At 38.3% G+C, this 115343-nt stretch carries 91 protein-coding genes and 1 riboswitch (1 of these 92 running past the window's edge); of the genes, 44 read left to right on the top strand and 47 right to left on the bottom strand.

What is annotated here, in order from left to right:
* Window positions 1–300: 300 nt before the first annotated feature.
* Window positions 301–1140 carry a hypothetical protein gene (locus BCL90_RS15890; protein ID WP_121284981.1) on the top strand — a complete coding sequence of 280 codons (840 nt, stop codon included), beginning with the start codon at window positions 301–303 and terminating at the stop codon, window positions 1138–1140.
* A 110-nt stretch (window positions 1141–1250) separates the two neighbouring features.
* Here the strand turns inward: BCL90_RS15890 and BCL90_RS15885 are convergent, their stop codons facing one another.
* The 6 genes from BCL90_RS15885 to BCL90_RS15860 all read right to left on the bottom strand — a co-directional run bounded on the left by BCL90_RS15885 (window position 1251) and on the right by BCL90_RS15860 (window position 8878).
* Window positions 1251–2225: a polyprenyl synthetase family protein gene (locus BCL90_RS15885; protein ID WP_121284980.1), complete on the bottom strand. Its 975-nt coding sequence runs from the start codon at window positions 2223–2225 to the stop codon at window positions 1251–1253.
* Window positions 2226–2270: 45 nt separating this feature from the next.
* Complete coding sequence (gene rnr / locus BCL90_RS15880; protein ID WP_121284979.1) at window positions 2271–4403, bottom strand: ribonuclease R; 2133 nt, start codon at window positions 4401–4403, stop codon at window positions 2271–2273.
* Between the two features lie 279 nt (window positions 4404–4682).
* A complete protein-coding gene (locus BCL90_RS15875; RefSeq protein WP_121284978.1) occupies window positions 4683–5723 on the bottom strand; it encodes a sialidase family protein in 1041 nt (346 codons plus the stop codon).
* Between the two features lie 5 nt (window positions 5724–5728).
* A complete protein-coding gene (locus BCL90_RS15870; protein ID WP_121284977.1) occupies window positions 5729–7435 on the bottom strand; it encodes an ABC transporter ATP-binding protein in 1707 nt (568 codons plus the stop codon).
* Window positions 7435–8148, bottom strand: a complete 714-nt coding sequence (locus BCL90_RS15865; RefSeq protein ID WP_121284976.1) for a 3'-5' exonuclease — start codon at window positions 8146–8148, stop codon at window positions 7435–7437. Before BCL90_RS15865 ends, BCL90_RS15870 begins: the two co-directional genes overlap by 1 nt.
* A 253-nt stretch (window positions 8149–8401) precedes the next feature.
* Window positions 8402–8878, bottom strand: coding sequence for a PH domain-containing protein (locus tag BCL90_RS15860; RefSeq protein ID WP_121284975.1), 477 nt, complete (start codon window positions 8876–8878; stop codon window positions 8402–8404).
* Window positions 8879–9058: 180 nt separating this feature from the next.
* On the opposite strand from BCL90_RS15860, the gene BCL90_RS15855 reads away from it, so the two are divergent.
* Window positions 9059–9556: a DUF1579 domain-containing protein gene (locus BCL90_RS15855; protein WP_121284974.1), complete on the top strand. Its 498-nt coding sequence runs from the start codon at window positions 9059–9061 to the stop codon at window positions 9554–9556.
* Window positions 9557–9701: 145 nt separating this feature from the next.
* Here BCL90_RS15855 and BCL90_RS15850 read toward each other — a convergent pair whose 3' ends face one another.
* The 5 genes from BCL90_RS15850 to BCL90_RS15830 all read right to left on the bottom strand — a co-directional run bounded on the left by BCL90_RS15850 (window position 9702) and on the right by BCL90_RS15830 (window position 16433).
* The gene (locus BCL90_RS15850; protein WP_121284973.1) at window positions 9702–10598 is read right to left on the bottom strand and encodes a DUF72 domain-containing protein; all 897 of its coding nucleotides are present in this window, start codon (window positions 10596–10598) and stop codon (window positions 9702–9704) included.
* A 324-nt stretch (window positions 10599–10922) separates the two neighbouring features.
* A complete protein-coding gene (locus BCL90_RS15845; RefSeq protein ID WP_025146786.1) occupies window positions 10923–12311 on the bottom strand; it encodes an arginine decarboxylase in 1389 nt (462 codons plus the stop codon).
* Between the two features lie 315 nt (window positions 12312–12626).
* Window positions 12627–13205, bottom strand: a complete 579-nt coding sequence (locus BCL90_RS15840; protein WP_121284972.1) for a PhnA domain-containing protein — start codon at window positions 13203–13205, stop codon at window positions 12627–12629.
* Between the two features lie 788 nt (window positions 13206–13993).
* A complete protein-coding gene (ctlX, locus tag BCL90_RS15835; RefSeq protein ID WP_121284971.1) occupies window positions 13994–14905 on the bottom strand; it encodes a citrulline utilization hydrolase CtlX in 912 nt (303 codons plus the stop codon).
* 82 nt (window positions 14906–14987) lie between these two features.
* Window positions 14988–16433 carry an arginine deiminase family protein gene (locus BCL90_RS15830; protein WP_121284970.1) on the bottom strand — a complete coding sequence of 482 codons (1446 nt, stop codon included), beginning with the start codon at window positions 16431–16433 and terminating at the stop codon, window positions 14988–14990.
* 473 nt (window positions 16434–16906) lie between these two features.
* Here BCL90_RS15830 and argS point away from each other — a divergent pair, with 473 nt between their 5' ends.
* Window positions 16907–18679 (top strand): arginine--tRNA ligase, encoded by a 1773-nt coding sequence (argS, locus tag BCL90_RS15825; RefSeq protein ID WP_121284969.1) that lies wholly within the window; start codon window positions 16907–16909, stop codon window positions 18677–18679.
* 317 nt (window positions 18680–18996) lie between these two features.
* Here the strand turns inward: argS and BCL90_RS15820 are convergent, their stop codons facing one another.
* The 8 genes from BCL90_RS15820 to BCL90_RS15785 all read right to left on the bottom strand — a co-directional run bounded on the left by BCL90_RS15820 (window position 18997) and on the right by BCL90_RS15785 (window position 32284).
* Window positions 18997–21855, bottom strand: coding sequence for a M16 family metallopeptidase (locus BCL90_RS15820; protein WP_121284968.1), 2859 nt, complete (start codon window positions 21853–21855; stop codon window positions 18997–18999).
* A gap of 74 nt (window positions 21856–21929) precedes the next feature.
* On the bottom strand, window positions 21930–23063 hold the full coding sequence (locus BCL90_RS15815) for a TlpA disulfide reductase family protein (RefSeq protein ID WP_166792220.1): 1134 nt from the start codon (window positions 23061–23063) through the stop codon (window positions 21930–21932).
* A 55-nt stretch (window positions 23064–23118) separates the two neighbouring features.
* Window positions 23119–24498: a RagB/SusD family nutrient uptake outer membrane protein gene (locus tag BCL90_RS15810; RefSeq protein WP_121284966.1), complete on the bottom strand. Its 1380-nt coding sequence runs from the start codon at window positions 24496–24498 to the stop codon at window positions 23119–23121.
* 9 nt (window positions 24499–24507) lie between these two features.
* Window positions 24508–27720 carry a SusC/RagA family TonB-linked outer membrane protein gene (locus BCL90_RS15805; RefSeq protein ID WP_166792219.1) on the bottom strand — a complete coding sequence of 1071 codons (3213 nt, stop codon included), beginning with the start codon at window positions 27718–27720 and terminating at the stop codon, window positions 24508–24510.
* A 284-nt stretch (window positions 27721–28004) separates the two neighbouring features.
* Window positions 28005–29159, bottom strand: coding sequence for a FecR family protein (locus tag BCL90_RS15800; RefSeq protein ID WP_121284964.1), 1155 nt, complete (start codon window positions 29157–29159; stop codon window positions 28005–28007).
* Between the two features lie 69 nt (window positions 29160–29228).
* Complete coding sequence (locus BCL90_RS15795; RefSeq protein ID WP_121284963.1) at window positions 29229–29804, bottom strand: RNA polymerase sigma factor; 576 nt, start codon at window positions 29802–29804, stop codon at window positions 29229–29231.
* 404 nt (window positions 29805–30208) lie between these two features.
* Entirely contained in the window at window positions 30209–31300 is a 1092-nt protein-coding gene (locus tag BCL90_RS15790) for a mannose-1-phosphate guanylyltransferase (protein ID WP_121284962.1), read from the bottom strand.
* Between the two features lie 15 nt (window positions 31301–31315).
* A complete protein-coding gene (locus BCL90_RS15785) occupies window positions 31316–32284 on the bottom strand; it encodes a KpsF/GutQ family sugar-phosphate isomerase (protein WP_121284961.1) in 969 nt (322 codons plus the stop codon).
* A 91-nt stretch (window positions 32285–32375) separates the two neighbouring features.
* On the opposite strand from BCL90_RS15785, the gene recQ reads away from it, so the two are divergent.
* The 3 genes from recQ (at window position 32376) to BCL90_RS15770 (ending at window position 36202) form a co-directional block, all read left to right on the top strand.
* Window positions 32376–34565 carry a DNA helicase RecQ gene (gene recQ / locus BCL90_RS15780; RefSeq protein ID WP_121284960.1) on the top strand — a complete coding sequence of 730 codons (2190 nt, stop codon included), beginning with the start codon at window positions 32376–32378 and terminating at the stop codon, window positions 34563–34565.
* Window positions 34566–34669: 104 nt separating this feature from the next.
* Window positions 34670–35482: a 3-deoxy-8-phosphooctulonate synthase gene (gene kdsA / locus BCL90_RS15775; RefSeq protein ID WP_121284959.1), complete on the top strand. Its 813-nt coding sequence runs from the start codon at window positions 34670–34672 to the stop codon at window positions 35480–35482.
* Between the two features lie 3 nt (window positions 35483–35485).
* Window positions 35486–36202: a YqjF family protein gene (locus BCL90_RS15770; protein ID WP_121284958.1), complete on the top strand. Its 717-nt coding sequence runs from the start codon at window positions 35486–35488 to the stop codon at window positions 36200–36202.
* A 203-nt stretch (window positions 36203–36405) separates the two neighbouring features.
* Here the strand turns inward: BCL90_RS15770 and BCL90_RS15765 are convergent, their stop codons facing one another.
* From BCL90_RS15765 to BCL90_RS15750, 4 genes are all read right to left on the bottom strand, one after another.
* Window positions 36406–38019: a S8 family peptidase gene (locus BCL90_RS15765; protein WP_121284957.1), complete on the bottom strand. Its 1614-nt coding sequence runs from the start codon at window positions 38017–38019 to the stop codon at window positions 36406–36408.
* Window positions 38020–38253: 234 nt separating this feature from the next.
* The gene (locus tag BCL90_RS15760) at window positions 38254–38850 is read right to left on the bottom strand and encodes a DUF4142 domain-containing protein (protein WP_121284956.1); all 597 of its coding nucleotides are present in this window, start codon (window positions 38848–38850) and stop codon (window positions 38254–38256) included.
* 61 nt (window positions 38851–38911) lie between these two features.
* Window positions 38912–39355 (bottom strand): GNAT family N-acetyltransferase, encoded by a 444-nt coding sequence (locus BCL90_RS15755; protein ID WP_121284955.1) that lies wholly within the window; start codon window positions 39353–39355, stop codon window positions 38912–38914.
* Window positions 39356–39483: 128 nt separating this feature from the next.
* A complete protein-coding gene (locus BCL90_RS15750; protein WP_121284954.1) occupies window positions 39484–39975 on the bottom strand; it encodes a YajQ family cyclic di-GMP-binding protein in 492 nt (163 codons plus the stop codon).
* 76 nt (window positions 39976–40051) lie between these two features.
* On the opposite strand from BCL90_RS15750, the gene BCL90_RS15745 reads away from it, so the two are divergent.
* The 10 genes from BCL90_RS15745 (at window position 40052) to BCL90_RS15700 (ending at window position 52498) form a co-directional block, all read left to right on the top strand.
* Window positions 40052–40621: a hypothetical protein gene (locus tag BCL90_RS15745; RefSeq protein WP_121284953.1), complete on the top strand. Its 570-nt coding sequence runs from the start codon at window positions 40052–40054 to the stop codon at window positions 40619–40621.
* A gap of 99 nt (window positions 40622–40720) precedes the next feature.
* The gene (gene ppk1, locus BCL90_RS15740) at window positions 40721–42781 is read left to right on the top strand and encodes a polyphosphate kinase 1 (RefSeq protein ID WP_121284952.1); all 2061 of its coding nucleotides are present in this window, start codon (window positions 40721–40723) and stop codon (window positions 42779–42781) included.
* Window positions 42781–43662 carry a Ppx/GppA phosphatase family protein gene (locus tag BCL90_RS15735; protein ID WP_121284951.1) on the top strand — a complete coding sequence of 294 codons (882 nt, stop codon included), beginning with the start codon at window positions 42781–42783 and terminating at the stop codon, window positions 43660–43662. Before ppk1 ends, BCL90_RS15735 begins: the two co-directional genes overlap by 1 nt.
* 165 nt (window positions 43663–43827) lie before the next feature.
* Window positions 43828–45111: an ATP-binding protein gene (locus BCL90_RS15730; protein ID WP_166792218.1), complete on the top strand. Its 1284-nt coding sequence runs from the start codon at window positions 43828–43830 to the stop codon at window positions 45109–45111.
* 171 nt (window positions 45112–45282) lie between these two features.
* On the top strand, window positions 45283–46023 hold the full coding sequence (gene pxpB / locus BCL90_RS15725) for a 5-oxoprolinase subunit PxpB (RefSeq protein ID WP_121284949.1): 741 nt from the start codon (window positions 45283–45285) through the stop codon (window positions 46021–46023).
* A 2-nt stretch (window positions 46024–46025) separates the two neighbouring features.
* The gene (locus tag BCL90_RS15720) at window positions 46026–47024 is read left to right on the top strand and encodes a 5-oxoprolinase subunit C family protein (protein ID WP_121284948.1); all 999 of its coding nucleotides are present in this window, start codon (window positions 46026–46028) and stop codon (window positions 47022–47024) included.
* Window positions 47021–47782, top strand: a complete 762-nt coding sequence (locus BCL90_RS15715; RefSeq protein ID WP_121284947.1) for a 5-oxoprolinase subunit PxpA — start codon at window positions 47021–47023, stop codon at window positions 47780–47782. The genes BCL90_RS15720 and BCL90_RS15715 overlap by 4 nt, the downstream gene beginning before the upstream one ends.
* On the top strand, window positions 47779–48963 hold the full coding sequence (locus BCL90_RS15710) for an NRAMP family divalent metal transporter (protein ID WP_121284946.1): 1185 nt from the start codon (window positions 47779–47781) through the stop codon (window positions 48961–48963). Before BCL90_RS15715 ends, BCL90_RS15710 begins: the two co-directional genes overlap by 4 nt.
* 12 nt (window positions 48964–48975) lie before the next feature.
* Window positions 48976–51537 carry a M1 family metallopeptidase gene (locus tag BCL90_RS15705; protein WP_121284945.1) on the top strand — a complete coding sequence of 854 codons (2562 nt, stop codon included), beginning with the start codon at window positions 48976–48978 and terminating at the stop codon, window positions 51535–51537.
* 325 nt (window positions 51538–51862) lie between these two features.
* On the top strand, window positions 51863–52498 hold the full coding sequence (locus BCL90_RS15700; RefSeq protein WP_121284944.1) for a SatD family protein: 636 nt from the start codon (window positions 51863–51865) through the stop codon (window positions 52496–52498).
* Between the two features lie 483 nt (window positions 52499–52981).
* On the opposite strand, the gene BCL90_RS26120 is transcribed toward BCL90_RS15700, so the two are convergent.
* Window positions 52982–53116: a hypothetical protein gene (locus BCL90_RS26120; protein ID WP_262707552.1), complete on the bottom strand. Its 135-nt coding sequence runs from the start codon at window positions 53114–53116 to the stop codon at window positions 52982–52984.
* Between the two features lie 179 nt (window positions 53117–53295).
* Between BCL90_RS26120 and BCL90_RS15690 the strand changes: the two genes are divergently transcribed.
* Genes BCL90_RS15690 through BCL90_RS15670 form a run of 5 tightly spaced genes read left to right on the top strand, consistent with a single transcriptional unit; the run spans window position 53296 to window position 59333 of the window.
* On the top strand, window positions 53296–54678 hold the full coding sequence (locus BCL90_RS15690; RefSeq protein WP_121284942.1) for a mercuric reductase: 1383 nt from the start codon (window positions 53296–53298) through the stop codon (window positions 54676–54678).
* 1 nt (window position 54679) lies between these two features.
* Window positions 54680–55639 (top strand): ABC transporter ATP-binding protein, encoded by a 960-nt coding sequence (locus BCL90_RS15685; RefSeq protein ID WP_121284941.1) that lies wholly within the window; start codon window positions 54680–54682, stop codon window positions 55637–55639.
* Window positions 55632–57203: an ABC transporter permease/substrate-binding protein gene (locus tag BCL90_RS15680; RefSeq protein WP_121284940.1), complete on the top strand. Its 1572-nt coding sequence runs from the start codon at window positions 55632–55634 to the stop codon at window positions 57201–57203. Before BCL90_RS15685 ends, BCL90_RS15680 begins: the two co-directional genes overlap by 8 nt.
* Entirely contained in the window at window positions 57203–58351 is a 1149-nt protein-coding gene (gene egtB, locus BCL90_RS15675) for an ergothioneine biosynthesis protein EgtB (RefSeq protein ID WP_121284939.1), read from the top strand. The genes BCL90_RS15680 and egtB overlap by 1 nt, the downstream gene beginning before the upstream one ends.
* A 7-nt stretch (window positions 58352–58358) precedes the next feature.
* Window positions 58359–59333: an L-histidine N(alpha)-methyltransferase gene (locus tag BCL90_RS15670; protein ID WP_121284938.1), complete on the top strand. Its 975-nt coding sequence runs from the start codon at window positions 58359–58361 to the stop codon at window positions 59331–59333.
* On the opposite strand, the gene BCL90_RS15665 is transcribed toward BCL90_RS15670, so the two are convergent.
* Window positions 59330–60403, bottom strand: coding sequence for an aminotransferase class V-fold PLP-dependent enzyme (locus BCL90_RS15665; RefSeq protein WP_121284937.1), 1074 nt, complete (start codon window positions 60401–60403; stop codon window positions 59330–59332). The two genes, BCL90_RS15670 and BCL90_RS15665, sit on opposite strands and share 4 nt — an antisense overlap.
* A 114-nt stretch (window positions 60404–60517) precedes the next feature.
* Here BCL90_RS15665 and BCL90_RS15660 point away from each other — a divergent pair, with 114 nt between their 5' ends.
* Together BCL90_RS15660 and BCL90_RS15655 are read left to right on the top strand one after the other, a co-directional pair.
* Window positions 60518–60994, top strand: a complete 477-nt coding sequence (locus tag BCL90_RS15660) for a DinB family protein (RefSeq protein WP_121284936.1) — start codon at window positions 60518–60520, stop codon at window positions 60992–60994.
* Window positions 60995–61109: 115 nt separating this feature from the next.
* Window positions 61110–61493 (top strand): VOC family protein, encoded by a 384-nt coding sequence (locus BCL90_RS15655; protein ID WP_121284935.1) that lies wholly within the window; start codon window positions 61110–61112, stop codon window positions 61491–61493.
* A 91-nt stretch (window positions 61494–61584) separates the two neighbouring features.
* Here BCL90_RS15655 and BCL90_RS15650 read toward each other — a convergent pair whose 3' ends face one another.
* The 3 genes from BCL90_RS15650 to BCL90_RS15640 form a co-directional block, all read right to left on the bottom strand.
* A complete protein-coding gene (locus BCL90_RS15650) occupies window positions 61585–62781 on the bottom strand; it encodes an acetate/propionate family kinase (RefSeq protein WP_121284934.1) in 1197 nt (398 codons plus the stop codon).
* A gap of 1 nt (window position 62782) precedes the next feature.
* Window positions 62783–64870, bottom strand: coding sequence for a phosphate acetyltransferase (pta, locus tag BCL90_RS15645; protein WP_121284933.1), 2088 nt, complete (start codon window positions 64868–64870; stop codon window positions 62783–62785).
* Between the two features lie 200 nt (window positions 64871–65070).
* Complete coding sequence (locus BCL90_RS15640) at window positions 65071–65289, bottom strand: DUF6965 family protein (RefSeq protein WP_121284932.1); 219 nt, start codon at window positions 65287–65289, stop codon at window positions 65071–65073.
* Window positions 65290–65479: 190 nt separating this feature from the next.
* Here BCL90_RS15640 and BCL90_RS15635 point away from each other — a divergent pair, with 190 nt between their 5' ends.
* Window positions 65480–66157 (top strand): competence protein CoiA family protein, encoded by a 678-nt coding sequence (locus BCL90_RS15635; protein WP_244095094.1) that lies wholly within the window; start codon window positions 65480–65482, stop codon window positions 66155–66157.
* 120 nt (window positions 66158–66277) lie between these two features.
* Here the strand turns inward: BCL90_RS15635 and BCL90_RS15630 are convergent, their stop codons facing one another.
* Complete coding sequence (locus BCL90_RS15630) at window positions 66278–66859, bottom strand: DUF4142 domain-containing protein (RefSeq protein ID WP_121285163.1); 582 nt, start codon at window positions 66857–66859, stop codon at window positions 66278–66280.
* Between the two features lie 216 nt (window positions 66860–67075).
* Complete coding sequence (locus tag BCL90_RS15625; RefSeq protein WP_121284931.1) at window positions 67076–68344, bottom strand: peroxiredoxin family protein; 1269 nt, start codon at window positions 68342–68344, stop codon at window positions 67076–67078.
* 136 nt (window positions 68345–68480) lie between these two features.
* Window positions 68481–68587: riboswitch (SAM riboswitch) on the top strand.
* Window positions 68588–68926: 339 nt separating this feature from the next.
* Between BCL90_RS15625 and BCL90_RS15620 the strand changes: the two genes are divergently transcribed.
* Together BCL90_RS15620 and BCL90_RS15615 are read left to right on the top strand one after the other, a co-directional pair.
* Complete coding sequence (locus tag BCL90_RS15620; protein WP_244095093.1) at window positions 68927–72073, top strand: SusC/RagA family TonB-linked outer membrane protein; 3147 nt, start codon at window positions 68927–68929, stop codon at window positions 72071–72073.
* An 11-nt stretch (window positions 72074–72084) separates the two neighbouring features.
* Window positions 72085–73521, top strand: coding sequence for a SusD/RagB family nutrient-binding outer membrane lipoprotein (locus BCL90_RS15615; RefSeq protein ID WP_121284929.1), 1437 nt, complete (start codon window positions 72085–72087; stop codon window positions 73519–73521).
* A gap of 203 nt (window positions 73522–73724) precedes the next feature.
* Here the strand turns inward: BCL90_RS15615 and BCL90_RS15610 are convergent, their stop codons facing one another.
* Window positions 73725–73925 (bottom strand): YtxH domain-containing protein, encoded by a 201-nt coding sequence (locus BCL90_RS15610; protein WP_121284928.1) that lies wholly within the window; start codon window positions 73923–73925, stop codon window positions 73725–73727.
* 449 nt (window positions 73926–74374) lie between these two features.
* Between BCL90_RS15610 and BCL90_RS26260 the strand changes: the two genes are divergently transcribed.
* The 4 genes from BCL90_RS26260 (at window position 74375) to BCL90_RS15600 (ending at window position 77366) form a co-directional block, all read left to right on the top strand.
* Window positions 74375–74536, top strand: coding sequence for a glycosyl hydrolase family 95 catalytic domain-containing protein (locus BCL90_RS26260; protein WP_394341709.1), 162 nt, complete (start codon window positions 74375–74377; stop codon window positions 74534–74536).
* Window positions 74508–74639 (top strand): glycoside hydrolase family 95-like protein, encoded by a 132-nt coding sequence (locus tag BCL90_RS26255; RefSeq protein WP_394341708.1) that lies wholly within the window; start codon window positions 74508–74510, stop codon window positions 74637–74639. Before BCL90_RS26260 ends, BCL90_RS26255 begins: the two co-directional genes overlap by 29 nt.
* An 86-nt stretch (window positions 74640–74725) precedes the next feature.
* Window positions 74726–76936, top strand: coding sequence for an alpha-galactosidase (locus BCL90_RS15605; RefSeq protein WP_244095092.1), 2211 nt, complete (start codon window positions 74726–74728; stop codon window positions 76934–76936).
* 160 nt (window positions 76937–77096) lie between these two features.
* Window positions 77097–77366: a hypothetical protein gene (locus BCL90_RS15600; RefSeq protein WP_134380670.1), complete on the top strand. Its 270-nt coding sequence runs from the start codon at window positions 77097–77099 to the stop codon at window positions 77364–77366.
* Between the two features lie 273 nt (window positions 77367–77639).
* Here the strand turns inward: BCL90_RS15600 and BCL90_RS15595 are convergent, their stop codons facing one another.
* Window positions 77640–78560 carry an HAD-IIA family hydrolase gene (locus BCL90_RS15595; RefSeq protein ID WP_244095091.1) on the bottom strand — a complete coding sequence of 307 codons (921 nt, stop codon included), beginning with the start codon at window positions 78558–78560 and terminating at the stop codon, window positions 77640–77642.
* Window positions 78561–78617: 57 nt separating this feature from the next.
* On the opposite strand from BCL90_RS15595, the gene BCL90_RS15590 reads away from it, so the two are divergent.
* Window positions 78618–79157 (top strand): hypothetical protein, encoded by a 540-nt coding sequence (locus BCL90_RS15590; protein ID WP_121284926.1) that lies wholly within the window; start codon window positions 78618–78620, stop codon window positions 79155–79157.
* Between the two features lie 22 nt (window positions 79158–79179).
* On the opposite strand, the gene BCL90_RS15585 is transcribed toward BCL90_RS15590, so the two are convergent.
* The 4 genes from BCL90_RS15585 to BCL90_RS25755 form a co-directional block, all read right to left on the bottom strand.
* Window positions 79180–79908, bottom strand: coding sequence for an esterase family protein (locus BCL90_RS15585; protein ID WP_121284925.1), 729 nt, complete (start codon window positions 79906–79908; stop codon window positions 79180–79182).
* A gap of 65 nt (window positions 79909–79973) precedes the next feature.
* Window positions 79974–80561, bottom strand: coding sequence for a GDSL-type esterase/lipase family protein (locus BCL90_RS15580; RefSeq protein WP_121284924.1), 588 nt, complete (start codon window positions 80559–80561; stop codon window positions 79974–79976).
* Window positions 80562–80976: 415 nt separating this feature from the next.
* A complete protein-coding gene (locus BCL90_RS15575; protein WP_121284923.1) occupies window positions 80977–82086 on the bottom strand; it encodes a fatty acid desaturase family protein in 1110 nt (369 codons plus the stop codon).
* Window positions 82087–82345: 259 nt separating this feature from the next.
* Window positions 82346–82516 (bottom strand): hypothetical protein, encoded by a 171-nt coding sequence (locus tag BCL90_RS25755; protein WP_166792217.1) that lies wholly within the window; start codon window positions 82514–82516, stop codon window positions 82346–82348.
* A 351-nt stretch (window positions 82517–82867) separates the two neighbouring features.
* Here BCL90_RS25755 and BCL90_RS15570 point away from each other — a divergent pair, with 351 nt between their 5' ends.
* Complete coding sequence (locus BCL90_RS15570) at window positions 82868–85474, top strand: DUF7133 domain-containing protein (protein ID WP_121284922.1); 2607 nt, start codon at window positions 82868–82870, stop codon at window positions 85472–85474.
* Window positions 85475–85534: 60 nt separating this feature from the next.
* Here BCL90_RS15570 and BCL90_RS15565 read toward each other — a convergent pair whose 3' ends face one another.
* Entirely contained in the window at window positions 85535–85720 is a 186-nt protein-coding gene (locus BCL90_RS15565) for a hypothetical protein (RefSeq protein WP_121284921.1), read from the bottom strand.
* 1241 nt (window positions 85721–86961) lie between these two features.
* On the opposite strand from BCL90_RS15565, the gene BCL90_RS15555 reads away from it, so the two are divergent.
* The gene (locus BCL90_RS15555; RefSeq protein ID WP_121284919.1) at window positions 86962–87774 is read left to right on the top strand and encodes a serine O-acetyltransferase; all 813 of its coding nucleotides are present in this window, start codon (window positions 86962–86964) and stop codon (window positions 87772–87774) included.
* Window positions 87775–87785: 11 nt separating this feature from the next.
* Window positions 87786–88658, top strand: coding sequence for a cysteine synthase CysM (cysM, locus tag BCL90_RS15550; protein ID WP_121284918.1), 873 nt, complete (start codon window positions 87786–87788; stop codon window positions 88656–88658).
* Window positions 88659–88929: 271 nt separating this feature from the next.
* On the opposite strand, the gene pgl is transcribed toward cysM, so the two are convergent.
* From pgl to BCL90_RS15530, 4 genes are all read right to left on the bottom strand, one after another.
* Window positions 88930–89655 (bottom strand): 6-phosphogluconolactonase, encoded by a 726-nt coding sequence (gene pgl, locus BCL90_RS15545; RefSeq protein WP_121284917.1) that lies wholly within the window; start codon window positions 89653–89655, stop codon window positions 88930–88932.
* A gap of 122 nt (window positions 89656–89777) precedes the next feature.
* Entirely contained in the window at window positions 89778–91292 is a 1515-nt protein-coding gene (gene zwf, locus BCL90_RS15540) for a glucose-6-phosphate dehydrogenase (RefSeq protein ID WP_121284916.1), read from the bottom strand.
* 30 nt (window positions 91293–91322) lie between these two features.
* The gene (gndA, locus tag BCL90_RS15535; RefSeq protein ID WP_121284915.1) at window positions 91323–92738 is read right to left on the bottom strand and encodes an NADP-dependent phosphogluconate dehydrogenase; all 1416 of its coding nucleotides are present in this window, start codon (window positions 92736–92738) and stop codon (window positions 91323–91325) included.
* Window positions 92739–92825: 87 nt separating this feature from the next.
* Window positions 92826–93584, bottom strand: coding sequence for an ROK family protein (locus tag BCL90_RS15530; RefSeq protein ID WP_121284914.1), 759 nt, complete (start codon window positions 93582–93584; stop codon window positions 92826–92828).
* 164 nt (window positions 93585–93748) lie between these two features.
* On the opposite strand from BCL90_RS15530, the gene BCL90_RS15525 reads away from it, so the two are divergent.
* The 9 genes from BCL90_RS15525 (at window position 93749) to BCL90_RS15485 (ending at window position 107590) form a co-directional block, all read left to right on the top strand.
* A complete protein-coding gene (locus tag BCL90_RS15525) occupies window positions 93749–94984 on the top strand; it encodes a sterol desaturase family protein (protein ID WP_121284913.1) in 1236 nt (411 codons plus the stop codon).
* Window positions 94985–95048: 64 nt separating this feature from the next.
* Entirely contained in the window at window positions 95049–95615 is a 567-nt protein-coding gene (locus tag BCL90_RS15520; protein ID WP_121284912.1) for an RNA polymerase sigma factor, read from the top strand.
* A gap of 840 nt (window positions 95616–96455) precedes the next feature.
* Window positions 96456–97457 carry a FecR family protein gene (locus BCL90_RS15515; RefSeq protein ID WP_121284911.1) on the top strand — a complete coding sequence of 334 codons (1002 nt, stop codon included), beginning with the start codon at window positions 96456–96458 and terminating at the stop codon, window positions 97455–97457.
* 123 nt (window positions 97458–97580) lie between these two features.
* Window positions 97581–101084, top strand: a complete 3504-nt coding sequence (locus BCL90_RS15510; RefSeq protein ID WP_244095090.1) for a SusC/RagA family TonB-linked outer membrane protein — start codon at window positions 97581–97583, stop codon at window positions 101082–101084.
* A 7-nt stretch (window positions 101085–101091) separates the two neighbouring features.
* Complete coding sequence (locus tag BCL90_RS15505) at window positions 101092–102672, top strand: SusD/RagB family nutrient-binding outer membrane lipoprotein (protein ID WP_121284910.1); 1581 nt, start codon at window positions 101092–101094, stop codon at window positions 102670–102672.
* A 9-nt stretch (window positions 102673–102681) separates the two neighbouring features.
* Window positions 102682–104220 carry a DUF5689 domain-containing protein gene (locus BCL90_RS15500; RefSeq protein WP_134380667.1) on the top strand — a complete coding sequence of 513 codons (1539 nt, stop codon included), beginning with the start codon at window positions 102682–102684 and terminating at the stop codon, window positions 104218–104220.
* Window positions 104221–104300: 80 nt separating this feature from the next.
* Complete coding sequence (locus BCL90_RS15495; RefSeq protein WP_121284908.1) at window positions 104301–105710, top strand: calcineurin-like phosphoesterase C-terminal domain-containing protein; 1410 nt, start codon at window positions 104301–104303, stop codon at window positions 105708–105710.
* 257 nt (window positions 105711–105967) lie between these two features.
* The gene (locus BCL90_RS15490; protein ID WP_121284907.1) at window positions 105968–106867 is read left to right on the top strand and encodes a glycerophosphodiester phosphodiesterase family protein; all 900 of its coding nucleotides are present in this window, start codon (window positions 105968–105970) and stop codon (window positions 106865–106867) included.
* Between the two features lie 27 nt (window positions 106868–106894).
* Entirely contained in the window at window positions 106895–107590 is a 696-nt protein-coding gene (locus tag BCL90_RS15485) for a GDSL-type esterase/lipase family protein (RefSeq protein ID WP_121284906.1), read from the top strand.
* 47 nt (window positions 107591–107637) lie between these two features.
* Here the strand turns inward: BCL90_RS15485 and bioD are convergent, their stop codons facing one another.
* From bioD to BCL90_RS15465, 4 genes are all read right to left on the bottom strand, one after another.
* Complete coding sequence (gene bioD, locus BCL90_RS15480; RefSeq protein WP_121284905.1) at window positions 107638–108246, bottom strand: dethiobiotin synthase; 609 nt, start codon at window positions 108244–108246, stop codon at window positions 107638–107640.
* On the bottom strand, window positions 108247–109368 hold the full coding sequence (locus BCL90_RS15475) for an aminotransferase class I/II-fold pyridoxal phosphate-dependent enzyme (RefSeq protein WP_121284904.1): 1122 nt from the start codon (window positions 109366–109368) through the stop codon (window positions 108247–108249). It lies immediately after the preceding gene.
* 74 nt (window positions 109369–109442) lie between these two features.
* Complete coding sequence (locus BCL90_RS15470; protein ID WP_121284903.1) at window positions 109443–109895, bottom strand: hypothetical protein; 453 nt, start codon at window positions 109893–109895, stop codon at window positions 109443–109445.
* Window positions 109896–109975: 80 nt separating this feature from the next.
* Window positions 109976–110752 carry an XRE family transcriptional regulator gene (locus BCL90_RS15465; RefSeq protein ID WP_086546492.1) on the bottom strand — a complete coding sequence of 259 codons (777 nt, stop codon included), beginning with the start codon at window positions 110750–110752 and terminating at the stop codon, window positions 109976–109978.
* Between the two features lie 133 nt (window positions 110753–110885).
* Here BCL90_RS15465 and BCL90_RS15460 point away from each other — a divergent pair, with 133 nt between their 5' ends.
* Window positions 110886–111236 (top strand): GIY-YIG nuclease family protein, encoded by a 351-nt coding sequence (locus BCL90_RS15460; RefSeq protein ID WP_121284902.1) that lies wholly within the window; start codon window positions 110886–110888, stop codon window positions 111234–111236.
* Between the two features lie 299 nt (window positions 111237–111535).
* On the opposite strand, the gene blaB3PEDO is transcribed toward BCL90_RS15460, so the two are convergent.
* Both blaB3PEDO and BCL90_RS15450 read right to left on the bottom strand, forming a co-directional pair.
* Window positions 111536–112393: a PEDO-2 family subclass B3 metallo-beta-lactamase gene (gene blaB3PEDO / locus BCL90_RS15455; RefSeq protein WP_121284901.1), complete on the bottom strand. Its 858-nt coding sequence runs from the start codon at window positions 112391–112393 to the stop codon at window positions 111536–111538.
* 29 nt (window positions 112394–112422) lie between these two features.
* Window positions 112423–115343 carry the 3' portion of a peptidase MA family metallohydrolase gene (locus BCL90_RS15450; protein ID WP_121284900.1) on the bottom strand. 253 nt of this gene lie beyond the right edge of the window, so the window shows 2921 of its 3174 coding nt (coding positions 254–3174); its start codon lies off the right edge, out of view; it ends in the stop codon at window positions 112423–112425.

The following is a 115343-nucleotide window of genomic DNA, read 5'->3' as shown; positions in this document are numbered from 1 at the left end:
GTCATCTCGACTGTAGCGCAGCGAAATGGAGAGATCTATCTAGGCAGATTTAGCTTCGCTGAGCACTTCGTGGTTCTCGACTGCGTTGCACTCCGCTCGAAATGACGACAGTTTGAGGAAACTATATACTTAAGCTTTTATTTATATTATGAATTACCCCTCAGGGTGACACATCGTGGGAAAAATCGATTAATAGACTCCAGACTGTCGACTCCGGACTAATGTGTTAAACGCTGTTAAATAACAAAAATTAACATTTGCGACGATTAGATTTGGGCATTGATTTAAAAATTAATCCAAATGAATCTGAAGAAAATATTCTTATTAATTCTATCGCTTATTTCTAGCCGGTTATTGTATGCACAGGAGGTAGAAGAAAATATCCGCATGGTTAAGCCATTTAAGGCCGATGGCATATCGAATGAATGGAACGAACCGCTAAATGAATACAATGACGCTACCAAACTAGCCTTCGCTTTGGCCAACGATGACAAAAATTTATATATTATTATAGAATCATTGGATCCCCAGACTACTTTTAGTGTGTTAAGAGGTGGCATTACTTTAAATATTAATACAGCAGGGAAAAAGAAGGATGGGATGAAATTAACTTTTCCGCTGATGGAAAGACCACCAATGCCGAAAGAAGGGGAAGAGCATCATGAGTATAATGCTTTATCCCCTGATAAAGAGATGCATGGTCTGGCGACAATGAATAAAAGTATTAGGGTTGCAGGATTTAAAAATATTCCAGATGGTGAGTTGCCTGCAATAAATCAAGATGGCATTGAAACCGGAATGAGCATTCATCCAAATAGAGATCTGATTTACGAATTGAGCATTCCATTGGCGCAACTACAGGTTGGCCTGGATCTTAAAAAACCGCTTGTTTATAATATTAAAATAAATGAGCCTGGTAAATCCAGTTTTAAAAGAGAAGGTACTCCTGAAGGAGGAAACAGAAGTGGAGGAAGATCTGGAGGTAGAGGAGGAATGGGAGGTGGCGGCATGGGCAGAAGTGGCCGTGGCGGTATGGGAGGCGGAGGAAAAATGGGTGGTGGTCAGAGACCAATGCAAGGTGGCGAGTTAGCTGCTAAATCTGCTGATTTTTGGATTAAATATAAATTGGTGAAAGCTTAAGGAAATATATGAAGTACGTCATCTCGACTGAAGCGCAGCGAAATGGAGAGATCTTTAGATATAGATTTCTCGGCTTCGTTGCTCTTCGCTCGAAATGACGAATACCTTAATTAATGCTCTCTTGCCATTAACTGATCAGTAAGCGTTAAGAGATTTGATTTTCTTTCTTCACTCACACTAATCTGCGCAAATACGGCCAGCGCTTTGTTGAGGTAATTGTTCATACTTTCTTTAGCAATATCCTGAATATCCAAGGTATCGTAAACCTGGCGCACTGTATCTATCTTTTCCTGGGTGTTAAATTCTTTGGATGCTGTCCAGGTATCCAATGATGCTCTGGTTTCTCCATCGGCAAGCTCGAATGCCTTTAATAGCAGAAATGTTTTTTTGTTGGCTATAATATCACCACCAACCTGTTTTCCGAATTTTTCCGGATCAGCGTAAACGTCTAAAATATCATCCTGTAGCTGAAAAGCAATGCCGATATTTTCGCCAAACTGATAAATTAAGTCTGCATCTTTTTCTGAAGCACCGGCGATAATTGCTCCAAGCTTTAGTGCACCGCCCAAAAGCACCGCAGTTTTTAACCTGATCATGTTGATGTATTCTTCAATGCTCACGTCATCACGACCTTCAAATTCCATATCTAACTGCTGACCTTCACAAACACCCTGAGCAGTAGCATTAAAAGTATCCAACGCATCTTTAAGAAAGATTGGATTTACTTTAGCCAGGTTTTTATTGGCCTCTACCATCATTACATCGCCACTTAATATGGCTACGTTGGTACTCCATTTTTCGTGTACAGTGGCTTGTCCTCTGCGCAATGGCGCATTATCCATAATGTCATCGTGAACGAGCGTAAAATTATGGAAAATCTCAATGGCCATTGCTGCGTGAACTGATTGGTTTGCATCCTCGCCGAATAGTTCGGTGGCCATTAAAACCAATAACGGTCTTACACGCTTTCCGCCAAGGTTAATAATGTAAGTAATCGGATCGTAAAGCTGTTTAGGGTGATCCGGAAGCTTTAAATTTTGTATTGCAGTATATAAAATTTGCTGTAATTGTTCTGTAGTATGCATGCTTTGCTTTGAACATTGTGTTTTCGGGCACAAATGTCTTAATTTTTAATCAGGAATTAAGGTAAAATCGATTTGACGTTTGGAAAGATCTACTTTTTTCACCCTGATCATCACTTCATCTCCAAGTTGGTATTTTTTCTTTTTGCGTTGGCCTACAATACAGTAGTTTTTCTCATCAAGTACGTAAAAATCATCTGATATGTCTCTTAAACGAATCATGCCTTCACATTTATTCTCTTCAATTTCTACGTACATTCCCCACTCGGTAACGCCAGAAATAATCCCTTTGTACTCCGTACCTATATTATTTTCTAAGTATTCGGCTTGTTTATATTTAATAGAGGCTCGTTCGGCATCTGCGGCCCTCTTCTCCATAGCCGAAGAATGTACACAGGCGACTTCGTAAAACTCCATGTCTGCCGATTTACCACCGTCTAAGTAAGTTTGTAAAAGCCTATGTGCCATCACATCGGGATAGCGACGAATAGGGGAAGTAAAGTGGGTATAATATTCGAAAGCCAGACCATAATGACTGGTTTTTTTAGTTGAATAGATTGCTTTTGCCATTGACCGGATGGCCAGCGAAGTTAAAATGTTTTGTTCTTTTTTGCCCTCCACATCGGCCATTAAATTGTTCAGCGATTTGGCAATTTCTTTATCTGATTTGGTATTGATTTTATAACCAAAGCGCGAAGCAAATGTTGCGAAAGTATTCAGGGTTTCCATGTTTGGCGAATCATGCACACGATAAACAAAGGTCAGTTTGTCTTTTCCTTTAGTTTTCTTGGCGATAAATTCGGCAACTTTACGGTTGGCTAGAAGCATGTAGTCTTCAATCAGTTTATGGGCATCTTTACGCTCTTTTACGTAAACACCAATGGGTTTGCCCGCTTCATCCAGTTTGAATTTAACTTCGGTACTTTCGAAACTGATGGCGCCGTTTTTGAATTTACGGTCGCGAAGGATATAGGCTAATTCGTTAAGTTTTAATATTTCCTGAGCGTAATCACCTTCTTTATTCTCAATTACTTCCTGAGCCTCTTCGTAACTAAATCTTCTGTCTGAGTGGATTACTGTTCTGCCATACCATTCAGACTGGATGTTCGCCTGCTCATCCAGTTCAAAAACGGCTGCAAAACACAATTTATCTTCATGGGGGCGAAGTGAACATACGCCGTTGCTTAAGCGTTCAGGCAGCATCGGGATTACCCGATCGACCAGATAAACGGAAGTAGCGCGACTATATGCTTCTTTATCTAAATCAGTTCCCTGGATTACATAATGCGAAACATCAGCGATATGTACACCAATTTCATGATTTCCGTTAGGAAGTTTTTGATAGGAGATGGCATCGTCGAAATCTTTCGCATCTGCAGGATCGATGGTAAAAGTTAATACGTTTCTAAAATCTTTTCTTTTGGCAATTTCTGCTGCTGGAATTTCTTCAGGAATGGCATTGGCTTCGCGCTCTACCTGTGGTGGAAATTCTAATGGAAAACCATACTGGGCTAAAATAGCATTCATTTCGGTATTGTTCTCGCCCTGGTTACCCAGTACATGTTTAACAATACCGATTGGGTTTTTTGCACTTTCAGGCCAATCTGATAAGGTTACCAATACCCGCTGACCGTTTTTGGCTTCGTGAGTATCCGCCAGAGGTACAAAAATATCGTGCATCATTTTTTTATCATCCGCAATTACAAATGCAAAACGATCTGATATCTTGATAACACCTGTAAAATCTGATTTTGTTCTTTTAAGGATTTCGACAACTTCTCCATCGTTTTTACGACCGCTTTTCTTTGCAAAAACATAAGCCTTTACGGTATCACCATGCAATGCATTTTTGAGTTTTCGTGGAGCTACAAAAACATCTTTCTCAAATTCATCTTCCGGAATGATATATGCTGATCCATCGGCAGTCATATCAACCGTACCGATAATAAAGTTCTGCAGTTCTTTAAGTTTAAATTTACCTTTTTCTGGTTCTAAGAAAATTCCTGCACTTTTCCCTTCTTTTAAGATCTCGAGAATGGTTTCTCTTGATTCCTGATCGTTCAAATTTAATTTGGCCGAAACCTGCTTGTAATTAAGCAGCTGATTATTGTTTTTTTCAAAAACATCACTAACCAATTGATTCAGAACTAATTTTATACTTGCCGATTTTTTCTTTGCCATACGCTAAACTGAATTTACCGAAGATACAGAAAAGATGCTCAGGATGGAAAATATAGGGGATAATATGTAAAATCGATGATGGTTTATCGTTTAATAGTTCATTTGTCATTGGTTCATTAGTACAGCAAACAGGCTACCTGGCTGATGGTCTAATAGCTCATAGTTAATAGCCAAGACTGGTTAGGGAAAATTGCTATTGACTATCAACGATTAACCATGAACCAAATAAATAATATCCCAGATTAAACTTTATTTCTAGCATTCATTCCATCTTATGGATTATGGACTACGGATTAACCTGATCTCCGCATAAGTAATTTTCTTCCTTTCGGCAGTATAGGTTAAATGTATGTTCCCTTTTTTATCCTGAATAATGGCCGGGTAACTATACTCACCTTTATCGTGGTTTTCTAAGGTATAAATGTTTTGCCAGTTTTCACCATCGGTTGATAGGGCCAGTTTTAATACCGATCTGCCTTCCCACCAGTTCTTGCCTGCTGTTAACGGATTGTAAATCAGTAATTGCCGGCCATCTTTTAGCGTTACGGCATCGCTACCCGAATTTGGATTAGGCAATTGAGTAGCCTTAAGTTTTGACCAGGTTTCGCCATAATCATCCGACCAGCTTTGTACAATCACATTCTGCCTGCTTCTGCACAATAACTGTAACCTCCCATTTGGATAAGTTAGAATAGAGGGTTGGATTACACCAAAAGTATCACAGTTAATATTAATCTTTTTCCAGTTTTTACCATCAGCATCTGATTTTTCAATATGGATTGCCCATGTTTTTTCATCTAAACTTTCTGTACTTGAAGGATAAAGAATTGTTCCATTTGGCAATTGAATAGGTTTGTTTTTGATTGGTCCTAGAAAATCTTTAGGCAATTTATGTGCTTTAGACCATGTTTTGCCATTGTTAACAGATGTTTTATATTCTGCCCACCAGTTTCTTGGATTTGCACCAACTTTATAGTGTAAAAATAAAGTGCCGTTTTTTGTTTTAAAAAGAACAGGGTTCCAGCAGGCAAACCGGCTTGTATCGCTGACTATCCCATTTGCTATTTCGATCGGTTGGCTCCATTGTGTTCCGGTTTTTATTGACGACCAGATTGCGACGTCTTTACTGCCTTCATGTTTTCCGCCAAACCAGGCTGCCATTATTTTTCCTTTGCCTAAATCAACCAGGGTAGAGGCGTGACAAGCCTCGAATGGAGCCTTTTCAAAAATAGTAGTCGACTGAATGATTTCCACTTTTTGCGCAGAAACCTTTAATGAAAGAAAAATTATGGTAAAAGCAATTGAAATATATTTAAGCATTTCTGTTATTGGTGTCCTGGTATAGCCTCGATCAGCTTTTGAGTATAAGCTGCTTTTGGCGCATAAAATATCTGCTCTGGAAAACCTTCTTCTTCAATTTTTCCTTTATTCATCACTAAAATGCGGTCTGAAATATGCTTTACAACCGCCAGGTCGTGAGAAATGAAGATATAAGTGAGCCCGAATTCGCTTTGAAGATCTTTAATAAGGTTTAAAACCTGCGCCTGAACGGAAACATCTAAAGCAGATACCGATTCGTCGCAAATGATAAATTTAGGTTGTAAAGCCAAAGCCCTGGCGATAACCACACGCTGCCTTTGTCCGCCGCTAAATTCATGCGGATATCGGTTAAAATGTTCTTCTTTTAAGCCAACTTTATCGAGTAATTCCAATACTTTTTGCTTACGCTCTTTATCGTTACGGTATAATTTATGCACCTGTAATGGCTCTAAAATCGATTGACCGATGCTTAATTTTGGATTTAAAGAAGCATAAGGATCCTGGAAAATGATCTGAATGTCTTTCCTTAATTTACGCAAATCATTTCTTGAAATGTGCGTAATGTCTTCGCCATTAAATATGATTTCGCCGGATGTTGGCTGGATTAATCTTAAAATGGTGCGACCCAGCGTAGTTTTACCACAACCCGATTCGCCGACCAGACCTAAGGTTTCGCCAGGAAAAACCTCAAAATTCAACTGGTCAACGGCTTTAACATAATCAGTCGTTTTGCCGAAAAGGCCGTTGTGGATAGGATACCAGGTACACAGGTCTTTAATCTGAAGTAAAGGTTTCTGGGTGTAAAGTTTCTCTCTCCGTGCGGCTATTTCTGCTGCTGTGAGTTGGTTTGAAGCCTGTAAATGTGCCGAAGCATCATCAATTTTTCCGGTGAGGAAATCGGCTACCACAGGCAATTTTTTTAATTGTAGGCCAGGTGAGGGGCGACAGGCAAGCAAACCTTTGGTATATGGATGTTGAGGATTTTCGAAAATAGATTTCGCCGAGCCTTGCTCTACGATTTCACCTTTGTACATTACAGCAACTTCGTCGGCAATTTCATTTACTACACCTAGATCATGCGAAATGAAGATCATCGCCATGTTCCGTTCCTGCTTCAATTTTAACAGGAGTTGTAAAATCGTTTTCTGAACGGTTACATCTAAAGCTGTAGTGGGTTCATCGGCTATTAATAATTTTGGATCACAGCTTAAGGCCATGGCAATCATTACCCTTTGCTTTTGCCCGCCTGATATTTGATGTGGGTAGCTATCAAATATTTTCTCTGGGCGGGGTAGCTGTACCTCATTGAACAGTGCAATGGTATGTTTTCTCGCTTCTGCTTTATCTACCTTTCGATGTAACATGATGGCTTCTGCTACCTGGTATCCGCAGGTAAAAACAGGGTTGAGGGAGGTCATGGGTTCCTGAAAAATCATCGAGATCTGGTTTCCCCTGATCTGGCGGATTTCATTCGAGCTGAGATTGAGCAAGCTAATTTCTTCAAAATCTATTTCTCCCGTAATTTTTGCCGTACGTTCATCATGCAAGCGCATAATGGAGAAAGAGGTAACTGATTTTCCAGAGCCTGACTCGCCAACAATACCTAAAACAGTTCCTTTTTTTACATTAAAACTGATCTGTTTTACGGCTTTAAACCAGGTTTTTTCTTCCTGGTTATAAAAATCGATATTTAAATGCTCAACGTTTAACATTAGGTTACAATGGTAATGTTTTCTGCCGGAATTATGTCCATACCTTTAAATTTTAACAACACCTGGGCGGTAGTAATTACATCTTTCTGGCAATAGGTAACAATTCTATCGAGATTTTTTTCTTCATAATAAACTTGTCGAACCTGCGCACCGTTGATATCATCTTTTGGTGTAGGAATATCTAAAATAGCGGCCAAAAGGTTTAATGAAGTAAAATGTTTGTAATCGCCGAATTTCCAAAGCTCCATCGTATCGATGTGGTTAATCTCCCAGGGTTTTTTGCCAGAAAGCTGTAATTGAACCGGAATTTCTATGCCGTTAACCAATAACCGTCGGCATAAATAAGGAAAATCAAATTCTTTTCCATTGTGTGCACAGAACATCAAACTAGGCGTTTGTTTACTCAACAAAGCAGAAAACTGGTGCAGCATTTCTTTTTCATCGTGGCCAAAAATGGATTTGATGCGCAATGAAGCGGATTTGCCCTGAATACTGAAAATACCCAGGCTGATGCAGATAATCTTACCGAATTCGGCCATGATGCCGGCTTTTTCATAAAATTCTTCCGGACTTTGGTCAGAACTTCGCTGATAATGAGTTTTTTGTTCCCAAAGTTCCTGGAAATGGGGTGGTACATCCTGAAAAGATGGATATTGAGGTACAGTTTCGATATCGATAACCATTACCTGATTGAGATCTAAAGCTTTTAGCATACATCGATAGTTTTCAGTTAACAATTTACTATTTTCAATTCATAATTATAGCCATCATTAATTATTGGTTTATTGTTTTTTTTGTTTTCAGATGATTCGTTACAATCATTCTTTAAATTTAAACAGCTTTGGATTAAGGTAGATTTCTGGATACTAACTTATCGGTTGAGCAATTATTTTTGTCGTTGGAGGTTAATAATTTGGTCATAAACATTCTTTACATCTTCAATAAACTCAAGACACGCTGGCTGCTTTACGCGCCTGGCCATTCGATACCCTGCATCATGGAATTTCTAAAGTCAGTTGGTCCTAATGTAATTGTCCCACTATTATCAGATTTTTGACTAATTGTGATGTCGCTTAGGGTTCTGATATTTAGTGACTTGATTTCTCTGCTAAATATTCCCGTCTTAATAATAATTCTGTCCGAAGTAATTGCGTAAACGGTATTCGATCTCTTTTTTGCGTCGATAAAAAATCTTCCTATAGTGATGTATAGTCCCACTAAAACAAATGGAATGCCCCAAAGCTTAAAGAAAAAAGGCGCATCAGTGGTAATGATATTTGTTTCCCAGAATACAGCAAACCCGGCCCAAAGCAAACTAAAGGGAATTAAGAATGTATCTGAGATTCTAAATAAAATTCCTGCCTTAGGTTTTCCTGCCCATATTAGTTTTTCGTCTGTGCTTAAATTAGATTTTAGTTCGTTTTCGATCTCGTAATTTGTCATTTATTTAGATTGTTTGGTTTGATTTATTGTTGTGTAAATTGTTGTTTCTAGGTTTTTGTTTGGTCTGATTTCAACACGCGAAATTTCAATTTAATATTAAAATTCGAGAAAATAAATCACTTTCTTTTCACTTGTTTGTAGCTTTACTGTTTTTTTGAAATTTATTTTATAAGTTTAGATATGGCAAAAAGTAAATTCGAGCAATCTTTAGCAGATGGTGCTCACCAAAAGCTTCAAAATTTAATTGGTACCTGGGATGGGATAACCAAAACCTGGTTTGAAAAAGATGTGCTGATAGATGAATCTCTAGTTGAAGCAAAAATTACTTCTATTTTGGGTAATCGTTTTATTTCTATTGATTACCAGGGAAGTTTGGAAGGAAAAGCTTTTGAAGGTAAAATGATTATTGGTTTTGATATTCCCTATCAAAGATTTACGTCAAGCTGGGTAGATAGTTTTCACATGGGTACACAAATTATGCTTTCGAGTGGCGTTGCTACAGGGAATGGCTTTTCAGTGTTTGGAGAATACGGCAGTCCGGAGTATGGCGAACAACTTTGGGGCTGGCGAACCACGCTTGAAATAATTAACAAAAATGAAATCGTGTTAACGGCTTACAATGTTTCGCCGGAAGGAGAAGAAGCAAAAGCTACTGAGACGGTTTATAAGAGAAATTAAATATTGTTGGTCGGGATTTGTAATCCCGACTTGAGAACACTAAGGTGGATTATAAATCCACAACTCTTTCAGTCGAGATTGCAAATCTCGACTAACATTATTTTAAACCTCGCAGGTTTTAAAAACCTGCGAGGTTTTGGATCGATTAAAACAAGCTTGGCGAAGCCTGATTCGCCATTACCGGGATCTTTAAATCAGTACCTACCGCTTTATTCAGTTTCTCGGTAAAATAGGCTGAAAATAGTGGAGACGAAAGTTCCACATTTTGGTGCACAAAAAAATACAGATCCTGTAAACCTTGCTCTTTCCAGACCACAATTCTTTCGATCCAATCATCTAAACGTTTTTTATCGATTTCATCATCGTTCGCGCCTACAAAACGTACAAAAGCAGTTGGCGTGGTTAAACGCATGTGTAACATGTCTCTTCTGCCTGAGGTGTCGACAATGACGTTGCTTATACCATTATCTTCGAAAAGTCTGGCAAATTCATTCGCGATGGCGGGATTGGTAAACCATTCCGTATTTCTCACTTCAACACCCAGTGGAATTACCTTTGGAAATTCGTTGATCATGATTTTTAACCTCTCAAAATCTTTCGGTTTAAAGTTATCGTGCAATTGAAGAAAAGCCATTCCCAGCTTATCTTCGAAATTACTGATGGCGTCACAATACTGCTCTACCGGTTCCTTAACGTTGATTAACCTTTTAAAGTGACTGATGGTATTGGTTAATTTAGGAAAGAATTTAAAATCTGCAGGTGTCTTTTGCGTCCACGTAATTACCTGCTCGCGTGTAGGCATTCCGTAAAAAGTGGCATTCAATTCAATCGAATTAAACTGGGTAGAATAATAAGTCAATTCATCCTTTGTTCCTTTTGGATAAAAACCTTTTAAATCGGCCTTATTCCATTTAGCGCAGCCCACGTAAGCCTGGAAAGATTGTTTAGCCTTATTTGCGGCTAAAATTGCTGCTGTTTCAGGAGCATCAGCAGGAAGGGTATAATCTATAATCGAAGGATCGTCTACTTTACCGAATTGCATTGTAATATGGATTTATTTTACCGCTAAGTTAATAAAGAAAATTGTAAAGAATTTGGCATACGCTGTCGTCACCCTGAACCGAGCCTTAGCGAGCTCACCGTAGGTAATTTATTTCAGGGTCTATCCTGCATGAAAGATGCTGACCACGTAGTAGCTACAAGACAATTGAAAATACTAATTCTACTTGTAAAATAAATTCAGCATGACGATACGCGCTTAGTTTAGCTTAAAAAATAAGCTTCTGTAAGAGGTAAAAAACGTAAAAAGCGCCAAGTATAAACTTAGCGCTCTTTGCGAAAAACTTTGCGCTCTTTGCGGTTAAACCTAGTAACCTAGAATCTTCAACACCTGTTTACTATTTTGCTCCTCTCCAAAAACCTCAAAATTGAAACTTTCGTCACGGTTTCTGCGGATCAACACATGTTTCGGACTAGGCAATAAACAGTGGTGAATACCACCATAACCACTCAACACTTCCTGGTAAGCACCCGTGTGAAAGAAACCTAAATACTGCACTTTACGCGTTTTAGGCATAAAAACACTGTTCATGTGTGCTTCCTGGTTGTAATAATCCTGTCCATCACAGGTAATACCACCTAAGTTCACCCGTTCGTACTCTGCATCCCAATTGTTAATCGGCAATAAAATATATTTTTGATTTAAGGCCCAAACATCAGGTAAATTGGTGATGAAAGAACCATCTAACATTAACCAACGCTCACGGTCGTTCTGTTGTTTACGGCCCAGTACTTTATAAAGGATACCAGAAGCCTCCGCAACCGTATATTTTCCAAATTCGGTAATGATATCTGGTTCCATTACCTCGTGGATGGCACAGATTTCTTTAATCCTTTTCACAATTTCGTTTACCATGTATTCGTAATCGAAATCGAAAACCAATGAATCTTTAAATGGCATACCACCACCAATATCGAGGGTGTCCAAATCAGGATTGATTTTTTTGAATTTGCAGTAAAGGGTTACATATTTCTCTAACTCGTTCCAGTAATATGGCGAATCGGTAATACCCGAGTTAATGAAAAAGTGTAACAACTTAACCCTGAAATTAGGGTTATGCACGATTTTATTGTTGTAAAAATCGATAATATCTTCCATACGCACACCTAAACGCGAAGTATAAAACTGCGAGTCGGGTTGCTCTTCAGCGGCAATACGGATACCTAAATTACAAGGGGTATCAATATCAACCTCATCATCAAAAAGATTAAACTCCTCTTTGTTGTCTAAAACAGGGATAATATTGGTATAACCATCGTGCAACATATCAATGATATATTGTTTATACTGGTAGGTTTTAAAGCCATTACAGATGATGGTGGTATCTTTCGTTAATACACCTTTTTTCTCCAAAGCATCAACCATTGGCATATCAAAAGCCGAAGAAGTTTCCAGGTGGATGTTATTTTTTAACGCTTCTTCTACAATATGCTTAAAATGCGAGCTTTTTGTACAGTAGCAATATTTGTAATCGCCACGATAATTGTTCTTTAAAATAGCGGTCTGGAAAAGAATCTTCGCCTGCTGAATCTTCTTACTTACCATCGGTAAATACGTGAAACGTAGGGGAGTACCGTAAGTTTCGATCATTTCCATCAGGTTTAAATCCTGAAAATATAACTCATCATCTATAACATCAAAGCCTTCCTGTGGAAAACCAACGCTTAGATCGAGAAATTCTGAGTAACTCTGCATTTACTTTTAAATAATTTTTGCAAAAATGTAATTTTAAATCGAGAATTAAACGGTATTGAAAATATTTTTACTGTAAGGAAACGTTTAGCCTGATTATGATCTGGTCTTAACGTCTATTCGGTGGATTTTCCGTGCGTTCCGCGCTTCCGTGGCAAAAAACACAATGGTTCGTGGAGACACGAACCACGGCGGATTAGCCCTGCTCTCCACTTTACTTGTTGCACTCGTGTTCGTTCCGATCAGGTTTAGTTGACAAGGACCGTGCTGCTATTTGGGTTTGGTAGCAAGTAGTCTAATCAATCACCAAATAACGTGTTATCCTTTACGAAGGTATTTTGTTAAAATTACAATGGTTTGTCCTTCAACCTTACCTTCAATTTGTTCGGTATTATCATGTACCAATCGGATGTTTTTAACAACAGTACCCAGTTTAGCGCTCAAAGTTGAGCCCTTAACATCCAGTGTTTTAACCAAAACCACGGTATCGCCTTCAAATAATCGCGTTCCGTTGCTGTCCTGATGAAATTCTACTGTTCCGTCTTGCTCATGGTCGCCGGTTTTTTTTGCCCACTCCAAAGTTTCATCTTCCAGGTATAAAATATCCAGACTATCTGCTGCCCAGCCTTCATTTCTTAATCTGCTCAACATCCTCCAGGCAACAACCTGTACCGGGGCAAATTCCGACCACATGGTTTCTGTTAATATTTTCCAATGGTTTGGTGCCAGCTGTTCTGTTTTTTCAATCTGGTCTAAACAGTTTTTACAAACTAAAATACTGTTATCACTATTGGCATTGCTGGTTGGCGGCACTTCGTACACTGATAAATTGGTTTCAGCGGTGCATAATTCGCATTTATTGCCCGAACGGGTCTGTAATTCTTGTGCTAAAGACATCTTGATACTGGATTTTTGGCGAAAGTAATAAAACTAATTGGAATGAGCAGGTATTGTGATATATACAATATTGTAGAGTCTTTGGTTTTTATAATTTAAAGACTATGTTTTATAGAAAGGAATGTTTGCTGATGATTTGGAAAGCAGGTTGTTTTTTTATCGATTTCAGTAGCCCTGCTCTTCACTTTACTCGTTGCACTCGTGTTCGTTCCGATCAGGTTTATTTAATTATGGCCGTGCTGCTATTTAAGGTTGAATAGCGAGTGTGCATTTATCAGATGAGTTTTTCCGCGTGCTCCAAGCTTCCGTGGCAAAAAAAAGGCTGGGAGATATGAGACATGGGTGAGAAATAATGTTCTGATCATTTGGAAAGCAGGTTCCTGTTTTTATCGGTTTCAGTAGTCCTGCTCTTCACTTTACTCGTTGCACTCGTGTTCGTTCCGATAAGGTTTATGTAGTTAGGAGAGTGCTGTTATTTAAGATTTAATAGCGAGTGTGCATTTGTCAGATGGGTTTTCCGTGCGCTCCTAGCTTCCGTGGCAAAAATACAATGGTTCGTGGAGACACGAACCAAGGCGAGGGTTTAATAGCGAGTGTGCATTTATCAGATGGGTTTTTCCGTGCGCTCCGAGCTTCCATGGTAAAAATATAATGGTTCTTGCAGACACGAACCAGGGCGAGGGCAAGGAGAAAGCAGGTTCCTAATCCCAAGGTTGGTGACTCATTAACCTCATGTATATTATTTGGCTTGGCTGGTGGGCTACCAGCCAAGGATAGTAGTTAATAAACTATTTAATCGGCAAATGTATCTCAGCCAGCATACACCTCGCGCTACCACCACCGTTTTTTTCAATCGTGTAAAGTGGTGCGTAAATAATCCTGCTATATTGTTCAAGTGAAGCAATCTGCTCAGCAGTTAAGGATAGATACGCCTGTTCGGACATCACCAATAAACTTTCGTTTTCTGCATTAGTGACCTGTAACATATTGCCTGCAAATTTGTTCATCTGTTCCAGACTGATTTCAATGATTTCTTTTCCAGCGCCTTTTAAACTGATGGTAACGTTTAACTTTTCTTCAGGATCTTTTATTGAATCCAGACAGATTACCGCAAAACGATCGCCAATGCACATCATCACATTGGTATGGTAAATCGGAAAATTTGATCCATCTACCGCCTGGAAGGCAACTGGCTCGTATCCGGTGAGCATGCAAAAATTGTTTAGCACTTCTTCGTCTGTACGCACACTTAAGCAGGCGTATGCAATTTTATTGGTTCGGTCAAGTACCATGCTTCCAGTACCCTCTAAAAACGCATGTTGTTGTTCGTAAAAGCTTAAATCGCTGATGTGGTTAACTTCAAAATGGTCTTTCAATCCTTCTAATATTTCATTTCTGCGCTCTAACCTCCGGTTTTCAGAAAACATAGGATAAAGATATACTGAGCCATCTTCGTGGAAAGAAACCCAGTTGTTCGGAAAAATAGAATCAGGTGTTTCAGGCTCCAAAGTGTCATCTATAACGGTAATATCAACACCGTTTTGCTGCAATAAGGCAACAAAAGCATCAAACTCTTTTAGCGCAGCTGTGTGTACATCGCTTTCGGTAGAAGCAACCTGGAACTTATTGTTTCCTGCCGTTTGCTCGTTGAATTTAAAATCAACAGGGCGGATCATTAAAATGTGATTGGTCGTCTGCATTTTCTTTTTCTTTTGCGTCCTCCTGAATTTATTTCAGAATCTACTTGATTAAGATGCTGAAATAAATTCAGCATGACGTTTTTTACAAATTATCCCTAAGTATCGGTAAACTCATACAATGGAAACCACCACGGGCACGTGATAATTCTGCCGAAGGCATTAAAATCAAGGTATCGGTTATGGTTTCAGCATTTACTTTACCGTTTTCTAAATCCTGGATCAAATCTTTCACATCCACTACATCAAAACCAGCAGCTTTAAAGGCTTCAACAGTTTTATCGTTTCTATCGTAACCTAAAACCACACCTTCTTCAATCGCTAAAAGGTTACATGAATCCGTCCATTGTTCTCTCGAATCGTAAGGGAACTGGTTATTTCCGCTGTAGATAATCTGAGTGGGTTCAGTGCTTTTTAAGTCGTTTTGGCTAATGTCGTTTAATAAAGCTTCTACATGTTCGAAATGTTTAGGTTCTTGTGGATTGGCTTTTGTAAACTGGATAGCAGTGGTGGCCTCTAATTTTTCTGGTTCCTTTAAAAAGTTGATCGGCTCGTAAGGATTATATTTTGGTGAATGGGCAATGGAATTCAAAATTACCCAAGTATTGCGTTTAACCTGTGTAAAAACAGTATCCAGGTGCATATAATCGCGTTTGCTTGGTATTTTTACCACGGTAACTTTTTCTACCACATCCTGATCAAACAATAGTTTAATCGCTTCGTTGGCACCATGTTCAGAGGTTCTTTCGCTACAGCCAATTAATACATGGTTAGGGCTTACCATCATCACGTCGCCACCTTCTAAAGTGGTGCTGAAAGCAGGTTCATCGCCCGGGCGTAAAAAGTGCATGGTCACATCCGGAATTTCGAGAATATTATTGCGGTAACCTTCAAACAAAGGGTGGTTGAAGAAAATATAACGCATTAAAAGTGTTTCGCGCACACGGGCTTTTTTTGCCGGTTTGTTTAACAGGATGTAGTTGTTAATGGTTATACCCACATCCCTGGTGAAGATTAAATTGGGGATGGGTGCAAAAATCATCGTATCGTTGGTCAATGTTCCGGAGATCAAAATCTCTGCCAATTGTTTCGGATCGGTATTCGTTAATTCCAATTGAACTTTATAAGTACAACCTTCAATTGCACAAACAGCGGCAACCAGTTTTTTACGGATGGATTCGTCCTCCAGCATTTCACTTAACAGGTTCTGAATCTCAATTACAGACTTTGAATTGTGAAAATCAGTGTGGTTAGGTTTATAATAATTACGGTTGGATGCTTCTGAATCTATTTCAGCCAGTTTTCCTTTAATCTTATCAGGATCAAGAAAATACATCAACAGTTTAATATAATAATCGTATTCGCCTTTACGGATGGTATCTAAATGGACAATATCTTCGAAAAGCCAATCTTGTGCCTTTGAGGGTACTACTTTACCTAATCCACTATCAGGACTATGTATTAATAATTTACGCAATCTGCCGATTTCGGTGGTTACGCTCACTTTAAAATTGGGGTTCTGCTCGCTCATAAAAAAGTTAGTTATTGCAAATCTATCAGAAAAATTCAGATATGAGAATTGAGATGATAGATTTGAGATAGACTGATGCTTAAAAAGGTTTATTTATTGCACAGAACCGATATCCCTAAACTATTGGAATTTTTTAGCGTCAGAAAGTCCAATGTCCGAAAGTCGGAAGATATAGTTTGAAAGTACATGGTCCAAAATTTTGAAGACTAATAAGTTTTATGTTATAGGCATCCTGTCTTCCGACCTCGGATCTCTGGCTTTTTTATTGCACAGAACCAGCTAAATAAACCTTATTGAAGCGGCAGCTCCCGATTCCTTCAATCGGGACTATAGCGGAAAGAAGGACTATCGGTACCGACTGGCACTACTTAGCTTTCCAAACCCTTTAAAAACGATGAAAATTGAAATTTAGGCTAAAAAAATCTTCAGACTTCGGTCTCCCGACTTCGGACTTTTTTCTCTATTTTTGACGCATGAATTTTATTATTGCCGAAACACAGAAAGCCATTTTTGAACTTTATAAGGAAGAAGTAGCCGAAAGTGTAATCAACATACAAGAAACCCGTAAAGAATTTGAAGGACAGGCAACAATCGTTGTTTTTCCAATCACCAAAATTTCAAAAAAATCGCCAGAACAAACGGCCACTGAAATTGGAGAATATTTGGTTGCTAACGTAGCTGATATTACTAAATTTAATGTAGTTAAGGGGTTTTTAAACTTAAGCATTGCTGAAAGTTATTTCTTAAAACAATTTAACGAAGAAATTTTATCGCCTGATTTTGGCGTATATGCACCGAATGGTAAAAAGGTAATGGTAGAATATTCATCGCCAAATACCAATAAACCGCTTCACCTGGGGCATGTGCGTAATAACTTGTTAGGTTACTCGGTTTCTGAGTTGCTTAAAGCTTACGGTTACGATGTGGTGAAGGTAAACCTGGTTAACGACCGTGGGATACACATCTGTAAATCGATGCTGGCCTGGCAAAAGTGGGGCAATGGCGAAACACCTGAAAGTACAGGCGAAAAGGGCGATCACCTGGTTGGAAAATACTATGTAATTTTCGATAAAGAGTATAAAAAAGAGATTGATACTTTAAAAGCGGAAGGACAAACAGAAGAAGAAGCCAAGAAAAATGCACCATTAATTAAGGAAGCGCAACAAATGCTGTTGAAATGGGAGCAAGGGGATGAAGAGGTAGTTTCGCTATGGAAAACCATGAACGAGTGGGTTTATGCTGGTTTTAATGTAACGTATAAAAACCTTGGGGTAGATTTTGATAAATTTTATTACGAAAGCAATACTTACCTGTTAGGAAAAGGTACGGTTGATGAAGGTTTGGCCAAAGGCGTTTTCTTTAAAAAAGAAGATGGTTCGGTGTGGATCGATTTAACTGCAGATGGTTTAGATCAGAAACTGGTTTTGCGTGCGGATGGAACTTCAGTTTACATTACGCAGGATTTAGGTACTGCCGAAATGAAACACGATGATTTCAATATGGATGAGTCGATTTATGTGGTCGGAAACGAGCAGGATTACCATTTCAAAGTGTTATTCCTGATTTTAGAAAAACTAGGCAAAAGCTGGGCAAAAGGTTTATATCACTTATCTTACGGAATGGTCGATTTGCCAAATGGCAAAATGAAAAGTCGTGAGGGAACCGTTGTAGATGCAGATGAGCTGATTGAAAGTATGGTAACCACCGCCCGCGAAAAAACAGAAGAATTGGGTAAAACCAACGATTTTAGTGAAGCAGATAAAGAAGAACTATATAAAAACATAGGTTTAGGTGCCTTGAAATATTTCCTTTTAAAGGTTGAACCTAAGAAACGTTTATTGTTTAATCCGGCTGAGAGTATCGATTTTCAGGGGAATACAGGGCCGTTTATTCAGTATACGCATGCGCGGATTAAATCGCTGTTGAGTAAGTCTGATTATAAGTTTGGTGTTGGGAGTTTGGCGTTTAGCGGGATAAGCGATGTGGAATTGGAAATGATTCTGCAACTGGCAAAATATCCTGCGGAGATTGCCATTGCGGCTAAAGCTTATAGTCCGGCGAGTTTGGCTAACTATTTATATGAACTGGCTAAACTGTTTAACAAATTTTACCATGAGGTACCGCCAATTGTAAAAACAGAAGAAGGTGAAGCGAAACGGTTCCGTTTAAACTTGAGCAAAAAAACTGCTGATATCATTCATGCCGGAATGTTGATTTTGGGAATTACTTCGCCAGAGCGGATGTAAAGCATGGAAGAGGTAAGATGGAAAATGGATGATGTGAGATGGAAAACATATACTGCGAATCCCTTTAATTATTATGCAAAAATAGGGAGTCGTAGTATCATTTAGAGCCTGTTTAAAATTAAATAAAATTTATTTCATATGTCAGTCTGAGCGTAGTCGAAGACCATTTCAACACATTAATAAAGCAATCGTCTACGCTCTTGTGACAGCAAAAAGTCATTTATATTTGTTATAAAAATTTAAACAGGCTCTTAATATATAGTAATTATCCCTGCCCTTTGTTCTGTCTTTACGGATGAAAGGGCAGGGGTGATCAATTATTTTGCTTTAGCCGATTCTGGCAGCAGTATCAATCTGATATAATTCTTGCCGGTCAGGTATTTATCTGCAATATCTTTTACCTCTTTTGCAGTCATTCCTTTGATGATCTGGTTATAGTCGCTGATCTGGTCCAGCGGCTCTCCATTGCTGAGTTGTCCAGTCAGGTAATCCAGCCAGAAATTATTGGTTTTCATCGTGGTTTGCATCGTATGTAGGTCTTCGGCCTTAAACTTTTCAATGTTTTCCGGTGCCGGGCCAACTTTCTTCAACTTTTCAACCTCATCCACCGCAGAGGCAATCATCCTTTCTACATTTGCTGGTGAACAACCGAAATAGATAGATATACCATATCTGCCATCAGGCAATTTACGGGTACTTACTTCCGCAGCGGGAGAATAAACCCCACTTTCTTCCTCCCGCAATCTTTCCAATAAACGGATTTCCAAAGCTTCTTTTAGTGCCTGCATCTTCAGGGTACTCGCGTAATAATAATCAAACTTTCCAGAAAAAATCAGGTAAACCATAGCCTTATCTTCCTTACCAGCATATACTGTTTTGGATATCAAGCCTTCAGGGACATGGATGTCCAGATTTTTTGCTGTCTCTATGTTTCCGTTTGCAGGAAGGGAAGCGATGTATTTTTCCAGGTAAGGCTTTAGTTTTGCCTCGTCTATATTTCCTACAAGGACAAATTTCATCCCCGTTACATTGGCGAATCTCTCCTTATATATCGAATATGCGCGATCAAGGTTGATCTGTGCAATCTTCTCCAGGTTAGCAGGCGTACGGCGGACATTGTAGTTCCCCAAAACTGTAGTCATTGTATCACTGAAAACCGATTCAGGATCATCGTCTTTGTTCACCAGGGCCGCTTTTGCATTGGAGATAATCCCTTTGAAAATTTGCTCATCTTTACGCGGTTCTGTAGCGTAGGCATACAGCAAACTAAAGGCACTGTCCATATCTTTGGCATTTGTACTCCCAATAAAGCCTTGTGTACGCTCATCTATAAAAGGAAAAACCGATACCTGTTTACCTGAGAGATATTTTTCCAGCTGACTGGCATTGTAATTTCCTACACCTGCTGAAGAGAAAATATTTGCGGCATTAGCTGCACTTTCATAGTCTGCATCACTGTATAAGGATGTTCCTCCATTTGTAAAAGCCTGGAAAACAATCTCGTCATTTTTGAAGTTCGTTTTCTTCAGGATCACATTTACCCCATTGCTGAGGGTAAGGAAAGTAAGTCCGGTTTTGGCATCTTTCTCCTCCTTCACAATTTTTCCGGGTACCGGCATAAGAGCCAGTAAGGGCAACGTACTTACATCGTCTTTGAAAGCATCCATCTTTTCGGCATTGACTTCCCTTATCCAGGCTAAAACAGCAGACTCGGCCGGTAAAGTTGCCTTATCCTTTTCGGGTGCGGTTACGATGATATCCCTGTCGGTTTCCCTGATGTATTCTTTGGCTAACGCATTTACCTCCGCAAGCGTAATTGTAGGAATAAACCGGTTTACCATTTCATTTTGTTTGCTTAATCCAGGAGTGGCCCCGCCATAAAGGAAATGGTTCAGATAAGCATTTACATAGGTATCGGAAGTCATTTTATCCTTTTCCTGCATCATCGCTTCCATGTCATTTAGATACTCCCTTTTGGAACGCTCCAGCTCTGTTTTAGAAAAGCCCAGCCGTTGCAGTCTGGCCATTTCCCTCCACACTGCTTTAAATCCACTCTCCACTTCTCCGGGCCTGCAGCTAACATAAAGTTTAAATGCTTCCAGTCCTGGCATAACCTGACGAATTGCGGCACCACCTTCTAAAAACGGAGGATTGGCCTGCCGTGATAATTCCATGTAACGCCTGCTCAGCATTCCGTTGAACAAATTTCTCAGCAGTGAAGCACGGTAATCATTCTCTGTATAAATTTTCTGCTCTTTATGCTTGGAATTAACTTCTATAACCGTATTGGTCAATTCTTTATCCGTTACAGCAAGAAACTGGTTTTTTCCTGTTAAGGAAGAACTATACTTTACCCTTGGTTTTTCATTTGCCGGGTTTTTCAGATCAGCAAACTTTTGCCTGATCAGTTGTTCCATTTTTGCCACGTCGATATCACCTACAATAATAAGGGCCTGCAGGTTCGGACGGTACCAGTTATGGTAATAATTGCGGATCACGTCTGGTTTAAAATGAAGGATTACATCAGCTTTACCAATAGGCAAACGTGAGGCATAACGCGAGTTATTTACCATCACCGGAAGGGTTTGTCTTAGTATGCGATCTTCAGCGCCCTTACCCAACCTTTCTTCTTCCATAATCACACCGCGTTCCTTTTCAATCTCGGCAGTCTCAAGTGATAGTCCTTGTGCCCAATCGCGCATAATCTGCAGTCCGTTTTTCATCACTGCAGGGTCATCTGTGGGCAGCGGTAACTGATAAACTGTTTCATCAAAACTGGTGTAAGCATTTAAATCGGCACCAAACCTTACGCCGGCTTTCTGGAGATAATTGATCAGCTCACTTTTAGGGAAGTGCTCCGTTCCGTTGAAACTCATATGTTCCAGGAAGTGTGAAAGTCCCTGCTCTTCATCAGTCTCCAGGATAGATCCTACCTTATTGGCAAGATACATCACTACCCGGTGTTCAGGCTCATTGTTATGGCGGATATAATAGGTAAAACCATTAGCCAACTTCCCGGTACGCACCGAGGGATCCAGCGGAATCAGTTTTGTACCCGGCTGAACAGTATGGTGAACGGCAACAGTGGATTTAGCAGGCTTGTGTTGTGCTCCTGCAAGCAAAGGCAGGCAATTGCCTGCGATAAGTAGGGCTATATTAATTTTGTAGATTTTCATGTGGGTAATAAAATTTATAATGCTGGTTGTCATCAGCTATAACGCGCTGTGCCATGAGCTGTGATCGGCCTGATTTAGTGGGGCAGCACTTCTGCCAGTTTACGCTCCAGTGCTGCTCCCCGTAGGTTTTTTGCGATAATCTTGCCGTTCGGGTCAACCAGGAAATTAGAAGGGATGGCCGAAACATCAAACAGTTTACCGACTTTGGAGCCAACATCCTGTAGATTTGGCCAGGATAATTTATCCTCACGCAAGGCTTTCATCCAGGAGCCTTTATCAAAATCTGAAGAGATGCCCAGTACATTAAAATTTCGTGCAGCAAATTTTTGATAGGCAGCAACCACCGTAGGATTCTCCTGCCTGCAAGGCACGCACCAGCTTGCCCAAAAATCTACAAGGACATACTTCCCTCGGTAGGAAGATAGATTGACTAACTTTCCCGTAGAGTCTGGCAGGGAAAATTCTGGTGCCATCATTCCAACACTTACTTTCTGTGCACGTTTAAGGTCTGCAGTCAGTTTCATCCCAAGTGAAGTCAGTTTCAAAGGGGCCTTAATTTGTTTAAACAAGCCCATGGTTTTTTCAAAAGGCATGCCGTGCCTGAAAGACTCTGATAAAAGATAAAGGCTGAAATAATTGGACGGATGGCGTGCAATATACAAGCTGTCCGTGGTGGTTTTCAAATTATCCAGCGAATCTGATGTCTTTTCTATTGCCTTCATCTGCTGTTTGAGCTTTTCCTTGTTTTGTGTGCTGTCGCCCATCAGATCCTCAATGTTGAAATAAGCAGACCTTACATCACTCAAAGCCAATGTAAGCGCCGCTGTTTTACTTTCATAAGCTGCCTTTTCTATATTCAAAGGAGAACCTGAAAATACGGCCTGTGAAATATCCTCCAACGAAAAAGAGACGTTCAAAACCCCTTTTTCAATAAACAATTGATAGGACGGGCGTACAGCTTCCTGCTTCTTTCCTTTAGCGGCCAGGGAATAAGAAAGGATTGACCATACCGGATCCTTTACGTTCCCGTGGAAACTGAAGGTCCCGCTTTTCACCAGGGCAGAATCCTGTTGCATATCATCGCCTATATAACGTTCAAGATATACAGTCATTTTATCAGCGGGTTTCATGCCGGTTATTTTTCCCTTTAATGTATAATTCGGAGCTTTCTTCTGCGCAAAGGACACAGTGCTGCCTGTGATCAGCAACAGAGAAAGTATAAATTGGATCGATCTGTGATAATACATGCTCATTCTTATAGATTTAGTTGTAACCTGGGTTTTGTGTAAGTTTTGGATTATTTTGTATTTCTACCCTTGGCACCGGGTATAGGGCAGCGGTAGACTTCCAGTAGGTGGGTTTATTTTCTGACATTACCTGGTCAAGGTGTCCAAGTCTGCGCAGGTTAAACCAGCGATCACTCCATTCAAAACACAACTCCACTCTTCTTTCCTGTTCCACAGCATCAAGAATCGAACTTTCGGTTTGTCCATCATCCAGATTTTCAAGCCCCGCACGGTTACGGATGGTATTCACATCCTGAACGGCAGCATCAAGTTGGCCAAGTTTAGCTAAGGCTTCTGCACGAATCAGGTACTGCTCCGCAAGTCTGAAAACTACCGTATATTCCTTATATTCTGAATTTTCAACGTCTAATCTATATTTGTAGATCCGGTAACCGCCGGTTTCCTCATTAATATAATTCCATCTGCGTTTATCGCCGTCTTCAAAAGCATCAATAAGACTATTGCTACCTTCATCCGCAACGGCAACATAAGCACCATCACCCAGGGTTTGCCCCGCTAAACCATATCCAATTTCATTCCACATTTGAAAGATAGATTCCTTATTATCGCTGTGAAAAATATCCATCTCCGCATCATCAGCACTGGTTCCTTCCATCACACCAAGGCTATACTGAGTACGATTTTCGATAATTTCGGAAGCTTTAAGACTGGCATTCTTCCAGTCACCGGTATATAAATATACTCTCGACAGCAATGCTTTAACCACCCATTTATTTGCCCTTACACGACCAGCGGTAGGATATTGATCACCAAGATAACTCTCGGCTTTTAGCAGGTCTTCCAGTATTTGTGCGTATACTTTAGCGACTGGTGTCCGGGGAAAATTCTTAGTTTCTTTATAAGCTGTGCTGGTTACCAATGGCACATCGCCAAAAAAATTGACGAGATAGAAATAACAAAAAGCACGCATAAATAATGCCTCACCGGTAGCTTTTTGTTTCCCTGAAGTAGTCATGCCTTTCGAGGTTGCGACACCTTCTATGATCGAATTTGCGGTATAGATTACGCTGTAATAATCTGACCAATAAATTTTGGTAGAGGAGTTGACAGGATCTAAACGGTTATTGTACCTATTCAGGAAGTCATCGTCTAATGATGCTCCTGGCTTCAATTCATCAGAAGAAAGCCCTCCGGCCACAGGGATATCAAATAAATTACTGTTACTTGCCCATTGAGCATACATACCAACCACTACACTATCTGCAGATTTATCATTGGCATATACTTGTTCGGTAGTTCTGATGAACTCAGGCTTTACTTCTAATATTTTTTTACACGATGTGCTAACAACAGTCAGCATCAGCAGGAAAGCTATGCGGTATATCAAATTTTTCATTGTATAATTTTAAAAAGTTGTTTTTAGACCAAAAGTAAACGACCGAAGGGTAGGCATACTTACACCTGTTTCTGGATCAAAGCCAGGATAGTTGGTCAGCGTAAACAGGTTATTTCCCATCGCGTATACACGCAAATTTTTCATCCCCAATTTTCCGGCTTGTTTTTCTGAGAAGTTATATCCCAGGGAAACATTTGAAAGCCTGATGTAAGAATTATTAAAGGCAGTAGCCAAACTTGAATTATACGTGTATATCAGGGCACCATCTGTGGTATAAGCGATGCGGCTACCCGGATTTTGCGGACTTTTCCATCTGTCGAGTACTTCTACGGGTTGGTTATCCAAAGTAGCACCAGGGCTCAAATTCAGGGTACTATTTCGGCCGCTCTTTTTAAAACTTAGGAAGATATCCAGATCAAATCTCTTATAAGAGAAATTATTAGTAAAACCTCCATAAAATGTTGGCAAAAGATTACTTAAAGGAACAAAATCATTTGGATATTCTATAGTGCCATTTCCATCCACATCCCTGAATACAGGTTTACCGGTTTTAGGATCTATTTTCTGAAAGTCGAATCCCCAGAACAATGATAAGGATTTGCCGATGGCATATAGATCCTTATATGAGGAATTTTCCAGGTCAGGGAACGATAGCAATTTGTTTCTTCCAACGCTTAAATTAAAGCTTGAGGTCCAGCTAAAATCTTTGTGTTTAATCTGCGAAGTGTTCAACATAAATTCCCATCCGCTATTCTGGATCTTTGCATCCATATTCTGATTTACGTCGCCCACTCCAACCTGTGAAGCCAAAGGATACGCTACCAGCTGGTTACCTGAACGGTTCCGATAATAATTTACGGTAAGCATCACCGCATCGTTTAGGAAACCAAGCTCTATTGCGGCTTCGAGTTTTTTATTTTCTTCCCATTGATAATCACTGTTGAAAAGGTTTTTAGGGAAAAGTCCGGTTCCCTGATATTTGTTGAAGGTTTTTTCGTAGTTCACGAAATAACTGTAATCCCCAATATTATCATTACCGCTCAATCCGTAACTTGCCCTCAGTTTACCCATGCTTAAGAAGGGCATTGCTGATTTCATCCATTGGCGTTCTGTAAAAATCCAGGCTGCACCGAGCGACCAGAAATCGCCAAACTGTTTACCGGGTGCGAAACGAGAGGAACCATCACGTCTTAATGTGGCATTCACAAAAAGTTCATTCTGGTATTCATACCCTATACGGGTAAAAGCAGAGAGAAAACGATACTGGCTTGCCAGTTGTGTAGTGTCGGATCTTTGGGCGGCTGAGACATTGCCCAACAAAGCATCATCCGTAAAGCCATAAGCATTTAAGGCATAATTTGAAGATCTGTTATCAATATAGGTGCCACCAAGTAAGGCGCGGAAAGTGCTGTTTCCACGGTGAAGCACATAATCTGCCTGGGGTTCAAAGGTGAATGAGTTGTTTCTGTTATTTGCGTAATAGGTGTAGCCTTGGGGATTAGAAGATTTAGGGTCTTGTGCAGCGATAGGCGTCAACATCATTTGCCTGATCCGCAAATCAGTATAACCTACGCTGGCTTTCAGCGTCAGGTCAGGCAATACTTTGTAACTTCCCACAAAATTGGTGATGGCACTTTTAGATTTGCTTTCCATCTTGCTTAATGAAGTGGCAATCGGATTAGGTACTGCCCAGTTTAAAGAACCATCCTCATTATATAACGAATAATTGGGTGGCAGAGCGTAAAAAGCAACAGGATCGAGGGCGATAGCCGTATTCCTATCACCTGAATAGCTAAGGGTCAAAGCAAGATTCAATTTATTATTCTTTGAATTGTGATCGGCATTGAACCTGACATTTCCGCTTTTTAGTCCATCCTTAGTATTGTATACCGTTTTCTCATTTCTATATCCTCCACCCAGCATAAAACGGGTCTGATTACTTCCACCAGTAATATTCAACTCTGCATTTTGCGTTAACGCCGTTTTATCAAAAAACTCCTTTTGCCAATTGGTATATTTCGTTTGGCTCCACTTGGTTAAATCAGGGAATGCATCGTCGGTGATTTCTATCCCATCATTGATTGCAGCCTGTCTGCGCATGTCAAGATATTGTTCCGTATTCAGCATATCAATGTAGTGTGGGATTTTAGCAATAGATGCGTAAACGTCGGCGCCGATTTGTATCTGGCCCGCTTTACCTCTTTTTGTCGTGATCAGGATCACTCCATTGGCTCCTCTCGCGCCGTAGATCGCTGTCGCATCCGCATCTTTAAGGACCTCGATATTTGCAATTGAACTGGGATCTATACTTTTAAATGGACTTTCACTCGATCCATTAGTCAGTATGCCAATATTGGTTAAACTAGCAATAGAGCTTGAAGTAAAAGGAACGCCATCTACGATATAGAGCGGCATTCTGGCTTTTCCATCAAGATTCAATGTATTTATCCCCCTTATCTGCACACTCACTTGTGCGCCCGGCAAGCCACTGTTATTGGTAATCAACATGCCCGAGACCCTGCCCTGTAATGCAGCAATAGGATCTGAAGTGGGTGTTTTCTCCAATACAGCTGCGTCTATAGAAACTGTAGAGCCGGTATTTGTTCTTTGAGAAGTTTTTTGTCCATAAGCCAGCACCCGCACTTCATCCAGGACATTGGTGCTGGGCTTCAGTTCAATGTTGATTACCCCATCAACATCTGCCACATGTATTTTCTGTTGCTGATAACCAATGTAACTCACTACCAGTACATCTTCCTTTTCAAGTCCCTCAATAGAAAAACTACCATCATCTTTTGTCCGGCTCACCCGGTGTGTACGTTCTATCAGGATGGATACGCCCCCGAGTGGCCCCTGTTTTACTTTCACCACCCCGCTTACTGTTATTTTAGGGGTGAATAAGCTGATAATTTTTTCGGCTACAGACTTTTCTTTCCTGCTGATAATCACCGAATGCTCGTCAATCGCATAACTGAACGGGAGATTTTCCAGGCATTTATCCAGTACTTTTTCCAGCGGAGCGTTCCTGAAGCCTGCATCTATTTTTACCGTTTGAAAAAGCTGATCTGAAGAGGCTACGACATCGTAACCTGTCTGTTTTCTGATCGCTCCGAAAATTTCTTTGAGCGTACTGTTTTTCTGCACAAAAGTAACCTTTTGGGCGAATCCGGTGGCGCTCACCTGAAGCAACGTTGCTAAGAGTATAATAGTTGTTAACTTCATGATAAACAATATTTTATAAAAGCAGCGCAAAGGCTTGCATAAAATCTTATTATAATTTTTATACATTTGATATCTGTTAAAATTGAATTGATTCATTACCTGATAAGATTAGGTTTTAGCAAAACACGGCCAGGGATGTTCCACCATCCTTGGCTATTTTGTTTTTGAAAGATCAATATGCTAAAAACCCTTTTCGTCGGTTCCTTCCTAAGGATCGTGATGGCGGTTGTTCATGTTGGTTGGTTTGGTTGAGTGATTAGTTGATTAGTGATATTGTTAGCCTTTTAATGATCAACGAAAACCTTATTTCCGGTAATTTCGAATGATACATCTTTGGTCTTGGCCAGAAGGTTCAAGGTTTTAGAGAGCTGGTCGTACTTGGTTATACTACCAAGGAACTTCTTTTTCTTAATCTCCTGGTTTTTATAAATGATTTCCACATTGTACCATCGGGCAATTCTTGACAGAATATTTTCCAGGGGTTCATCATTGAACATAAAGTAGCCCTGTGTCCAGGCAACGGCCTCATCAGGGTTCACAGCTACGATCTGTTCTGTTGTGGCCGAGCGTATAAACTGCTGACTGGGCTTTAGTAACTGGTTGTTGATTTTTACGCTTCCTTCCAGGAGTGTAGTTTTAGAAAGATTATCATCGGGATAGGCCGAAATATTAAAGTGGGTACCCAATACTTCCACCGTTTGTCCTTTACTGGATACAAGAAATGGATGGACTTTATCTTTTGCTACCTCAAAATATGCTTCCCCTGTTAACTCTACTTTACGGTTGAGTGCCCCAAGGAAGGATGAAGGATATTTGATAGAAGAAGCCGCATTTAGGATCACTTTGGTTCCATCCGGCAAACGCACTTCATAATTTTGTCCGCGTAAAGTAGACAGGGTATTGATTTGATTGTTACTGGCTATACCCCGGTCAACTACTTCGTACACAATTTGCCCGTCGCTGGTTTTGCGGATAAGCACCCCTTGTTCTTTTGCCAATTCACCAGTACGGGCATCAGAAAGTATGATGATTTTCCCATCAGGGAGTGTAAGTGTCGCGTTATTTTTTCCTGGGCCAATATCTTTGGTATAAACTACCTGTTGCTGCTTCGGCTGCGTTTTTACTACATAAAAAATTGCAGTACCAACGGCGATACATAATGCTGCCGCAATGGATATTTTTTTCCATAGGGTGGGTCTTTGTATTTGTGGAGATGGCACCGTATTTTGTTTCTCAAAATCTTTTATGCCATTAACAGACAGCACTCTTCTCCAGATCTCATTGCGAAGCGGGCCATCTTCAATAAGTTTTTCGTCTTTTTTTTCAGAATTGGCCGAAAAAATATATAAATATTCAACAATTTCTTTCTCTTCTGGTGTACAAATTCCCAGTTGATACTTTTTAAGTAAATTATTGTGCTCATTCTGATGATTTTCCATCCTTTATTTGCGCTTACTGTGGCTAATTACAGTGATAACAACTAAAGAAGGTGTTGGTAGTAGATAGGATTAAAAAAAAGTTAAGAAAATATTAAATGAATCACCCATTTTACTTTTCAGGATGCGCAAAGCATTATTTATTTGCTTTTTTACGGTTTTATCAGAGATGTTTAATTGTTCGGCAATTTCTTTATGTGTTTTATGCTGTTTCCTGCTCAATTCAAACACTTCGCGCATTTTTGGTGGCAGGCTGTTTAATCCCTCTTCAATCACACGTTTAAGGTCCTGTTCCCGCACTCTGCTGTCAGGCATTTGCGAAGGGTGCTGAATAATATGCTCTACCTGTGCTAAATATTTAGCTTCTATCTTAAAATGTTTCAGGCGGTTTAAAATCCTGTTACGCGTAACTGCATAGAGGAAAGCTGCTAAATTGGGATAGGAGGGAAGGCTGTCAGATCTTGACCACAAGGCGGTGAACACTTCCTGGACCACATCTTTTGCTTCTTCTTCATCATTCAGCATGTGGTTGGCATGGCGAATAAGCAGCAGCCAGTAACGGTCGTAAATGATTTCGAAGGCCTCTTTATTTCCTGAATGGAAAGCATTTAAAAGATCGTCATCACTTTCAGGAGCGAATGCTGTCATATTCACAAATAAATGCTGTCATATTCAAAAGTAACAATAAATACCGTTTCAAGCAATAATTCTAATATCCATGGTGAATTTTAAAACCTAACAGACAGGATGCTACGCGAAATCACTATCAATTTATAAACGTCTTTCAAACTTCAATAAATGAATAGTTTTAATCGGACATCCGGATTTTGATAAGAATTTTTAAAATGGGAAAACAGGTGGCTTACCTTTTCAAATGCGATATTAAACGGTGCTTTTAGCTTAATAGTAGCGTTTCTGTAAATTGGTTTAGATTTAACCGGACAACAATTAACTTGTTTCAGAAGCTATCTACAATAGGATAAGATGGGAAATGTAAGATGGATGATGCGGAAACTGCTCAGCACCATCCATCTTACAACTCCTATTATTTATTAAATGAATTTAGTTCCAAATCTGGATTTTACCTCTGCTACAAACTCTTTAACCCTTTGCTCTTCGTTTCTTGGGCAAATCATGAGCATATTGTTGTTTTCAACCACGATGTAATCATGCAGTCCTTGTAGGATAACCAGTTTATCTTTTGGAACATTCACCATACAGTTCGATGAATCGAACATCAGAACCTGATCTGAAGGAATAACGGCATTACCCACATAATCTTTATCAGCCATTTCATAAATTGAGGCCCAGGTTCCTAAATCAGACCAGCCGAAATCAGACGGAAGCACATAAACATTTTCTGCTTTTTCCATAATTCCGAAATCTATCGAAATATTGGTGCATTGGAAATAAGCGTTATTTATAAATTCTTTTTCACCAGCTTTATTCAATTCAGACCTGCCAATATTAAATATTTCATACATGTCTGGGAGGTGTTTCTCGAAAGCATTTAGTATGGCCTTAGCCGACCAGATAAAGATCCCGGCATTCCACAAGAAATCGCCGCTCTGCAAAAATGATTTTGCCAGTTCTAAATTTGGCTTCTCGGTAAAGGTTTTAACTTTATGCAGATCGGTATCAGTATTGAGGACATAATCAGTGTGCTGAATATAACCATAACCTGTATCCGGGCGATTTGGTTTAATACCCAATGTGATCAAACAATCATTTTTTGATGCAGCTTCTAGAGATTGCTCAATAGATGCTATAAATCCATCAATATTCGCAATGGTATGATCTGATGGGGCAACCACAATAGTTGCATTCGGATTTAACTCGGCAATTTTTAAACTTCCATAAGCAACACAAGGGGCTGTATTTCTCATTAAAGGTTCCGCCAAAATCTGGTTATCTGATAATTGAGGTAATTGCTCTTTAATTAAATCTGCATAAATTTCGTTGGTAACGATAAATATATTTTCAGGAGGACAGATGTTTAGAAATCTTTCGTAAGTGCTTTGAATCAGGGTTTTTCCAACACCGAAAAAATCGATAAACTGTTTTGGATATTCTGTTCTACTTACTGGCCAAAAGCGACTTCCCACACCGCCAGCCATAATTAATGCATAATAATCTTTATTCATTTTTTATTTTAAAAACTACACTATTCCTTCGTTGAGGAGATCGTGTAAATGGATGATGCCAAAGTAAGTATTTTGTTCCAGAACTAACAATTGTGTGATGTTATTTTGCTTAATAATAGCTAATGCATCAACCGCTAAAGCATCGAATTGTATGCTCTTTGGTGTTTTGCCCATTATATCTTCGGCTTTTAGGTTTGCAATAGAATTGTTATTTTCTAACATCCTCCTGATATCACCATCGGTAATAATGCCTAGCACGTTCTCATCGTTATCAACAACAACAACAGCACCTAAACGGTTTTTACTAATTTCTATTAACACATCTTTAACCGGAGCTGATGGATGTATGGAGGGTTTTTCGTTTGATAAGGCAAGATCCCTGGCTTTTAAATATAATTTTTTTCCCAGAGATCCTCCCGGGTGATACTTTGCAAAATCTGATTCGTTAAAATCCCGGCATTCCAATAAACAGATCGCTAAAGCATCGCCTAACGCCAATTGAGCCGTTGTACTGGTAGTGGGCGCCAAATTATGTGGACAAGCTTCTTTTTCGAAAGAAGTATTTAAAACCAGATCGGCTTGCTCAGCTAAAAAAGAATTCAATTCTCCAACCATCCCGATCAGCAGATTGCCAGCTGCTTTTAACAAAGGTGTAAGCACTTTTATTTCTGGCGTATTTCCACTTTTAGACAGGCAAATTACAATATCATCAAGCTGGATCATTCCTAAGTCGCCATGAATAGCATCAGCAGCATGCATGAAAATAGCAGGTGTACCAGTTGAATTAAAAGTGGCCACCATTTTTTGAGCAATGATTGCACTTTTTCCTATACCTGTAACAATTACCCGTCCTTTACTATGTAAGATGCTTGATACGACCTTTTCAAAATCAGCGTTTATGTTCTTAGCAACATTTAATATTGCTGCTGCTTCAAGCTCTAATGTGCTTATAGCTGATTGGATTATTGATTTTTTACTTTTCAAAGAGAAAATAATTGTTTGTTAATACTTGAAATTCTTGTAAAATTATGTTATTTTGGATACAAAAATAGCATCGCATATTTTATTACACAAAATGGACGTGAAAAAGTCGTTATTTGATAACCTGCAAAATTTCTTCGGGTTTGATAATTTCAAGGGTGATCAGGAGTCGATCATTACCAATATTTTAGAGGGCAACAATACTTTTGTTATTATGCCTACAGGCGGAGGGAAGTCTATTTGCTATCAGTTACCCGCTTTAATGAGCGAGGGAACAGCAATTGTGATCTCTCCACTAATCGCATTGATGAAAAACCAGGTAGACCAGTTAAGGGCTTTCGGTGGAAATGACAGTATTGCACACTTTCTTAATTCATCCTTAAACAAATCTGAAATTACTCAAGTTAAATCTGACCTCTTAAGCGGGCAGACTAAATTATTGTATGTTGCGCCCGAATCTCTGGCGAAGCAAGACAATATTGAATTTTTAAATCTGATTAAAATTTCTTTCGTTGCTGTTGATGAAGCGCATTGTATCTCTGAATGGGGACACGATTTCAGACCAGAATACCGTAAAATTAAACAGGTTATCGCTGGATTAGGAAATAATATTCCAATTATTGCACTAACTGCTACTGCTACTCCCAAGGTTCAACAGGATATTATGAAGAATCTTGGAATGATGGAGGCAACGTTGTTTAAATCATCATTTAACAGGCCGAACTTATTTTATGAAATCCGCCCTAAGAGAGACATTACCAAAGAGATTATTAAATACATCAAATCTAATCCGGGTAAATCGGGGATTATTTATTGCCTCAGCCGAAAAAAGGTGGAAGAGGTGGCAGAAGCTTTAAACCTCAACGGAATCAGTGCTTTGCCTTATCATGCTGGTTTAGATCCAAAAGTACGGGCTGAAACACAGGATAAATTTTTGATGGAAGATGCCGAGGTGATTGTGGCAACCATCGCTTTTGGTATGGGGATCGATAAACCTGATGTTCGCTTTGTAATTCACCACGATGTGCCTAAAAGTATGGAGGGCTATTATCAGGAAACTGGCAGGGCCGGACGTGATGGCGGCGAAGGCGTGTGCATTGCTTTCTACTCTCAAAAAGATGTAGATAAGCTGGCTAAGTTTATGAAAGATAAGCCGGTTTCGGAAAGAGAAATTGGTACACAAATATTAAAGGAAGTGATTGATTATGCAGAATCAGGCGTTTGCCGCCGTAAGCAGATCCTTCATTATTTTGGCGAAAACTTTAACGAAACAGGCTGTAACTGCATGTGTGATAACTGCAAAAAGCCTAAAAAACAATTTGATGCTGAAAGCCAGTTATCTACCGTATTGAAGTTTATTGAGAAATCGGGAGAGAAATTCGACGATGCACACTTGCTAAACGTTTTCTTAGGATTAGAAACGGCGCAAACCATTGCTTATGAGCATAGTAAAGTTCCTGAATTTGGAATTGGCAAAGAAGAAGGTGAGTTGATGTGGAAATCAATTATCCGCCAGGCTGTTTTAAACAATTACCTGTTTAAGGATATTGATAATTATGGTTTATTAAAGTTAACAAAGCAAGGGAGAGATTTTATTGTTAATCCTTATAGCCTTAAATTCATACTGAATGAACCAATAGAGAACGGTGCTGACGATGATGAGGATGAGGTAAAACATGGCACCGGAGCTTTAGATACCCATCTTTTATCTTTACTTAAAGAGCTGCGTAAAAAAATTGCGAAGCAAAAAAGTGTTCCTCCATTTGTCGTTTTTCAAGATCCATCGTTAGAGGAAATGTGTACACATTACCCAATTACCATGGAAGAGCTTCGCCAGATTTCTGGTGTAGGTTCAGGTAAAGCGATGAAATTCGGGACACCTTTTATCGAATTGATCAAAAAATATGTCGAGGATAATGATATCGAACGTCCTATTGATCTGATTATTAAAACTCAGGCCAATAAATCGCAAATGAAAGTTTCAATCATTCAGAATATAGACAGACAGATCGGTTTGGAAGACATTGCTGATTCGAAAGGCATTACTTACGAAGAAATCCTGAAAGAAGTAGAATCGATTGTAAACTCTGGCACTAAACTTAACCTTAACTATTTCATTGATGAAGTAATTGATGATGACAGACAGGATGAAGTTTTTGATTATTTCAGGGCAGCTGAAAGCGATTCTATTGACGAAGCACTTAATGAATTGGGCGAAACCGATTATACCCGAGAAGAAATTCAATTGATGCGGATTAAATTCATGTCAGAATTAGGAAACTAGAGATTGATGGAAGATGGGAGAGGTAAGATGGATGATGTATCTGCTTATCCGTCCCATTTTCTATTATAGATTTTAGTTTATACATTTTCCATAATACATTTTACATGTTAAACTATTTAGATAAATTAAAAAATACAGATTCGGGAAATTTCTTTTTAATGGCGGGACCATGTGCCATTGAAGGCGAGGATATTGCCATGAGAATTGCCGAAAAGATTATTACGATTACCGATAAACTGCAGATCCCATATATTTTTAAGGGTTCGTACCGCAAGGCGAACAGAAGTAAAGGAAGTTCTTTTACAGGTATTGGTGATGAAAAGGCATTGCGCATTTTAGAAAGAATTGGTAGAGAATTTGGTGTTCCAACTGTTACCGATATCCATGAAAGTGCTGAGGCGGCTATGGCCGCTGCTTATGTAGATGTATTGCAGATCCCCGCGTTTTTATGCCGCCAAACCGATTTATTAATCGCTGCTGCAGAAACCGGGAAAGTAGTTAACGTTAAAAAGGGCCAATTCCTTTCAGCAGGTTCAATGAAATTTGCAGTAGAAAAAGTAAAAGAAGCTGGCAACAATAAAGTAATCTTAACTGACAGAGGTAATACTTTTGGTTATCAGGACCTGATAGTTGATTACCGTGGATTACCCGAAATGCAAAGTTTTGGCGTTCCTGTAGTAATGGATTGTACACATTCGTTACAGCAACCCAATCAAAGTAGCGGTGTAACGGGGGGCAAACCAGAGTTGATATCAACCATTGCCAAAGCGGCAATTGCAGTTGGTGCAGATGGTTTATTTATCGAAACGCATCCTGATCCTGCAAATGCAAAATCAGACGGAGCAAATATGCTTCATTTAGACCTGCTGGAAGAAACTTTAACCAAACTGATCAGAATCAGACAAGCCATACTATAAATTTTGAATAATCCGAAAGTATTTCTCACTGCTGAATGGCGCAAACTAGCTATGGCCCAGTATGCCGTAGATAAAGAAATACTTTCGAAATACCTGCCTCCGCATACCATACTGGATGATTGGCAGGGCAAATATTACGTGAGTTTAGTGGGATTTATGTTTATGGATGTAAAATTGCGCGGTTTTAATATCCCTTTTCATACTAATTTTGAAGAAGTTAACCTGAGGTTCTACGTCAAATTTAAAGACGGCGGCATTTGGAAACGGGGCGTTGTATTTATTAAGGAATTTGTCCCAAAACCTGCTATCACTTTTGTAGCCAATACCCTTTATAAAGAAAACTATCAGACACTGGCCATGAAACACCTTTGGGCTGAACAAAAAGATCAATTGGAAGTAGCGTATTCCTGGAAAAACAGAAATTGGAATAGTTTTGCGGTTACTGCTACATCAAAAGCTGAAGATATTCTGGCTGGTAGCGAAGAAGAATTTATTACAGAACATTATTGGGGTTATACCAAAATCGGTGTAAACAAAACCTCTGAATATGGAGTTGAACATCCGCGCTGGCAAGCATATCCTATCAAAGACTATAAGATCAATGTTGATTTTGGAATTAATTATGGTGAGGATTTTGCTTTCTTAAATAATGCCACTCCCGATTCTGTAATTCTTGCAGAAGGATCAGAAATCAGGGTTTTAAAAGGGAAAAAGTTTTAATCTGATTACTAATAATGGTTGGTGTGTTGCGTTATATTTTATGATAATTTCCGTGCAGATAAAGTGTTGGCTTAAAACAAGATAAGTCAAGTTTTTAAAACTTGACTTATCCAGATACCACAAACAAAAAATGCGTCCATTATAAATTGGGACGCATTTTTATAAAGATTCTTCGCAATTGCTCAGAATGACAATCTGAAAGATTATTTAGCAACTGCTTTACCTGAATAAGTTGCCGCTAATTTTAATGCATTATAAGTATTCACAATTCCACCGCTGATACAAAGATCAGAAAAAGGAACAGAAACTTTTTCTGCATCTGGCCCTTCGCCTTTAGCATATTCTACATTGTGATTCACTTTAGTAACCGATTTAACGATAATTTCTTTTACCTGTGCTGCTGATAATTTAGGATAATAAGAACGGATTAATCCGGCTAAACCGGCTACAACAGGAGAGGCCATACTCGTTCCATCTAAGTTTTTGTATTTAGAACCTGGTACCGTAGAGTAAATCTGAACACCAGGAGCGAAAACATCAACCTGTGTTTTACCAAAGTTAGAAAAACTGGCTTTTAGTGTTTCATCGTCCTGAGGGCCTGAAGCACCAACAGTAATCCACGATGCAATGGTTTTTTCGTCTAAATCCTTATGGTTAGGGAAATTATTTTCAACATCGATATTTTTGTTTTCGTTACCTGCAGCCTGAACGATCAGTACATCTTTAGATGCAGCATATTTCATCGCTTCGTTAACAATAGCTTTATCCCAGCTATAAGCTTTACCAAAACTCATGTTAATTACTTTTGCGCCATTATCAACCGCGTAACGGATTCCATTTGCCACATCTTTATCTCTTTCATCACCATTTGGCGTACAACGAACCCCCATAATGACAACATTATCAGCTACACCTAAAATACCAAGTTTGTTGGTTCTGTCAGCTGCAATAATACCAGCTACGTGCGTGCCGTGCATAGCGTCAGGACCTGCAACATCGTTATTGCCATAAAATTTTTCCTTAGGATTGTTTGGATCATCGCCAACTATGGAGCGTGGATCATAATCAAGATTTAAGTTGTAACTGGCCTGGCGTGTATAATAATCGAATCCCTCTACAATCTGACCTTCGTAAAAATCTTTAAAACTGCCTTTTTCTAATTCTTGAGTTAATACATTTTGGATCCTGCCTTCAACCTCAGTAGCAGGTTTAAAGTTTTTAAAATCTTCTGCGGTTGGATTTTCTTTACCGATTTTCTTTACTACTGCATCTAAAGCATTTTTAAAACCAGTAATACCTGCCAGATTTCCCTTAGCTTCCGCTAATTGTTTTTCCAATTCGGCTCTTTCTGCTTTAAAAACCTCGAAATCCTTTTTATCTTTTTCCGTTACATTCGCATCTGTGGTATTGGCAAAACGTACCTGGTCGCGACGAACTAAACGGGTTAATTCTAAAGTTTCGAAATTTACAGATTCTTTAGGGCCGCCAATAAAATTCCAGCCATTAATATCGTCGATATAGCCATTCTTGTCGTCATCCTTACCATTGCCAGCTATCTCTTTGGTATTTACCCACATAATCCGTTTTAAATCCTCGTGTGTAGCTTCTACACCGCCATCATTTACGGCTACAATTACTTTAACAGATTTTTTACCTTTTAAAAGTTCCTTATATGCTTTTTCGGTACTGATTCCGAAAGTGCTATCACTTTTAAGATCAAGGTTTTGCCAATTGGCTTTTTGCGCATTGGCCAAAGTTGGTACTGCACTTACGAACGCAATGCTTAATAGCGCGCTAAAAATTCTACTCTTATTCATTTATGTATTTTTGTATTAAACGGCGAAAGTTAATTTTAATTTTTTATTGAAAGAAATTCTATTAAAATTTAATGCTGTTAGGATATTTTATCACTAACTTTTAGGTAGTTTTCAATATAAAAGTCGCCACCTCAAAGGGGGCAACGTGGTACTGGAGGGATCTATCTAAACAGATTTCTTCAATACATTGCACTCCGCTCGAAATGACGACCGCACTATAAAAATTACCTTACTCTATTTTAATCCAGCTGCAATCTTCTTAGCCATTTCATCATGTGATTCAATTACTTTTAAAGTATTCGTAGCCCATTCTTTGATGCTTTGGTCACGGTTTTCAATCCCCTGTTTAAATAATGCTACTGTTTTTTCATGATCGGTAACCATCATAGCCATATAATGTTTATCAAATGCTGTACCGGTCATTTTTTTCATTCCATCCAAATGGATCTGCTCATCGGCGGGCAATGCATCAGGAGTAATCACTTTTTTGTTTACCGCCAAAGCTTTTAATTCTGCATTCGCTTTGGTATGGTCGGCAAGCATTTTAGCCGCGAAGTCTTTTACTTCGGTACTTTTTGCATTTTTTGCGGCAATCTTAGCTGCTTCAACTTCCATAATACCACCTACAGCTGCTTTTCTTAAAAATGTAGCGCCTGCCTCATCAATACCAGATTCGGTACTCTCGGAACCAGCAACGTGGTTACCATTTACCATGGTGGTATCGCCAGATACGCTGTCTTTTGTAGTAGCCGATTTTTTATCTGCAGTTTGACAAGCCTGAAAGGAAAGTGCCAAGGCAAATGCTGTTGACAATAAAAATATCTTTTTCATGTTTTCTCTATATTTAATAGATTAGAAACAAGAGCACTGGAAAAAGGTTTTGTTGTAAGAGTTATTGTGCAACTCCATAAGGATTTTTGATAACAATAGCCATTAAACGTTCCGGATTTTCTACTGGTTCAAAACCAAATTGTTTATACAATCCATGTGCATCCAAAGTGCCCAGGCGATATGTTCTTAATCCCTGTAAATCAGAATGAAAGATCATAAACGACATCAGTTTTTTAGATAAACCCAAGCCACGGTAGCTTTCTTTAACATAAACATCACAAAGCCATGCAAAAGTAGCCTTATCGGTTATCCATCGCGCAAAACCTACCTGTTCCTGATCTTTATAAATTCCAAAACAAAGCGAATTTTCTATAGAACGTTTTACGGTATCTAGCGGAATGCCCTTTGCCCAATAAGATTCTACACTTAAATAATGATGTATGGCTTCGGGATCTAAAAGTTCCTTTTTATCTGAAAATATAAAACCATTTTCGCTGATTTCCATTTTGATTAATGATTGATTTTGAATGATTAAATGAGTGAATTCTTTCAAAAATCCACTTAAAGAATTAGCTAAGTTTTTTAAGCCTCTTCCGCAGTTAACCGATTAACCAGTTCAGATAATTAAGCTTTCTAGTTACGCATATTAATAAACTGCAACGGCTGATTAAAATCTTCATTTCTACAAAGGCTGATCACGGCCTGCAAGTCATCGATTTTCTTTGCTGTAACCCGAACCTGATCATCCATAATAGATGGTTGAACTTTTAAGCCGCTGGCTTTGATTTTCGCCACCACTTTTTTCGCCGCTTCTTTATCTAATCCTTCTTTTATGCTGATTTCTTTTCTGATCATGTTGCCTGAGGCCTGATGCTCGTCGCCAAAGTCTAAACTTTTCGGATCTAAATTCTGTTTCATCATCCGCGAAATAATGGAATCTTCGATTGCTTTTAATCGCATATCATCTTCCGTAACAATGGTTACCACGTTTGTTTTTTTATCCAGATCGATGGTGCTTTTCGATCCGTTAAAGTCGAATCGGTTAAGGATTTCTTTTTTAGCATTGTTAATGGCGTTGTCTAACGTTTGCGCATCAACTTTACTTACAATATCAAAAGAAGGCATGGTTTTAGCTTTAAAGTAAAAAAATAAGTAGATTTAATAGAAATTAATCCATCCTCACAAAAAAACGAAAAATAATATGAAAACCACTAAACCAAAGTCTCAAAAAAAGATCACAAAAAAAGAAGTTAAAAAACAGCTTGAGCAATCAATTACGGATAAGTTTTTAGACGTAATTAAAAGTTTAGGTCATGATGTATCGGAAATTAGTACGGAGGTTGGTAAGGCAAGTAAGCGGGTGGCTAAAAAATTAACCAAAAAATTTACGATTGTAAAAGCTGATGTGGGACAAAAAATTGATGATTTGTTACATGCATCTAAAGAGAAAGCCAAAGCAGCGGAAAAACCTGTTGCCAAAGCGATAAGTAAATCTGAAAAATCTGCTGAAAAAGTAGTTAAAAAAGCTGTTGCGAAGGCAAAACCAGTAGTACAAAGCATTAAAGTTGCCGCAATAGAAACTGAAGAAAAAGCAGAAAAGGCATTGGCAAAATCAGTGGCAACAGCAAAAGAAGCTGTTAACGAAGCTACTAAAGTAGCTAAGAAAACGGTGAGTAAAGCTCCGGAAACGGCTAATGAGGTTGTTAAAAAAACGGTTGCGAAAGCTACCCCTGCGGTTAAGAAAGTAGTAAAAAATCCTGCCGGAAAATAAATTTGTTAACGTTAATATGCGAATGAATTAACATCGATTTAACAAATTAATTTGCAGTTTTGAACATCCCTGTTTGGCAGGGATTTTTTATTTTTTTAAATGAGTAATAAGAAGATTCCATTTTTTAACCGCGAAATCAGTTGGCTTTACTTTAATGAACGTGTATTGCAAGAAGCGGCCGATGAAACAGTTCCGCTGATTGAACGGATTAAATTTCTATCTATATTTTCTTCCAATTTAGAAGAGTTTTATCGTGTAAGGGTGGCCACCATGACCCGGTTAACCAATCTGAACGATAAGGCTAAGGCACTTTTGGGATTTAATCCAAAGAAAATTCTGAATGAGATTAAAAATATCGTTGTAAAACAGGAAAGAAAATTCGACCAGCTTTTTCAGGCTACCTTAATTAACGAACTTGCTCAAAACAGGATTTTTATTTTAAACGATACTCAACTGAATGTAAGCAGGGGAGAATTCGTTAAAAATCATTTCAGGGATAAGATTTTATCAAATGTGGTTCCGATTATGCTGGATATGGATAAGCCATTTCCCGAACTGAAAGACAGGTATCTATATTTCTTTGTTAAACTTTCTAAAAAGGATACAAAAGTTAGAGAAAAGTATGCATTAATCGAAATTCCGCCTAATTTACCCCGGTTTTTGGTGCTGCCGGAAACAAACGATCTGAAATTTATAATTCTTGCTGAAGATATTATCAGGTATTGTTTAGATGATATCTTCTATGTTTTTACTTACGATAATTTAGAGGCTTATTCGATCCAGTTAACACGGGATGCCGAACTGGATATTGATAAAAACATTAATGATAAGTTTATCGAAGATTTAAAAAGCAGTTTAGAAAAACGCAAAAAAGGCAAACCAATGCGCCTGCTTTATGATTCGGCCATGCCGCTTAATATGCTTACCGTTTTGGTAAACAAACTCAAGCTAGAGGCAGATAGTTTAATCCCCGGTAACCGTTACCATAAATTTGGCGATTTTATCGCTTTCCCGAATGTGGGTAAAAAAGAATTGGAATATGCCCCGAACGTACCGCTTAAGGTGCACGATCTGCATAGAACCCAAAGCATGTTCAATAAAGTTGCCCAGCGTGATTATCTGGTGAATCTGCCATACCAATCGTACGATTACATTATTTTATTCTTACGTGAGGCGGCAATTGATCCGAAAGTAACCGAAATACAGATTACCTTATACCGGTTAGCTGAAAACTCGAAAGTAATCAATGCCTTAATTAACGCTGCTAAAAATGGAAAGGCTGTTTCTGTTTTATTAGAACTTAAAGCCCGCTTTGATGAACAGGCTAATATTTACTGGACAAGCCGTTTAATGGAAGAGGGGGTTAAAGTAAATTACGGTTTAACAGATTACAAAGTACACTCTAAAATTTGTTTGGTTAAACGGATTGAAAAGGATAAGCCGGTTTACTACGCCAATTTAGCTACAGGGAATTTTAATGAGAAAACTGCAGGTTTATATTGCGATCATAGCATTTTTACCGCAAAGAAAGAGATTACCAACGATCTGGTCAAACTTTTTGATGCATTGAGCAAGCGTACGGTAACCAAAGGCTTCAGGCACCTGATTGTTTCACCACTGGAGAGTCGCTCTAAACTGGTTAATTTTATCAACCGAGAAATCAGAAATGCCAAACAGGGTAAACTTGCTTATATCATGTTAAAGGTAAACAGTTTAGCTGATGAAGGCATTATTTCCAAACTTTACGATGCGAGCAATGCCGGGGTTAAAATTCAGCTTATTATACGCGGTATCTGCTGCCTGGTGCCAGGCGTAAAGGGCTTTAGCGAAAATATTACCGTTATTAGTATTATCGATAAGTTTTTGGAACATGCCCGGGTTTATATCTTCAGTAATAATGGTAAAAACGATATGTATTTATCTTCTGCAGATTTAATGAGCAGAAATTTCGAGCACCGCGTGGAAGTAGGTTTTCCAGTTCTGGATCATGATGTTAAACAGGAGATACAAGACATTATTGACCTGCAACTGCAAGACAATACCAAATCGAGGCAAATTAATGCCTTAAACAATAACAAATACCATAAAAACAGATTAAGTAAAAAAATAAGGGCACAGGTAGACATCTACAACTATTTAAAAACCAAGCATCAATCATAATGTTAAGATACGCAGCTATAGATATCGGTTCGAATGCGGTGAGGTTACTCATTGCAGATATTAGCAAACAAGACGGAAAATATAAATACAAAAAGAACACCCTGATACGTGTGCCACTCCGGTTGGGAGATGATGCATTCTTAGATCAATATATTTCGGAGAAAAAATCTGCAGACCTGGTAAAAACCATGACCGCTTTTAAAAATCTGATGGATGTGTATCATGTTTCTGAATATTTGGCTTGTGCAACATCTGCCATGCGTGAAGCCAGCAACGGACAGGATATTGTAAAACTGATTAAGGAGCAAACAAACATTACCTTAGAAATTATTGAGGGGCAGCGGGAAGCGAATATTATTTATGCCAACCATATAGAAGAAGAATTAGACGAAAATAAAAACTACCTGTATATTGATGTGGGTGGGGGTAGCACCGAATTATCTGTTTTTGTAAAGGGTACTCCGGAAGCATCAAGATCTTTCAATATTGGTACAATCAGAATGCTCGACAATCAGGATAAGGAAGAAACCTGGGAAGAGATGAAAGATTGGGTAAAAGAGCATACAAAAGAATATAAACACTTAGCTGGTATAGGTACGGGTGGCAATATTAATAAATTGTTTCGCATGTCGGATGAGAAGGAAAATGCGCCTTTATCGTTACAGAAATTAAATTCGATGTATAATAAATTAACCAGTTATTCATTGAAAGAAAGGATCAATACCTTGGGCTTAAATCCCGATCGTGCGGATGTAATTATCCCCGCTTGCGAAATTTATTTAACTTTAATGAAGTGGACGGGTATAAAACAGATTTATGTACCTAAAGTAGGAATGGCTGATGGGATTATTAAATTATTGATAGAAGAGAAGCTGGATTAGAGAAATCATCTCATGCAGGCCTGGCAATGATTTAATGATAAATGGGTGGCTGATAGTATAAAAATACGCTAAAAGAAGCCGTTTAATGTGCGCGTATAAACTTACTATATTAACATCCTGAATGATTAAAATATAATGATATATTTGCTAATTAATTTAGTAAGTATGTCGGTAAACGTTAATATCACTTCAAAGGGAATACAAAAAGTACTTAAGAACTATAATGAAAAGCAGGCCATTGCGGAGTACATATGGAATGGTTTTGACGCCAATGCGAATACCATCCGTATAGATTATGTAGCCAATACGCTTGGCCTGTTGGAGCAGTTAACGATTGCTGATAATGGTTATGGAATTAATTTTGATCGCTTACAACAAAAATTCGATCCGTTTTTCGAATCTGAAAAATCTACTCAGATTGTAGCACCAAAGCACACCTCGAAAATGCATGGCCGTAATGGGGTGGGGAGACTTACCTTTTTTACCTTTGCGCATAATGCCGTTTGGCAAACCACTTACCAAGCAGAAAAAGGATTTTATTCTGGCGAAATACACATTAATACTGGTGCTTTAAATAGTTACAGCCACGATTTTTCCAGCGTTCCGGGCAATACTGGTGAAACTGGAACAACCGTTTCTTTCACTAATTTGAAGATAAGTCAACAGGATTTAGAAGAAACAGTACTTCCTTTTTTGATAAACGAATTCTGTTGGTTTATTGAATTGAATAAACACAAAAATTACTCGATTATTGTAAATGGTGAAGCATTGGATTTTAGCAGCAATATTAAAACTGTAGAAGAGTTTAATCTTTTTTATCCCGATACTGCCGTTAATTTTAAGATTAAATATGTTCATTGGAAAGAAAATCTCCACAAAGAACTCTCTAAATACTATTTCTCGGCTAGTGGAGAAGAAATTTATAAAGATTACACCACCTTAAATAAAAAGAGCGACGATTATTTTCATAGTGTTTACATTGATAGTGATTTTTTTCGTGATTTCGATTTTAAGAGTTTCGAAAATGAAGGGCAGGTGGCCATATTTGGTGCAGCTAAATCTTCTGCAGAATATAGATTTTTGATTAAAGCATTAACGGAATATCTTAAAAGTAAACGTAAACCGTTTTTAAAAGAATATGCCAACCGCCTGATTGAAACTTACGAAGAGGATGAGATATTTCCTGTTTATGCCAGCGAAAGAGAGCAAGAATTAAGGAAACCGGAGTTGGTTAGTTTAATTAAGGCATTATATGAAGTGGAGCCTAAATTGTTTAGTAGTTTAAATACCGATCAAAAGAAAACCATTGTACGTCTTACCGATCTTTTAATGCGCTCTAACCTCCGTGATGAAATTTTTGAAATGTTTAATGGCATAATCGAATTAGAAGCCGAAGAGCAGGATGAGTTATTGAAATTGATAAAAGGCCAAGAAGCGAAGAAAAATTAGATTAACATTTTATCGGTGATTTAGTAATTTCATGCTGATAGTTCTACTTTTTTTATCCTATTCTCAAAATCTTTGTTATTTTAATAATATATATTCATTTTTATAGCGGCAGTTTAGCTGTCATTCCCCGTATGATGAAGAATATTTATTATTAAATCTTACTGTTTTTATATGAATGAGCAGTTAGGGTGTTTTGAAACAGGTATTCCCATAGAAATTTACGGATTGAGCGAAAAATCGGTTACAATAACATTCGGAACGGCTATCGATAACGATTTGTTGGGCCTGATTACTGATTTTAATCAATTGCTTTTACAAAATCCTTTTTCTGGTTTAATATCTACCGTTCCGGCTTACACTACATTAACTGTTTTCTTTGATCCGTTAAGTGTGATGTTATCAGATCTTCCAGGTGAGGTTTGCTTCGAAAAGGTATCCGCACATTTAAATAAAATTGCACAAATAAAAAGAGAAAAATCAAAGGTAATAGCTGATAACGTGGTTATTCCGGTATGTTATGACGATGATTTTGGTTGGGATCTGTCAATAGTAGCCCGCACCAATAAACTTACCGAAACTGAGGTGATTGATATCCATACTGCCGGCGAATACGTTGTATTTATGATCGGTTTTGTGCCAGGTTTCGCTTATATGGGCGGGATGGATACCAGATTATCAACGCCTAGAAAAGAAGTCCCTAATGCTAAAATACCCGCAGGATCAGTAGGTATTGCAGGCAATCAAACTGGCATTTATCCAATGGAAACACCCGGAGGATGGCAGGTTATTGGAAGAACTCCATTAAAGATGTTTAATGTAACCCGTTCGCAGCCATCACTTTTAAAGGGAGGCGACCTGGTTACTTTTAAAGCCATTGGTATAGATGAGTTTAATGCGTGTGCTGAACTATGAGTATGAAAATCAGCATCATTAAGCCAGGCTTGTTAAGCACTGTTCAGGATCTGGGCAGGTACCGATACCTCTCGCAAGCTGTACCTGTTTCTGGCGCTATGGATGAGTTGGCTCACCGTTTAGCCAATAAAGCTGTTGGTAACGATGATAACGATGCGACCATTGAATTTACCTATGCCGATGCTTCGTTTAAAGCTGAAACTGATATTTTAGTAGCTTATTCTGGTGATGGAGCTTTCCTGTTTTATAATGATCAAGTAATGCCTGCAGAAAAGCCATTGTTTTTTCCGGCAGGTTCCGTTATAAAGCTGATCCATAATGCAATTGGGGTGCGTACCTATCTGGCTATTGCCGGTGGATGGGATGTGCCTGATGTAATGGAAAGTAAAAGCACTTATCTTACTGCTGATTTTGGAGGCTTTAAAGGGAGGATATTGCAAAAAGCAGATGTTTTGATCGGTGGTACCACTATTAGCGAAGCATCACAAGAGATATTAAAAGAATTAATTCATCGGTCGCTAACCTATCCAAATTGGCGCATTTCACGCGAAAGTTTATTGCCAGAGAAAAGGCAAAACATCAGAGTTGTGCTGGGCAATGAAATCGGCTGGTTTGATGCAGCATCGATTATTTCATTTTTAACCAATTCTTATACCGTCGATAGAAGGAGTAATCGAATGGGGTATCATTTATCTGGAAAACCATTGGTGAGGAAGGTTAAAAAGGAATTGCTCAGTACGGCAGTAACTCCCGGGATTATTCAGGTAACTGGAAGTGGCGACTTGATTATACTCATGGCCGACTGTCAAACAACAGGTGGTTATCCACGTATTGCCCATGTTGCAGCGGTCGATTTACCTTTATGTGCCCAGTTAAAACCAGGCAATACCATTCACTTTTCTGAAATTTCGAGCGATGAGGCGGAAGAACTTTTTCTGGAACGTGAACAGGATTTATCATTAATTACTACTGCAATAAGCCTTAAATATATCAAAACATGAAAATAATCGATCTTAATTGTGACATGGGCGAAGCATTCGGGAATTATGCCATGCCCAATGATGAAAAACTGATGGATTATATTACATCGGCAAATATTGCCTGCGGTTTTCATGCCGGCGATCCGGCTGTAATGCAGCAAACTGTAGCTTTAGCCTTAAAAAAAGGAGTAGCCATTGGTGCACACCCTGGTTTGCCCGATTTGCAAGGCTTTGGTCGTAGAGAAATGAAGATTAGCCCAAATGAAGCTTATCAGCTCACCTTATATCAAATTGGTGCATTAAGTGCTTTTGTAAAAGCTGCAGGTAGCAAATTACATCATGTTAAGGCGCATGGTGCATTATATAATATGGCAGTAAAGGATACCGCTTTAGCAAAAGCTATTGTGCAGGCTGTTTACGATTTTGATCCAGGTTTGATCTTGTATGCCTTAGCAGGAAGTAAGATGATAGCTGAAGCTGTAAAAGTAGGCATAGTTACCGCATCAGAAGTTTTTGCCGACCGTAGTTATCAGGATGATGGTTTACTTACTCCACGCTCAGCAAACAACGCTTTAATTATCAACGAAGAAGATGCTGTAAATCAGGTTTTGGGATTTGCGCTAAAGCAGGAAGTAAGGAGTGCAAACGGAAATCGTATCGCCGTAAGAGCAGAGACTATTTGTTTGCATGGTGATGGTGAACACGCTGTTGCTTTTGCTAAATTGATAGCTGAAAGACTAAAAAAAGAAGGCATCTTAATTAAAGCTCCATCAATATGAAGCCTAAATACAATTGGAGTGTACTTCTAGGAGCTGCATTTTTAATGGCGTCTTCGGCCATTGGTCCTGGATTTTTAACACAAACAGCAGTTTTTACCCAACAACTAGGCGCTAGTTTTGCCTTTGTCATATTGTTATCCATCATATTAGATGCCATTGCACAGTTAAATATCTGGCGGATTATTGCAGTTGCTGATAAACCTGCTCAAGATATAGCCAATAAGGTTTTTCCGGGCTTGGGTTACTTTATTTCATTTCTGGTTTTTTTAGGTGGTTTGGCTTTTAACATTGGTAATATTGCTGGTGCCGGCTTAGGGTTAAATGTGTTATTTGGCATTAGTGTAGGGCAGGGTGCTGTAATCAGCGCTATTATGGCAATTGGGATCTTTATTTACAAAGAAGCGGGCAAAGCAATGGATGTTTTTGCCAAAACCATGGGATTGATAAAAATTGTACTGGCCTTAATTATTGCCTACACCAGTTCGCCACCATTGGCAGAAGCGGCATTAAGAGCTGTAAATCCCACGCAGTTTAGTTTTACAGCAGTGTTAACCATAGTTGGCGGAACTGTTGGCGGTTATATTACTTTTTCGGGCGCTCATCGCTTATTGGATGCAAAGCAAACCGGAATCCAGAATTTGGGTGCCGTAAATAAAGGTGCATTAAGTGCAATCGGACTGGCATCGATTATGCGCTTATTGTTATTTATTGCTGCTTTGGGCGTAGTAAGTAAAGGTTTTACCTTAGATCCATCTAATCCGGCCGCCTCGGTTTTTAAATTGGCCAGTGGCGAAATCGGTTATAAAATTTTTGGAGTGGTAATATGGGCTGCGGGAATTTCCTCAGTTGTGGGCTCGGCATATACCTCCATCTCTTTTATCAAAAGTTTTCATCCACTGATCTTAAAGTTTAACAGAGAAATTATCATTGCCTTTATATCCATCTCCTGTGTTATTTTTATCCTGATTGGTAAACCCGTAAAAATATTGCTTACCGTAGGTGCCATTAATGGTTTTATTTTACCCATTGCATTGGGGATTATGCTTATTGCGGCTTATAGAACTAAAATTGTTGCAAATTATAAACAACCACTTTGGTTAACACTAACAGGTTTAGCAGTAGTGTTAACCATGGTTTGGATGAGTTACGGAACCATTTTACAGATGATGAACGGAGAATAAATCTTTATTTACATGACTACAATTACGAAATATCTTTGCCTTTTTTTACTATTCAATTCCACCTGTTTCGCGCAGCAGGCCACACAGGCTGTTGCTGTTGAACCTGGTGTTTCTCTTGCCCTGGCAAACGCCAGAAGTGCAGCAATCAGTAACATTCAGTATCAGCTTCATTTTAGAATACCAGCAGCGCAATCAGAATCAATTCAATCGACTGAAAATATTGATTTTAAGCTGAATAAGTTAATTCACCTGCAAGTCGACTTTAAGCAAAATGCAGACCACATAAAACTAGTATCAGTTAATGGAAAGACCATACCTATCGATTTTAAAGCGGAACACATCTTAATCAAGCAGGAGTATTTAAAAGTTGGGAATAACCATGTCGAAATCGAATTTATTGCCGGTAACGAATCGCTAAACAGGAATAAAGATTTTTTATATGCACTCTTTGTTCCTGATCATGCCAGAACGGTATTCCCTTGCTTTGATCAGCCTGATTTAAAAGCTAACTTTTTACTTTCATTAACTGTTCCAACCAATTGGAAAGTAATGGCTAATGCGGTAAAAAAAGATTCGCTGGTACAAGATAATTCTATCACCTATCATTTTAATCATTCAGATAAATTGCCCACCTATTTATTCTCTTTTACTGCAGGAAAATACACTCTGATCAACCGAGAAATGAAAAATAACAAAATGGAATTTCTGCACCGGGAAACCGATTCAGCTAAAATTAAACTTAGTGTAGATTCTGTTTTTATAGCCCATCGCGATGCCATTGATTTTTTGGAAAACTGGACAGCGATCAAATATCCCTTTCAGAAAATAGGTTTTGTCAGTATTCCAGATTTCCAGTTTGGTGGTATGGAACATCCTGGTGAGGTGCAATACAAAGCATCCTCATTATTTTTAGATCAGGGAGCTACCAAAGATCAGTTCATTTCCCGTTCAAATCTAATCTCGCATGAAACGGCGCATATGTGGTTTGGCGATCTGGTGACCATGAAGTGGTTTAACGATGTTTGGATGAAAGAGGTTTTTGCCAATTTTATGGCCGATAAGGTGACTGAAAAGTTAATGGGCAAAAACACTTTTGATCTTAAGTTTTTACAAGACCATTATCCGGCAGCTTACGGCGTAGACAGGACATTGGGCGCTAATCCCATTCGCCAGCAATTGGATAACTTACAAGAAGCTGGATCGATGTATGGAAATATTATTTACCATAAAGCACCAATTATGATGCGTCAATTGGAACTGTTAATGGGCAAAGAGAACTTTCAAAAAGGGATCAGGGAATACCTGAAAAAATACAGTTATGGCAATGCTACCTGGAACGATTTGATCGCCATTTTAAGTAAATACAGTAAAAGTGATCTGCTGAGTTGGAATAAAGTTTGGGTAAATGAACCTGGCCGACCGGTTTTTAGTTATGATATTAAATACAGTGGCAATAAAATAAGTAGCTTAAGCTTAATTCAGAACAGTGAAATGGGGCAGGCCCGGGTGTGGCCACAGTCTTTTACGATTAAGCTGGTTTATCCAACCTATAGTAAGTTTTTGGTAGTAAACGCAATGAATGCACGCACTGTTTTAAATGAAGCGAAAGGTCTTCCAAAGCCGCTGTATATTTTGTTTAATGCAAATGGTGCCGGATATGGCCTTTTCCCGATTGAGAAAGAGATGATGGCAAAGCTTTATGATATCACTGATCCTTTAGAACGTGCATCGGCCTACATCAATGCCTATGAAAATATGCTTTCGGGCAAAAGTAATCAACCTGATGAGCTTTTAAATATATTGCTTAAAGGTATAGCAACGGAAAAGAATGAGATGAACCTGAGATTGATCACAGGGTACATGACCAATATTTACTGGACATTTTTAACTAGCGAAAAACGAACGGTTATCCATTCAGTGATGGAAAAAACAATCTGGGACGCAATGGAGCAACAGCAAATGCAAAACAACAAGAAAATTTTGTTCAATGCTTATCAAAATGTGTATCTGAGTGCCGAAGCTGGAAAAAGAATGTACGATATTTGGCTCAAACAAACTGCACTAACTGGAATCAAATTGTTAGAAGACGATTATAGTGCGTTAGCCTTAACGTTGGCGCTTAAAACAGATACGGCTAACACGATCTTAAAAGATCAGCTGGAACGGACCAAAAATGAAGACCGTAAAAACCGGTTAATTTATTTAATGCCTGCATTATCTCCAGATGTTAAGGAAAGAGATCGTTTCTTTAATGGTTTAAAAGATAGGAAAAACCGCCAGAAAGAGGCCTGGGTAACTACGGCTTTATCTTATTTACATCACCCCATCAGGGAAAAAACATCTATTCATTATTTGAAAGAAAGCTTAAACTTATTAGTAGAAATACAGCAAACCGGAGATATATTTTTTCCGCAATCGTGGTTAGCGGCAATCTTCTCGGGTTACAATAACAAAGAAGCAAATGCCATAGTGCAAGATTTCTTAAAATCACATCCTGCTTACAATCCAAAATTAAGGGATAAAATTTTGCAAACTACCGATAACCTTCGACGGGCGCAAATCATCATACATTAACTTTTAATTAAATTAAATTTGTTACAAACGGGTTTATGAAGAATTTATACTTTCGTCGCGAGAGCATTAATTTAGATTTGAAAAGGGTAAGCATTAATTTGTTTGCCATTTTCTTTTTAGATCTGGACTGGAAGCCGATTGACTTACTTATTCTTAATTTTAACATTCACATATAGTTACTCTTTGAAATCACTTTATAGATCAAATATGAATTAAGTAGTTATTTCACTTTTTGTGAAATAACATAATTTATGTCATTAATTGTGAAATAATATTAATTGTTTCATTATATTTGATATAATTAATGGTAAATTAAAAAGATGATATGAAAGACTACTTTGTATTAATGGCGGATATAGTTGATAGTAGAAGAAGTGATCAAAATAAACTCATGAGTAACTTTAAAACAGTAGTTAGTGAAACTAATTATGAAAATAATGAACTCATGCTATCTCCGATGACAATTACTTTAGGAGATGAATTCCAGGGAATAGTTAATGATGCTAAAGCAGCTGTGAAATTGATATTTTCTATTGAGGAGAAAATTATACATCTCAACGCTGGATTTAAACTAAGATTTGTATTGGTTGAAGGAAAAATAGATACACCAATTAATAAAATCATTGCTTATGAAATGCTTGGTGATGGATTAACACAGGCGCGTGAAGCATTGGCGGTACATAAGAACTCAAACATCAGGTATTATTTTGATCTTAGAAATAAAACTAAAAGTGAAGCCTTAGTAAATAGCATGTTTTTATATCAAAGCATCGTTGATGATTGGAAAATTAGCAAAGATTATGATCTGATTACCAAATTCATTAAATTAAGGGATTATAAAGTTGTTGCAGAACAATTAGGAAAAACTCGTTCTCAAATATGGAAAAGAGAAAAAAGCCTTAAAATAGAAGAGTACTTTTCGGCTAAATCATTAATAAATTACATCTCAGAATTACCATGATCTCAATCTTAATTATAGGCATACTGATTATCGCATGCGAGTTAATACTTGCCTTTTTGTTTTCGCTTATTGCACAACAGTATTACAAAAAGTCGGAAATAGATATTAGATCAATTAGCAAAGGATTCATCGAACGTCTTTTTCTGACAATCTTTATGTTTAATGGTATTCCTCATGCGCTAACTTTTTTTAGTGCATTAAAGTTAGCAACTAGGTTAAAACATGACGATAAAACAGGGGAGACAGAAAAATTTAACAGCTATTATTTAATAGGTAATATGGTTTCTGTTACAGTTGCTCTATTTTACGTTTACATATGGAATCATGCGGGAGATATCGAAAATGCTGTAAATCGGGTTCTAAATAAATGAGTAATATTGGGTTATGAAAGTAATCCAATGAACCCAAAGTAGTTATTTACTTGGCTTAGGTTTTATCTCCAGCTGCTTTTAACATACGTGTTCACTAACCTTGTATAAAAGCCTAATTAAAAGACTCAGTTTCGTTATTAAGGTCATCCAATAAACCATTCAACAAAATTTCTCTTTTATCTTCAATAGAAGCATCATCCTGAATAAAAACGGTAAGATTCGTGTTTTCTGTTGTTTGAGTTTGCATGAATTAGGGATTTATGTTTTTCAATTTAATGTCTATGATTATTTAACGTAGATTTTTGAATATAGTTTGTAACTTTTTTATTTGAAATTTAATAATATTCCAGTTAAAGAATAAATTATTCTTGGTCAAACATTGATCTACTTATTCAGGTTATCATTACAACAAAACAAATCCTATCAATGAAACATTACGACGCGATAATTATCGGAGCGGGGCAGGCAGGTACACCATTAGCCAAAAAACTTGCTGAAGCGGGTAAAAAAACAGCCATAATTGAAAAAAGATTGGTTGGGGGTACCTGTATCAACGATGGTTGTACACCAACAAAAGCTATGATTGCTTCTGCAAGGGCAGTTTATCAAGCCAGAAAAGCAACTGAACTTGGCGTAGAAGTTGGAGCCATCAAAATTGATTTCAAGAAGATAAAACAGCGCAAAGATGATATTGTAGAACAGTTTAGGACGTCTTCAGAAAAGGGAATTAACAATACCAAAGGGCTCCGGCTCATTTTCGGAACAGCAAAATTCAGCGCTGAAAAAAAGTTAACCATCGCCCTTAACGATGGTGGTGAAGAAAAAGTAACTGCTGATTTGATTTTTATCAATACCGGAGCAAAAACTGCCATACCTGATATAGAAGGACTTGATGAAATTGATTATCTTACATCCACAACAATTTTAGATGTAGAAACCGTTCCGGAGCATTTGGTGGTGATTGGCGGCAATTACATCGGACTGGAGTTTGGGCAAATGTTTAATCGCTTTGGTAGTAAAATAACCATTTTGGAAAAATCATCAGGCATATTAGCTAAAGAAGACCAGGATATTTCATCAGCCCTTACCGAAATCTTAACAGATGAAAAGATTGAAATCATTACGGCTGTGAAGATTGATAAAATCAGTCAGGATAAAAAAAAGCTTCATCTTTCAATCCAATCGGGTAAAACAAAAAAGAAAATTACGGCAAGTCATGTATTAATCGCAGCCGGACGCATACCGCAAACCGCTGATTTAGGCCTCGAAAATTGTGGTGTTAAATTAGATGATAAAGGACATGTAATCGTGAACGAAAAGTTGGAAACCAATATTAAAGGAATTTATGCATTGGGTGATGTAAAAGGTGGGCCTGCCTTTACCCATATCGCCTATAATGATTATACCATTGTTTACCGTAACCTGATTGAAGGAACGAAATATTCCATTCACGATCGGCCGGTACCATACTGCATGTTTACCGACCCTCAGCTTGGGCGGATTGGCATTTCAGAAAAAGAAGCTAAAGAAAAGAAATTGAATTATAAAGTTGCTGTTCTGCCCATGTCGAATGTTGCGCGCGGTATCGAAACAAACGAAACTTTGGGACTGATGAAAGCAGTTGTAGATGCTGATACTAAAGAGATTTTGGGTGCTGCTATCCTGGCCTCAGAAGGCGGAGAAATTATGTCTGTTCTGCAAATGGCAATGGAAGGCGGTATTACTTACGATAGGATCAGGTATTGCGTTTTTGCGCACCCTACCTATACCGAATCGCTGAATAACTTATTTATGAAACTCGATAAATAATATGATCGAATTAAAAGGAATAAGCAAGAAATTTGGAGATACCCAGGCGGTAAAGCAAGTCTCTTTTAAAGTTGCCGAAAAGGAAACATTGGTATTGTTAGGTACCAGTGGATGTGGTAAAACCACCACTTTAAAAATGATCAATCGTTTAATTGAGCCCGATGGAGGCCAGATTTTTATTAATAATGAAAACATCACCAATCAGGATCCTGATGTATTGCGCAAGGGGATAGGTTACGTGATGCAGAATATTGGTCTTTTTCCGCATTATACCATTGCGGAGAACATTGCACTTGTACCTAAACTTTTGAAATGGGATAAGGAAAAAATTAAAAGCCGTACGCAGGAATTGATCCAAAAACTTCATCTACCGGAAAGAACGCTGGCGATGTATCCGCATGAGTTAAGTGGCGGACAGCAGCAGCGCGTAGGGCTAGCCCGTGCGTTGGTTACCGATCCATCGGTATTGTTGATGGATGAACCCTTTGGAGCCTTAGATAACGTTACCCGCACCAGTATCCAAAAAGAATTTAAAGCACTCGAAGAGTTGAAAAGAAAAACGATTGTGATGGTGACACATGATGTTCAGGAAGCTTTTGAACTGGCAGACCGGATCTGTTTAATGGATAAAGGTGAGGTAGTTCAGATTGGAACACCCAAAGAATTATTATATCGGCCCATAAATGATTTTGCCAGGAATTTTCTCGCCGGAAAAAGGCTGGCATTAGAGTTTAAAGTAATTAATATCCAGGATATTTGGACTTATTTACCTGAAGAAACCATTCATAAAGGAGAAAGTAAATCTGCTAATTTAAGTATATGGGAAGCCATGGAATTATTAAGGAATAATGACCGGCCTGAGCTTTTCGTTTCAGGTGCTGATCAGGCAATCAAATCGATCAATTTCGGGCAGCTAACCAAAGGATTTAATCAATACCAAAACGCACAGCTGCATGAATGAGCAACAGCAAACCTTATGGCAATTTATGTCAGGGCAATCTGATAAACTGCTCAGTCAAACTTTACAGCATGTAGGTTTAACCTTTATTTCTTTAATCCTCGCTATTGCCATCGGTTTACCCTTAGGTATATTGATTGCGAGAAAGCGTAAACTTTCTGGAACGGTTTTGGGCATTGCAGGGGTATTGCAAACCATACCAAGCATCGCTTTATTGGGTTTTATGATCCCGGTTTTAGGGATTGGTGCAAAACCGGCAATCGTAGCACTGCTCATTTATGCCTTGCTGCCGATTATTCGAAATACTTATACGGGCATTATTGGCATTGATCAGCATGTTAAAGAAGCGGCCAGGGCCATGGGGATGAGTAAAGGCCAGATTTTACTAAGAGTAGAATTGCCGCTTGCTATGCCCGTTATTTTGGCCGGTATCCGTACTGCAACCGTAATAAATGTGGGCGTGGCCACTTTGGCCTCATTTATTGCCGCTGGAGGTTTGGGTGAGTTTATTTTTGGCGGTATCTCGCTCAATAATACCAATATGATTTTGGCTGGAGCCATTCCAGCCGCTTTATTGGCAATTATACTCGATGCTTTACTTTCGCTTGTCCAGAAAATGGATTTTAAGAAGTTGAGGAAAGCCTTGTACGTTTTTCCTATCGTGATTTTGATTTTGGGCGGTTTTTATGCTTTACCAACCGCTTATGGCTCTACTTTAACAGCGGGATTTACTCCCGAATTTATGGGCAGGCAGGATGGCGACCTCGGATTAAAATCAACTTATGGTTTAAAAATACATACCATCGTGATCAGCGATGCAGTGATGTACAAAGCTGCTTTTGCAAAAGAACTGGATGTAATCAGCGGCTATTCTACCGATGGCCGCTTAAAAGCTTTTGACCTGAAAATTTTAAAAGACGATAAGAATATTTTTCCGCCCTATTATGCTGCACCGATTGTTCGTGATGAAGCTTTAAAACAATTCCCCGAATTGGAAAAAGCCCTCAATCTACTCTCCGGGAAAATTACAGATTCGATCATGACTGATCTGAATTACAGAACAGATTACCTTCATCAACAGCCGGAGCGGGTAGCAAAGGATTTCCTGATCAGTAATGGTTTGTATAAAGCGCCTAAAAATGGACATAAAGGTACCGTGCGCATAGGATCTAAGATTTTTGGCGAGCAATATATTCTTACTGAAATGTACAGCATGTTGATTAAAGGGAATACAGATTACAATGTAGCTACTAAAACCGGATTGGGCGGAACAAAAATCTGTTTTGATGCGCTGATGAACGATCAGATTGACTTTTACCCTGAATATACCGGGACAGGTTTACTGGTTTTATTACAGCCTGATCCAAAAATTGCAAAGGAAATTGCGCACGATAGAAACAAAACTTATGATTATGTCTCTACCGAATTTGAGAAAAAGTTTAAAATCAAATGGCTAAAACCAATCGGTTTTAATAATTCTTATGCTTTAATGATGCGGCAAAAACAATCAAAAGAACTGAATGTTAATAGCATCACAGACCTTAAAAATTATCTGAATAAAAATTAATGACACTGCTAGAAGAATACTTACAGATTCGGAAATATTCCGAGCAGATTTGTGAACCTTTACAAACTGAAGATTATGTGGTGCAGCCTGTTGTAGATGTAAGTCCACCTAAATGGCATTTGGGGCATACCACCTGGTTCTTCGAAACCTTTATATTGAAGCCATTTTCGGCTAACTATCAGGTATATAACGACGATTATAATTTTGTATTCAATAGTTATTACGAAACCGTTGGCAATCGGGTAATCCGTACCGACCGGGGTAATTTAAGCCGGCCAAGCGTGAACGAAATTTACCAATACCGGGCTTATGTAGATGAAGCCATGACAATTTTTTTAAACACACCTTTAAAGGATGAAGTTACGGAATTGTTGGTTTTGGGCTTTAATCACGAGCAGCAGCATCAGGAATTGTTATTAACCGATATTAAATATATTCTTGGCAATAATCCATTATTCCCTGTTTACACTAAAGATAAAAAAGAAATTTTAGCGAGTGAAAATGAATCTGGTTTGATCGATATCTCAGCAGGAATTTACGAAATCGGTTATGAAGGAACGGGTTTTAGCTTTGACAATGAACTGAACAAACATAAAGTTTACCTGCACGATTTTGCCATCAGTAAAACATTAGTCAGCAATGCTGAATTTTTGGAGTTTATCAAAGCAGGCGGATATGAAAATTTTAATTATTGGCACTCCGAAGGATGGGATTGGGTAAAAAGCAACGGCATCACATCACCCATGTACTGGCATTTGATTGATGAAGAATGGTTTAATTACACTTTGGACGGACTTTTACCAATTGATCCGAATGCGCCGGTAAGTCATGTCAGTTATTACGAAGCTTACGCCTATGCCAGTTGGAGCGGCATGCGTTTGCCAACCGAATTTGAATGGGAAGTGGCGGCAAAAAGCTTTAATTGGGGCGAAAGGTGGGAGTGGACTGAAAGCGCATACCTCCCTTATCCTGGCTTTAGTAAAGCACCCGGGGCAATTGGCGAATATAACGGCAAATTTATGGTCAATCAGAAAGTACTTCGCGGAGCATCCATAGCTACTCCGCAAAATCATTCACGCATTACTTATCGAAATTTCTTTCATCCGCATTTAAGATGGCAATATACGGGCATACGCCTGGTAAAATAAAATAAACATGAGCACCACTACCATTGAAATAACAACCGACAACAAAACGCAATTTCTTCAGGAAACCTTAACAGGACTACGATCTGAGCCAAAATTTATGCTTTCCAAGTATTTTTATGATGCTACCGGAGACCGCATATTTCAGCAGATTATGGAAATGGAAGAATATTATCTAACCAATGCAGAAATGGAAATCCTCCAGTATCAGTCTGCGCAACTTTCGCAAGCCATATCTGCAGATGGTACTGCCTTCGACCTGATCGAGTTGGGTGCCGGTGATGCCACCAAGTCCATTCATCTGTTAAAATCACTGATGGACGATCAGATGGAATTTAGTTATTTTCCGATTGATATTTCAGCGCATGTAATTTCAGATCTGGAAGAAAATCTGCCTAAAAAACTTCCTTCGTTGGATATTAAAGGGCTAAATGGCGATTATTTCGACATGCTGAAAAAAGCCACTGAACTGTCGGAACGTAGAAAAGTGGTGCTGTTTATGGGCGCAAATATTGGTAACATGACAATTGCCGATGCTGAAAGTTTCTGTTTGTCTTTAAAGCAATTACTTTCTCCAAACGACCTGCTCATTATCGGTTTCGACCTCAAAAAAAATCCACAACAAATTTTAGCTGCCTATAACGATAAAGGCGGAATTACCAGATCTTTCAATCTCAATCTACTTCAACGCATCAATAAAGAACTCGATGGTGATTTTAATATTGATCAATTTGAACATTATGCCAGTTACGATCCGGCATCAGGTGCCTGTAAAAGTTACCTTATCAGTTTAAAAAACCAGATTGTAAATATTGGCCGCCATGCCATTCATTTTATCGAAAATGAATATATTTTTATGGAAATCTCACAAAAATATTCTTTAGGTGATATTGATCAACTGGCCGCGAAAACAGGCTTTAAACCTCTTCAACGTTTTTTTGATCACAACCAATATTTTGTAGATGCCATTTGGAAAGTAGATTAGCTCTTGCCATCTAAAACTTGTAACAACCGGTTTAAATCCTCTTCCTTATTATAAAAATGGAAGGAAATCCTTGTACCTGCCCCTCTTGGTGAGCAGAGTATTTTGGCGGCAACAAGTTTATCTACTGTTTTTTGATCCAGCGGCATACTCATAATTGTCGATTGATACTTTCTGTCGAGCATCCAGTCGGGAACTAGTCCTCTTGAATTTAGCTCCAATCTTGCTTGATTACTGAGCGTTTGCGTGGTTTTTTCAATCCAATCGAAACCAAATGAACCAAGATAATTTAAACTTTCGTTTAACGTGCCGAAGTTTAAGGTATCCAGATGCCCGGGTTCGAAACACATAGATAAATGATCTTTGCCTTTTAAGAAAGGCACTGTAGGTAATTCGGCCAGTTTGTTTTTATTATAAATGGCATCTTTCATCTGGTCGGAAAGCAAAGCATAACCGTTTCCATATCCAGCTAAAAGCCACTTGTAACCACTACCAATCAATGCATCTAAGCCCGATTTTTCAAAATTAAAATTTGTTGTTCCTAAAAACTGAGTGCCATCACCAATCAATAAAAGATCAGGATATGTAGCTTTTAGCTTTTGGATAAATTCATCATCCATTCTAAATCCACTAATGTATTGTACCACGCTAAATGCTAGTACAGTAGGTTTAAATTTTTCTATGGCAGTGATGATGTTTTCTTCTAATTTTTCATGAATAGCTATACTATGGTATTCAAAACCCATGCTGATTATAGGGTAGCTCACAGATGGATATTCTTCTTCCAGCAATAGAAAACGATGGTTTTTGTCCAATCCACTTAATAAAGTATTAAAACCGACTGAGAAATTCTGAACCAGATAGGTATTCTCAGGTTTTGAACTGAAAAGTTTAGCAATGTTATTTCTGAGGTCAGTAATAATGGGCATATTTTCCATCTTGAAAATGCTCCCACCTGCTATAAATGCCTGGTCATGTTGGGTTCGCCATTCAGCCAAATTGGTCGATAAAATGCCTGAATTGGCAGTATTGAGGTACGTGTATTCTTTTAGGATCGGAAAAGATAGGTTCATGCCCAAAATTAAAAGAATTATGCATTAAAAAATAAATGCTGCCCCCAAAATTGATTTTTATACAAACCTATGAGAATCACGTTTGTTAGGTTAATACAATCTGCTCATATTACTATGGAAAATCAAACATCGATACTGGTTACGGAACTTAAAAAATTATTAAATGGGGGTGGAGCACATGTAGGGTTTAAAGATGCAGTCACTAACCTGCCTTTTAATCTCCTGGGCGAAAAGCCTTATAACCTACCATACAGTATTTGGCAATTGGCCGAACACATTAGAATCGCTCAGTGGGATATGCTCCAATTTAGTAAGGATGGATCGCATCAATCGCCTAAATGGCCAGACGAATATTGGCCTAAAGAACTGGCGCCTAAAGATGAACATGCCTGGAACAATACCCTAAAACAGATTGATGATGACTTGGAAGAATTTATTGCTTTATTAGATTCTTCAGACTTATATGAGCCAATTCCGCATGGCGATGGACAAAGTGTACTACGCGAGGCCTTACAGATTGCCGATCATAATGCTTACCATATTGCCGAAATTGTTGTCGTCAGGCGTTTATTGGGTGCCTGGAAAAGCTAAAGGAAATTGTCTCGTTTGGGCTTGTACTTTGCCGCTTATGCAGCCGGTTACTATTGTTTTAATCTGCTAAATTTAACTGTTCGTTCTCGTAAAAATTGATTAATAAATAGATTTTATGTTACAAAACTCAAAAGCATTCAGCTCATTTTCTGTAGATGATGTACAGCAATTAAAAGATTTTTATCAGGGAGTACTGGGTATCGAAGTTAAAGATAATCCAATGGGCTTAATCGAATTGGTTATTCCCGGATCAGCAAATGTTTTACTTTATCCAAAGCCAAATCATGTACCTGCAACTTTTACGGTGCTTAACTTTCCTGTAGAAAATATCGATCAGGCTGCCGACGAATTGATTGCCAGGGGAGTAAAGTTTGAGATTTATAATGAAGAGTATTTAAAAACAGACAGTAAAGGCATCTCCCGTGGAAACGGAGGCCCAAGCATTGCCTGGTTTAGAGATCCTTCTGGTAATATTTTGTCTATTTTGGAAACGTCCTAAGTCTGGCTAAACTTCCGAAGTTGGCAAAGCGGAAAGGCCATAGCGCAAACTTCGGAAGTCTTTTCCCTGCCAAAATTCAAAAGTTTTACAATTAGCCTATAAGTCTAAAGCATTGATGTGCAATTTCGTATTCTTCATTGGTTGGAATAACCAATATCTTAACCTTTGAATCAGCAGTGTTAATCTCTTTTAGTTCGCCATTATAGCCTGTATTTTGAGCCGGATCCAATTCAATACCCAGATAATTCAGCTCTGAGCATACAGCCTCACGCATGTTGCTGTCGTTTTCGCCAACACCTGCTGTAAATATAATAGCATCAATGCCGTTCAATATAGCAGCATAAGCACCTATAAATTTCTTGATCCTGTAGGTATATAATTTAAGGGCTAAAACTGCTGCTGCATTTCCTTCGTTTACCATTTTTCTGATGTCGCGCATATCGCTCGAGCCACCTACACCCAAAAGCCCGGATTGTTTATTAACCAGGGTACTCAGTTGTTCTAAGGTATATCCGGAATGCTCCATTAAATGAAAAATAACCGATGGATCGATATCTCCAGAACGTGTGCCCATCATTAAGCCACTTAGGGGACCAAAACCCATACTGGTATCTATTGACTTACCATTTTTAATAGCCGTTATACTGCAGCCATTTCCTAAGTGGATGCTGATTATTTTACTGTCTTTTTTGTTTAACCAATTAATTGCCTGTTCGCTTACATATTTATGGCTGGTACCATGAAATCCATATACCCTAATGCCATGCTCTTTATAGTACGATTCTGGAATGGCATAATGATAAGCCTGTTCTGGTATAGTTTGATGAAAAGCCGTATCGAATACTGCAATTTGTTTGGCATTCACAAAAGTCTGCTCAGCTACTTCAATACACTTGTAATTAACAGGATTATGCAATGGAGCAAGTGAAAACAACTTTTTGATCTGCTGTTTTACCTCATCAGTAATAATTGTCGGACCAGAAAAATGTTCACCGCCATGTACTACACGATGACCAACAGCCGCAACATCATCAGGACTTGTAATTACTGCGTATTCTCCCTGTGTTAATAATGCCAAAACCTGTTTTAAAGCTTCACCATGGTTGGCTATAAAACCTGCTTCTTCTATGCTGTGTTTTTCGCTATTGGCATAAACTGTATGTTTTATAAATGAGCCCTCAATGCCAATCCGTTCTACCAGCCCGCTGCAAATAGGCGCTTTTTCGGGCATTTTAAAAAGTTGGTACTTTAAGGAGCTGCTTCCCGAGTTAATTACTAAAATGTTCATATTAAATATCCTGGCATTGAATCGCTGTAATTACAACGGTGTTAAAAATATCATCTACCGTGCAGCCACGGCTCAAATCGTTTATTGGTTTGTTTAAACCTTGTAACATCGGGCCAATGGCCAACGCCCCGGTTTCGCGCTGTACCGCTTTATAGGTGTTGTTACCGGTGTTTAAATCGGGAAAGATGAGCACACTTGCTCTCCCAGCTACTTCAGATCCCGGTAGTTTTTGTTTACCCACAAGTGGATCTACAGCCGCATCGTATTGTATCGGTCCTTCAATTTTTAATTCCGGATGTTTTGCTTTCACTATTGCGGTAGCTTCTCTTACGCGTTCTACATCTTCACCCTCACCAGATGTGCCTGAAGAATAAGAAAGCATGGCAATACGGGGTTCAATACCAAATTTTGCGCTACTCTCTGCCGATGAAATTGCTATTTCGGCTAATTGCTGGGCAGTAGGATTGGGGTTAACCGCGCAATCGCCAAATATGGCCACACGCTCTGGCAAGCACATAAAGAAAATAGAGGAAACCACTGATACGCCAGGTTTGGTTTTAACAAACTGTAAAGCTGGTCTGATGGTATGTTGTGTGGTATGTACAGCCCCTGAAACCATTCCATCAGCATCACCTTTATAAACCATCATCGTACCGAAATAAGAAACATCAGTCATCATATCTCTGGCCATTTCGAGGTTTACATTTTTGGCTTTGCGCAATTCATGCAAGGTATTTACATAATCATTGTAATGTGCAGAATGTCCTGGGTTGTGGATTTTTAAAACGTTCGTATCTAAATTTAATCCAAGTCGCTTAATACTATTGGTAATTTCAACCGGATCGCCTAAGAGCGTAATGTCTACAATTTCCTGGGTGATGAGTTTTTCAACCGCTTTTAAAATGCGTTCATCGTTTCCTTCCGGCAAAACGATATGTTTTTTATCACGTTTGGCCCATTTAACCAATTGGTACTGGAACATGTGTGGCGTAATACCCTGGTAGCTGAACGTGATGATTTTATCGTCCAGTGCTTTTATATCCACATACTTTTCGAAAAGTTCTATCGCTAACGCAATTTTTTTCTTGTTCTCAATCGTAATTTTAGAATGAATGCCACCAATGGTTGTAGTGGTTTCAAAAGTTCCTTTTTGTACCGCTATAATTGGGATTATGGTTTGTAAACCTTCAATCAATTTAATAATCGGCTCATCAGGTAAGCTGCCTGCGGTTAAAACAATCCCAGCAATTTTTGGATAATTGGCTGATAAGTTGGCCTGAAGCGCGCCAATAATAATATCGCCACGATCGCCCGGGGTAACAATAAGCAGGTTATCTTTAATGTGCCTTAAAAAATTAGGTAACATCATGGCTCCTGTTACAAAATTATCAACCTGATTATCCAATAATTCAGAACCAAAAAGCACTTCGCCACCTAAGGCTAAAGTAATTTCGTTCATAGTTGGACTTTGCAGACCATTTTCAGTTGGAATAACGGCGATAAGCAGTTCCGTCGGCAACTGATTGATTAAAGCTTGTTTAATACGCTCCGCTTCCTCTGGATTCACCATATTGGCCACTACACCTAATACCTGTACATCACGCAACAGGAAGTTCCGGTAGATATTGATGGCTGATTTAAAAAGCTGACTTGCCGTTTTGTTTTTCCCTGATACCACTATTAAAACAGGTGCACCTAAGTTTTTGGCCATTAAGGCGTTCGATTCGAATTCAAAGGCCATTCCTTCACCTAAAAAGTCGCTGCCCTCAATTACGGTGAAATCGTAGTTATCTTCTAGTTTTTTATATTTACTGATGATGGTATTGATAATTGCTCCGCTATCTTCTGATTGATGGAGCATTTCTTGCCGGGTAAAGGCAAAAGCATCTTCATATTTAACAGGAAGCGAAAAATAATCTAACATCGCTTCTACATGTTCATCTTTTTTATTCGGATCGTCTTGTGCAATAATCGGTTTAAAATAACCTACCTTTTGGGTTTTTGCCAGTAACATATTGATCATCCCGAAAGCAATTACTGATTTTCCGGTATAGGGTTCGGCCGAAGCAATGAATATATTTTTAGTCATAAATAAGGAGCAATGTATAGGAATAACCAATTACGCCCAATATAGTTGGAAATATTTATTTTAAAAACTAAAGTAGGTTAAGTTTTAAAAGGTTACACAAACCCGTTATTAAATGGGGCTCAAAATAAGGTTTAATGGCAAGAAAAAAACTGGATCAATATGGTTTTTAACGTTGGATTAAGCCATTTTTAAACCGTTTTTTACGAATTTGATTCAATTAATAACTTTAACATTTTTAGCCTATGGATGAGTGGCAGGTTCACTTTTGCATCAGGATTAAGCTTTAAAGGCATAAAATGACTTTCCAGAAAATGGGCATAATCGGTGATTACGGTAGCCTGATTCAGATAAATTGGAACCTGTTGCTTGCCGGCTTGGGTAAAAAAATCTTCTAGCTGCTGTATTTCTTGAATCGTCATCTTACAAAGTTATCATTCTATTTTGAGCAGATCGAATTAAATTTATTTGTCAGTTGGTATCTGCCTAGTGCTCAATCATAATGATTTAAATATTATTCTGATTAGCGCTATAGTTTATTTTTGCACTAAAAATTTTAGTTTAAATTTGTGCTTCCCTAAAATAATTGTTTTGTAATTGTGTGGCCAGAGAATGGATAATAGTGAAATAAGAAAAGATCTACATCATGTTGAAATCGCTCCGGTTGTTTCTTCATTTAAAAAGGAGCATTACCGAAAAGAAACGGTGTGGCACCGGGATTGGAAGTTGTCTTTTCCGCCTTCGTTTAGAGAGGTTGCCTTTTATGATGCTGCAAATTCAGATACTCACCGGGCAGATATTTTTACACCGTCGGGTTATACCATCGAGTTTCAGAACTCTCCAATAACACTTGCCGAACTGAACAGCAGAGAGGCTTTTTACCCAAATTTAATATGGGTATTAAATGGTAAAAAATTTAAAGGTTTTAAAATATTGAAACATCTGCCTGATGTTGATGATCCCAAACTAAAGGATTATGAGTTCTGCCATTCCGATCACCTTTCAATGGTTAGAAAAACAGAAGTAATGCAGGGAATACCCAATCCAAAAATACTTAATTTTTACCATCCGGAATTGCAGGGAGTTAAATTCACCTCAAACCTATATTCTTTTTGCTGGAAACAACCGCATAGTGTATGGTATTTAGCTACCGCTAAAATTATTGTCGACTTAGGCGGGCATTTTTTATATGAACTAAAACAGCGTAAACAACTAAACGGAAATTACCCGTACCTGGAAATGTTAAAGAGAAAAAACTTTATCGATTGGCATACCCCGCCGGAAGTTTAAGATAATACTAAGTAAAAAAGCATTTGAGATTGCGATATAGACAGATGGAAAGGAAATCTCACTAATAAAAAAACGTATTAAAACGCCAGCTATAGTAAGCGTTTTAATACTTCCAGCAGTTTATTTCATACTGTCGTTTATTTTATTGATCATTACTAAATGGCTTTGAACAATTGGTGCAGTTTTAGTTGCAAAAGATTTAAGATCTGCGTCTTTTCCATCTTTTGATTCATCTTCCATTAATTTTAAGGTAGATTTATGTCCGTCGACCATTGCGCTTACATAAGCTTTATCAAAATCTGCACCTGTTTTTTTGCTTAGGTCGTCCATTTTTTTCTTGTGCTCATCATCAACTGTACTTGGCAGTGTAATGTTTTTTTGTTTTGCTATGGCAGTTAATTCGGTATTAGCCATACCATGGTCTTTAACCATCATGGTTGCAAATTCTTTAACCTGTGGATTACTGCTTTTTTCGAGGGCCAGTTTTCCCAATTCTACTTCTGCTATACCACCAACAGCTGCCTGAGTAGTGAATTTGGCATCAGCTTCTTCAACTGCAATTCCGCCAGTGGCTGCAACGTTCGAGGTGGTGTCTTTTGTCCTGTTTAAACTATCGGCATTTTCTTTGGCATCTTTATTTCCACCATTACAAGCCAGAAAGGCCAGGGCAGAAATGGCCATTACATACATTAACTTTTTCATATCCATTGTTTTTGTTGTATATGGATAACACGTTTTAGCGCAAAAGGGTTTTAAGCTTTTAAATATTCGTTGATTCATACAATAGCCAGTTGCTCTGAAATCTAAATAAGTTAATCGGGAGAAATTAATATTATGCCAAAAGTTCCTGAAATGAACTGTCATCATTGAGTTCACTTTGCAATACAATGCGGGGGATCGTCATTGCTGTAAGACTAACTATTTCTTCAACAGCGTATCAATCTCCGCATTAAATTCTTTCACAAATTCATCATAAAATTTACCGGTTGCCGGGCCATTAAAACCTGTATGGATCTGGGCTACATTTCCCTGTTTATCGATGATAATGGTAGTTGGGAAAGATAAAAATGAATCAAGCGCGGGTAACGATTCAGATACCACCTGTTTGTCCGCTGTACCTGCCAATACCTGGTCGTATTCGATACCAAAACGTTCTCTGAAACGGGTCATTACTTTCTTTGCATATTCAGGCTCGGTTGAACGTTCGTAATGCAAAGCAATAATTTCTACACCGCGGTTTTTGTTTTCTTTATACCAAGGCGCCATAAAAGTAGCTTCGTCAACACAATTAGGGCACCAGCTACCAGTGATGGTTAAAATCACCACTTTGTTTTTATACTTTTCATCTTTTAGCGAAATCTTTTTTCCATTTAGATCAGGAAAGCTAAAATCAAGTGTTTTGTATCCTTTTTTCAGATAGGTAAGTTTATAAGGATCTGGTAGGGCAGCATCTTTATTTTTGGTTCCGGTAAAAGGCTGACTACCTCTCGCTCCTAAAACTTCACCCTTAATAGCACCATCTGCCTGGAAAGTTCCTTTGTAATAAGCAGGAGAGGAGCCGATAAAACTAGAAAGCTGAAATTCATTTCCTTCTACAACACCTTCCAGATAACGCGAATCGCCGGTTACACGGAGAAAAGTGCCTGTAAGTCTGTTTCCTGTCTGCTTAAATAAACCTACTGTTTTTTCTTCTTTACCATTTGGCGATGTAAAAACCACATCGTAACTACCAGAATAGTCTGCTGCGGCAGGTTTGTCAGTTTTAAAACGGTAATTTTTGTGCTCGGCAATAATGACTAAAGGTTTACCAGCTTTATCCTGTTTTCTTAACGTACCCGTTAATTGATCACCAACTATCGCAAACGCAAGTTCGTTATCAAACTGATCCAGTTTGACAAAAAGCGAGTCGGCAGTTTGTTTTACAGGGCCACCTTCGAAACGCTCTTCAGCATTGCGGAAATATAATTTTTGCTGACCGTTTTTTTTGCTGATCTCGAAGTTGAAAGGGATTTCTAATCCTTCCTTTACTTTAGCTATTCCACGCCAGTTACCGGGGGCAACAAATGTTTTTTGGTTTTTCTCCTGAAGTTTTGCTGCCTGTTTCTTTACCAGGGCCGTTTGTTCCTGAGCGTAGGTGAAGGTTATTGATATGGCCATTACGGCTGTTAAAAGGGATTTAAGTTTCATTGGGACTGTGTTTGTCGACTAAATTACTAGACAAAGATATGGATGTAATTGTCAAAGAAAAAATATTTCAATAAAAATCTATAAAAACTATAGGATAAATGGAATTAATTATACCTTTGCCGAAGTTATTTTAAAATACTTATCAAGAAAGGCGGAGGGAATGGCCCTGTGAAACCTTAGCAACCATCTAATTTTTAGAAATGGTGCTAATTCCATCCCAGATGAATCTGGGGTAGTTAAGTCAGTTGTTTGCGCTATCCTTATATAAAATATATGGAGCACTTCTGATTTAAGAGGTGCTTTTTTTTTGCCCTGAATGCCTTCTTGAAATTAAATTATGCATTAAATAAAATCATTCAAATGAGAAAAACAGACAAGCTAAAATCGCCTTATGTAAATCCTTGTGTAGACTCCCAAATGCGCTAGTCCTGTTAAAATTGCTCCGTTTTAACAGGCACTTTTGATCTAACCATCCCATTTTATTTTAATAAAACACGGTTATTAACCGTTAGGGATTCGTTTTGCCCAAAATTTATCTTTTAACTAATTTTTAACACACACATGATCAAATTTTTAAAATCAATGGCATTCATCTTACTGCTCTTTATTACGCAGCAGGTATTTGCTCAAAATGTCACCGTTACCGGAACGGTAAAGTCGGCAGATGGCGAGACACTGCCCGGCGTTTCTATATTTATCAAAGAAACCAGGCAAACTACCATTTCTGATGGGAAAGGTGTTTTTTCTATCAGTGCGCCTGATCAAGGTACTTTAGTATTTTCTTATATCGGTTTTAAAACCCAGGAAATACAAATCAATAAAAATGCCGGGCCGATTTCAGTCATTCTTCAATCAAGCGATAATGCGCTGGATGAGGTAGTGGTTACCGCATTGGGAATTTCGAGGCAGAAAAAATCGCTCGGTTATGCTGTTCAGGAATTAAAAGGACAAGATCTGGCCGAAGCTAAAGAATCTAACCTGGTAAATGCACTGGCTGGAAAAATAGCCGGAGTTAGGGTAACGAACAGTCAGGGGAGCATGGGTTCCTCTCGCGTAGTCATCAGAGGAGAAACATCTATAGCCGGAAATAACCAGCCATTATTTGTGGTTGATGGGATTCCGGTAGATAACTCTCAGTTAAATTCTGCAGGTGCAAGAGATTATGCGAATGCCATTTCAGATATCAATCCGGAAGATATAGAATCAATTAGTGTGCTAAAAGGACCAAATGCAGCGGCATTATATGGCTCCAGGGCTGCCGCAGGGGTGATCTTGATTAAAACCAAAACAGGTAAATCGAAAAAAGGATTGGGCATTGATATTAACTCCAATGCCGTTTTAGAAACATTGCTCACCTTGCCGGTTTATCAAAATGCTTTTGGTCAGGGATCAGAAGGGAAGTTCAGCTATGTGGATGGTGCTGGTAAAGGTATTAATGATGGGGTAGATGAGAGCTGGGGACCAAAACTGGATGGAAGGTTAATCCCGCAGTTTTTTTCAAAAGGAGTGGCGGTTCCATTTATAGCCCATCCGGATAACGTACGCGATTTCTTTCAAACGGGATATTCATTAAATAATGGGGTATCGGTCGCAGATGCGGGCGAAAAGTACGATTACCGCATCTCCTACAATAACCTTAAACAAGTAGGCATTGTGCCGAATTCCGGACAGGGCAAAAACTCATTTGTATTAAATACGTCACTGAAGATAACACCAAAACTGACCTTAACGGCTAATGCGAATTATAGCAAACTTAATTCAGATAATTTGCCTGGCACTGGAGGTTCACGTTCTACAAGTACCATGTTACAGTTTACGTGGTTTGGCCGTCAGGTTGATATTAACCAGTTAAAAAACTATTTGGATGAAAATGGAAAAACGTTTAACTGGAATAACAGCTATTACAGCAACCCATATTGGGTAGCTTACGAAAATACAGTTTCGCAGAACCGCAGTCGCATTATCGGTAGTTTAGCCCTTAATTATAAAATTATTGATGGCCTTGATTTCAATTTCAGATCGGGTACAGATTATTACAACGACAGGCGTAAAGTTAGAATCGCTTATGGTACGAACGGAACACCTTTTGGATCTTACACAGAAAGTGCCTTTACCGTAAGCGAGAATAATACCGATGCAACCTTAAACTTTAACAAGCAGTTAAATGATGATTTTAGCTTAGAATTATTGGGTGGTGGTAACATCCGCAGGCAATATATTGAGCAGAATGATCAAAGTGCACCTAAACTAGCCATCGCCGGACTTTATACCCTTAAAAATTCTCGTGATCCCCTGATTTCATCCAATAATTTATCGCGTTTAAAATCATATAGTATTTATGCATCAGGTCAGATCGGTTTCAGAAATTACCTTTTCGCCAACATCACGGCACGTAACGATTGGTCGTCTACTTTACCAGCACAGAACAGGTCTTATTTTTACCCGTCATTTAACGGAAGTTTTGTAGCAACCGAAGCATTTGACATTAAAAGTGAAACTCTTAATTATTTGAAAATACGTGGGGGCTGGTCTAAAGTTGGTAAAGATGCGGATCCTTACCGTTTGATCAATACTTATGCATTTAGTGCGCCGTTTAACGCAAACCCTCAACTTACCACAAGTAATATCGACCTTAATCCTAACCTTAAACCAGAAACTACCACTTCAACAGAACTTGGCGTTGAGGCTGTTTTCTTTAACAAAAGGTTACGTTTCGATTTAAGTGCATACAATACCAATAGTTACAATCAGATTTTGGCAGCCGATGTAAGTCAAAGCACCGGATTTAGCTCAAAACTGCTTAATGCCGGAAAAATAAACAACAAGGGTATAGAAGCACAATTGGGTATTACACCAATTAAAAAGCAGTTTACATGGGATATTGATTTCAATTTTGCAGCAAACAGGAGTAGGGTAATTGAACTCGATGCAGAGAAATTATTAACGAATTACATTGTAGCTACCAACTCAGCGCAAGTGATTGCTACCGTTGGACAACCTTATGGATCGCTTTTCGGAACAGCCTTTTTAAGAGATGGTAATGGAAATATTATTGTAAATGCTACAGGCGCACCAGCTACAAACCCGACCAAACAGGTATTGGGAAAATATACACCAGATTGGATTGGCGGGGTGTACAATACCTTTACGTATAAAGGTATAAGTTTAGGCGTATTGGTTGATGCGAGTATTGGTGGTTCTATTTACAATGGTACTTATGCAACAGGCACTTATACCGGAGTTTTAGCCTCCACGCTTCCGGGAAGAGCAGCAGAATACGGCGGTATTTCTTACTATTATCCAGATAATAAAAAGGAAAATGGCACCGTAAGGGTAAACGGAACAGCTCCGACAGGTGTAACGGTTTATGATGACGGAATTGTTTTTGATGGCGTAACTGCCGATGGTAAACGCAATGAGAAGATATTGCCTGCTCAACAGTATTACAAAACCTTCAGAAATATAGACGAAGCAAATATTTTCGATGCTTCTTACGTTAAGCTTCGTGAAGTTAAGCTTAGCTACAATTTGCCGGCCAAATGGATTCGTCCGCTAAGTTTGCAAGGCGTTTCTGTATCACTTGTTGGCCGTAACCTTTGGATTATTCACCGCAATACAGTAGATATTGATCCGGAAGTAGCCTTTAATACCGGCAACGGACAGGGGTTGGAAAGTTTATCTAATCCAAGCACACGCAGCTATGGTATCAACCTGAATGTTAAATTTTAAGTATTCCCATCATGAAAAATAAAAAACTATATATACTGGCCATTCTGGCAATTGCATTTTCATCTTGTAATAAAGAGCTGGATGAGGTGAATATTAATCCGAATGCTCCAGAAATTCCACAACCCGATTATTTACTTACGGGCACTACTAAAACTACAGCCGATACGTATTGGGGGGGAACCAATAATATGAACTCGAGCTTGCTTTTTGCACAACATTGGGCTAAGGTTCAGTATACCGAAGAAGATCGTTTTATCTTTTCGAACAGTAGCTTTACCTCTTTATGGTCTACTGGCTACGCACAAAGTATTGCTGGCTTTAATAAAATTATCGAATTGGGCGATGCACAAGGCAATCCAAACTATAGAGGAGTTGCACTTGTATTAAGGTCGTGGGTATTTTTGTTACTTACCGACGCTTATGGGGATATACCATATTCACAAGCTGGAAAAATTAAACAGTTTGTTACGCCAGTTTACGATAAACAAAAGGATGTTTATTATGGTATTCTTAACGATTTAAAAACTGCTCAGGCAGCTTTGGATCCTGCTTCAGGAAAAGTTATAAGCGGAGATGTGATTTATAGCGGCAATATTGCTTTATGGAAAAAGTTTGCCAATTCTTTACGTCTTCGTATCGCTTTACGCATTGCGGATAAAGAGCCAGCTAAATCTAAGCAGGTAATTGATGAAATACTTGCTGAAGGTGGCACTTATATTAATAGCAAATCGGAGAATGCACAACTTTTCTACAGTGATTCGCCACAGCAAAATCCTGTAGCAGCATCATTCGAAACCAGGAATGATTACCGGATCAGTAAAACCATCGTAGATAAACTTTTTGCGCTAAATGATCCAAGACTACCAATTTATGCAAGCAAAACTGATAATGCAACACCTCAAACGTACGTAGGTATTCCGAACGGCTCAACAAATTCAGAAGCCAGTGCAATAGGTTTGGCAAATTCCTCAAGACCAGGAACTTATTTTTTAGCACCAAAAGCACCTGCTGTGATTTTTAGCTATGCCGAATTGCTTTTTGATAGGGCTGAAGCCGCCGCAAGAGGCTTTACTACAGAAAATGCAGCTGATCTGTATAAACAGGCCATCAGGGCATCATTTGATCAATACAGTATCGGTGGAAGTGCTGTTGATGATTATATTAATCAGGCTTCAGTACAATATGATGCTGGTAATTATAAAAAATCAATTGGTGAGCAAAAATGGATTGCTTTGTTTGGTCAAGGATTGGAAGCCTGGGCCGAGCAGAGAAGATTAGATTATCCGCAATTAACTGCATCTGTTAATACCGTTTTGAGTGGTAAAATTCCGGTGCGTTTTATCTATCCTGGTACAGAACAATCTTTAAACGGACAGAATTATAAAAATGCGGTAAGCAGTCAGGGTGCTGATTTATTAACCACCAAACTTTGGTTTGATGCTTTTTAATGTCTTGATACAATGTTATTAAGTTAAGAATTTTTAACCACAGATGCACACAGATAAACACGGATTATATCTGTGTTGCATCCTTTTTATCTGTGGTTAAATTATAACTATAAACCAAAAACGTCCCGGTTTTAAATCGGAACGTTTTTTTATCAGAGAAATAGATATTTAGCCTCTTCAGGCTCTTTATTTCTACAAGCTATTCATCTGGATAAATCTTCTGCGGCATTACTTACCCTTGTTTTCAGATCTTCTGTGTAACCCTTTGCTTTATCTGCCCATTGTGGTGCACGATCCAATAATTCGTCAACGATAGATTGTCCGGTAATTGGATCTTTCTTCGTGATATATTTCACACCTGCATATACTGCAGCGCCAATAATTGCTGTTTTTAAAATTCCCATGTTCTTTTCTTTTTTAGTTAAACATTTTGAGTTCGTTAAAAGTTTTAGACGATTCTAAATAACTGTTGTTACAAATCCACTTAATTGACGATGAAATAAAAGTGTTGTTTTTTGTAACAAAAGCACGTAAACAACAGAGAATAGCGATTATGTTTATCTGTGCCTCGTGGCAAATTATGCATAAGCGTGGTTGATTAAAAACCAACTGATAAATATAAATCAATCTTGATAGCGGCCAGAAACTTGGGCAACAGAGATGAACCGACTCCGCATATTCAGATCAGGATCAAATAGGTAAGCCGAATCCGCCAAAAGAACACCCGAAGTTAGCGAAGATGATGCGCCAAGTTGGTAGATTGATTATAAACCGTTATTTTAGGCATGGTTACAAGATGAGAATCGGGTATTTAAACTTTTTAAGGAGATTTTAAGACTTACTTTAGGTACCGATATCAGTCTGGAAGTGTGGTATTTATCCAAATATGTTATTGGCCGCACTACCCTTCCAGATTGATGGTAACTTTAGTGCCGCTGTGGCCATTGCCGAAATGCTGATCCAGAGTCACTATGGTTTAGTCTGCAATTTCAGATGCATGGAAAGCCTTTGGTGAAATAAAAGAACTCAAAGCAAGAGGTGATTTTACGGTTGATATGAACTGGAAAGAGGGTAAAAATATCTCCTGCAAAATCACTTCTGCAATAACGCAGCAGTGAATGCTAAAATAAATGGGAAGCTAAGCAATTACGCTCAAACCATAAATTAATCAACTCTATACCGATAAACATTATTGAAGACACAAATGAACAGATCACATCAAACTAAAGGATACTTCAGGCTGGGCGCATTGGCAATGGCCATTTCTCTTTTTGCCATGGCTAATAGCAAAGCGCAGACCATTATACCTATCGAAACGGCCCATAATGCACTGGTTTTACAGGCCGATGCAAAAAAAGATGTGAATACCATTTTTTTTGGAAAAAAACTTAGCAATAGACAGGAATATGCCCAGGTTAATGATCAGTATAAGCAAACAGAAGATTATACCGGACAGTTAAATTCGGCTTATACGCCATCTGGAACTAGAAATCTGGTAGAGCCTGCCATTAGTGTTACCCATGCCGATGGCAATAATTCGCTCGATCTGAAGTATGAAGATCATACCGTTACCGCAATTAATGATAATGTAAGTTTATTAAAGATCAGGTTAAAAGATCCGGTGTACAATTTCGAAGTAACGCTGTTTTATAAATCTTTTTACAAGCAGGATGTAATAGAGCAATGGACAGAAATTAAACACAGCGAAAAAGGTAATGTGGTATTGCATAAATATGCTTCGGCCAACCTGCATTTAAAATCGCCACATTTTTGGCTGAACCAATACCACGGCGATTGGGCAAAGGAAATGCAGCCTGAACAAAGTGAAATTACCCATGGGATTAAAACTTTGGATAGCAAATTGGGCACTAGAGCCAACCTTTTTCAGTCTTCGGTTTTCATGATTTCGATGGATAAACCTGCAGAAGAGCATGCAGGCAATGTTTTATACGGCGCTTTGGAGTGGAGCGGTAATTTTAAGATTGATCTGGAACTCGATTATCAGAATAACCTGCGCATTATTGCAGGGATGAATAATTATGCTTCTCCGTACAGCTTAAAACCGGGCGAAGTTTTTGCAACCCCGGCGTTTTTGTATACTTTTTCTAACCAGGGGAAAGGCGATGCAAGCAGAAAATTGCAGAATTGGGCACGCAACTATAAAATATTAGATGGTAAAGGCAGCCGCTTAACACTTTTGAACAATTGGGAGGCCACTTATTTCGATTTTAACGAACAAAAACTGGCCGAGTTGTTAAAAGATACCAAAAAACTGGGCGTCGATTTCTTTTTGCTTGATGATGGCTGGTTCGGGAATAAATATCCGCGTAACGATGATCATGCGGCTTTGGGCGACTGGCAAGAAAATAAAAAGAAACTGCCAAATGGTATCGCCTCATTGGTAAAAGAAGCCGATAATGTTGGAACACGGTTCGGGATCTGGATTGAACCTGAAATGGTGAGTCCTAAAAGTGAACTTTACGAAAAACATCCGGATTGGGTGGTAAAACAACCAAACAGACCTGAATACTATTTTAGAAACCAATTAGAATTAGACCTGAGTAATCCGAAAGTACAGGACTTTGTTTTCGGTGTTGTAGATGGTCTGTTTACTAAAAATCCGAAACTGGCCTATATTAAATGGGATTGTAATGCGGTAATTTACAATGCATACTCTGCACATTTAAAAAATCAATCGCACTTTTACATTGATTACGTAAAGGGATTGTATAGTGTACTGCAAAGAATCCGTGCAAAATATCCAACTGTACCGATGATGTTATGCTCTGGTGGAGGTGGAAGGGTAGACTATGCTGCTTTACAGTATTTTACAGAGTTTTGGCCAAGTGATAATACTGATCCGTTAGAACGTATATTTATGCAATGGGAATACTCTTATTTTTACCCTGCGATCAGCAGCTCCAACCATGTAACCGATTGGGGAAAACAGTCCATAAAGTTCCGTACCGATGTTGCCATGATGGGTAAATTGGGTTTTGATATTGTGGTAAGTAAACTGCCTGAAAAGGAACTTCAGTTTTGTCAGGAAGCCATTAAAAACTATAATGATGTGAAAGGCATTATCTGGCAGGGTGAACAATATCGTTTGGCCGATCCGTGCAGCGGTAGTGTAGCTTCGATGTTGTATGTAAACGATCAGAGAACGGAAGGTGTAATTTTTAACTACCTGGTAAATTACCGTTATGGCGAAGGCAGTAAATATCCGGTTAAATTGAATGGGTTGGATGCAGCAAAGAAATACCAGATCAGGGAGATTAACTTGTTTCCTGGTACAAAATCGCCGATTGATGGCAACAAAACCTATACAGGAGATTTTTTAATGACGGTGGGTTTCAACCCGGTTTTAAATACCAATAGAACAAGTGTAGTGCTGAAGTTTGAGGAGGTTAAATAAATTAACTTATTTCTTTAAGTCGGTTACACTTAATATGGAATTAAAACTGCACTGTAACTTTAACAATTTCATAATACTGGCTAATCATCTTACTAATAACAACGGTTCATATTTGTTTAACAAGGCGAACCAAATAATAAGAAGATTTAAGCACAATGATATGAGACTGATTTCTTGCGTAGCGCTATTAATGGTTATTCCAGCAATTGGGCTTTTAACCAAAGCGAATAAATTTACTGACAAAAAAAATCCTGATGTGCCAGTACATGAACAGGTTGTAAATGACTCAGTTTCATTTACGTTGATCAATCGTGATGGTGCACCTTCTAACTTTGATCATAAACCTACTGTATGTTCAACTGATTATCGATTGAGCTTTTTTAAACCGAATACCTCAATTGAGGGCGGTTATTTACATATTAGTAAATAAAGTAGCTCGGTTGCTTTAAGGGAATAAATAGAAGATGGTTCCTGAAAGTGCATTGATTCTTCACTAGTAATTAGTTTACTTGTTAGCTGGTCACTGGTGTTGGTCACCTATCCGGTTTTGAGGAGATTGTATTTTAATGGCGATTTTACTTTAAACGCTGTCATGTTGAACTTGTCGAAACACCTAAGGGTATAGCAGGTCTTTCGACTACCACCATTTACATAATAGAAAGGCTCGTCAATGACGATACCCCGAGGCTACTTCAAACGCAAACTACTTACCTTCCCACCAGGTTAATGGAAACTTTATTTCATCAACAGAGCTTGCAATCATATCTGGTTTAAAAGCATAATGTCCTAAGGTATCCTTACTTGATATGCCCGAGAGCACTAAAATGGTTTTATAACCCATCTGTACACCTCCCTGTATATCAGTTTCCATGGTATCGCCAATAACGGTAGTTTCACTGGTTTCTAATCCCAGGAATTTACGTGCTGAACGCATCATCACCGGACTTGGTTTTCCTGTAACAAATGCTTTTCTACCTGTTGCTTCTTCAATCATAGCCGTAGTTGCAGCAATCCCCAGGTTATTCCATCCTGGTTTTTTTGGTGATGGATCTCTGTTGGTGGTGATAAATTTAGCCCCCGCAAGAATCATGTCAACTGCACGCTGAACCATTTCTAGTGTGAAGTTTCTACCTTCTCCCAATACCACAAATTCCGGATCGGTATTAACCAAAGTAATGCCATGATCGTGCAAACTGCTTAATAAGCCACCTTCTCCCAATACATAAGCGGTACCGTTCGGACTTTGATCTGAAAGGAATTTTCCAGTAGCCATCGCACTGGTATACACATGGCTTTCTTCTACTTTTATACCAAGTCCTTTTAGTTTTCGCACAACCTCTAAAGCAGTTCGCTGGCTGTTGTTGGTCATAAATGCGAAAGGAATATCTTCATCAATTAAGTTTTTAATGAATTTATCAGCGCCAAATATTAATTCTTCCCCGCTATAAATCACCCCATCCATATCTATTAATAATCCTTGTTTCATATGTTTTGTAGATTTAATCTGTTTATGTGCAAACTTAATATTTTCTTGTTCAACCAATGTTAAAATAAAGTCTTTTGAATATTCAGTTTTTTGAGCAAGATTACCAAGCGTATTTAAATAGTATTCTTTCTTGTGCATTTATTTAATAAAAAATAATGCCTGGGTTGTAGCGTATCCTCAATTTGTACCGTATTCATGAAAAATCAAATTATGAGGAACGCCTTTAAAGTAACTTTCACCTTTTTAATTGCATTAAGCACTTTGAGCGCTTGCAAAAAGAAAAACGATAATCCAATGGATTTTACCATTGATGCACAAAATTTAACCACTTGTACCGAAGGAAACTGCTTGTATGAGTATGTTAACTATGCAGCAATGGCCGATCAGCAGGCGGCACTTACAACTGGTCAATACCGGATTTTTCTGGCTACGAAAGGTAATAACTTCAGCACCACGCGGGTATATATTCAAGCACCTATGCAGGATGATAAATTTTTATTAACTGATGCTGATATCCTGGCCGGAAAAGTAAAACATCTGTTTTCTTGTGCTTCATGTGATTATATTAACTTAACTCCAATTGCAGGTACTGTTAAAGGAATTAAAGTAGCTAACATTAATACATCAGCAGAAAAATGGCTGCTTGATGCTCATATTGTTCTAGCTGTCGAGAAATCTAAAAAACCTGTAGATACCCTCCACATTAAACAATATTTTAATTTAGCAGTGAAATAAGATGCGGCGCTTATGTAATAATTTAAATGTACATAGGCGCCATTTTTCGCCAATAGTGGGGTCGGTGTGCATTACTTTCCCAGGTATGAAATTGGTTGGGTATACCTTTTTCCCACAACAAACTGCTAAGATGCTGGTTTCCGCTTAAAAAAGGATCAGTTTCACCTACCGCCAGAATTATTTCCATCTCTCTAACTGCAGATAGTAATTTATCATCGTTAAGATTAGCAATATACTGTGCTGGCATATTAAAATAAACCTTGTCGTCATGAAACCCGTTCAGTAGGTCTCTGAAATCTCCGATATTGTCTGTAAGGTCATATCTTCCACTTATACCGACTGCTTTTTTAAATAACCAGGGGTATTTCATAGCCAGGTTTATGGCATGGTAAGCGCCCATGCTACAGCCAGCAGTTGCTACGTAATTGCCATCATTTTTCTGATAGATAAGCGATAATACTTCTTCGAGAATATATTTTTCATATTGTAAATGCCTGTCTATCCGTACCGATGGAAATACTTCATCGTTATAAAAGCTTTCTCCATCTATACTGTCCACACAGAAAATCTGAAGTTCACCATTTTCTATCTGAGTATTTAAAGAAGCTATAATTCCCCAGTTTTCGTAATCGTAAAACCTGGCCATACGGGTGGGGAAAAAGATAACTGCCCTGCCGGCATGACCGAAAACAAGGAGCTCCATATCCCGTTTAAGATTCTGGCTGAACCATTTATGATATTCCCTGTTCATCGCGTTAATTCTTTATTGGAAAATTAAGGCATCAATGTTATCAGAATATTAATTAAGCGTAATGATTAACCTAATTTCTCTTTAATAGTGTGGGCCCATAAACGATAACCTTCTTCACTAAGGTGCAGTCCGTCATGATCGTAAAGTGCAGGGTTTGGCAGGCCATCTTTGTTGAGCATTTTCTTAAAAACATCAATAAATTTCCAATGGCTATTAAGTTTAATAATTTCGCTTTCGATAAGGTTATTGGTGTATCTAAACTGATCGGCCATTTGCCAACGGGTAAGGCTGGGTTTTAAGGAAATAAAATAACAGGGCAATATGCCAAACCGCTGGTTCACTTTAACCATTAACTGCTGGAAAAAGATAAATATCTCCTCAGGGTTTCTTCCATCACCAAGGTCATTATCGCCTGCATATACCACAAGTGCCTTCGGCCTGTAGTCTATCATAATTCGCTCAAAAAACCATACACATGCTGCTAATGTAGAGCCGCCAAAGCCTAAATTAGTTACTTTTATGTAATCAAAATCATCTTCGAGGCTGTTCCATAACCGAATAGATGAGCTGCCATAAAAAACAACCCCTGGATGCTCCCGATCCAAACGATGCGCCCTTTCCAATTGTTTAACTTCTTCTTCGTACCAGTACATATTGTTAAAGATAAAAAGATCTACCTTTCGAAGAATGGATTGAACATTAAGTTTATGTTATCAGCTGTAGGTTCATTAGTCATTGGTCTTGAATGCATATTGCCCAAGAATAAGAAAATTAAGTTTGGATGATTTACCTTAATGTCCTAAACTTCTTAATGGTTAGTTGATGTTAAGTGTTTTACTATTAAGGGAATAAGAAAATTAAGTTTGTGTGATCAACCTTAATGCCTTAAACTTCTTAATGGTCAATTAATTGGTGTACAGGTTTTACCGTTAAGGGAATAAGAACATCAAGTTTGGATGATCTACCTTAATGTCCTAAACTTCTTAATAGTCAATTAATTGGTGTACAGTTTTTTATCATTAAGGAAATAAGAACATTAAGTTTCAATAATCGCTCTTAACTTAATAGTTAAGAAATTAGAGGTGTATGAGTTAAAGTTGTTTCAGGTCGTCCCATTTTTTTTAAAATACGGTAATGGGAGCGGAGTGCCGAAAGAAAAGTGGTGCTTTCGTGATAAGGCAATCCAAATTCTAATGCAGTTTGTTTTACAATTATGGAGATGCGACCATAGTGGACATGGCATATTTTAGGGAAAAGGTGGTGTTCTATCTGTCGGTTCAATCCTCCAAGAAAAAATGCTGAGATGGGCGATTGAGTTGCGAAATTGGCTGTAGTACGCATTTGGTGTTCGGCCCAGGCTTCTTCCATATTGCCCGCTGCATTGGTTGTAGGAAAAGTTGTTCCTTCCACCACATGAGCCAGTTGAAAAACAAGTCCCATGGTTAATCCTTGTGCCATGTGCAACACGATGAAACCAATTGCAACCTGCCACCATGAGATCGACATCATCAATATCGGTAAACCAATAAAAATAAAATAGTAAAGAAATTTGTAGAAAAAAAGGTTAAAGTATTCAATCTTGGGATGTTTGTTTTGGCAGGCACCTACACTTTTCTGAAAAAACTTTTTATAATCTTTACGAAACACCCAGGAAAGCGAAGCCAGACTATAGAGCGGAAAGGCATACCACTGCTGGAATCGTTGATGGGGTTTTAACTCATCCTCCGCGCAGATCCGTATTAAACCCGGTGCCACTTCAATATCTTCATCATGACCAGGGATATTGGTATAAGTATGGTGCACTACATTGTGCGTAATGTTCCATACATACGGACTAGCCCCAACCATATTAAAAAGAAAACTAAAAAATGAATTGGTGCGTTTAGCACTCGAAAACGAACCATGGATAGCGTCGTGGCAGATATTAAAACCAATAAATGCACAAGTTACGCCAAGTAAAATGGTAAGCCCTAAAAGTATAGCGCCATGCAGGTTTAAAAGGAGTATTGAAAAATAAAGTACCAGAAATATGGTAAGGAAAAGAAAGGCTTTAAACCACATCAATACATTGGCGTTGATACTTCTGTTGTTTTCTTTAAAGTCGTTGTTTACTCTGCGGCGAACTTCCGAGTAAAATGTATTCCCTGTTAAACATGGGAATTTTGCTTTTGATTTCATGATCTTGTGCGATAATCTACCCCATGTACGAGGTCGATGCTCCAAGTTCATTAAGCTTAATGTATAACCTGGCCAATTGGCCAAGCTTAGTTATAAACGTAAACTATTGTGTTTTAGTTTTGGCGAAGATAGTAAATTAACGATGATACACCTGTTAAATTAAAATATTTCGGAGTCTTGCATCCTGAAAACAAAAGGCATGCAAACTTAGCCCAACAATAGTTGTTTGGAAACTAAAATAAATAAATAAAAACAAAGACTACTCGCTGTAGTTCCTCTTAGTAGCAGCATAAATATGGTACCAGATGTAAAGAATCCATATTAATACCACCGTGCTATAAACCAATTCGGGTTCAAATGAATCCCTGGTAATAAACAGCCCAATGGAGGAGATCAGGGCAGTCAGGAAGAAATAATGAATATTTTTCATAACATACTGATTTGGTGAATACTGTATGTAGTAAATATAAAGAAATGCATGCTATAATTCAAGTTTTATTTAAAAATAATTGCCAGAATGTGACTATAGCGATTGTTTTTTACTTTTAAGATACTTTGCTTGTCTTGTTTAATGGTTTTTCACTGATTTATGCCACAATTGTGGCTGTTTTACTGGTATTTATTTGGTAAAACACTTAATTCGGCTTTTGCTGCGACAGTGTATAGCGATTATGGGTAATAGTTGCAAATAAATTAAAACGACACAAAATTGTGGCAATAAGGAATTTGTATTTTTTGTAAGTTTACCTCACACAAACTAACCTGAAACAACAATACACCAATGATTAAATTTTCTTTAAGCTTAATTTCTTTTACGCTAGTTTTTTTTGGATTAAAAAACTTTTTTAATGAACCAGAGATACAACGCATATCGCCTCCCGAATTAACAATCACCAATTTTGCCGGACCTGATATTACACCTAGCCCAGCCTGTTTAGCTGTAGCGCCAACAGGAGAAGTATATGTTGGTGTTGATATGATGGGCTCTTTAGGTAAAGATCCTGGTAAAGGGCATATCCTTAAATTGATAGATAAGGATAACGATGGTAAAATGGATGAACATGTAGATTTTGCCGAAGTGGATAATCCCAGAGGTATTATTGTTCAAGGCAGTAAGGTATACGTATTGCATACCACTTTTTCGAAAGAAACAAAACAGGCAACAGGTATGAATTTGGTTGTTTTCGAGGATAAAGATGGTGACGGAAAAGCCGATGGACCTGAAAAACCACTTATTGAGCATATCAGTAATGCCAAATATATTCGTGAACGTGGCACCGACCATGCCACCAATGGCATAAGAATGGGGATTGATGGATGGATTTATATTTCTGTAGGCGATTTTGGATTCCACGACGCGGTAGACCGTTCAGGTAAAAAACTAACCATGTTAGGTGGCGGAATTATACGCGTTCGTCCTGATGGAACTGAAATGGAAGTCTATACACACGGTACACGTAATGTTTATGATGTTGCGATTGATCCTTACATGAACGTTTTTACCAGGGAAAATACCAATGATGGAGGAGGATGGAATGTTCGTTTCTCTCACCACATACAATCTGGTGAATATGGTTACCCGGTTTTATTTCAGAATTTTACCGACGAAATTATTCCTGCATTGGCAGATTTAGGTGGTGGATCGGGCACGGGTGCCTTATTTATGGATGAACCAAACTGGCCTGAACAATATAACCATGTGCCAATGATGGCCGATTGGGGCAGAAGCATGCTTTATATTCACAGAGTAACTGCTGATGGGCCAACCTTTACACAGAAAGATGAAGAGTTTATTAAGCTACCTCAAATTACCGACCTTGATGTAGACGGTTCAGGAAGACTATATTTATCGGCCTGGGATGGTGCAGGTTATTCTGGCAGCCCGAATAAAGGCTACGTTGTTCGGGCAGTACCCAATAACTGGACATACAAAGCTTTTCCTGATGTTAAAAAGGCTTCAATTAAAAAATTAACAGAGTTAATTAAATCGAATAGTGCAGTAGCCCGTTTAACTGCTTCGCAGGAATTGGTTTTGCGCAATAATAAACAAGCTATCGCAACGGCTTTAAATGTTGCTTCCGATCAAAGTTTAGCGCTTGATGTGCGTATAGCCGGTATGTATACCTACGCACAGCTCACCAAAGAAAGTAGTATCACAACTTTAGTTGAATTTACCAAAGACAAAACACTTAAGGAATTTGCTTTAAAAGCACTTGCTGATCGCAAAGCTTATATAGACAAAGTACCTATTGAACCATTTTTAGAAGGTTTAAAAGATTCTTCTCTTCGCGTTCAGGCCGCTTCAATTATTGGTTTAAACCGTTTGGGCAGGGCAGAGGTTGCCAATGTGCTTTTACAAACCAAGGTTCCTGCTTCATTTACAGCACCTGCAAAAGGCACTGAAGGACCTCATGCAACACCAAACGCAGCCATTATTTTACCTCACTTAGCTGTTCGGGCATTGGTTGATCTTGAGGCAGTAGATGCGTTGCTTGCTGCAGTTAAAACCGAAAATGCTACGCTTGCACTTTGGGCATTACGTTACATGCATACTGAAAAAGCGGTTAACGGACTAATTGAAAACTACAAACAATCGACAGATGAAAAATTAAAACAGCAGATTCTGGTTACCTTAGGCCGTTTGTATAAAAAAGAAATTGCCTATGATGCTACCTGGTGGTGGGGTACACGTCCTGACTCTCACGGGCCATACTTTAAAGCCGTTTCATGGGAAGGTTCTCCTATTATTGAGAAATTCCTGAAAGAAGAGGCTACAAAAGCCGGAGCACAAGGAAAACAATTTTATGTTGATTTAAATGCACGACAAAGGATGGATATCCCTGAATTTGCCGAAGAAGAAAAAGTAGCGACAACCGAAGAACCAAAAATTGATCTGGATAAAATCAAAAACAAAAAAGGTCAGGTAGGTAAATCATCTATAGAAGATGTATTATTAGCTATCAATAAATTACAGGGCGACCCGTTAAAAGGAAAAAATATTTTCAATAGTCAAGGCTGTATTGCCTGCCATAGCTTGAGCAAAAGCGAGAAAATGAAAGGTCCTTTTATGGGACAGATTGGCTCTATTATGAACCGTGAACAGATTGCAGAATCGATATTAAAACCTAATGCTTCGATTTCTCAGGGATTTGCTTCAGTAATGATTACTGCCAAAGGCGACCGTACGTATATGGGTTTTATTACGGAAGAAACCGCTGCTAAAGTGGTGCTTCGTAACATTGCAGGAGAAGTTTTCACCATTAAAGCAGGCGATATCCTGTCGAGAAAAGAAATGGAAACTTCGATGATGCCGGAAGGTTTGGCTAATTCATTATCATACGAAGAACTGGCTTCTTTAGTTACCTTTTTATCAGAACAGAAAAAATAATATAGTAAGTAATAGCATTTCCGGTAGTATATCGATCGGAAATGCTATTTTAATTTCCTGCTAATAACAATTCCTGCGGATAATAATAATTTCTCCGTGAACCAACTGAAAGATATAACTGGAAATACTCACCGACTTAAAAATCGCAATGCGGTATACCAGGCCAGATTTTTTATCAAAAGTGATCTCCTCACCGATATAAATCTTATCTAATTCTTTTACAGTCGTTTCTACAGTTATCAACATGTATTGGTAACATTGCCAAATCGGTCTGGTTTTGAGAAACTGGTTTATTCTTATTCCTTAAAGGAGTATTTTTAACTCACTGGTCATTGGTTCAATGGTTCATTGTAGAAGGGTAGTCATCTCAATCCGATAGCACAGCTGAAGGAGCCGCTCGAAATAATGGTAACTTGAGGTTATTTTTACGATTAAATTAATTTCTGTCACTCACATTTATTGTTCAAATAGATTAATTTGTTCCAAATTATCTACTAACCCTTCGCTCCATTACCATAGACAGAATCCATTAGTACGGTCGTCATTCATTGCTGCGTAGGACTATCGTGTGGATAGATCTCTTTTAGTTTACATTTGTTTTTAGCATCGTTGCCTAGGTCGATCGTCATGCTGATCCGATAGCTATCGGATTTATTTCAGCATCTTTCCTGCTAATAGCAAGCTTTGATGTCTTAAAGACTATAATTGGAAATAAATGTTAATTTTTTTCCGCTCTATGCCGCGGGGCATGGTACTTTGGAGCGCCAAAGTACCCAAAGCGCTTTGTCAATCCAGCAATGAGCCTTTTGCGCAATCCCACGCACATCAAAAAAACAGCGACACTTCGTTTTGTGTTCAAATTTTTTTTAAAAAAATTAAATTATCGGCTATGAACACAAAACCACTGCGCTTCAGGTTTGTTAGTGCCATTTTTACTGTCTTACACCTGTTTTTTTGATTTCCCTTGCTCTTGGGATTGACAGCGTCCTTGGTTAAAATCCTTGCTTTATTAAAGTTGGTTAGCAAAATGCCTAAAAATACTAAAAAAAGATGTGTCCACACGATAGGCGTAGTCCGTAGTCGGGAATCTTAAAGGGCTTGCATTACGATTATTCATAAGTTTACCTTGTTTCAAAGGCATTCATGAGCACTCCGTGGTTCCCCAATCAACCCGATAGCTATCGGGTTGGGAATGACAATCTCGCGCAACCTAATATTTTGCTAAAAAGACCTGTCTTTTATATTGATTTTATGAAATAATTATCTCTCAGGGTGACAAACCGAAGAAGGTTCGATCTTCTCTCAACTCCAAGCTAATCGACTTCCGACTTTGGACTGCTGACTCCGGACTTTTTTTTGTTATTTCCCCTCCATTATTTTCATAAAATTTCGTTAGTAGTTCCAGTTTAAAAAAACAAAACCTACATTTAGCGATTAAATCTATATACCTAGTAGATGAGCAGATCTGCGAGGTGTAACCATTAGTTATGGAAGACCATTTTTTTGAACAAATTAGCAACAAGCCTCTTGAACAACCAAATATTCCACCCAATGAAGTGATATCTCTTTGGGCAGAAAAGTTAATTCAAGTACTTTTTCCAGAAAATTCCCCAAGAGTATTTTCATCGATTACAGAAGTAAAAGAATATATTGCTGTTTTGGAGCTTGAGCTTTATGATATCATATCAGTGAGTTGTAAGCTTAAAAATAGCGAATGTAAAAATGCAGCGGGTCTGTTTTTTGAAAAGTTACCAGACTTGTACCGGATCTTAAATACCGATATTGTTGCCATTTACGAAGGCGACCCCGCCGCACAGAGCAGGTTTGAAGTCATCAGGACTTATCCCGGTTTTTATGCCATCTGTTTCTACAGAATTGCCCACATGCTTTATAATTTCGGTATACCGCTGGTTCCGAGAATTCTTACTGAATATGCCCATTCTAAAACAGGTATCGACATCCATCCTGCGGCTAGTATTGGCGAGTACTTCCATATCGACCATGGAACCGGAATTGTTATTGGCGAAACCAGCACAATAGGCCGTTATGTGAAAATTTATCAAGGGGTAACACTTGGTGCTTTAAGCGTTAAAAAAATATTAGCTGGTAGCAAGCGCCACCCAACGGTGGAAGATAGGGTGGTAATCTATTCGGGGGCAACCATACTGGGCGGTGAAACCGTTATCGGGCATGATAGTATTATCGGGGGGAACGTATGGCTTACCGAAAGTATCCCTGCTTTTTCTACCGCTTATCATTCGCCAATAATTACCATTAGAAACCATAAAGAAACCAATTAAAATATCAAAATATGGCAGGAATAATCGATCTGATTGGAAATACGCCAATGGCTGAACTTCAAAAGCTGAATATTAACCCGGCTGTACGGGTATTTGCCAAATTAGAAGGAAATAATCCGGGCGGTAGTGTCAAAGACAGGGCGTCGCTCAATATGATCAGAAGCGCAATAGAACGTGGTGATGTAGCACCCGGGACTAAACTGGTGGAGGCCACAAGTGGCAATACCGGCATTGCGCTGGCCATGATTGCAAGTTTATATAACTTAGACATTGAATTGGTTATGCCGGCAAATTCTACACGCGAACGTAAGGTAACTATGGAAGCCTTTGGCGCAAAAGTGACGTTGTTGGAAAGTATAGAAGTATGCAGGGATTATGCGGAAGAAAAAGGCGTTTCAAAAGGATATTTTTTGTTAAATCAATTTGCAAATCCAGATAATTACCTGGCACATTATAAAACAACCGGACCAGAAATATGGAGGGATACGGAAGGGCAGATTACGCATTTTGTAAGCTCTATGGGAACAACGGGGACCATTATGGGCTGTTCGAGGTTTTTTAAGGAAAAAAATAATGATATTCAGATTGTAGGCTGTCAACCTACTGAAGGTTCTTCTATTCCAGGGATTAGAAGATGGCCAAAAGAATACCTTCCAAAAATATTTGAACCAGAACGTGTTGACCGTGTGATGGACATTGCACAGGAAGAAGCTACAATGATGTCGAGGAGGATGGCTAAAGAAGAAGGTTTATTTGCGGGCATGAGTTCGGGCGGTGCCTGTGCAGCAGCTTTGAAACTTGCTGGCGAGCTAGATCAGGGAACCATCGTTTTTATTGCCTGCGATCGGGGAGACCGCTACCTGAGCAGCGATCTTTTTGGTTGAGGATAAATCATTAATGTTGCCGGGCTTCTCGAAGGGTTTTTCTATGTAATCTTAATGGTTTGGCATTCGCTTCAAATTTGTATTTTACACCAAGCCTAATCACTAGTTTTGCTTTTCCCATTGTTATTTTTACCTCAACAGTTGTAGTCTTAATTTCACGGAGTTTAATTCCGTTTTTTTTGCTAAATAAAAAAACGGAATAACCCTAAGGCATATTCCGTTTTCCGTTTAAAAAGTCTGATAAATGTTTTTCTTCAGACATCCATATTATTTAATCTTCTAATAATTTTGTAGCAGCCTCGTCGGTAAACCAGGTTAACTTTCCATCAATCGGATCGATTAATTGCGAAGGATATAAATCAACATTTTTTTCCGTATCGACAATAACATGTTTCAGTGCTTCGGCTTTATTCTCTCCAAATACCAGGAAAGCAACATTATCTGCTTTATTAATTAATGGTGCGGTAAAACTAATGCGATATGTATCTAGTTTTTCTACGTATACAGCTGCTACGTTTACTTCCTCATCTTTAACCAAAGTAGTATGTGGAAAAATCGAAGCGGTGTGTGCATCATCCCCCATACCCAAAAGGATTAAATCGAAAACAATGTCTTCACCATTAAAATGTTTGTCAATTGCTTTTTTATATTCGATAGCTGCTTTTTCTGGCGCCAAAGTGGTATCTACGTAAAAGATATGGTCTTCTTTAATGCCTAGCGGATCTAAAATGGTTTTCCTGGCCATTAATCCGTTATAATTGTCATCGTTGGCAGGAACATTACGCTCATCGCCAAAAAAGAAGTAAACTTTTTCCCAGTCAATTCTGTGCTGCCCTTCAGTTGCAAGAAAATGGTAAAGCGCTTTAGGAGAACTACCGCCCGTAAGCACGAAATTGAAACGGTCATTTTCTTCGATAGACATTTCTGCAATCTTGATTACATAATCTGCCAGATCCTGGTTTAATTCTTCTAATGTTTTGTATATAAGTAGATTCATTCTGTAAATAATAAACTCGTCATGCTGAATTTATTTCAGGATCTATCTTGATAAGACCCTGAAATAAATTTACTGCGTAGCTTTCCGCTGCGCTACAGGTCAGGGTGACGACTGGATAAAAATTATTCCTTATTCTTCAATGGTAAATTAAACCAGTGGAAACCATCTCTTGCAATAAGTGCTTCGGCTTCTTCTGGTCCCCAGCTATCGGCAGGATAGTTAGGAAAGTTGATTGATTTTTTGCTTTCCCATGTATTTAAAATTGGCATCACCAGTTCCCATGCAGCTTCTACCTGATCGCCGCGCATAAACAAGGTTTGATCCCCCATCATGGCATCCAATAATAAGGTTTCGTAAGCTTCTGGCGTATCCCCCTCATAAGTTCCTTTATAATCAAATACCATATCAACAGGGTTTAGTACCATGTCTAGTCCAGGTCTTTTGGCTTGTACCTGCATGCGGATACTCATTTCTGGCTGTATGCTAATGACCAATCTGTTTTGTTGCCAATTTTCGGTTACCTCTGATGAGAAAATCTGATGTGGCACATCTCTAAACTGAATGGTAATTAATGATGAAGTTTGGTTTAAGCGCTTGCCTGTTCTTAAATAGAAAGGAATACCTTGCCATCTCCAGTTATCAATATGGAATTTAACGGCCGCAAAAGTTTCGGTATTTGAGTGGGTATCAACACCTTTTTCCTGGCGGTATCCCGGAACTTCCTTACCTTCAACCCAGCCTTTGCTGTATTGGCCACGAACCGTATGAAAGCGGATATCTTCTGCAGAAAAAGGACGCATTGCCCTTAAAACCTCAACCTTACGATTTCTGATTTCATCGGCATCAAAATTAATAGGTGCTTCCATTCCAACTAAACAAAGTAATTGCAACAGGTGATTCTGGATCATATCTCTCAAAGCACCAGAGCCTTCATAATAACCACCCCGATCGCCCACTCCTAACTGTTCGGTTACCGAAATCTGAACGTGATCGATATAAGACCTGTTCCACAACGGCTCGAACAATGCATTAGCAAAACGGAATGCCATCATGTTTTGTACGGTTTCTTTACCGAGATAATGATCAATACGGTAAATCTGCTTTTCGGTAAAAATAGTACTCAATAATGCATTAAGCTCTTTTGCCGATTCTAAATCATGGCCAAAAGGTTTTTCGATAACAATACGGCTATTGTCTTCATCTTGCGTAAGTTTATATTTCTGCAGACATTCAGCAATAATCGGGAAGAAATTAGGCGCAACTGCGAGGTAGAAAATTATCTGTGTACCTGCACCAAATTCTTTTTGATATTTTTCTACAGCCGCTTTTAGGTTTTCGAAGGTTTTTGGCTGTGCAAAATCAGTAGGGCAGTAGTGGATTGTATTTCCAAAATTCTCCCATTTATCTTTTTTAACTTTTCCGCTTCGCGAAAACTCGTTCACAGCTTCTTCTAATGCAGTTTTGTAACTATCATCAGTAAATTCAGTCCTCCCAGTACCAATAATAGCAAACTTATCAGGCATGTAACCCTCCATAAATAAATTATATAGGGCAGGTGCTAATTTTCTTTTATTTAAATCACCTGTTCCACCAAATATTACAAAAATGGTAGGGTTTAATGCGGTTTTGGTTTTCATTGTATGTTCTTGTTCGTGAGTCTAATTAGTTTATGATAATTTATTCCAGTCGGCATGAAAAACACCATCTTTATCAATACGCTCAAAAGTGTGTGCGCCAAAGAAATCTCTTTGTGCCTGGATTAAATTTGAAGGCATGCGGCCTGTAGTAATAGTATCGAAATAGGTTAGGGTAGATGCAAATGCAGGAATACCTAAACCAGAATTGATACATGCACTGATTGTTTTGCGCGTACCTGCTAAAGTGCCTTTAATGATGTTCTGAATACCCGCATCACCGAATAAATGTTCAAGAGAATTGTCTTTATCATAAGCCTGATAAATATCTTCTAAAAATTTAGCCCTGATGATACAGCCTCCACGCCAGATTTTGGCAATTTCCTGTAACTGTAGGTCGTATTGATATTCTTTTGATGCCTGAACCAGTAAATGCATCCCTTGTGCATAAGCACTGATCATAGAGAAGTAAAATGCATCTTCCAGTTCTTCAACTGTTACTTCAATTTTAGTATCATTTTTACCAAAAGCTTCCTCTAGAGAAACCCTTAGTTTTTTAAATTTAGATAAATCGCGGTTAGAAACAGCTTCGTTAATAGTAGGGATTGGCAATTGAAGTTCCATTGAAACCTCTGATGTCCATTTTCCAGTACCTTTTGAACGGGCTTCATCTTTAATCTGATCTAAAAGATCATTTTGTGTTTCGGTATCTTTAAATAAGAAAATTTCAGCAGTAATTTCCAATAAAAATGATTGCAGCCTGCCTTCGTTCCATTTTTTGAATACTTTATAAATTTCTTCATTTGAGTAACCTAAGCCATTTTTAAGGATGCCATATACCTCGGCAATAAGTTCCATAATGGCATATTCTATACCATTATGTACCATTTTAACAAAGTGGCCGGAAGCACCCGGACCTATGTAGGTTACACAAGGATCGGTACCCACTTTTGCAGCTACCGCGTCAAAAACGTCTTTTACAACATTATATGCTTGTTTATCACCTCCCGGCATCATACTCGGACCAAACCGCGCACCTTCTTCACCACCAGAAATACCCATTCCGAAGAAATGTAAGCCATCTTTCTCTAACTCGTCAACACGGCGGTTGGTATCGGTAAAATGTGAATTTCCACTATCGATGATGATATCACCTTGGCTTAAAAGTGGTTTTAGTTCTGCAATAACGCTATCTACAATTGGTCCGGCTGGTACTAATAAAATTAATGTACGTGGTGTTTGTAAGCTCGAAATAAAACTTTCAATATCATTAAATCCTTCTAAGTTATGTGCTTTGCCTTCTTCTTCAAGCTTCGAGATCATCTTTTGGTCTTTATCGTAACCTGTTACAGAGAAGCCCTTATCAGCCATGTTTAATAATAAGTTCCGGCCCATAGTACCTAAACCAATCATTCCCAATTTATATTTTTCAGAATCGTTATTTGCCATTTTTTGTTTTTTAGAATGCACCCAAAATTAGGGTTTACAAATTAATATTGCAGCTATTGTTGTTAAAAGATTGTAATAAAAGATCAATTATTTTTTGGGTTCAACAGTAAAGATATTGTACTTATCGGCCAGTTTCCAAAGCTTTGCGCCACCTTTAATTCCATCTCTGTTGGTCACGATTTTAATGTTGTCTTCCAGCTTAAAATTAATCTGTTTCGAATTTCCGCCACCTATATATAAGGTATCGTAATTGAAAACTGTTTTATAAATTTCGATTACCTTTTTTAATCTTTTGTTCCAGCGTTCGCTACCGATTTTTTCGAATGCCTTGTTTCCGATATAATCGTCGTAATCTTCCTCCTTATTGATTGGGAAATGCGCCAGTTCCAGGTGAGGAAGCAGTTCTCCATCAAATAATAGCGCTGTTCCGAAGCCTGTACCCACTGTAAAAACAATTTCAAAGCCTTTACCTTCAACCACGCCTAAGCCTTGTTGGTCGGCATCATTAACCAAACGCACAGGCTTACCAAGCTCGTTAGCCACGCGTTGTGCAAGATCTACATCAGCCCATTTATTTTTAGCCAGGTTGGGGGCAGTTTTTACAATCCCATTTTTAACGTAACCCGGAAATCCGATTGATACACGGTTATAACTATCAGGAAAAGGCTTAATTAGTTCTACAATACCTGTTACAATATCTTTTGGCGTAGCTTCTGGCGGGGTTTTGCTTTTTAAATATTCGGTAATCATATTTCCGCTTTCATCTAAAAGAACGGTTTTTATACTTGTACCGCCAATATCGATAGATAATATATTGTTGTTTTCCGCTTTTTTCTCTGTAGCCATAATTTTGTATTTATAATTCCGAAGTTCTACAAATAAATTAAAACAACAAACATTAAATGCAGATGGAAGTAATTTAGGTGTAATAATATATTCTATAAAATCTATGTATTTAATAGAATATAATTAAGTTTGTTCCGTTAAACTCAAAAAAGATCTAAATTGTTATGACGGTAAACTACCTTGCATTTGCTATACCAGCATTTTTTATTTTTGTATTTATTGAATTTAAAATCGCCCAGCACCAAAAGAAGGCGAAAATTTTTAAATACGAGAGTACAGTTGCAAATTTTAGTGTAGGTATTGCCGAGCGGTTATTGAATTTATTTATTGCGGCCAGTTTTTATCAGGTTTACGATTGGCTGTATGCCCACTATGCCATTTTCGATATTTCTACGAAGTGGTATGTATGGATTTTGCTGTTGCTTGCTACCGATTTTGTTTGGTACTGGTACCACAGGCTTGGACATGAGATTAATTTTTTATGGGCAGCACACATTGTGCACCACCAAAGCGAAGAGTTTAATTTAGCTGCAGCAGCGCGGATTACCACTATTCAGGCCATTTTTCGTAATGTTTTCTGGTGTGCTTTACCATTGGTAGGTTTTCACCCCAACATGATCATTACCATTCTTTTGGCCCACGGTGCGTATTCGTTTTTTACACATACGCAATTGATTGGCAAATTAGGCTGGCTCGAAAATATTTTGATTACGCCTTCGCTACATGGCGTTCATCATGCTTCTGACGAGAAATATCTGGATAAAAACTATGGTGACGTCTTTGTTTTCTGGGATAAATTATTCGGCACGTTCCAGGCGGAAGAAGAAGCACCTAAATATGGTTTAACACATCCCATTAAAAGTTATAGTTTCCTGTGGCAGCATTTTCATTATTATTTAGAAATAGGGGAGGCTTACAGACGTGCAAATGGATTTAAGGCCAAATGGGATGCTGTTTTCGGGAGTCCTGCGTTAATGGATCAAAACATCAGGCCGATTTTAGAAGAACGTTATTATCAAAATAAATTACAACATGAGGCGAAACCTAAACCCAGGTTTAAAATTTATCTGAATATCCAGCTGATTATGGTGGTAGCAATGCTTACAGGTACAACCATGTTTTACGAATCGTTAACTGTAGTCCATAAAGTTGCCATATTGATTTTTATCCTCGTTACCCTGATCAATATAGGCGCCCTGTTAGAGCAGCGCAAGTGGATTTATTACCTCGAATGTTTCAGGTTGATACTGGTATTCGGTTATTTCTTCTATAGCTTTAATATCATCGAACTTTTAATATTCCCGGTTGTAGGATTGATTATTCTTGAGCGTAATTTTTCATTGAATAGCTTGTATAAAAAGCACCTTTTTAGCTATAAATCCAACACAATTAATACATAGGTAACTTAAAGGCAAAGTTTGCTTAACATTACCGTAATGTTGCTGAGCTACTTTTGCTGGCAAGATGAAGGATGCATATTTGAGCAAAAGTGATGAAGACTTAATGTCATTATTGGTAAACCAAGATAGCCTTGCACTGGAAACCCTTTTTAACAGATATTATCCTGCTTTATGCAAATTTACCTCTATTTATATTAAAGATTACAACAAAGCAGAAGAGCTTATTGCCGATCTTTTTATGAAGCTTTGGGACAAAAGAAACGAGCTTCAGATCAAATCGATCAAAAAATACCTGTTTACTGCAGCTAAAAATTTAGCCTTTAATGAAATTCAGCGTGTAAAATTCCATATTTTAAGTATCAACGATCGCGAAGATACACTCGATTACCCGGATACTTATTTAAATCCCCACGAACAGCTTACCAGCAGGGAATCCTATTCCGAAATTATAAGTCTTATTAACCTGTTACCCGATCGGCAACGGGAAGTGCTTTTAATGAGCCGCATCGATATGTTAGAGAAAAACATTATTGCCGATTTATTGGGAATTTCTGTAAGAACCGTAGAAACCTTACTCTATCAGGCCGTGAAAAACTTTAGATCGCTCACAACTGACCGATTGGAGATCTAATTCAATTCCCTTCTTTGCCTGAAAGTATACTTAGGGCCTGTTTAAATTTTTATAACAAATATAAATAGCCTTTTGCTGTCACCCTGAGGGATAATTTATTGGATAAAAATCAATATGAATGACGTATACATTTTTTTGCCCTAGAGTAAAGCCTTGCCTCGGCTCGCCGCCGCCGAAGGGCTCTTTCTTTTTGATGTCAAAAAGACCAGCGAAGCTAGCTTGAATGCAAATAAAAACATAAATACACATGAAAAAACAAAAAACACCGGCTGAAAATTTTTCTTTCGAAGCAAGTGAGATGGCTTTGTCAGTGGAGCCCGAAAAATTTGTTAGGCCGGGTTTAAGCAGAACGGGGATACGGCCTAGCTATGCGGAAATGCATAAGCTACACAAGTCGCTCATTAATAAGTAATTACAAAATAATATTTTGGAAAGGCAGGTGTAGTTTGCCATAGGGGTTTTCAGTCCCGCTTTTGGTACGAGGTCGGATGAAGGATCGGAAGCTCTTCCCGACATCAGATAGCTATCGGATCGGGTTTATTTGAAAAAGGCTGTTGATCAGGAATTTAAGCGCAGACTATTGTGCCTAAACCCGACAGGAGCGGATCCCGATTTTTTCAATCGGGATGGAGCAGATGGCGGGGCTAAAGGATCTATGAAACAGTGACCTCTCATTTCCAAATGAAAGTATTAATGTTTTTACTGCTGAAACAATCCTTCAACATTATTAGTCTATTTAGGCTGCTCTTTACACTTAACGATTTGTTAACAATAACTTGATCTTTTTCGCTACGTATCGGCGCCATTTAATCTGTCTTACATCCAGAACCGCATGACTAAATGGACGAACGTTACTACAAATTAATAGAAGATTACAGCAAGAAAACCATTGGCAGTGAAGATTTAACAGATTTACTGATTTGGGTTGGAAGCAGCCAGCAGAATCAGCAGATTTTCAGGGAAAGCTTACAGGCCTTTGAAGCAGCAGATTATTCCCTGAAAAAACCTGTTAATCAGCAAAAAAGCTGGTTGGCCATTCAACAACATATTGAAAATAGTGCTGAGCAATCGCCAATTATAAAAAGAATCAATTATAGAAAGTATTTTACAATAGCTGCCGCAATTATGGTAATCTGTTTATTACCAGTGCTCTATTTTAATAACTTTCATCCAAAAAAGACCGAAGTTATTGCTTACAACGAAATTTACAATCCGCGTGGACAGAAAAGGCTGGTGACCATGCCCGATGGTTCTAATATCTATTTAAATGGCGATAGTAAAATCCGTTATGCACTCAATTTTAATACCACCAGCAAGCGGACTGTTTATTTAGATGGCGAAGCTTTTTTTGACGTGCAGCACCGCACCAAACAACCTTTTATAGTTCATACCGGAAAAGTAAGTACTACCGTTCTGGGCACTTCATTTAATATTAATGCTTATCCATCTTTAAAAGATATCACCATCACCGTGCAAACGGGTAAAGTTGGCGTGCTGTTTAAGAATAAGGGCAAAACAGCCCCTGTTCAGTTCCTTTTACCAAATGAGCAGCTTACCATCAATAAAAATAATGGACAGACTACCAAAAAGCTGGTAAATGCAATTGATTTTGATAGCTGGAGAGAATACAAAATCTTTTTTTACGATAAATCCCTGAGCGAAATCGCCGAGGTAATTGCCCGCGAGTATGATCTTAATATTGAAATTAAAACCGAAGCTTTAAAAGGGGTAAAGCTTACCGCTAAATTTGATAAATGTTCGGTAAAGCAGATTATGGATGTAATTGCTAAGCTATCAGACTCAAAATATACAATCTATGAAAATAAAGTAATCATTTATTAACGATAAACTATAAAGATAGATATGATATAAAATTACTAAACCGAAAAATGGCTCGAAATGCTGGACACATTTCAAGCCCTGAAAACTGTATACTCATTTGACAAAGTAAAACTTAGTAAAGATATGAAAATTAATACCCGATGGATTAAAAATTTCCATCAGTATCCCTCAAAAGTTATGGTGATTACTGCCATAATGATGTTGAATCTGCTCTCTTTCTCACTATATACCTATGCACAAAGCGATAAGAAAATTTTATTCGAAGCTGATGGTATGACATTAAAAAAGGCTTTTGAAACTATAGAAAAGCTCAGTGGCAATCATATTGCCTATAACAACAACCAACTCGATGATCAGAAAAGGGTTTATGTTTCCAGAGGAACGAGATCGGTATACGAAGTGCTTGATCTGCTTTTAAAAGGAATGCCGTTTACTTATAAAGCAGGCGGTGCCGGCAACATCCTGATTACAGCCAAAAACACAAATACAGGTAGGATTAGCGGTAGGGTTGCTGATGAGAACAATGAGCCTATTCCGGCTGCCACGATTAAAATTGTGGAGTTAAGTAAGGTTACACAAACTGACAATGAAGGTAATTTTACGATTCCCGTATTACCAGGCACCTACACGGTTGAGGCAAGTTTTATTAGCTATCAAACCGGTAAAGTACAGAATGTAATTGTAGTTAATAATAATTTGACTAAAATCGGAACACTGAAACTTAAATCATCTGATAATTCATTGGATGATGTGGTTGTTACGGCTTTGGGTATCAAGCGCTCGGAAAGAGCCCTGGGATATGCCATTGCCTCTTTAGATAGTTCTGCATTTACAAATGCAGTAGCTACGAACTGGACAGATGCATTATCTGGAAAAGTTGCAGGCCTAAACCTGGTCCGCAATAGTGGTTTGGCAGGATCTAATAAAATCATTCTCCGTGGTGAAAATAATTTAACAGGAGATAACGAAGCTCTGATTGTTATTGATGGAGTTGTGGCCAGTAGCAGTGCAAAACGTACAGCCGGAACCGGCGGAGGTGTTTATGGAACATCCGGAGATATTTTGCCAACAGATTTTGGAAGTGCACTAAACGATCTGAATTCTGATGACATTGAAAATGTTACAGTATTAAAAGGACCTGCAGCTTCAGCGCTTTATGGTCAGAGGGGAGCAAATGGTGCCATTGTAATTACAACCAAATCTGCTGGTAGCAGTAAGAAAAAGTTTAATATTACCTTCACTTCTAATACTGCCTTCGAGCAAATTAACAGAGGACCAGATATTCAACAAGAATATGGTGCAGGTGTAAGCGGTGCGAGTTATTACAGTTTTGGAACAAATGCAGATGGTGCAGATACACATGCAACCAGTTCGACTTACGGACCAAGGTTTGACGGTACCAGCATGTTTTTTCAATATGATCCAACTACACAAAAAGGTGGAACAACGCGTACACCATGGGTAGCATATCCAAATGCATTAGATGCATTTTTTAAAACGGGCGTTGAAACGACAAACTCTGTGAGCTTAGATGGAAATGCAGGAAAAGTAGGTTTACGCTTTACTGCAAGCCATGGTAATAACGATTGGATAGTTCCTAATACAAATTTGGAACGTACTTCTCTTGCTTTTTCAGGAAATAGTAATGTAACCAAAAAACTGAACATTGTTTTTAAGGCCAGTTATAATAACAGGCACAGTGACAATTTACCGACAACAGGTTATGGCAACCAGTCTTTAATGTACTGGTTCATGTTTGCACATCCAAATATGAATTTGGATTGGTTTAAAAACTACTGGGTTGCCGGACAAGAGCAGCAGAAATTTATAGACTTAACTTCGAGTTTTCCGGAAGGACCTTATGCAATTTCTGAACAATATATAAATGGACAGCGAAGAAATGGCATTCTGGGAAATGTTCAGGCCACTTATAAGTTTACTGATGATTTAAGTTTACTGGTACGTTCGTCTATCGATTTTAATCATGATATCCGCGAAACCAAGCGTCCATGGGATGCTGCAGGTGCAAAATTTGCCCAAGGCTCTTATCGTGTCCAGGACATCAACTCTTATGAAGTAAACGCCGACTTTTTATTAAGGTATAACAAAGATTTAACAAGGGATTTAAAACTTTCTGCATCAGTAGGTGGTAGCCAATTGAGAAACAGATACTACAAATCAGAGCTTCGCGCTGATGGATTAGTTGTTCCGGGTGATTATAGCTTGGAAAACAATCAAAATCCATTGATTTCGGTACCGGATACTGCACGGTATAATATCAATAGTTTCTACGGTACAATGTCTTTATCGTTAAAGAACTATTTATTTTTAGATTTAACCGGAAGACAGGATTGGAACAGTACTTTGGCGTCTCCACTTCGAACGGATAATGTTGGTTTCTTCTATCCATCTGCAAGTTTATCTTTCATTGCGTCAGATTATTGGCAATTGCCTTCGCAAATCAGCTATTTCAAGCTTCGCGGTTCAATTGCCCAAGTGGGTAGTGGTGGAACGACGCCATACCGTACCGCATACAACTATACGCTTGCTGCGAACGGAATTTATCCGGGCGGAGCAATGACAAACCCAAGTATACTTCCAAATAATAACTTAAAGCCACTATCTACTACAACAGTTGAGGTTGGTGCCGAACTAAAATTATTTAAAAGCAGATTAAATTTCGATTTTGCTGCATACACCGGAAGTACAAAAAATCAGATATTAAGCCGTTCGATTGATCGTGCTACAGGATATTCAATCGCTGTATTTAATGCCGGAAGGGTAGATAACAAAGGCTTGGAAATGTCGGTAAATGCAACGCCTTTGCAGAGCAGATCATTTACATGGACGGTTAACGGAACGTTTTCTGCGAACAGAAATACCATTAAAGAATTGGCCGATAGTGCTGTAATATTACGTACAGGCCCAATTGGGGGTACACAAATCATAGCTAATGTTGGTGGAAGCCTCGGAGATATGTATGGTTTCGGATTGAAGCGTTCGCCTGATGGACAGGTAATATTCGATAATACCGGTAAAGCCATTCCAGATCAAACACAGTTAAAATATCTGGGAAATACAATGCCTAAATTTAGATTTAGTTTTGGTACAGGTGTAACTTATAAGGGCTTTGCTGCTAACGTTTTATTTGACGCACAATTAGGTGCTGTTGCACACTCGTTAACGTTTGCAAGAATGGCTGGCCTGGGCAAATTAAAACTGACCTTACCAGGCAGGTATGGCGGTTTAATTGGAGATGGAGTAATGTTAAATCCTGATGGTGTTACTTATAGCCCCAATACCACAGTTGCAACTGATATCGGTGCATTTTATGAGGCTATGTATGGTTCTACTAATGCAGAAGGAAGTACTTTCAGAACCGATTATCTAAAATTCAGAGAAGCAAATATTAATTATACATTCTCAAAAAGACTGGTTTCAAGTTTGGGCCTGAGCCGGATAACCATAGGCGTGTATGGGCGTAACCTGTATACCTGGTCGCCGTGGCCTGCATTCGATCCTGAGTTTGGTACATTATCGGGTAGCGATATCGTAACAGGTTTTGAAGTAGGGCAACTGCCATCAACCAGAACTTTTGGTGCACGTTTAGTAGTCGGTATAAACTAATAAGAAAATGAAAAAGATTAAATATAGTATAGGTTATGCTTTCTTACTGCTGATGGGAACTTCATTTTTCTCCTGCAAGAAAGATTTCGATAAAATTAATACAGATCCGATAGGTGTACCAGAGGTTACCGCAGATAAATTGCTGGCACCTGCGTTAACAAACGTGTTGGGCGCAAACTTAATACGTAACCGATCCATTAACAATGAACTCATGCAGGTTACAGTTTCTACTTTGGATGAGGTACTGGAGGGTAGAATTTACAGATATGATATCAGAAGGCAACTGTCTGATGCGATGTGGAATTCCTGGTATTCTGAATTGACAAATATAAAGGATATCAATACCATCGCCAGCAAGCCAGGTGCAATTAACACTTCCTATCAGGCGATTTCCAGAATTGCCGAAGCGTGGACAATGCAGCTGCTAACAGATACCTACGGAGATGTACCTTACACGGAAGCGAATCAAGGCAGGGCTGGTGTATTAGAGCCAGCGTTCGACAAACAAAAAGATATTTACATGTCCTTGCTGAATAAACTGGAAGAAGCCAATACCCTGTTAACAGCAGGCCAGAAGGTTGAAGCCAGCAGCGACCCGGTTTATAATGGAGATATTAGTAAATGGCGCAGATTTGGAAATTCATTGTATTTAAGGCTATTGCTTCGGATTTCAGGCAAGGCAGAAGCAAGTGCACAGGCCATAGCCAAAATTAAAGAAATCGTTGATACCAATCCAGCCAAATACCCGATTATGACTGATAATACCCATACGGCTAAAATTCTATGGAATGGTACAAACAGTAGTACTGCTGTATATTCATCGCCATTTATGGTTAATGTTAGACCGGCAGATTTTAGGGGATCTGCCATTGTAGACTTTTTTATCAATAACCTGACTACCTGGGGTGATCCAAGAATAGATCCAACATTAGGCAAGAATGGGGTAAACAGGTGGAGTATAGCCGCAGGTCCAGCAGGCTATGTTGGTATACCAAGTGCTTATCCGATAGGTAGTGGAGCTCCAGCTAAACAAGCTTATTTTTACTCTGATGCACAATCGGGAAATCCAACAAGCTTGCAAACAGATGCTTCAACAGGTGTGATGATGAATGTTGCAGAAGTTGATTTTATTTTGGCAGAAGCAGCTGCAAGAGGATGGATCAATAGTACAGGTGAAGATTATTATTATAAAGGAATAGCTGATGGAATTAATTATTGGATGCCGGCTTTGTATGCTAACGGTAATGATGCATCAGTGAGGGCTTATGCTTTAAGGGGTGATTTTAATTGGAATAATGCCTTGCCATTAGACAATAAAACAGCAGGCTCAGATAGTAAGTTAGAACAAATTCACTTGCAGAAATATTACGCCTTATTTTTAGTAGACTTTCAGCAGTGGTTCGAGTACAGAAGAGTTGGTCACCCATTGCTTCCAAAAGGATCAAGCTTATTAAATGGAGGTAAAATGCCAGTTCGTTTATACTATCCAATACTTGCCCAATCAACCAATCCAACTAATTATAAAAATGTATTAACTGCACAGGGACCTGATGATGTGAATACATTGATGTGGTGGCAAAAACCTTAAATACTATTGATGATGAAAAATAAATTAAAATATTTTCTTTTGCTTGCAGTTGTGCTTATTACTTACACAAGCTGCAAAAAAGAAAACGACTATCGCTATAAATTTTCAGAAAGTGGTTTCATTTCTAACTTTGATTTAAGAAGATACTATAAAGGATCAGATCTTTCGCTCAATCCTGATATTATAGGAGGTGCTACAAGTATAAGAGGTGTAGTCGTTTCTGATTTTAGATCCGGGAATTCGGTAACAGGATTAATTGCTTTACAAAATAGTCGTATTAATGGCACAGCAGATTCGCTAAGGGGAATTTCATTCAATATTGGAACAGCAGCTTCTGATTACATTCCAGGAGATTCGTTGCATATCAAACTTGATGGAGGAGTATTAAAAAGGGTCGATGGGATTTTACAGATTACTGGTTTAACAAATTCTGCAATAACCAAAGTGGCATCAGGAAGAAAAATTAAATTACAGGCGGCAAATACGAGCGCTATTCTAGCCAATCCAGATCGTTATGAAAGCACTTTAGTTGCGATTAACAATGCGGTTTACGACCCGGAGCCAGCGAGTGACGTAATCTATTCAGGAGATAAAATACTAAATGATGGTTTTGGTCTTGCAACATTACGGACCAGTGCCAATGCTACTTTTGCAAATGCGGCTGTTCAACCTTCAGGTAATTTTACTGGGGTAGTATACGTAACCGGCACGGGAAATTCAAAAAAGATCGAATACCGGATGCGAACTGCAGAAGACTTTTTTTATGTTCCGATGCCTAAGCTTTCTCCTGCAATTATTTCGGGATTTCTTGTTGATCCAAATTCAACCGATGGAAATTACGAATATGTTCAGTTTTTAGCAACGAGAGATATTGATTTTGCGCTTACACCATTTTCAGTTTATACCAGTAACAATGCTGGAGCAACTACTTTTCCTACGCTTGGATGGAACACAGGCGCACTTAGAACTTACAAGTTTAATCTTACTTCAGGGTCAGTTAAAAAAGGTGAATTTTTCTATGTTGGTGGTGCTGGTCAGCGCATCAATGGGTCTGCTTCAACAGTTATACCAGCTTCAAAATGGATTTCTAGCGTGAATTACACTACAGTACCAGGCGCAGATGGTGTAGGAAATGTAACCGGCAACCTGTTAGCAAATAGCGGAAACGTTGCTGGTATTGCAATATTTGAGGGTATTAATGTTACCCCAAATTCTATTCCATTGGATGTAATTTTTTATGGTGGTGCAAACGGTAGTTTTTATACAGCAGGGCCACCTGAATATGGATTAAGAATTACCATCACAGACAAATTTGCTACCTATGCAGGAAAAGTTCCACAGGAATATTATGGGAAAGGAACTAATGATGTCTCTAAACGTTTCGCAGGTTTTCCAGCAGCTTTAAGTTTTGCCAGGTTAGGAGGTGTTTACAAGGCTACCAAAGGCGGGTGGGAATCGGTCAGAACAATGATAAGTGTTCCCTTAACAAATACATCCGCACTTAGTGAAATTGAGACAGGAGGCGTAACAACCTTAATTGATAAGTAAGAAACAAAAAGAAGGCCAGTAAAATTGGCCTTCTTATATATATTCAAAATTTAAGCCCGTATGATTTAATATCAAAAATCATGAACAGAAGATCCTTTATACAAAAATCAACCCTATTAACTTCAACAGTTTTCATCAGCTTAAAATCCTTTCCATCATCGTTATTTTCGGTTGATGGATTGGTAAGCGGAATGGTGACCAGTAAAGGCAAAGCCGTAGCCGGTGTAGTCATTTCTGATGGTTACAGTGTGATACAAACCGATAAAAATGGCAATTATGAAATTAAACTTCATGAGCTGGCCCGTTTTGTTTGGATCAGCACACCTTCGGGTTATGAGTTTAAAACTGAAAGCAGCATCGCCCGCCATTATTATAAACCAGATACCGCTGGTAAATTAAACTTTGATCTTAAGCCGCTAAAACAGAACGATAATAAACACAACTTTATCATTTGGGCAGACCCTCAGGTGAAGAATAAAAAAGATGTGGCGCAGATGATGGAAACTTCCGTGCCAGATACAAGAGACGTGGTGAAGAGTATGGGAAAAACACCAGTTCATGGCATCGGCGTAGGTGATTTAGTTTGGGATAATTTCGATCTTTTCCCTGCATACGATGAGGCTATAGCTAAAATCGGAATTCCGTTTTTCCAGGCTTTAGGAAATCATGATCAGGATTACAGGCAAGGGGGAGACGATACTTCTGACCGGACTTTTCAGGCACATTATGGTCCAACATATTACTCTTTTAACAGAGGGAAGGCTCACTATGTAGTTTTAGATGACGTACGTTACCTGGGGGTAGAAAGGACTTACGATGGTTACATCACCCCAACGCAGTTAGAATGGTTGGCTAAGGATCTTCAACTGGTGCCTAAAGATGCATTACTGATTATTTGCCTTCATATTCCGGTACATAATTCAGTTAAAAATAATGATGATTTTTATGCTGTACTAAAAGATTTTAAAAACGTACATATCATGTCTGGCCACACGCATTTTAATAAAAATGTAATCAAGAACGGCATTTACGAGCATAACCATGGTACCGTTTGTGGTGGCTGGTGGACAGGCCCGATTTGCGAGGATGGCACACCACGTGGCTACGGTGTTTACGAAGTAGATGGAACCGATTTAAAATGGCACTATAAATCTACCGGAAGAGACCGTAAAGAGCAGCTTGATATTTATGTAGATACCTTAACCAATCAAAAAAGATTAATCGCCAATGTTTGGAATTATGATCCTGAATGGAAAGTAGAATATTTTCTGGATGGAAAAGCAATGGGTGCATTGGCGCAGCAGGATGGATATGATCCTTTAGCTGTTAAACTATATAAAGGCGATAAGCTGCCAAATCCAAGGCCGTTTGTAGAGCCTTGCTCAACTGATCACTTGTTCATGGCACATTTTGAACCGTCAGTTAAAAAGGTAAAGGTTGTTGCTACCGATCGCTTCGGAGAAAAATTTGAGGCGGAAATTAATACGTAATTCATGTGTTATAGGATGGTTGTTCGACAGATTCAGGATGACCATTCAATACTCATAAATCTAGTTAGTAAAAAATTAATATAGATTTAATTAACTGCGTTAGATGATCACAACTGATAACACTATAATTGCGCAATCGGAAATCGTGCTGTGGGATGTTACCATCCGACAGTATGTGAATTTTAAATTAATTAACTGCGTCCGATGGTAACATCCGACGCCACGACCAACGTCACTATAAAATTCCTTTTTTGGATATGAAACTAAAAAAAACAGCAATAATTATTCTTTTGGCATCATTAGCAGTAAAATCTCAAGGTCAAGAAGTTAATTTCCCTGCGTTTAGCGCAGAGGCACATCGGGGTGGGAGAGGCCTGATGCCCGAGAATACCATTCCAGCTATGCTAAACGCCATGAAAATAGAAGGTATTACCACTTTGGAAATGGATACCCACATCTCTAAAGATGGTAAAGTAGTGGTAACACATGATGATTACCTGAGCCCGGCGTTTATGCTTACGCCAGACGGAAAAGACATTCCGGTAACAGATGTTAAGAAATATCCGATTTTTGGAATGAATTACGCTGATATTAAACAGTTCGATTTAGGTACCAAATATTATGAACTGTTTCCTCAGCAGAAGAAAGAAAAAACACATCTTCCTTTGCTTTCTGATTTAATAGATGCTGTTCAGCGTGATATTAAAACCAATAAACGCAAACAGTTTTTCTACAATATCGAAACTAAATGCAGCGAGAGTGGTGATGGTGTCACCAACCCTAAACCTGAAGAATTTGTTAAACTTTTGATGGATGTAATTTTAAAGAAGAAGATCGCTGACTTTGTCGTAATCCAGTCTTTCGATAAAAGGACAATTCAGATCATCCATGAAAAGTACCCAAAAATGAAAACCTCTTTTTTGGTTGCCAATAAAAAAACATACGAAGAAAATATTGCCGATTTGGGTTTTAAGCCATTTATTTTAAGTCCGGTTTGGCAAATGGTAAACGAAGAACTGGTAAAAAAAGCACATGCGGATGGTGTAAAAATCATTCCATGGACAGCCAATACCTTAGCCGATATTCAAAAACTAAAAGCTCTAAATGTAGATGGAATTATTTCTGATTATCCGGATATTTTAGTTCAGGCAAAATAGTATTTTCGACTTTATAAAAAAAAGGACATGAAAGCACTTTTAAATAAGTTATTAATCACCGCTGTTGTGTTTACCTTCAGTTTCACAGCAGCTTTTGCCCAGGTGGTTAAATGGGACAGTACCTATCGTCCGGGGAAATATGTTGAGCAGGTGGCTAAGTTTAAAGCCGATCTAAAATCAAAAAAGGATATTATTTTTTTAGGTAATAGCATTACTGCCGGAACAGATTGGGCTAAACTTTTAGATCTTCCACAAGCAAAAAACAGAGGGATTTCTGGTGATATTACTTTTGGCGTGTTAGAACGTTTGCAAGATGTAATTGATGGCAAGCCTGCAAAAGTGTTTATCCTGATTGGTATAAACGATATCTCCAGGAATATTCCGGATAGTGTGATCTTAAGGAATTATAAAACAATGATCGCCAGAATCAGAAAAGGGTCGAAGAAAACAAAAATTTATTTCAATACACTTTTGCCTGTGAATGCTGCTTTCGAAAAGTTTAAAAACCATTATGGTAAGGATGAGCACATTCTGTGGTTGAATGATGAGATCAGGAAATTTACAGCTAAAAATTTAACAGTTATTGATTTATATCCAAGTTTTACCGATAAGGACAAACATTTAAAGGCAGAACTTACTAAAGACGGTTTACATCTTATTCCTGCCGGATATCAGGTTTGGGCCGATTTTCTTAAAAAGTCTGGTTATTTAACTGAGAAATAATATGATGTGGAAAGAAGTCAAGCTTTAAAAGCTTGACTTCTTAGGAGTTAAATAGAAAGGTTTTGGCCAGCTGCCTTCACTTTTTCTTTATCAATATTACTAAAGCTGGGTATACTGCCTAGCTTTTTTATTTTGGCATATTGGAGAATGTATCTTTCGGTTTCTGTATTCTCCTCACCATTAAAAATGATGCCTTTGACAGGAATTTTGTATTGTTTAAGCAGATTGACCGATAAAAGCGTATGGTTAATGCTGCCTAAATAATTTTGCGAAACCAATATCACTTCTACTTCCAGTTTTTTAATCAGGTCGATAATCAGCTCATCTTCATTTAAGGGGACCATTAAACCACCAGCGCCTTCAATAATTAAGTTATTATCAGTTAAAGGAGTATTGATTTTATCGAGATCAATATCAACACCATCTAATCTCGCTGATAAATGCGGTGATAGTGGTTGTGTTAATCTGTAGCTTTCGGGATGGATGATGGTTTGTGAGTTACTAATTAAACGATCTATTGTTATGCTATCGCTCGTATCTAAATCACCCGATTGGATCGGTTTCCAATAATCGGCTTTCAGTTTTTCAGTTAAAATAGCACTTACTAATGTTTTTCCGATGCCTGTTCCAATGCCTGTGACGAAATATTTATTCATTTAATTTAATTCTTTAAGATGATTAACCAATGAAATAATTTCTTCATCGGTATTAAAGGTATGCAGGCAGATTCTAAGCCTTTCTTTGCCTAAGGACACTGTTGGGCTTAATATTGCCCGGACATCGAAACCTTTGCTCTGCAGCGTTGTAGCAGCTAGTTTAGTAGCTTCATTTGATGAAAATAAAATACCCTGAATCGTACTTTCGCTATCAATTGCATTGATGTTTTGCTCTTTTAAGGTGTTTCTGAATAGTGCAATTTTTTGGTGAATCAACTGGTGATCAATTTTATTTAAGTATTGGTATGCCGATCTAACTGCAGCAACATTATGAATTGGAGCAGCTGTGGTGTAAATGAACGACCTCGCAAAATTAATTAAGTAATGACGTAAGTTTTTACTGCCTAAAACAATGGCTCCATGTACGCCTAAGGCTTTACCAAAAGTTACAATGCGTGCAAATACTTTATTGGTTAAGTTAAACTGGTTGATTAATCCCCGACCATTTGCACCAAAAACACCTGTAGCATGAGCTTCGTCTACAATCAGATTGGCCTGATAACGCTCGCAAAGATTTGCTATATCTATTAATAGGGCAATATCTCCATCCATAGAATATACGCTTTCTATCACCACAAATATATTTCCTTTCGCCAGTTTTAGTTTATTTTCAAGGTCATTTGTATCGTTATGAAGAAATTTATAACGTGTAGCGTGGCTTAATCTACAGCCATCTATAATACTGGCGTGGATCAATTCGTCAGTAATAATGGTATCGCCGCGTTGCGGGATACTTGATAATAATCCTACATTGGCATCATAACCAGAGTTAAAGATTAACCCACTTTCAGCCAGATGAAAATCGGCAATAAACTGTTCGGTTTCTTCAGTAAATTTAGTATTTCCGCTTAACAGTCGCGAACCACCGGCACCATTCAGGTAATTGGGTAGTGCTGCTATAGTATCGCCCGTCAGTTTTTTTAATTCTTTAGACCTGGCAAAACCCAGGTAGTCGTTAGAACAAAAGTCAACAGGAGGGATGTTGGTCGATAAGTTCCTGATCGAAAGATTGTCTTTTCGTTCCTGAAGTTTACCATTAAGAAACTGTTCAATTTTGCTCATTGGTCAAAAGTAAAAAAAGCGTCCCGAATAATCGAAACGCTTTCAAAAATATAATTAATTACTATTTGTACTATTTATCCTTGTGCAGGAGGATTGGAAACTACGGGTGCTTTGTCTTTTTTGCCTCTGCCACTCATTCCTTTTCTCATTTTCTCACCTTTTTCTCTGGCTTCAGCACGGAAAGCATCCATTTTAGTTTTCTGATCTGCAGTTAAAACCGCATCAACTTTAGCTTTTTGTTCATCTATTGCAGCTTTGCGTTCTTTCATTTTGCCTTTCATGTCGCTGTGATCGGCAGATCTCCAGGCCTCCATTTTCTTTGCGTTTTCTAACTCAATAGCATAGATTTTGGTTTTTTGATCAGCGGTTAGGCTGAGCTGTTTCTCTAATCTGGAAGTTACCTTTTCTGCTCTTTGCTCGGCAGTCATCTTAGGCATTGCCCTTCTTGCTCGTTTCGTCGTGTCTTGAGCAAATGCAGCGGTTAAACCCATTACTGCAATTGCTATTGTTAAAATTGCCTTTTTCATGTTATGTTTATTTATGTGTTTGTTAAATTAATAGATACATAAAAACACAAACAGTTTAATCGGCATTTGTTAAAAAAATGTTAATTTTTATTTAACTGAGAGATTGATTTCTGCATTTGTGCCATCATTTGGGTAAGCGTTTCCATTGTCGGGTCTGGTGCAGGTTCAGGTAAGGAGGTAGAGATATATGCTTTAGCTTTCCAGATTTCCAGAATATCATCGGCAGCAATTGTGTAAGCATCGTACACCTTATTATCTGATATCAATTTCAAATCTTTATTCTCTCTGAAACGGTTACCCGCTCTTTTATATACTACGCCTTCATTTTTGCTAATTACGATGTAGGTTTCGCCAGTTTTTACTTCATTCCAGTTATCGAGATACTCACCAATAATTACACTTCCAGGTTGAACAGGCAACATACTATCGCCCATAATTTCAAAAGCCCTAAAGGTACCTTGTCTTAATGCAGCCAATGGAAGTTGAAATTTAGGTAGGTCGCTGATATATTGAGGGTCTGAAAAACCATTCAGATAACCAGCACTCGCTTTAACGGGAACCAGTTCGATATTTTCGCGATCGTTCTGATCGACAGAAATACTCAGCACCCTAAGGTTAGATCCCTGGCTTTTTGGCTTAGGTTTCCAGCTGTCAGATATTTTTTCATTGATGAATTCATCGATGGTAAGATCAAAGTATTCGGCTATTTTTTTTAGCAAATCATATTTAGGTTCCGCCCGGTCTTCCTCGTAAGCCCCGATGAGCGACCTCTTGATTTCCATAATATCAGCGAAATTCTGCTGTGTATGGCCTTTTTTCTTCCTGAGGTACTTTAAATTATTTGAAATATTTGACATAAAAATAAATTTTAAAATAAATTTGGAATTACTAAAATAGTTAGTAATTTTATGCTCATAAAGTTAGTAATATTATTTTGAATTGCAAGAGGGTATACTAAATAGTTTAGTTTTAAGTTTTAAACATAAGATGATGAAAAAGTTTGTTTATATCGTTACCGACAGAAATCGTACAAGTATGCACGTGGGCATGAGCTCTGATTTAATGAAGACACTGGATTTTTACAAACAGATGCCAAACTTATTTTTTGATAATGGGCAACAATTAACCCGCCTGGTTTATTTTGAAGAGTTTAAAACTGAAGCACAGGCTTTGGTGCGTTTTAAATCAATTAGTCGGTTTACGCGCATGCAAAAGGAACGTTTGGTAAGATCTTGCAATCCAGATTGGATTGATTTAACTATAGGCCTCGATTTCGAAAATATTCTTTTACATCGTAATGTGAGCAATCAGGTTAAAGTATCATTTACGAGTTTATCTTAGCGCCTGTTTAAAAATAGAATTATTTGTTATGTCAGTCTGAGCGAAGTCGAAGACCATTCAGCGCATTAATAAAAGCAAGCGATTATTCTCCCATTGACAGAATCTATCATTACGGCCGTCATTCTCGCGAAGGCGGGAATCTTAAAGCGCTTGCATTACGATTATTCATAAGTTTCCCTTGTTTTAAAGGTATTCATGAGCACTCCGTGGTTCCCAATCAAGTTGGGAATGACGATTCCTCGCAGCCTATAAAAAAGCGATTAATTATATTTTAATCGCTTTAACAAGTAAGGAAAAGTCTAATTTTTTATTTTTTCGAGGAAATCATTTTCCAGATCTTGAAGATTTTTGAAAAATTCACTTTTATCCATAAACACTTTTGGATTATAAGGATCTCCTGATTTACGTTTATTGTGGAGATCAAACTGACTTGCGTGAGAGGCAACCCAAAGATCAAAGTCAAGCTTTTTCATTGCCTTAAAAGTTTCAGTATAATCTTTTTGAATATCTTTATATGATGCTATTTCAGAGAATTTTCTGTCAACAATTATGGATGGCATATTGGCAATCAAAATTTTGTAGCTAGAATTTTTATCTTTCGTATCAAATATAAAACTACACGATCCTTTAGTATGCCCGGGATGATGAAGCATTGTTAAAGTAGTGCTGCCTAATTTAATTTTATCATCATTCTTCAATAGGACATCAGGTTTCACGGGTTTGAAACTTACGCCATATTTCCCAAGCTCATAATCCGATTTTCCGCCGGTTTCAAGGGCATCCGCGTCTTTGTCATCTACATATAGTTTTGCACCGGTTTCTTTTTTAATTTCAGCCATAGCGCCCAAATGATCAAAATGTGCCTGGGTTAAGAGCAAAATTTTGATTGATTTATAATCGAATCCCAAAGCTTTTATATTTTCTTTTATTATCGAAAGCGAATTAGCTAAACCCGTATTTATTAATATATTTCCTTTTTCTGTTACGATTAAATAAGAAGCTAAATCATACGTGCCAACATAATACAGATTACCTGCAATTCTAAATGGCTCTGTAGCCTGAGACCATTCTTTTGGATTATTAGCGGGCTCTGTTACTGTTTGAGCAAAACCTAACAGACTGCAAGACAATAAAAGCAGTAAAAATATTTTTTTCATATACAATTCGAAATTTAATTATTTTCTTGTTACCATCCCGGTGCAAAGGTTAAACCGAATACTCCGGTTTTAACATCCTTTCTTTGAAAAGGAATTGCATAGTAAGGTTCTAAAACAAAATAGCCAAAAACGTTTACCCTTACTGATATACCAACACTAATTGCTGGTACACGTTCTGTTGTAGACTGAAAGGTAACCGGTTTACCCTTCTCATCAAAAACGGGTTGTTTATTATCATCTAAAACAGGTTCAGTAGTATAAGTTGGTTCACTTTTAAATTTCACTTTGGTATCGTTCGTCCATGCCAATCCTGCATCGAAGAATAAATTAAGGTCAGAGAATAAAAACTTAGAAGGTATAGCCGCTAATTTTTTAGGTCCTGTAAATGGCAAGCGTACTTCGAAATTAAATACGGCAATTTTACTTCCTGTTAATTGGTTAATATCGAAAGATTCTGATGATTGTGCGGAAGTACTTTTGTAAATTGAGTTTGATTCATAGCCCCTAATCAAGTATGGATAACCAAGATACATTGGATAAAGCCTGTCTGCATCTTTACCGATCCTTAAAGTATTGTAACTTCTTACAGCAAATGTTACTGGCTTAGCTCTCCAATATTTACGAAGATCCGCCGTTACACCAGCAAAATTATAAGTACCAAGATATTTTTCGCCACTTACACGATATCTGAAACCGTCAAGCGGACCAGTAAGGCCAAAGATTGAGTTATCGCCTACAAAACCAGCGTTTAATTGATATAATGTAAAAGAATTAAAAGGAATGCCATAATCCTGAGAAGCAACATCGTTAGAAATCCTGCTTTTATTTGAACCTATGTAGTTGCCAACCGAATTATAATAATTGCTATATCTATCAACTCTGTAACTATAATGTGAAAATGAACCGCCCAACTCAAAACGGTGTATTTTACTAAATGGATAAGCGCCAAAAACCTGAAACTGATCTTCAAAGGTTCTGATAATGTCTGTTCTATCTGCCAGAGCATTAATAGTGGTGTTATCGCCCGTAGGGATATTTTCATAGCCGTAAGATCTAAAACCAGATACATAAGGAATGTGCGAAACAGCAGCGCCCCAATTTATTCTGCTTTTCTGATTGATGTAACCCACCAAACCACCAAAATCATAAATTTCTCCATTTACGGATAGGTTTGCTATGATCTGGTTGGTGCCTAATATATCGCTGAACATTCCTACTATACCACCAGAAACACCGGTTCCGAAACGGCTGGTTGAAACACCTACGCCACTATTTGCTAAATAATCTAACCTGAATTTTGGCTTGTAAGGCACCGCTTTCATCGAATCGGCCACTATTTTTTCGAAACGGTCAAAATTATTTAAATTAGAATTGATGATGTTTACCCCTATATTTTCCATAGGAGGAAGTATAGCAGCATCGAAATTTTCTTCCTGGTTACCAATTCTTTTCGCTTTAAAGCTGCTTAACTTAGCATTATATAAGGTATAACGCTGGTAACGGTAATAGCTATATACAATATCATCTGTTGTTGACACCGAAATGGCTGGCGAAAACTCGGTAATTCCACTAATCCCAGTAAAATAATCGGTTAACTGATCAACCGTATTATCAGCGAAATTGTATTTGTATAAATTTCTAAAACCATCTCTGTTAGACAGGAAATAGATATTCTGACTATTAGCCGAAAATTGTGCGTTTAGGTTATTCGCTCCTGGAAAAACACCCAAATTACTTACGGTTTTAGCCGCAATATCGTAAACAGCAAGATTTATAGGCAATACTGCGTTAATTACATTGGCCTGAATTGCGGCTCTATCTGATGAAAACACCAGTTTTTTACCATCAGGAGAATAACTTGGTGCATAATCGGAATATACATCATCGGTAATCTGAGTAACTGCTTTGGTATCTAGGTTGTAAGAGAAAATATCACTTTGCCCTTCAACCATTCCTGAAAATGCGATATCTTTTCCATTTGGCGACCAGGTTAAATTACCAAATTGCTGCACCTGTGCCATTGGTGTTTGAGATACAGTAGTTCCGTTTGAAACATTAATAATCATCATCTGGTTTTTACCATGACTGAAGATACTAAAGGCAAATTGCTTACTATCCGGCGACCATGCTCCGGCTGACTCTATAAAGTTAAAATCATCAATATGGCCATTAGAGATCTGACTGCTCAACTTCCTGATAATTCTCCCGGTTTTGGCATCTGCGAGAAATAAATCTATACCAAAAAGGTCTTTTTCAGACATAAATGCTAAATACTTTCCATCAGGACTAAGGGCAGGGGCGACGTTCATATTACCTGCGTTTTTATTGTCGATGATTTTTGTACCCGTAATTTTAATCTGCGAACTATCAGCTTTTAACATCGGCTTATAATGTGCATCGATGGAGTTTTTCCAAAGACCAGATAATGTTTTATCGTCGTAACCAAATGTATATCGGATGGCATTTTCGTAACCATATTTTGCAGTATTCTTAAATAAAGGAACAATGGTGGTATCACCATATTGCGAACCGATATAAGTCCAGAAGGCCTGACCATAACGGTAAGGAAAGTATTTGTTGGAGTTGGTTAAATCTTTTAACGAAGGAATATCACGATTTAACATAGCATCGCGCATCCACATGGAAGTAAATGCATCTTTTTTCCCGATTGATAAATACTCGGCCATCCCTTCAACCATCCAAAGTGGTGTCTGACCAACATTTTCTAGGCTGATAGAATCTTTTTCGAGTAGAAGGTGGTATTGAAAAGCATGAACAAGCTCGTGACCTAAAACGTGCCTTGTTTGGCTATTGAGTTCCATAACAGGCATAATTACCCTGTTTTTCAGTGCCTCTGTAACCCCGCCGGTACCAATACCAATTTCTCCGTTAAGCACTGTAGTTTGCTGAAAATCAGGATGATTATTGTATAGGATAATCGGATTTTTCT

It is taken from the genome of Pedobacter alluvionis (assembly GCF_003664035.1).
Taxonomy (GTDB): Bacteria; Bacteroidota; Bacteroidia; order Sphingobacteriales; family Sphingobacteriaceae; genus Pedobacter; species Pedobacter alluvionis.
Note: the sequence above shows the minus strand (reverse complement) of the source record. Positions and strands in the feature narration are given on the sequence as shown.

What these genes read in the sequence shown, in the direction of transcription:
- BCL90_RS15790 (WP_121284962.1), bottom strand. Translation starts at nt 31,300, where the DNA reads ATGAATAAAGATTATTATGCATTAATTATGGCTGGCGGTGTGGGAAGT.
- BCL90_RS15760 (WP_121284956.1), bottom strand. Translation starts at nt 38,850, where the DNA reads ATGAAAAAGATATTTTTATTGTCAACAGCATTTGCCTTGGCACTTTCC.
- BCL90_RS15805 (WP_166792219.1), bottom strand. Translation starts at nt 27,720, where the DNA reads ATGAAGTTAACAACTATTATACTCTTAGCAACGTTGCTTCAGGTGAGC.
- BCL90_RS15520 (WP_121284912.1), top strand. Translation starts at nt 95,049, where the DNA reads ATGAAGGATGCATATTTGAGCAAAAGTGATGAAGACTTAATGTCATTA.
- BCL90_RS15595 (WP_244095091.1), bottom strand. Translation starts at nt 78,560, where the DNA reads ATGCACAAGAAAGAATACTATTTAAATACGCTTGGTAATCTTGCTCAA.
- BCL90_RS15600 (WP_134380670.1), top strand. Translation starts at nt 77,097, where the DNA reads ATGAGACTGATTTCTTGCGTAGCGCTATTAATGGTTATTCCAGCAATT.
- BCL90_RS15700 (WP_121284944.1), top strand. Translation starts at nt 51,863, where the DNA reads ATGAAAGACTACTTTGTATTAATGGCGGATATAGTTGATAGTAGAAGA.
- pxpB (WP_121284949.1), top strand. Translation starts at nt 45,283, where the DNA reads ATGAATGAGCAGTTAGGGTGTTTTGAAACAGGTATTCCCATAGAAATT.
- BCL90_RS15665 (WP_121284937.1), bottom strand. Translation starts at nt 60,403, where the DNA reads ATGAACCTATCTTTTCCGATCCTAAAAGAATACACGTACCTCAATACT.
- kdsA (WP_121284959.1), top strand. Translation starts at nt 34,670, where the DNA reads ATGTTAAACTATTTAGATAAATTAAAAAATACAGATTCGGGAAATTTC.
- argS (WP_121284969.1), top strand. Translation starts at nt 16,907, where the DNA reads ATGAATTTTATTATTGCCGAAACACAGAAAGCCATTTTTGAACTTTAT.
- BCL90_RS15820 (WP_121284968.1), bottom strand. Translation starts at nt 21,855, where the DNA reads ATGAAAATCTACAAAATTAATATAGCCCTACTTATCGCAGGCAATTGC.
- BCL90_RS15830 (WP_121284970.1), bottom strand. Translation starts at nt 16,433, where the DNA reads ATGAGCGAGCAGAACCCCAATTTTAAAGTGAGCGTAACCACCGAAATC.
- BCL90_RS15465 (WP_086546492.1), bottom strand. Translation starts at nt 110,752, where the DNA reads ATGTCAAATATTTCAAATAATTTAAAGTACCTCAGGAAGAAAAAAGGC.
- BCL90_RS15715 (WP_121284947.1), top strand. Translation starts at nt 47,021, where the DNA reads ATGAAAATAATCGATCTTAATTGTGACATGGGCGAAGCATTCGGGAAT.
- BCL90_RS15860 (WP_121284975.1), bottom strand. Translation starts at nt 8,878, where the DNA reads ATGACAAATTACGAGATCGAAAACGAACTAAAATCTAATTTAAGCACA.
- BCL90_RS15810 (WP_121284966.1), bottom strand. Translation starts at nt 24,498, where the DNA reads ATGAAAAATTTGATATACCGCATAGCTTTCCTGCTGATGCTGACTGTT.
- cysM (WP_121284918.1), top strand. Translation starts at nt 87,786, where the DNA reads ATGGCAGGAATAATCGATCTGATTGGAAATACGCCAATGGCTGAACTT.
- BCL90_RS15625 (WP_121284931.1), bottom strand. Translation starts at nt 68,344, where the DNA reads ATGAAACTTAAATCCCTTTTAACAGCCGTAATGGCCATATCAATAACC.
- BCL90_RS15885 (WP_121284980.1), bottom strand. Translation starts at nt 2,225, where the DNA reads ATGCATACTACAGAACAATTACAGCAAATTTTATATACTGCAATACAA.
- BCL90_RS15565 (WP_121284921.1), bottom strand. Translation starts at nt 85,720, where the DNA reads ATGTTGATAACTGTAGAAACGACTGTAAAAGAATTAGATAAGATTTAT.
- BCL90_RS15570 (WP_121284922.1), top strand. Translation starts at nt 82,868, where the DNA reads ATGATTAAATTTTCTTTAAGCTTAATTTCTTTTACGCTAGTTTTTTTT.
- bioD (WP_121284905.1), bottom strand. Translation starts at nt 108,246, where the DNA reads ATGAATAAATATTTCGTCACAGGCATTGGAACAGGCATCGGAAAAACA.
- BCL90_RS15585 (WP_121284925.1), bottom strand. Translation starts at nt 79,908, where the DNA reads ATGAACAGGGAATATCATAAATGGTTCAGCCAGAATCTTAAACGGGAT.
- BCL90_RS15605 (WP_244095092.1), top strand. Translation starts at nt 74,726, where the DNA reads ATGAACAGATCACATCAAACTAAAGGATACTTCAGGCTGGGCGCATTG.
- BCL90_RS15515 (WP_121284911.1), top strand. Translation starts at nt 96,456, where the DNA reads ATGGACGAACGTTACTACAAATTAATAGAAGATTACAGCAAGAAAACC.
- BCL90_RS15680 (WP_121284940.1), top strand. Translation starts at nt 55,632, where the DNA reads ATGAATGAGCAACAGCAAACCTTATGGCAATTTATGTCAGGGCAATCT.
- egtB (WP_121284939.1), top strand. Translation starts at nt 57,203, where the DNA reads ATGACACTGCTAGAAGAATACTTACAGATTCGGAAATATTCCGAGCAG.
- BCL90_RS15870 (WP_121284977.1), bottom strand. Translation starts at nt 7,435, where the DNA reads ATGTTAAACGTTGAGCATTTAAATATCGATTTTTATAACCAGGAAGAA.
- BCL90_RS15800 (WP_121284964.1), bottom strand. Translation starts at nt 29,159, where the DNA reads ATGGAAAATCATCAGAATGAGCACAATAATTTACTTAAAAAGTATCAA.
- BCL90_RS26120 (WP_262707552.1), bottom strand. Translation starts at nt 53,116, where the DNA reads ATGCAAACTCAAACAACAGAAAACACGAATCTTACCGTTTTTATTCAG.
- BCL90_RS15750 (WP_121284954.1), bottom strand. Translation starts at nt 39,975, where the DNA reads ATGCCTTCTTTTGATATTGTAAGTAAAGTTGATGCGCAAACGTTAGAC.
- BCL90_RS15460 (WP_121284902.1), top strand. Translation starts at nt 110,886, where the DNA reads ATGAAAAAGTTTGTTTATATCGTTACCGACAGAAATCGTACAAGTATG.
- BCL90_RS15735 (WP_121284951.1), top strand. Translation starts at nt 42,781, where the DNA reads ATGTTAAGATACGCAGCTATAGATATCGGTTCGAATGCGGTGAGGTTA.
- BCL90_RS15795 (WP_121284963.1), bottom strand. Translation starts at nt 29,804, where the DNA reads ATGACAGCATTCGCTCCTGAAAGTGATGACGATCTTTTAAATGCTTTC.
- BCL90_RS15840 (WP_121284972.1), bottom strand. Translation starts at nt 13,205, where the DNA reads ATGTCTTTAGCACAAGAATTACAGACCCGTTCGGGCAATAAATGCGAA.
- gndA (WP_121284915.1), bottom strand. Translation starts at nt 92,738, where the DNA reads ATGGCAAATAACGATTCTGAAAAATATAAATTGGGAATGATTGGTTTA.
- BCL90_RS15845 (WP_025146786.1), bottom strand. Translation starts at nt 12,311, where the DNA reads ATGCAGAGTTACTCAGAATTTCTCGATCTAAGCGTTGGTTTTCCACAG.
- BCL90_RS15580 (WP_121284924.1), bottom strand. Translation starts at nt 80,561, where the DNA reads ATGTACTGGTACGAAGAAGAAGTTAAACAATTGGAAAGGGCGCATCGT.
- ppk1 (WP_121284952.1), top strand. Translation starts at nt 40,721, where the DNA reads ATGAGTAATAAGAAGATTCCATTTTTTAACCGCGAAATCAGTTGGCTT.
- BCL90_RS15470 (WP_121284903.1), bottom strand. Translation starts at nt 109,895, where the DNA reads ATGAAAAAGGCAATTTTAACAATAGCAATTGCAGTAATGGGTTTAACC.
- BCL90_RS15850 (WP_121284973.1), bottom strand. Translation starts at nt 10,598, where the DNA reads ATGCAATTCGGTAAAGTAGACGATCCTTCGATTATAGATTATACCCTT.
- BCL90_RS15485 (WP_121284906.1), top strand. Translation starts at nt 106,895, where the DNA reads ATGAAAGCACTTTTAAATAAGTTATTAATCACCGCTGTTGTGTTTACC.
- BCL90_RS15745 (WP_121284953.1), top strand. Translation starts at nt 40,052, where the DNA reads ATGAAAACCACTAAACCAAAGTCTCAAAAAAAGATCACAAAAAAAGAA.
- ctlX (WP_121284971.1), bottom strand. Translation starts at nt 14,905, where the DNA reads ATGCAGACGACCAATCACATTTTAATGATCCGCCCTGTTGATTTTAAA.
- BCL90_RS15505 (WP_121284910.1), top strand. Translation starts at nt 101,092, where the DNA reads ATGAAAAAGATTAAATATAGTATAGGTTATGCTTTCTTACTGCTGATG.
- BCL90_RS15765 (WP_121284957.1), bottom strand. Translation starts at nt 38,019, where the DNA reads ATGAATAAGAGTAGAATTTTTAGCGCGCTATTAAGCATTGCGTTCGTA.
- BCL90_RS15510 (WP_244095090.1), top strand. Translation starts at nt 97,581, where the DNA reads ATGAAAATTAATACCCGATGGATTAAAAATTTCCATCAGTATCCCTCA.
- BCL90_RS15555 (WP_121284919.1), top strand. Translation starts at nt 86,962, where the DNA reads ATGGAAGACCATTTTTTTGAACAAATTAGCAACAAGCCTCTTGAACAA.
- BCL90_RS15730 (WP_166792218.1), top strand. Translation starts at nt 43,828, where the DNA reads ATGTCGGTAAACGTTAATATCACTTCAAAGGGAATACAAAAAGTACTT.
- BCL90_RS15685 (WP_121284941.1), top strand. Translation starts at nt 54,680, where the DNA reads ATGATCGAATTAAAAGGAATAAGCAAGAAATTTGGAGATACCCAGGCG.
- BCL90_RS15475 (WP_121284904.1), bottom strand. Translation starts at nt 109,368, where the DNA reads ATGAGCAAAATTGAACAGTTTCTTAATGGTAAACTTCAGGAACGAAAA.
- BCL90_RS15855 (WP_121284974.1), top strand. Translation starts at nt 9,059, where the DNA reads ATGGCAAAAAGTAAATTCGAGCAATCTTTAGCAGATGGTGCTCACCAA.
- BCL90_RS25755 (WP_166792217.1), bottom strand. Translation starts at nt 82,516, where the DNA reads ATGAAAAATATTCATTATTTCTTCCTGACTGCCCTGATCTCCTCCATT.
- BCL90_RS15490 (WP_121284907.1), top strand. Translation starts at nt 105,968, where the DNA reads ATGAAACTAAAAAAAACAGCAATAATTATTCTTTTGGCATCATTAGCA.
- BCL90_RS15670 (WP_121284938.1), top strand. Translation starts at nt 58,359, where the DNA reads ATGAGCACCACTACCATTGAAATAACAACCGACAACAAAACGCAATTT.
- BCL90_RS15635 (WP_244095094.1), top strand. Translation starts at nt 65,480, where the DNA reads ATGGATAATAGTGAAATAAGAAAAGATCTACATCATGTTGAAATCGCT.
- BCL90_RS15630 (WP_121285163.1), bottom strand. Translation starts at nt 66,859, where the DNA reads ATGAAAAAGTTAATGTATGTAATGGCCATTTCTGCCCTGGCCTTTCTG.
- BCL90_RS15610 (WP_121284928.1), bottom strand. Translation starts at nt 73,925, where the DNA reads ATGGGAATTTTAAAAACAGCAATTATTGGCGCTGCAGTATATGCAGGT.
- BCL90_RS15500 (WP_134380667.1), top strand. Translation starts at nt 102,682, where the DNA reads ATGATGAAAAATAAATTAAAATATTTTCTTTTGCTTGCAGTTGTGCTT.
- blaB3PEDO (WP_121284901.1), bottom strand. Translation starts at nt 112,393, where the DNA reads ATGAAAAAAATATTTTTACTGCTTTTATTGTCTTGCAGTCTGTTAGGT.
- BCL90_RS15650 (WP_121284934.1), bottom strand. Translation starts at nt 62,781, where the DNA reads ATGAACATTTTAGTAATTAACTCGGGAAGCAGCTCCTTAAAGTACCAA.
- BCL90_RS15890 (WP_121284981.1), top strand. Translation starts at nt 301, where the DNA reads ATGAATCTGAAGAAAATATTCTTATTAATTCTATCGCTTATTTCTAGC.
- BCL90_RS15575 (WP_121284923.1), bottom strand. Translation starts at nt 82,086, where the DNA reads ATGAAATCAAAAGCAAAATTCCCATGTTTAACAGGGAATACATTTTAC.
- recQ (WP_121284960.1), top strand. Translation starts at nt 32,376, where the DNA reads ATGGACGTGAAAAAGTCGTTATTTGATAACCTGCAAAATTTCTTCGGG.
- BCL90_RS15710 (WP_121284946.1), top strand. Translation starts at nt 47,779, where the DNA reads ATGAAGCCTAAATACAATTGGAGTGTACTTCTAGGAGCTGCATTTTTA.
- BCL90_RS15720 (WP_121284948.1), top strand. Translation starts at nt 46,026, where the DNA reads ATGAAAATCAGCATCATTAAGCCAGGCTTGTTAAGCACTGTTCAGGAT.
- zwf (WP_121284916.1), bottom strand. Translation starts at nt 91,292, where the DNA reads ATGAAAACCAAAACCGCATTAAACCCTACCATTTTTGTAATATTTGGT.
- BCL90_RS15655 (WP_121284935.1), top strand. Translation starts at nt 61,110, where the DNA reads ATGTTACAAAACTCAAAAGCATTCAGCTCATTTTCTGTAGATGATGTA.
- BCL90_RS15660 (WP_121284936.1), top strand. Translation starts at nt 60,518, where the DNA reads ATGGAAAATCAAACATCGATACTGGTTACGGAACTTAAAAAATTATTA.
- BCL90_RS15705 (WP_121284945.1), top strand. Translation starts at nt 48,976, where the DNA reads ATGACTACAATTACGAAATATCTTTGCCTTTTTTTACTATTCAATTCC.
- rnr (WP_121284979.1), bottom strand. Translation starts at nt 4,403, where the DNA reads ATGGCAAAGAAAAAATCGGCAAGTATAAAATTAGTTCTGAATCAATTG.
- BCL90_RS15615 (WP_121284929.1), top strand. Translation starts at nt 72,085, where the DNA reads ATGAAAAATAAAAAACTATATATACTGGCCATTCTGGCAATTGCATTT.
- pta (WP_121284933.1), bottom strand. Translation starts at nt 64,870, where the DNA reads ATGACTAAAAATATATTCATTGCTTCGGCCGAACCCTATACCGGAAAA.
- BCL90_RS15530 (WP_121284914.1), bottom strand. Translation starts at nt 93,584, where the DNA reads ATGGCTACAGAGAAAAAAGCGGAAAACAACAATATATTATCTATCGAT.
- BCL90_RS15525 (WP_121284913.1), top strand. Translation starts at nt 93,749, where the DNA reads ATGACGGTAAACTACCTTGCATTTGCTATACCAGCATTTTTTATTTTT.
- BCL90_RS15495 (WP_121284908.1), top strand. Translation starts at nt 104,301, where the DNA reads ATGAACAGAAGATCCTTTATACAAAAATCAACCCTATTAACTTCAACA.
- BCL90_RS15755 (WP_121284955.1), bottom strand. Translation starts at nt 39,355, where the DNA reads ATGGAAATCAGCGAAAATGGTTTTATATTTTCAGATAAAAAGGAACTT.
- pgl (WP_121284917.1), bottom strand. Translation starts at nt 89,655, where the DNA reads ATGAATCTACTTATATACAAAACATTAGAAGAATTAAACCAGGATCTG.
- BCL90_RS15590 (WP_121284926.1), top strand. Translation starts at nt 78,618, where the DNA reads ATGAAAAATCAAATTATGAGGAACGCCTTTAAAGTAACTTTCACCTTT.
- BCL90_RS15690 (WP_121284942.1), top strand. Translation starts at nt 53,296, where the DNA reads ATGAAACATTACGACGCGATAATTATCGGAGCGGGGCAGGCAGGTACA.
- BCL90_RS15865 (WP_121284976.1), bottom strand. Translation starts at nt 8,148, where the DNA reads ATGCTAAAAGCTTTAGATCTCAATCAGGTAATGGTTATCGATATCGAA.
- BCL90_RS15620 (WP_244095093.1), top strand. Translation starts at nt 68,927, where the DNA reads ATGGCATTCATCTTACTGCTCTTTATTACGCAGCAGGTATTTGCTCAA.
- BCL90_RS15640 (WP_121284932.1), bottom strand. Translation starts at nt 65,289, where the DNA reads ATGACGATTCAAGAAATACAGCAGCTAGAAGATTTTTTTACCCAAGCC.
- BCL90_RS15875 (WP_121284978.1), bottom strand. Translation starts at nt 5,723, where the DNA reads ATGCTTAAATATATTTCAATTGCTTTTACCATAATTTTTCTTTCATTA.